Consider the following 115,343-nt stretch of genomic DNA (forward strand, 5'->3'; position numbering starts at 1 on the left):
TGAATGGTACGTTATCGATCAGAATTTCTCTTCCGATATCGGTACCGATACGGAGAGTATGCTTGCCCTTTGTCCAACTAACTGTGTCCTGGAATTGATAGACATCCTGAGAACTGCCTTGAGGGTACCCATCTGGGGCACCTATCTCAGGGAAACCGCTCTCTATCAGACTGTCAAGGATAACAGACGGTGTCTTGGCTAAAGAATTAGCTTTCGTTTCTTCTGCAAAGTCGAAGGATGAATGTGTACGCAGTTCGGAGACGCGAAACTCATTCAGGAGCTGAGGCGAAAAGACGTGGGTCCAGGTACCACCAAACTGCTCTGAGGGGCCTCCTTGAACGGTGTCAAAACCAGGAAGAGCTGTAGAGTTGGTGAAAAAGTCGGGAGATAAGCTCGTACGATCATGTATGTAGCGGACGTAGATCGTATCGGAAGGACGAGGCAGCCAGTCAACACGATAGGACCATTGAGTGTCCGGATTAAGTTGAGGAACGGAGGGGCGTTGATAATATCCGAAAGTAACGGATGGCCGCGCAACGCCATTGGCATCGTTCCCGAGAGCTACCGACGTAGTGCCCAGTTTGGCGTAATTAGTGAATGTTTTTAGATAATCACCATTGTTTATTAGTGATAGTAAGTAAGTAGCGTTAGGGTACTGTCCCTTCAGACTTTGTAGGACAGAGACGCCATTGCTGTCAGGCAGGAGATTTACCGACGCAACTTCATTTCCATAACGACGAGTCCACTGTGCGGCTCCAAAACCAAAGAGCTTGTCTTTGAAAATCGGACCGCCGAAAGTGAATCCATATTGATGTTGGTTATAGCGAGCTTTAGCGCTGTGAGCATGTGATCCTTGACGAAGTTGTCCGTCGAGAGCATTGAGTCCCGAGCCGGAGTACAACTCCCATGCATCCCCATGGAACTGCTTGGAGCCGCCCTTTGTGATCAAGTTTACGATTCCACCGCCGGCACTTCCGAACTCTGCAGAGGCGGAATTTGTAATTACCGTGATCGCCTGATAGACATCGGGCATAACTGGCTGTAAGGCCTGCCCTGCGATACCCGGATCATTGATCTTCTGGCCATCAATGAGGAAATTATTTGCGCGGGGTCTCGCTCCGTTTACCTGGATTGCGACACCGTTACTCATATTACCCTGGTCGACTAGCTGAACTCCCGGGGCTGTATAGGCCAGTTCGATGGGGTTCAAGCTGAAAACGGGTATATTCCCGAGTTCTGTTCTTCCGACGGACGTCGCAAGCTGCGCATTTTCGGTATTAATGAGATTAGTGTTTGCCTCGACATCTACCGTGCTTACGATGGCGCCCACGGAGAGTTCTGTATTGTACGAGGTTACAACCGAAGGCTGCACCTTGAGATGCTGGATATTCTTTGCAGAGAAATTTGGTGCCTCGATATGCACACTATATAAATCCGGACTGATGGCATCGATGCGGTATTCACCATTGGAGTTTGTGGTCGTCGCTCGAGTCTCACCCGTTGCTTCCGCCTTGATGGAGATCTTGGCATTGGCGATTACTGCTCCGGATGTGTCACGTACTACACCGGAAAGGATGCCTTTGCTGGTCTGCGCAAACCCAGGGCTAGAAGCCAGAACTGAGCATGCCAAAACCAGTACAGCAGTGGAGGAATTAAAACGCATTCTTTACCTCATTGGGGCTAGATGCTTATTCTGCATCTGTCTTTATTGTTGTTTGGGGTACCTATGTAAAAGTAAAAGTTCAACAATAGAAGGAGATAGAGCAATTTAGGTGCCAATAGTGAAATCTAGTATTGGATAGCGGTATGCCGTGAGCTCTCGCATGTTCACACTTGTTTTATATCGTTTTAATCAACCTGTGATTTGGGTGAGTTTAGCAAAACCAATTTTTCATAGGTTTAGATATGGAAAATTGTAGAATTCGATCGCCTTTCTTTTTTAATTTCTCCTGGGTTAAATGGCAATGCGTACTCTATCTAATCTGGCTATTGGGGCTACCCAATACCATATCTTGTGTAGTCGAAGGTATTCTGGGCGGTTGTGGAAGTAGTGCGAACTGCTGTTCCTTAAGGCTAGACACAGACAAAAATAATGAAGGGCTGGCAGAATTGTCAGCCCTTCATTCTGGATGAATTATGACGAGATTTCTTTAGAATTCCAATCGAAGCGCAAGTTGGAGGACGCGTGCTGAACTGTTAGTTGAATTTATCTGCCCAAAGGTCCCGGCTGTTATGTCTGAGTTGGTGGTGGATGGAGCATTGAAGCTTGGGTGATTGGATGCGTTAAAGGCATCCGCCCGGAATTTAAGGTTTAGCTTCTCTGTAATCATGGGGAAGGTTTTTGCCAGTCCCAGATCGGTGTTGAAGTAGGTGGGTGCCCGAAGATTGTTACGGCTACCGATGGTGAAGCCAATCGGTCCAACGAAAGAAGCTCTCGCCTTATCTTGGTCAGCAAAAAGAATCACTGCCCCCTTAGATGTCTTGTGAACGTGTGTGCTGATTGCAGCACGATCTCCATTAAAGATTCCAGGCGCATTGTTTGAATAGCCAGCGACGAAAGCGCTTGAATTTGTCGAGAAAGCAACTCCCGTATGCCAACTGGGAATAGCACTGATGTCCCAGCCGCCAATAACCTCATTCAGCCAAAGGGGGATGGTGGCTGCGAAGGTTCTTCCCCTCCCGAAGGGCATACTGTAGAGCAAATTACCGGAGAGGTAATGAGTCGCATCGAAGTCGGAATTGCCACGACATTCGCGAGGACGCAAAGCATCGCAGATGAAACCGTAGCCTGCAGCTGCAGACTGGTTAGCAACGATGGAGACGTTATCAATCGAATGAGACCATGTGTAATTGAGGTCAAACTGCAGTCCGTGTGTGCTGTTCTTGTGCAGTGTTGCTAGCAATCCATGATAGGTGGAGAAGCCTTTATTGGTATAGTATGTGTTCTCCGAATACTGCGAAGCCATACCAACATTAGCTGGAATAAAGTCAGCTCCGGCAAGAGCTTGGACGAAATCGGCAAAATCTCCATTATTTGCCAAAGACGTCAGGTTGTCTGCGAGGAAGGCCGTATTGCTGTCATATCCCTGGGATACGCCAACACCAGGCAAAACCACATTTTCAAACCAAGGTTGAGCTGTGACGCTGGTGGTATCTACTCCACTGCGCAGTTCTTTTGTCAAATTGGCAAACGCAGTTGAAAGAGCTTGGCCGGACTGCTTGTCGGGAAAATCAATTACCTGGTTTGCGTCAGCTTGTCCCAATAATCGGCGTCCAAGTCGGCCAACATAGCTTGTTTTCAAGATGAAACCGTCCGGGAACTCGTGTTGGAAGCCTGCATTGTAGACAATTGAATAAGGATTGCGGAGTTTGGGATCAATAGAGGTATTAAATGCTTGCCCATTGGCTAAACCATAGGGATTTCCTGAGCTAGACACAAACGGTTTATATGGACTGGTAATCGTGGGTGCTGCTGGAGCTGCTGGGGGGCTGCTAAGCGAAGTAAATCTTGGATCATTCTTCAAGGACGTGACGGGGTCGCCACCCACTCCATAGGGAGTATTGGCCGAACTTTGGAAAAGATAAGAATGCTGATCCTGCTGGTATTGCACTGCGTTAACTACCGTGTGGTCAAAGACAATGCCAACGCCACCATTGAATACGGATTTTCTGTCGAATCCAGGATTGTAGGCAAAACTGAATCGTGGTGCAAAGTTTTTGTAGCTCGGGTCATACAGCCCGCTAGCATGATTTGCTTTACCCCCGAGAGTATAGGCATTCAGAGGAAGAGAGTTAACTCCTGATAATCCTGCTGCACTTTGAAGAACGCGCGAGTTTAGGTAATCGTCAAATTTAAAGTTCTGGATTGATTCAAGCCCGTTCGTTTCATATGGCACAGAGTACCACTGATAACGGACGCCGTAGGATAGCGTTAAATTAGGTGTGACCTTCCATGTGTCGCCGAAGTAGGCTTCGGTTTCGTAATAGCGATAGTGACGAATCGAGCCTGTGCCTTGTGGCTGAACCTTTCCATCATTGTTGTAGTTGTAGGTGCTGCTGAAAGCTCCATAGCGGCCTAGAGCTAGTGCAAAGGCACTGTCATAGGTCCTAGAAGCAGTTGTTCCAGCCGTGCGGATGTCTCTAGGTCGCAAACTGGAGTTCAGCGTGTTCATATTTCCACCCAGACCGAGAGTCGGCTGATCATAATTCAGAAGAGTATTGGAAAAGGTTTTGATGAATTTAAACAGCCCGCCGAATTGCAGGCTATGAGTCCCTTTCAACCATGTGAAATCATCGCGAACAATAGGGATGGGAATAACGCGGTTTTGAGCATTAACCGCGCTCATGTAGGGATTGGCGAGAATTGTGTCACCCAAGCCGTTTCCGCCAAAGAGAAACTGCGTCGTTCCAGTTGGATTGTAGGATACTGGGAACCCGAGGCGAGCACGATTCTCACCGTAAATAATTTGGTTTGTTTTGGTCGGGCTGATGACCCACGTATTTCCGATTACATATGACCAACTGGAGTCGGTGATTTTCTTCGTAAGAGGATCTCCAGGAAATTGAATTGGGGCCGCAACGTTAAAAGCATCTGTGTTGACATCGTCACCTCGAGTCTGGCTCACAACGCTACCGCGTATAAAAAAACTGACGGAGTCGTTTAGGTGGTAGTCAATTTTAGCTACATAGTCATTCAGCACGAGGTGTACAGGAGCATTAAATCGATAGCCTCCTGTATTAATGCCATCGCCGGACGACAAGTCATTTGCTTGTGGGTAGCGTTTATTCATGAAAGAAAGTAGCGCGCTATTGACTCCAACTCCCTGTGGATCCAAAGCTGCCACCTGGGCGGAACTGAGTGTCCCAATACATTGGGGCGTAGTGTTTTGGCGGCTAGTGGCTCCGCAAGTAGCACCGCCAGAGTCCCTGTTTTTGATGTAAGAGATGCTGCCATTTCTGAATGAATCGAGAGGTACATAACGTAATACTTGAGTCCCTTGATTGTCGCGGCGGCCATTGTATTCAAAAAAGAAAAACACCTTATCTTTCATGATAGGTCCCGCAAGATTGCCGCCGAACTGATTGCGGATGAGTGGGGCTCTCTTTATACCTGCATTGTTGTTAAACCATTCATTGGCCTCAAAAGCAGTATCCCGATGGTATTCGAAAAGATTGCCATGAAAGATGTTGGTTCCACTCTTGGTCACCATGGCAAACTGGCCGCCACCACCTTGTCCTTCATTTGCCGTGGGACCTGCAGAAATGCCGCGAAATTCCTGAACAGAATCGACTGGTGCGTTTGCAATTACCGAGAAGGCCCGACCTGTGGCCATATCGTTTACGTCCAATCCATCGAGAGTGACATTGTTTTGGTCTGTCCGGGCTCCGGTGACAGCTCCAGAATTTGTAACACCGGGTTGCAGGCGGAATAGTGCTGCCGGAGAATCTCTTAACTGTACAGGGAGATCATTGACCAGTTCCACCTGAAAGTTATTACCCACTGTAGAACTTGTCGTGTCGAGCGTTACATTTTGTCCGGCTGCCGACACTTCAACTGCCTGACTTACCGTACCTACCGTTAATACGGCGTTCTGTGTACGAACACTGCTTACGTTCAGGTAAACACCCGAGACAACGGTGGTATTAAAACCATCATGAGAAAACGTGATTTTGTAGCCTGGACCAGGAGGAACTCGCGGAATCGTATAAGCTCCGACGGAATTGGTTGTGGCTTGATAAGTTGCTGCCGTTGCTGGATTCGATAGTGTCACCTTGACGCCTGGAAGTACTGCACCACTCGAATCGGTGACAACTCCTACCAACGATGCAACATCTTGAGCCAAGAGCAGAGGTGAGAAGGAAGGGATGGTGACGAAAAAGAAAAGGCACAGTCTAACCCAGTGTCGGAGTTGCATGGGGCTCCTCAATTTTCAATTAGTGGTCGAACCGTAAAGAGCGTAAAGAGAGAAACACTTAGCCGAATCAACTGTACGTATCTGCGCTATCGGCCAAGATACGGGGACTATCTGACTCTATAGCTTTTGCAGCAATTCTTGTTCCAAAATGAAATTTATATAAAAGATAAAGAATCTAAAAAGCTTAGTTAAGCTTACGAGGGTTTCCCCTACCAAGAGGAGGAGACGAGGAAGAGTTTGTATACCAAAAAATGTATATGGTTCTTTCCTCCATACCCAGTATTTATAGCATTTCCAGCACAGGTATAGACTTGCCGACGATAGAGAAGAGCAGCTTCCTTTGGCAGAAAGCTGCGTATGCTTCTGCATCTCGGTCTATATCTTTGCGAGAAATGCCCCTAGATGTGGAGGTTCAAGAGGTTGTTAATCAAGGACCTATGGGCTATTCGTTAGAGGAATAGCCCCACTCAGATTAGTTCTTGGGTCTACGCAGGAAGTCGTAGTGCGCTATCGACTAATGACCCTCAACATTTCTGTATTCGGTGTCGTCCATGCTTGCTCCCCTTCATGGCTTAATTGCTGTTTTGCATCGTCCCAGTGAAGACGGGTGATCTGGCTCTTCCCTTTCTCGTATTCGTACGTCTTTCCGTCGTCTTGATATAAGGTGAAATCGGCATCGGCACCGGGATAGATGTAAATGTGTGCAATCTTTTGCATAGAAGCGGTGCTGTCCACCGGTTCGCCGATAGGGATGATCGATCCAGCCCGGACGAAGAGCGGGATTGTGTCGATCGGTGCCTTAACTTCTATGGTTTGTCCGCCTTTGATCCTCTCATTGGTCCAGTAGTCATACCAGTCAGTACCTGCCGGTAGATATACCTTTCGATTCTGTGCGCCTTGCTCTGTAATGGGGGCGACCAGGAAGCCCGGTCCAAACATATATTCGTCGCGTAGATCGGTAACCTGCGGATCATTGGGGAAATCCATAAAGAGAGCTCTCATAAATGGAGCACCCGATTCATAGGTGTGGTAGCCGAGCGAATAGATGTAAGGCATAAGCTGGTAACGAAGCTTCAGGTATTTCTCAAGGATTGGCTCGGCGGCTTTTCCATAGGACCAGACTTCGTTATATTTCCGGCTGCCATGGGTACGGAAGATCGGAAGGAAGGTAGCGTACTCAAACCAGCGAGTATAGAGCTCGGGGTAGTCGTCGTATCCGCCAACATTGTCCCGCGCATCTGCGGGATCAAGCAGCGGCGGGTGTTCTGGGGTATGCTTTGCCGGAAGGTACTGCCATCCGCCGGTATCGTTGCTCCAATAAGCCATTCCTGAGGCTGTGAAGTCGAGTCCAGTAGGAATCTGGCGTTTTAGCGTGTCCCATGTCGGATAGATATCGGAGGACCAGAAAATAGTGCCGTTCCGTTGTGCTCCCAGATAGGCATCTCGTGACAAGATTAGGGCTCGACTCTTCAGATCTCGCCGATAACCGTCATAGATCGCGGCTGTATGGAATAGCGGATAGATGTTGAAGTAGCGAGTCCCTGGTCCCACGTGGAAATAGCTGCCATTCGGAGGCAGGTCTGGTTCGGTCTCATCGGCCCAGATCGAATCAAACCCTTTACTAATGATGTTGTCGCGTATTACGTCCCAGTACCAGCGAGCGGCTTCGGGATTTGTGGTATCGATATCCGACCCTGCACGGTCGTAAGGCAAGCCATTGGTCGGGGTTCCGTCGGCCAGATGCTCGAACCAGCCCTTTTCTTTCAGAAGATTGTAGTAGCGGGACTCCGGCACGAATCGTGGCCAGACACTGATCATGGTCTGGAAGCCCATATCGTGGAGCTTGCGATTCATCGCTATCGGATCTGGCCATTTCGTCGAATCCAAATCCATTTGTCCCATCTTGGTGTAGTAGAACCAGTCCACGACGATGACGTCAGCAGGCAGATGCCGCTGTCGGTATCCATCGGCAACAGCCAGGACCTCGTCTTGGGTTATGTATCGCTGCTTGCATTGGATATATCCGTAGGCTGCCTTAGGAAGCATGGGGGTAGGCCCCGTCAACAGACGATATCCGGAGTAGATTTCATCCGTTGAATTACCGGCGATTACGAAAAAGGAGACTCGGTCTCCGACTTCGGAGATCCACCTTGTCTGTTCATTGAAGCCGGGCTCTATCGTAGTCTTTGATGGATTGTCCCAGATCATTCCATAGCCACGATTGGTGACGACAAAAGGAACACAGACACTTGGCCCTCCGGTTGCCAGATAGTCCTGCCAGCAATGGACCGTGTGTCCGCGGTGGTCGAGAAAACCTTCTTGATTTTGCCCCAGGCCGTAATAGTGCTCGTCTGCCGGGGAGGCAAAGGTCGCTCCCACTTGATAAAAAGGAGCGTCGTTGGGTCTTCGATCATGAAGGATGCCGGCGTTTCCATCTTTATAGTTGGGAACAGACATTGCCCAGTCTTTCATGTCAACGAGTGTCTTGCCCTCAGGGGTACGAATTGTGATGTGGGCTCCAGGCGCAGATCCATTGAAGAACTTGGCAATATCTATTTCCGTGAGAGAAGGCTTCGTCGGGCGATTTTCTGCAACCGTGACCACCAGGCGGGAGGATTGATAAATGTCTCCCTCTTCTGTATGTTTCTGTTCCCATCCCTGTGCCGAAGGAGTGGCGGTGAAACCATAGCCAGGAATGGCGAGTGCCGGTTCTTTCTTTAAGCTAAGCGTTACGCGAATGATGTTTTGAGCATAAGGTTCCAGTACAACAGTGCTGCCGCTACGGTCTAGTACGACCCGTTGTCCCGGAGTCTGTGCTTGGCTCTCGGGTAGAAGTGCGAAGAAAATCAGAACTGGCAAAAATAACTTGTAGGTCATGGTCCCCACTCTCTTTAGGTCCTGGAAAGTGTAAAACACTTGGGTTGCATATGGCCTCTGCTGTTTGGGGGATGGGGCGTACATTTCACCAATAGATTCCTGCCGTTCACCAGTTCAAGGTGGCCTGTTTCCTAGCGTTGTTTCAGACTTGGTGATGATTTGGAGGCATTATGCTACGTCGGGATGTGCTGAAGAAGGGAACTGCTGCGACGGCCTGTTTTTCTCTCTTTCCCCATTCGTTGCTGGCTTCAAAGGCCGCGTTTGCAGCTCCGATAGCGCAACGTCCTTTAGGCAGTACCGGGAAAAAAGTTTCGATCCTCGGTTTTCCGGGTACTGCGGTGATGTCGATTGAGCAAAAGGAAGCAAATAATCTGGTGGCTGAGGCTGTCGATCGAGGTATCAATTATTTCGATGTATCGCCAACCTATGGCAACGCCGAAGATCGGCTAGGTCCGGCTCTTGTACCGTATAGAAGCCGGTCTTTTCTTGCGAGCAAGACCGATGGCCGGGATCGTGCCAGTCTTGAGGCCGATCTGAACAAGTCTCTAAAGACTCTTCAGACTGACAGCTTCGATCTCTACCAGCTACACGCACTACAGAAAGAAAGTGAATTTGAGACGATCTTTGGTCCTAAGGGAGCGATGGAAGGGCTGCTCGCTGCCAAGAAAGCAGGGAAGATCCGGTTCTTGGGATTTTCGGCGCATTCTGTAGAGACTGCTCTAGCTATGATGCAACATGGCCAGTTCGACACGGTGATGTTTCCTGTGAACATTGTCCTGTATACGAAAGCGAAATTCGGGGCGCAGGTACTGGAACAGGCGCTCCAAAAGAAGGCTGCATGTATTGCCATCAAGGCGATGGCTCGGGGGAAGTACCGTGCCGATTTGCCCGATACCCAACATACTCCGAAGTGCTGGTATGAACCCTGCGCTCTACCGGAGGAAGCTGCCCTGGCCCTGCGGTGGACGCTTTCGCAGTCAATTAGTGCCGCGCTTCCACCGGGCAATCCCTCCTGGTTCCGATTGGCAATGGATATTGCACAAAGCTTTCATCCCATCAATGCGAAAGAGACTCAGAAGCTGCTTGCCTACGGATCACAAGCAGATCCGCTCTTTAGCCTGGGAAACAATATGTAATGTAGTTACCTTGGATCCGGTAATTCAGAATGTCTATAGCGCACGCACGCTCTCGTCCCGGAAAATTTCGTTGACTCCTTGCCATAGATAGTCTATGTATAGATTGTCTTTAGTGGGAGGGTGTTTTGTCGGTTAACTGGGAGACGTTATGGAGCATGTTTGGCAGATTCTTTCGAAAGATATGGATTCTGGTTTGCAGGGAAAAATTCAATAGCGAACTGGAGGAAGAGATTGCCTTTCATCGCGAGCAGATACAGAAATCTCTGTTCGAAGATGGTGCTGATCCCGAGGAAGCCCGGCATACGGCTAATCGACAGTTTGGGAATGCAACGAGATTAAAAGAGCAGAGCTACGAAATCGTTGGCTTCAAATTCGAGAGTGTCCTTTACGATCTTCGCATTGCTGTTCGGCAACTTATCAAGAGCCCGGGCTTTGCATGTTCCACGATTCTTCTTATAGCTCTGGGCATCGGCGCAAGCACAGCAATTTTCGCTTTTGTAGATGCTGTATTCGTAAAGCCCATGCCATATTCGCAGCCTTCCCGCTTGATTGCCTTGAGTGGCGAGAGCTCAACCATGGCTCGTTCCATGCTTTCTTACCCTGCATCTCTGATTTCCTATCCTGACTATCTTGATTGGAAGAAATCGAATCACGTTTTTAGCTCTGTCTCTGCATGGGCGCCGCAAGGGCGTCGCATGAGAACCGCTGAAGGTGTAGAACCGGTATCGGGTATTCGGGTAAGTGAAGATCTACTTCGAACGCTCGATGTGCGGCCATTTCTGGGAAGGGATTTCTATCCGAATGAAGGGACTTCAGGTTCTCCTTTCCCGGTAATCCTTAGCTATGAGGCCTGGCAAAAGTGGTTCGCTGGCAGACTGGATATTGTTGGCCAATCTATTGAGCTCAGCAATACTTCTTATACCGTAATCGGTGTGCTGCCTAAAGATTTTTATTTTGCGCCTTGGGGTATGCCTCAGTTCTGGACGACCATACAGCTGTCGCCCTATGAAACACGAAGAAGTTTCAACAACTTCTTTGCTGTGGCTCGGTTGAAAGATGGAGTCTCAACCTACACCGCGCAAGAGGAGATGACAGCTATTGCCAAACAGCTGGAACATCAGTATCCCGACTCAAACGGAGGATCGGGAATACTGGTCAAACGGCTCGATGAAGCAATGTTCGGGTCAGTCCGGCCGATTTTGTTTACCCTGCTTATTGGTGCAGGTTTATTGCTCTTGATTACAGTTGTCAACACCATTGGCTTATTTTTAGCTCGCTGTGAAAGGCGTAGACGGGAGCTCTCAATGCGGCGAGCTCTTGGTGCATCGCAGCTTCGACTTATTCGTCAGTTCATGATGGAAGCTTCGTTGTTTGTTACTTTGGGCGGTGTGCTTGGCCTGTTGTTTGGGTATGGAACTGTTCGCATAGTGGGGAGTTTTGTTCCTGAAGATCGAATCTTCCACATGCCGTATCTGCACATGGATAGTCTTAATTGGCACGTGCTCGTATTTGTAGGCGCGATAGCTATTTGCATGGTGCTGATATTCTCCATCATGCCAGTCTTGTACGGCTGGAAACATCAGTGGACCAAAAATCTGGGAATAAGCGGACACGCCCTGGCTGGTGGCGCCTGGCGAAAGTGGGGAGCCAAGCTCATTGTGCTAGAACTTGCGACAACCGTTGTCTTGTTGATAAGTGCGGGACTGCTCAGTAAAAGCGTTTCACGTTTATTGCATGTCGAGTTAGGATTTCAACCGGATCATTTGGCGACTTTGGAGGTATCGGCACCTGTCTCTCGTTATAGGAAGCCGGAACAGTCAATTGTCTTGGGTCAGAAGATCGTGGAGCAATTGTCAAGCCTTCCTGGTGTAGTTTCCGTGGGAATCGGCAGTGTCCCGGTGGGTTCAAATCTTCCGGAGACTTGGATTCGAGTTGTTGGAAAGCCCTTTCACGGTGAGCACAACGAGGTGAGCTATCGGACAGTGGATTCTGCATATTTTGCCACTCTGAAGGCGAAGCTATTGCGTGGTCGATATTTCACAGAAAATGACGATGGATCAAAGCCTCAGCTGGTAATTATTAACAGAACCCTGGCTCAAAGATATTTCCCAGGAGAAGATCCCATCGGAAAGAAAATAGGGAATTACGACTTGTCCAAAACTCGGGAGATTGTTGGCGTGGTAGACGATGTTCGTTCCGGTGACCTGGATGAGGAGATCTGGCCAGCCATCTACATCCCCTTCAAACAAATTCCAGACGGCGGTTTCCCTATTGTTATTCGTACATCGCAAGATGCCGGATCAATTTTCCCAATGGCAACAACCGTCATACATAGTATCGATCCCGAACTTGCAATTTCAGATAAAGTAACCATGGAACAACAGCTTAATGATTCATCAGCGGCTTATATACGGAGATCTGCCGCTGGATTGGGAGACAGCTTTGCTTTCCTAGCCTTCGTGCTAAGCATTGTGGGTTTGTATAGCGTAATTGGATACTCAGTTCATTATCGGACGCACGAGATTGGGGTGCGGATTGCACTCGGTGCCTCACGTGGTTCTGTATACCGACTAATTTTTTCAGAGGCAGGAGTTCTTGTCTTTGTTGGCTTGACTCTCGGCATTGGTTCTTCGATTGGTCTGGCAACTTTGATTCGCAAACTTCTCTTTGGCGTTCATGTTTGGGACGTATCCATAATATTGTCCGTGGCAGTTGTGCTTACATTGGCCGCGCTAATAGCGAGCTATATTCCGGCTCGTCGTGCAGCTCTTGTAAATCCTGCGGAGTCACTACGTGCGGAATAAATGGCCTGCATATACTTCTAATGAACTCGATAGGTAAGAACGTGGAATCGGCCGGAGTTATCATCGAAGTCTCTTGATTCAAGCAACACCTCAAAGTAAGGCAAGCTTCCATCGGGCCTTTGAATCTTTGCCAGGAAGGGAAGAAGTGCCGAGTCGTCGAAGAGAAAATCGGTGATGGTTTCTGTGCCAGGAAGGTTCGAGCCTTCAAGGATCAGGACTTTGCCTGTCCCGCTCAGATTCGGTAACAGTGCCAGCACTCCAAGTACTCTTTGTTTCGGATCCGTGGCGGAAGCGGAGTAGCGGGATTCTTCCCCTGCCTGAGGATGACGGTTTACGAAGCTTGCTGTGTGGCTTTGATTGTCAACTTCTTTATAGAAGTTCATCTCCGGCTCGAAAAGCTCCAACCACGGATTTGCATCACGAGCTCCAGAGAGGATCAGATTTCCCTCCTTCAGGTCGCTCATGTGAATATCCCGCGCATAGCGGACCGCGATGTTACCCGGATGTCCTGTCGGCAATTGATCGAGACGATGAACGATCGTCAGGTCCACGAAGGAGGTATACCGTTTTTCCGCTATCGAAAGTGCTTCAGCTGCGGTTTCAGGTGTTAGTTTGCTTGTCCGTTGTTGGTAATCGTGATTGATATATTGCTTCAGCGTCGGAGAATTTTCTCCCATTGTGCTATCCGTGAATCGGTGAAGAAGGACAAAACTACTGTCTGCTGCTACAAAAATCGTCTTCTGATTTGGCGGCAAGAGCGTATTCCAAAGAGGATTTCTGTAGGCCTTCGTTTTTTCCGCTTCACGAACTGAGTGGAGGGTAAGGATCAGCAGAATTGCCAATACGAGGCAGACCGCTCCAAGGGTGCAGGTTAAGAGCAACAGAGGGTTCCTACGGTTAGGTTCTCGATGACCGTTGGAACTCACTAAAGTATCTACCACGTGAAGTGGTGCAGGGGCGACCGGTTTGTCTTGGAGGCTTTGCTCGAAATTGACAGCATAGCTGCCCTTAGGAATCAGCAGGCGCAGGCTTTCCTGGTTACCAACATCATTCGAGTATTGACTCACCTTTTGCCGCAGGCGAACCATGTGCGAACGGACAATTGTATCTACGGTTGGATCGAAGTCAGCCGGACGTTGAAAGACCTCAGCTGCGATTTTTTGTTCTGAGAGGTGATCGGCGTTTCCTCTCAGTGTTTGTTCGCATAGATAAAGGAGAAGCGTCGAGAGACGTTGGGATTTGCTGAGCAGAGGCGAAGCGGCAATGCGCTGTGCCAGCAGCCAACGCTCATCGCCCTCCAGATACTCCTCTTGCTCCCGTAAAGAAGAATCCAAGTCCATGGAAATTCTATTCGTCTCGATCATGGCCTGTAATGAGTAGACATGGAGTTGATGAATAGTTGATGAAAGCCGGGAAGTACATTCCCGCTATCTCCTTGAATGCAAAATCCTTAATTCTGTGTCACACATGTGTTTCACAGGCTTAGGCTCCTGCTGAAACTACTCTCTCCTGTAGCGGGGGGCTACGTTCAAGCTGCCATTCTTGCGAAAACGCAAGAGGCGGATTGGATTGGAGAGTCAGGAGATGCTACGAAAACTGCTTTTGAGCCTCGCGGTGGTGTTGCTGGCGATACCTCAGTTTGCGTTGGGTCAGGCGAATGCGGTAGATGCCGCAGTCGATGGTTATGTTCAGGATTCGTCAAAGCACGCAATCTCAGGCGCACAGATTTCGATTACCAATACTGCTACAAACGTTTCTCAGCAAGTTAGCACCGATAACGATGGCTATTACCGGTTTCCACTGCTGCCTGTCGGTACCTATCAGCTTGTAGTCAAAGCCCCCGGATTTGCAGGCCAAACTCAACAGGGAATTGTGTTGAGTGTCGGACAGAAGGGCCGCTTCGACTTCACCATGGAAGTGGGTAATACCTCCGAAACCGTTGAAGTACGGGGAGAGTCGGCGATTATCGACACGAGTTCCGCCAAGATTGGAGCGGTGCTTGATCGTCAGCAGGTCGAGAATTTGCCTATCCTCTCCCGCAACGTGTACAACTTCCTGCTGCTTTCGCCTGGCGTAATTGGCATTCCTACCAGTACTTTCAGTACGACGCAGTATACCTTTGGTGGAACGGAGCGTTCCCAGTGGAATCTCGACGGCCTCGACGATACGCAGCATGGCGGGAGCCGCCAAATTCGCCTGATCATTGTCACTCCCGAAGCTGTTGCGCAGACGCAGACTTTGGCCAGTGGATATTCGGCTGAGTTCGGACGTGCAGCCGGTGGGCAAATTAATGTTCTATTGAAGTCCGGAACAAATGAGTTGCATGGTTCTGCGCTGGGCCAATATCGGCCATTGGATCTTCAGGCCATTCCGACTCTTGCCAAAGCCCAGCCGGATCGTAGCTGGCATGACGAGGCATTTACCTTCGGTGGCCCAATTCGAAAAGACAAGCTGTTCTTCTTCGGGCAATTTGAAAACAATCCTTACACTCTGCCTCAGGCCATCACTATCACTTCCTCTAATGCAACAGCTTTAGGTCTACCCAACAATCAGATTGGCAATGCGCCCTTTGGCGAAACCTATCGTACGCTTGTTGGCAAAGTTGATTATTCGCTGAATCAGAAGAACAGTGGTTATGTGCGCTATGCGCGCTTTACGAATCATCAGCCGAATAATGCCAGCGGGCTTTCTATTGTCGATAGAGGATATCGCTACACCGATCATATGAATGGTGCCGGTGTTCAACTTGCGACGGTTCTTAATAGCAATTTGCTGAATGAGCTGCGTTTCGGAGTCATTCAGCGCGATGTGCAAAACGTTCCGTATGGCAATAGCGCAACAGACGGCAATGTCTGGATTAATATCAGCAGCGTCGCCAATATCGGCTATAACCCGGTTTCAAAGAATAGCAGCACGGAGAGAAGCAGCGAAATCCTGGATAATCTGACGTGGACTCACGGGCGGAGTACCTGGAAATTCGGTACGGATTTCGAGCACACTTTGTTTGCAATTCTGTCTTCGCAGGACCGGACTTACACCTTCAATGGATTGGCTGCCAGTAATGGAAGGCCAGCCGTAAGCGCATTGAATCAATATCTCAATACGAAGGCGGGGATCACCGATCCCGCAACCGGCTTGCCCTATACCTATACATACTTCACGGCGAATGCCGGCGATCCGACATTAAGGATTGCATTCAATTTCCTGAACTTCTTTGCACAAGATGAAATCCGTTTGACGCAGAGTCTTGTTGCAAATGTCGGTGCCCGTTATGAGGCAATCCTATTTCCGACCTTGGACAACCAGGCACCGTATGCATCCTCACGGACTGTTCCCGGAGATTACAGCGATATTGCTCCGCGCATAGGCATTACCTGGGCTCCAGGCCAGAAGCGAAAAACGGTAGTTCATGCCGCATATGGGATGTACTACGACGTTCCCGGCTTGAGTACTTTCTATAATGCCGCGCAGGTGAATGGCCATCGCTTACTGAGTTATCAGGTGGCAGGCGGAGCCTCTGGTGCCCCTGTATTCCCCAACGTTCCGACCTTTACTGGTTCGACATTTCAGGTGAAGCCGAGCATTACGGCTTTCGACCGCAATTTTCATAATACATATCAGCATCAGCTGAGCTTACAGATAGAGCAGGATCTAGGGGCCGATTTCCTGTTGACTGCCGGTTATCAGTTCGCAGCACAACGGCACGGACTCTACTACACCGATGTGAATCTCTCGAATACGGGAATTACCCTGGCAGATGGAAGGCCAATCTTCGCGGGCACTTCTTCACGCCCTAATACCAATTTCGGTGCGATCAATCTGATTCGTAGCGGGGCCGACACCAGCTTCAATGGGGGATTTTTAACCCTCACACGGCGCATGTCTCATGGTGTTGAATTCACGGTGAACTACATGTACTCCCATGCACTGGCGGACAATATCGGTGAAGGCGGTTCCGTTTCAGACCCCACCAACATTCACCGCGATTATGGCAACGCGGATAACGACACCCGCCATAACCTGGTGATTCAGGGCATTTATCAGACGCAGTTTGCGAGAGGGAGATGGAGCTGGCTGAATGGATTCGAATTGTCTTCCATGACGTTTATGAATTCCGGTTATCCCATCAACCAGATCTCCGGATTGGACCTGAACAAGGATGGTGTGACGAATGACCGTCCTCTGTTTGTCAGGCGCAACAGCCTGAGAGGTAGAGGTCTTTCCCAGGAGGATGCGGGCATCAAGCGATACTTTACGATTGCGGAACGGTATCGTTTGGCGGCCTTCGCCCAGGCCGAGAACCTATTGAATACGAACAACCTAAACTGCAACACGACGAGCGGCTGTACCGGTTCGGTGATTAACTCTGCCACGGCCAGTGATTTCGGAAGGCAAACCGCCGCTCGTACTTCCAGAAATGTTCAGGTTGGCATGAAGCTCACTTTTTAACAAAGCTGCGATTCATGGTGATGGCGAGATTTTCTCAGATAGAGCAGATCTCGCCCTCCCTGTGCATAATTTATGTGGTTACTACCGATTTTTCGGAATCTTTCTATGTGGCTTTCCTTCAAATCCTTTTAGGATACGTACGTGGACTTTCGAGCTTTCGAATACCTGACTTTTGACTGCTATGGAACTCTGATCGATTGGGAGACGGGGCTTTTACGATCTCTGCGCTCTATTTTTGTTCGGCATGGGGTCTCGGTCGGCGACGATGAGATCCTTTCCGCATATGCTGAATTGGAGAGTGCGGCTGAAGCCGGTCCTTATCGCAGATATCGTGAGATTCTGGAAGACATCGTTGAACAGCTTGGCATACAGTTCGGATTTGCCCCTAATGAGGTAGAACGAAGATCGCTACCTGAGTCCGTGGCCGGGTGGCTTCCGTTCGGCGATACTGTTCCTGCACTGAAAAAACTCAGCAAGCGTTTCCAGTTGGGTGTCATCTCGAATATCGATGACGATCTTTTTGCCGATACGGCACGGCTCCTGGAAGTTGAGTTCGATGGAGTTGTTACTGCTGAACAGGTTCGCGCCTACAAGCCTTCCTGCCGTAACTTCGAGGTAGCTCAGGAGCGTATGGGACTCCGTCGCGACAAATGGCTACATGTTGCGCAGAGCCGGGCGCACGATATTCTACCCACTCGCGAAATGGGGATCAGCAATGTGTGGGTCAATCGTCACTTTGGCAGAAGCGCCGGTGCCGTTTTGCCCGTCGAGGTCGAGCCGGATTTCGTCGTCAAGGATTTGAGCGAACTGGTTTCAGTCCTTCTATAGAGTTTTCGCCTATTTCTTTTCAACCTGGATAAATCAAAATTTGAGATAAGGATGAGCGGGTCTGAAATGACTCTCTGTCCCCCTATTGCAATCGGTTGCGAGTGTCTCGTGGTGATACAAGCGTCCGTAAATTGCAATTTGCAAAACCATGATGCGCTTGGGTTTGGTGTAGCTATCCCGGAAGTTTCCACCTATACTGGCTACGCGAACTGTTATGAGCTTCCTTTCAAAGCAATTTATTGACGTTATTGAGTGGACGGAGCAGGAAAAGGGCGTCCTATCTTACAACTATCCGACGGAAGACCGCGAGATTCAGAACGGAGCGAAGCTTACAGTTCGCGAATCTCAGATGGCAGTCTTTGTTAATGAGGGCAAGATAGCCGATACCTTCGGCTCCGGTCTCTACACCCTTACGACCGAGACTTTACCTCTTCTGACTAATCTTCGGAACTGGGACAAGATGTTCAAGTCTCCGTTCAAGTCGGAGGTCTATTTCATCTCGACACGAGTTCAGACCGATCAGAAGTGGGGAACTGCGACTCCGATCACATTTCGCGATAAGGAGTTCGGCGCAGTGAGGGTACGTGCCTATGGCATTTACTCTTTTCGGGTCAGCTATCCAAAGATTTTTTTTCAGCAGCTTTGCGGGACCTCTTCTATTTATCGCGTAAGCGATATTGAAGGGCAGCTGCGGAACATGATTCTTGGCCAGATGTCAGATGTTCTTGCCAGCAGCAACAACAATTTCCTGGATATGGCCGCCAATCAGGTTGAGTTTGGCCAGCAGATGCTTGTGGCTCTGCAGTCAAGCTTCACCGATCTCGGCTTGCACCTTGAGAGTTTTGTGGTCGAGAACATCTCTCTTCCCGATGAATTGCAGAAAGCCCTGGACCAGCGAATCACCATGAATATGGTTGGCGATATGGGCCGCTACACGCAATATCAGGTTGCACAGGCAATTCCCGCAGCGGCTGAGAATCCGAGCGGCTCCTTTGCAAACATGGGAATGGGGCTCGGTGCAGGGCTGGCAATGGCGCAACAGATGAATGCTGCCTTGCAATCGGCTGTGTCTCAGAATGCGAATCCTGTTCCAGCTCCAGCTCCGGCTGCTCCTACTCCAGCTGCGGCTCCCGCGCAAGGAGCGGCACCTGCCGCAGGAGGGCAGAAGTTCTGTATCAATTGCGGGCATACGATTCCACGCAGTGCGAAGTTCTGCCCTGATTGTGGAGGAGCTCAGCAATAATGACAGCCGGTGGGGCTATCGATAATTCTGCAGTGAAAGGAAGTGGGGTAGATCACTTTCCCTGTCAGGGATGCTCGGCAGGTATGATCTACGATCCCGCTTCCGGATCGATGAAGTGTCCGTACTGCGGAACTGTCAAGGAGGTAGCAAAATCAGCTACCACCGGTAGGCTCTCTAAACATCCTTTATTTCCAGCTCTTGCTGAGGAACACAATGATCCGGTCCAGCCTTTGAGCGAAAAGGCTTTGGAAGTCCATTGCGATACCTGTGGCAGCACGGTTGTTTTCGAACCACCGGAGGTTGCTGGTCTCTGCCCCTTTTGCGGTGTCGCATTGGTTGCGGAGGCGAAGGCTGCTGTGGCTCGCCTGGCTCCGGATGCGGTGCTCCCCGTCCAGATTGCAAAAGAGCAAGCGCAAGCCGAAGTCAAAGAGTGGCTGCGAACGCGCTGGTTTGCGCCGAATGCGCTTAAGCGGCTGGCAAGCCAGGAATCAATACAGGGCGTGTACTTGCCCTTCTGGTCTTATGATTCCGACACGTTCAGTAGCTATACCGGCGAACGTGGCGACCACTATTACGTGACAGAGACATACACGGAGACCGATAGCAGCGGAAACACCGTACAGAAGACGCGTGAGGTGCAGCACACCCGCTGGTCCTATGCCTCCGGGCGTGTGTCACTATCATTCCATGACTTGTTGATAGCAGCTTCGCGATCTGTCCAGAAGAAGAGATTGAAGGCTCTCGATCCCTGGGCTTTGGAAAAGCTGTGCGCCTACGACTCTGCTTATCTTGCCGGATTCAAGGCCCAGCACTATCAAGTTGAATTGTCCGATGGCTTTAAAGAAGCCCAAGTGATCATGGCAAGTTCCATTGATAGTGCTGTTCGAGATGACATTGGGGGCGATGAACAGCGCGTTTCTTCAGTCGATACAGAGTATCTGAATACTACATTCCAGCAGCAGCTACTCCCTGTCTGGATTGGGGCTTATCGTTTCCAGGGAGATACTTATCAGGTCGTTGTCAACGCGAGCACGGGAGAAGTGCAGGGCGAGCGGCCTTACAGCTTCTGGAAGATAACCTCTCTCATCTTCGCTGTTCTGGCGCTTATCATAGGTCTGGTTTTCTTTTACGACAGGCAATCTTCCGAACATGCTGTCCCTATTAATCAATCAACGCCCATCACTGTTCCTGCGGAGACGGCTCCCGAACCTCCACCAGCAGCCGTGCCTCAGCATCGAACTAAGTCTGGAGCAAGAAAACATCACGTAGCACGAAATCATCCCTCTTCCAGCTCAAGTTACTAGAGTACTCAGCCGATATCCGAAGAGTGAGAGTTTGCCCTGTGGCTTCTCTGCGAAGGAGAAGAAGGGGCAGCTTTTGTTGATTCTGTTGAGGTGCTCTCAGTATGCCAGACAGCGAAGCCTTTGAGTCACATCTTATTCCCTCAAAGACTCTTTGCCCCAATTGCTCCGCTAACATGAGCCGTGATGCTTCTGCGGAAGTGATGAAATGTCCCTATTGCGGAACCACAATTGCGGCTTCCGCGGCAGCTTGTTTATCGGATAACATCCCGCGGCACGATCTCGATAGTTCGCCTTTCTTCAAGGAGCCCGAAGGACAGGTCTCTGCACAGGACGAAGGTAAAGCAAACGCACTCCATTGCAATGGATGCGGCAGTACGATTGCTTATGATCCCAAGAAGGATGTAAGTGTTTGTCCCTTCTGTGGTTCGACGCAGATAATGAAGCAATCTCCTCCTGCATGTAGTCCAGATGGATTCTTACCGCTGAACTATACAAAAGAGCAGGCAGAAGCTGAGATCAAGAAGTGGCTCGCGACTCATTCCGATGCTCCCGATGAGCTCAAGAATGGTGCCTATGAGTTAACTCTGGAAGGAGCATATCTTCCTTTCTGGATCTTCGATGGTCTCACAAAAAATCACTACGAATGTAAGCAGCGTTCTACTTTTGACCATTCCTTAATCTTGAGCAAGTCCGGAGATCTGGATCTTCCTTTTCGTGACATCACGATTTTGGCGTTAGTTTCCCGTGCTCAATATGGAGAGAAGTTTCTTGGTGAATGGAGTTCACACGAAGCTATTCGCTATGAGCCAGGCACGGAAATGCCGCTCAATGTTCTGCAATACGATTTTGATCTACCTCAGGCGTTTCAGGAAGCCCAGCAAGAAATAATTCCCCTAATCAAGGAGGCCGCCTGCAAGCAAGTCGTAGGAGATGGAGTGGCGTTTTCTTCTGCGAATTCCAGCTTTCAAAAGGTTACCTTTCGTCTGATTCTTTTACCTGTCTGGATTGGAAAACTTCATTTGGGTAGTGCCACTTATCCAATCGTGTTGAATGGTTTTACGGGAAGTATTGACGGCGAGTATTCCAGGATTTTGGAAGTACTGTCTTCAAATCCCGCGTACAGGACACCTGTCGGACAAAAGGAGTATGACGTACCGTTTACGAAAATTATCCTTGGCTGCCTTATTGTTCTTGTTGCACTTGGCAGATGCCTGGTTTCGTGCAATCCCTATGTTCCCGATCATCGCGATATGGCTCCCTCGACTCCGGTTGTTCAAAGTGACCTAAGTGGAGAGGCGCCCGTGAAGCGTACTAAATCCGGAGCGTTGAAACACAAAGCGAAGAAGAGTTCGAGCAAGGCAAGTTCTGCAACTAAATACTAGACGGTTACCACTTACAGATGAGAGGGAGTTGTCATGTCAACGGGCAAAGATATTGAGCAAAGATCTTCCAGTTCGGAAATAAAAGATCGACTTCTATGTCCAAATTGCTCGGCTGGGATGACGTATGACTCCGGTAGAAAGGTAATGAAGTGCCCGTATTGTGGCACTACAACAGAGACTGCACAGGAAGAGTCTTCTGCCGATAAGCTTCCACGACACGATCTGCTTAGTTCACCTTTGTTCAACAAGGAAAAGGCCCTGCCGAAAGAAGCTCCTGACACGAGTAAGCTGAATGCGATTCACTGTTCTAAATGCGGAGGTTCCATCGCCTATGTCCAGGGAAGGGATGTGGCGTCCTGTCCGTTTTGTGGCTCACCTCATTTAACAAAGCCGTCGAATCCGGGACTTCCTCCCGATGGCATGCTGTGCAACCTTATTTCGAAAACACAGGCGGAAACGGCAATACGCAATTGGTTCAGCACCCGGCCCGGAGATCGCAAGCCGGAAATGACCGATTTGAAGGTCGAGAGCTGGTATGTGCCGTTCTGGGTCTTTGAAGGTGTGGCAAAGGTTCATTATGAATGCAAGCAGCGTTCTCAATATGACACCTCTCTCGTTTTGTCTTGTTCTGGAGATATGAACCTCCCGTTCAAAGATATCGCTGCATCAGCTGTAAGTTCGAAGGCGAGAGACTGGGATATGTTTTTCGGACGTTGGGATCCATCGAAGGCTGTTGCTTATAAAGAGGATTCCGATGAGCCGATGTATATTTTCCCCTACGGAATCGCTCTATCGCAGGCGTTCCAGGCTGCACAGCAGAAATTGCTTCCCACGATTAAGGAGGCGGCCTGTAAAGAAGTTGTTGGCGATGGAGTTTCTTTCGCTTCTGCGAAATCCGACTTCAAGGATGTAACTTTCCGGCAGATCTTGCTTCCCGTATGGATTGGGAGGTATTCCCTAGATTTCGGTAAACATGAGATTGCTGTGAACGGTATCACTGGACGAATCGATGGGGATTATTCCTGTGGCTCAGGGGCAAATCCGCTAGATTCCTGGTCCAGTCAGCCCGAAGATACGGATGAAGACAAGAGTGGCCTTATTCTCAAGATTGTTATAGGAACTGTTCTTGGCCTTATTATTGGCGCGCTGGGCCTACCGGGAGCTTGTAACAGCACTTCGACACAGACGGATTATTCTGCTCCTTCCAGACTGGATCGAAGTGCGGACACTGGTCCTGTTATCGATTCGGCACCTGTTGGCACTTCGGTCCAGACAACAACGGGGTCCAAACATAAGAAGAGAAGAGTATCTTCAACCATCGTTACGGTTACGCGATAGGCGGATTGTACCGATTCTAGATGTGAAATCCTGTATTGCCGGTGGCAACTGAAAAATATATAGACGGTCAGAGAGCATCATCGTAAACAGGATTTCCAGGCAGAGTTTCTGGCCTTTCCAGAGAAACCTCACAGCTTACGATTCCGATTCATGTGAGACTGAGCTTCGCCTCGGCCCTACGGGACGAGCCTCCTTTCATATCAACCAACCCAGGATTCCGCTTGCTCACGCTTCGCTTCATCCTGGGCTATGTTCGCCTACTCCCTCCGGGAGAGGAGAAATGCTGAAACTCTTCAACTTTACCTCTAGCGCAAAGCTTAGGGACATTCTATGGATCCAATCTCGTTTCGAAAATATATGGAGTTCGATGCTACGTCCAGGAGATGGCCTTCGACCTGTTTACAATCAAGGGATGAATTGTGTCGATGGTCATTCCGTTTTCCAAGCTCTTTCCGCGATGCTATTGCCGTTTATTTCGGAGAGCGATGACGGCTCCCATGATCTTGCTCATTTGCAGCGGGTTTGGAAAAACGCTTTGAAGATTCAAGCGGTAGAGGGTGGCGATATAGAAATCCTGGCAGCTGCTGCTCTATTGCATGACTGTGTCTCTGTTGAGAAGAATTCTCCACAGAGGTCGATGGCCTCGAGATTGGCAGCGCAGCGAGCATCCGAGATTTTGATGGATCAGGGGTGGGAATCTTCACGTGTGGTTCGGGTTGCTCATGCGATTGAAGCACATAGTTTTTCCGCCAATATTCCTCCGCAGACAATTGAGGCAAAGATCCTTCAGGATGCAGATCGTTTGGATGCGATCGGAGCCCTGGGTGCAGCCCGGTGTTTCTATACAGCCGGACGTATGAAGTCCAAGATGTACAATCCCGAAGATCCAAATGGTGAGCATCGGCCGCTGGACGATAACCGATATGCTATCGACCATTTCCAGCTGAAGTTATTCAAGCTTGGAAGCCGCTTCCAAACTGCAACGGGGAGCAAGCTGGCCGCGATTCGTCAGGAGAGATTACATCTGTTTCTCGAGCAGTTTCTGGACGAAATATAACCACGCTGTGCTAGATCTTTTAGGTTTAATCTACTGCAACTTTTGGATGGGGTAATGCAAGAGAATCGCTGGGTGGAGCTAACGCAAGAGGTTATTCGTTGTCGTGAGACATTGCTGCACAAGCCTGTTGGTGTCTCGATTTCGCGAGCTGAATTGTTATCGCTTGTAAACCGGGATCTTCCGGAGAACGGGGAATCCCCGGAAGTTGCGATCCGGACTTTGATTGAAGGTGTAGAACAGGGATTGGTTCAAAGCGGAAGCTCACGTTACTTCGGCTTTGTAATTGGTGGATCGACACCGGCCAGTGTGACTGCAGATTGGCTTACATCGATATGGGATCAAAATGCGCAAGTGTATAACACCTCTCCCGCCGCTTCCGTTATAGAGGAGATCGTCTCGCAATGGTTGCTGGAGCTGTTGGCTTTACCCAAAGAGGCCGGGGTGGGACTTGTTACCGGCGCGCAAATGGCTAACTTTACTGCTTTGACTGCAGCCAGAAATTCAGTATTAACGAAGCATGGCTGGAATGTTGCGGTCGAGGGATTGCAGGAATCGCCGCGGATTACCGTGATCTGTGGGGAATGTTGCCATGCAACCGTGCGCTCGGCGATTTACATGATGGGGCTGGGCGAGAAGAATATCCGATTCGTTCGAGCCGATAGCGAAGGCCGAATGGAGCTGGATGCATTCAAGAAAGCTCTGGACGCCTGTACCGGACCAACCATTGTCTGCGCTCAAGCCGGAAATGTGAATACCGGTGCTTTTGACCCCGTTGCCGAAATTGCTGCTTTGGTGAAAGAGCGGAATGGCTGGTTGCATGTCGATGGAGCCTTTGGCTTATGGGCGGCAGTATCACCAAAGTTGAATCATTTGATGGCTGGGGTGGGTGAGGCGGACTCCTGGGCGACAGATGCGCATAAGTGGTTGAATGTCCCATTCGATTCCGGGATCGTAATTATTCGTGATGCAAAAGCGCATCAAGGCATCAAGACTGCACGTTGTTCCTATGCGGGTTCGAATGATGGCGGGCATAGGGATGGTTCGCAGTGGGTTCCGGAAAACTCTCGTCGTGCAAGAGGCTTTGTGCTCTATGCAGCGTTACGGAACCTGGGAAGACAAGGTGTTCGAGAGATGGTTGAGAGATGTTGCGAGATGGCTCAGCTATTTGCTGCAGAGCTGTCTAGGCTTCCATGTGTGCATGTCGTGAATCATGTCGTGCTCAATCAGGTCTTGTGCCGCATCGATCCGAAGTTAGTGGCTGATACGGATGAATTCAATGTGCGTGTCGCACAGCGGATTCAGCAATCGGGGGTATGTTGGATGGGCACAACGGAATGGCGAGGACAGACGATGTTACGTATTTCTGTCTCAAATTGGGCTACATCGAGTGAAGATGTCCATCAATCGGTGATTTGCTTGAAGCAGGCTGTCGATGCGGAGTTAGGAGAATCTTCTTCGAGGTGATGGGCCAGTGCTCCGGCTGTAAGCCGTGGAGAAAGAGGACAGGCTCGAAAGCCGAGAAATATTGAGGTATCGGTATCCGGCGGCAGTGTCCCTGCAAGGATGTGGGTGCCCCATCTTCACGAGCGAAGCGAGTTAAGGTGGGACACCCGAAAGTTTCAATAACGGTATCCGGACAAAGCTTAATTTCAGTGTATTGCTCGGTTACCGATATGGGAGCCTCCGTTGACCCCACCTTAGCACGCTCCGTTTCACTTCGCGGCGAAGATGGGGCACCCGTCGATCTTCTCTGTCGCAAGCTATTATGAGTTCAACTTGTAATTAGTTATACAGAGATAGGAGTTGACCTTCGTGGTTCAGTAGCCAGCGTTTGCGTTCGATTCCACCTCCGTAGCCGGTCAGGGAGCCGTTGGCTCCGATTACGCGGTGGCAAGGCACCACAACTCCGATGGGATTAGCTCCATTTGCCAAGCCTACGGCTCGAACGGCAGATGGATTGCCAAGTTTGGCGGCGAGTTCCCCATAGCTGATTGTCCTTCCTGCAGGAATGGAGCGCAGGGCACTCCAGACGCTTTTCTGAAAGGCTGTTCCTTCCGTTGTGACAGGGAGCGTATCGATTGCCTGTAGATTCCCTTCGAAATATGCTGCGATAGCCATACTCAATCCAAAGGGATTCTTGACTGCGGTGAGGACATAGTTCTTTGCACCGTAATGCCGTGTAAGCAGGCGACTCATTCGATCATCGAAGTCTGTCCAATCAGTGGCACGCAGCCGGCCTTCCTCATCACAAATCAGAACCATATCGCCGATGGGAGTTGCCACAATGTCGGTAAGGAAGTGAAATTTCTCAGGCATAACGGGTCTCTACAAGATTTGTGATTTTGCCACTATCCATTGTCCATAGATACTGCGCTGCATATGCTCTCCACGGTCTCCATGCCTCTGCGCGTTCGATGAGCTGCGGTGCCGTGGGAAGGATGCCGTCGAGACAGGCTGCACCTCGCAAAATACCGATGTCGGTGGCAGGGAAAGCATCCGGTTCTCTCAACGCTCGAAGTGCAATGTACTGCGCTGTCCATTCTCCGATGCCGCGGATAGCGCGGAGTTGAGCAATGCTTTGTTCAATCGATCCCGTGGGATGGAAGAGACGCGGGTTCTCTACAACAGCTTGAGCGACAGCTTTCAGCGTCTGCTTTCTCGCGTTGGGCATGCCAATCTGAGTGAGATCGACACTGGCCAAACACTCCGCAGTCGGAAATGTCCGATTCAATCGTAGGTCGGAGATGTGTGGAACTACATCTCCGCAGAGTTGTACTAGTTTGCTTCCAAGTTGCCTGGCTGCTTCGACAGTGATCTGCTGACCAAGAACGGCTCGTATTGCGAGTTCAAAACCATCCCAACAGCCAGGGGTCCGTAGTCCGGGGCGCGCGGACACCAGTGTAGCGAGTCCGTGATCTTTTGCGAGATGGGCAGAGATCGCATCCACGTCGGCGCCCACGTCAAAGAGATGACGCACTCGCGTAACGATTTCTTGAAGTGTGCGAACGTCGGGGAATTGAATACTTGCGGTCAGGGCATTGCGATGCGGAGAATGTACGATCTCGATGGTGCCCTTTGCTTTCCTGGAAGAGATTGTGCGCCGGTAGTGCTGGTCCTCTACTATTTCCATGCCGGTAATAGCACGAGCTTTCAGGTAAGCGAGCATCGCATCCCAGTCGTACGGAGGCCGATACGAGATGTTCAGAACTACGGGCGGATGAGGCTGGTTTTCCGTTGTCGAAAAGATCTTTCTGCGGCGTAAGTCACGTGGTGGCCTATGGTAAAGAGATTGAAAGATGTCATTAAAACGACGTACGCTGCCGAATCCTGCAGCCATGGCGATCTCCGTCATGGTGAGCTGCGTGTCGTGTATGAGTTGCTTGGCGAAAAGTACCCGCCGCGTTTGGGCCACCGCAATGGGAGAAGCTCCTAGGTGCTGCTCGAAGAGCCTGCGCAATTGACGTTCTCCAATTCCGACATGAGTAGCAAGGGTTTCGACGTTGCCATCCTCCTGGTCCAGGAATCCTTGTGAGATAAGCGCAAGAGCGCGGGAAACGGTATTTGAGGTACCGCGCCAGCAGGCCAGCTCGGGTGAGATTTCAGGCCGGCAACGCAGGCACGCGCGAAAGCCTGCTTCCTGTGCTGCAGCGGAAGTAGGAAAGAATCGGCAATTCTCTCTTTTGGCGGTGCGTGCCGGACAGATCGGCCTGCAATAGATTCCCGTGGAGGTGACGCCGACAAAGATGCGTCCGTCAAAACGTGCGTCACGGGTCTGAAGTGCCCGGTAGCAGATATCGGGATCAAGCTGTTCCATACAGCTGTACTATGCCTTATCGGGAGATTGGTTTCTGGCCATTTTCGGACATGACCATCGGACAGGCCTTAGAGCATTTTAGGTCCTAGCCCAAGTTCGTCACGAGAAGGCGAAGAAAGGGTAATTTTCGAGGGTAAGTGGGATCTAAGGGCAAGTGAAATCAATGGTGGTGTAGTGAAAATGCGATGTAGTGCAGACCTACCCACTTGAAACAAAATAGAAACGTGTCAAGATGCGCGCAGGATGTTTTTGCGCGCCCATCAACGAAGCAAAGACGGCAAGGCACATACCTATTGGTCCCTGGTGGAGACGATACGCACGGCGAGTGGGCCACGGCAGCGCACGCTTTGCTATTTAGGCGAACTGAATGGCTTGGCGCAGACCCGGTGGTTAAAGACCATCGAGGTTTTCAACGAGCAAGGAGAAAGTCGTCAGCTGCAGTTATTCGCTGCCGATCAAGCTCCCGCAGGAGAAGGCGAACAAGTTGTAGCGGTGCGAGTCGATCAGGTTCGTTTGGAGCGGACGCGGCGCTTTGGGGAGTGTTTCTTAGGGTTGGAATTGTGGCGGCGCTTAGAGCTGGATGATTTCTTTGCTACGACGGTGGATCGAAACGAAGAGCAGGTAGAGATCCCCTGGTCGAAAGTTGCAGCCCTGCTGGCCATCAATCGGCTGTGTGCTCCCGGCAGTGAGTTAGCCATAGAACAACGCTGGTTTCCCTCCACCGCCTTGGATGACCTGCTGCAGATCGAAGCCGACAAGATCAATGACACCCGTTTGTATCGTTGTCTGGATCGGCTCTTGCCGTACAAAGGGAAGTTGGAACAGCATCTGCGACAACGCTACGGAGAACTGTTTTCTGCTGAATTCGATATCTTGCTCTATGACTTAACCAGCAGCTATGTGGAAGGCGCGGCAGAGCGAAATCCGATGATGCAGCGCGGCTATTCGCGAGATCATCGGCCTGATTGCAAGCAGCTGGTCATTGCCCTGGTGGTCAATACCGAGGGTTTTCCTCTCAGCTATGAAACCTTCAACGGCAACCGCGCCGATGTTAGCAGTCTGGAAGCGGTGGTGCGCATGGTGGAGCGCAAATACGGCAAGGCGCGGCGGGTATGGGTCTTTGATCGCGGCATCATCAGTGAAGAAAATCTGCAGATGCTACGCCGCCATCACGGCCAGTATTTGGTGGGCACGCCACGTAGCAAGCTGAAGCAGTTCGAGCAAGCACTCTTAGCCCAAGACTGGACCAAGGTGCGTGAGGATGTCGAGGTCAAACTGCTGCCTGTCGGCGAAAACCAGGAAACTTTTATCCTCTGCCGTTCCATGGCGCGACAACAAAAAGAGAAGGCTATCCGCAGCCGTTTTTCCCTGCGCATGGAAAAAGCTCTGACAGGGTTACAAAAACGTATCGCTACGGGCAAGCTTACGGATCGCAATAAAATTGAACGCCATTTAGGCAGTATCCAGGCACGCCACCCGCAAGTGGCCGATCTTTACCGCATCCAGGTTCTCGCAGAAGCAGGCAAGCTGGAGTTGCAGTGGGAACTTGATCCGCAACGTCGCGCTTGGCAACAAGCGCGCGAAGGCGCTTATTTGCTGCGCACCAACTTACCCGCCTCGGATCCGGAGCAACTATGGAAAAGCTACATCCAGCTAACGGAGGCCGAAGCAGTATTTCGCGCTCTGAAAAGCGAACTATCGATACGGCCTATTTATCATCAACTGGAGCCGCGTACCAAGGCCCATGTCCTGGTCGCTTTCTTAGGCTATGCCCTGTGGGTCACACTGAAACATCTGCTTAAAGCGCATGGCTCGACTCTATCTCCGGCACAAGCTCTCGCTCTGGCCTCAACCCTGCATAGCGGCGATATCGTTCTGCCAACCACAGATGGTCGTCAGATCCGCCTGCGCCGTGTCACCCAACCAACTCCAGAACTGCAAATGCTCTTTCGTCAACTGGCTATCACCGTCCCTGACCGGTTACATTTTGATCGCGAATGTAGTGCAGACTTTGCTCTTGCCTAGACTGATCTTAAAGAACTTAACCCTCTTTCATCCCTTCTCGTGACGAACTTGGGCTAGCATGGTCCCTACAACAAAGCCTGAACTGTCCGATTCCCAAGGTTCAATTCTAATGGCGATATCGGTAGCCGGAGGACTTGCGAGCCTCCGGGGTTTCCTATCTGAACAGGCAAAGCGAGCTAAAGTGGTTTTCGTAGCTCGTCGAAGATGACCTAAGCTCGTCCGATTAACTCCTTGGGAGCCCGCTTCTTCCAGGCACTACGCATGGCTTCTTCCAGCGTTTTCTGTGTAATGGACGCGAGGAGCACCCGTGTTGAACCTTTTCGGCCCAGGCCTCCAGGAAGAGGAGAGAAAATCTCCGGAGCGGTCTTTAGTAATTCGGACTGCTGGTTTTCATCCAGGAACAATACTCCGTATCCTTCTTCTTCAAGAGATAGGTTTGCGAATATTTTGCCGGCTATACGGAACTCCGGATGCCCTTGATGCGCGGCTGCGGTAGCTTCCGGCATACTGAGGGCGATTCGTCTAAAGTCTTCTGCTGTCATCGATTTTCCCACTGAAGTGTTTCTTTCATTCTATTTCTTCTTACATTGAGAAAGCTCATATGATGCATGAAAGATCACGAATGCAGCAAGAGAATCAATGCCATCCGGCAGTTAAGGGCTGCTCTTATCAGGAAATCACGTTTGCCCAAACTAGAGATAGATTGAAGTCTCAACTGCCTGCCAAATTCAATCAGCTCTGAACGTGGGTATCTGTTGATAATTTCCCCGTAAGCTCTGCGACGATTTCGAATGAGCGTAGCCTGTCACGGTAATCGTAGACATTTGTCGTCAGGATAAGTTCCTGAACCTCTGTCTTCTTGATGAAATCCTCCATCTGCTGCCGGACGGTTTCGGGATCTCCGACAATAGCCGCTCGAAATCTGCTTGTGACCAGAGCTTCTTCTTGAGGTGTCCAGTCCAATTTCTCTACTGGTGGCATGAGCGGTCTGGGATGATTGCGGATCAGGTTCAGAAATCCTAATTGCGCGGTTGTAGCCAAATGGCGGGCCTGTTTGTCGGTATCTGCTGCGATAAGGGGAACACCTGCCATGGCATAGGGCTCTTTCAGTATTTTGGAGGGATGAAAGCTGTCGCGATATATCTCCAGAGCTGGAAGCAGATTATCGGGTTGGAAGTGGCTGGCAAAAGAGAAGGGAAGTCCCAGCTTACCAGCGAGATGCGCACTAAAGCCGCTTGATCCAAGTAGCCAGATAGGGATGTTCGAGCCTGCTCCCGGAAAGGCCGAGACCAACTGCTCCGGACGGGCAGGGCTGAGAAATCCACGAAGTTCCGCAAGCAGAGCAGGAAATTCCTCATCTGGATCTATCCGAAGAGTTCGACGCAATGCTTGTGCCGCTGCCTGATCTCCTCCTGGTGCCCGCCCCAAGCCCAGATCTATGCGCCCAGGATAAAGTGCTTCGAGAGTCCCGAACTGCTCCGCGATAACAAGCGGAGCGTGGTTGGGCAGCATAATGCCACCTGATCCAACACGGATTGTCGATGTCCCACCAGCAACATATCCAATGAGAACCGATGTTGCGGAACTGGCAACACCAGGGATGTTGTGATGTTCTGCAAGCCAGAACCGCTTGTATCCCCATTGCTCTGCATGCTGTGCTAATTCGAGGGTATTGCGGAAAGATTCCGAAGCCGTGCCGCCCTGACGAACAAAGGCGAGATCGAGAATAGAGAGGGGGGTACGCTCAAGTCTGGTCTGCTGTTGCACTATGCTGCTCCCTTGTGAAAAGCCGAACACCTAATTTGGATGTTGGAGGGTAGAAGTCAGCTAGATTTTGTTTCATGGCAAAGACGGCCCTCGCAAGAGCCATAAGCCTGGTGGAGATTCAGCTTCGGGGAATAACGAATTTCAGTGCCGTATGTGTTTCGGAGAAACGACAGACTTTAATGTCCTTTAGTCCTGCATCCAGTCCCGCTTTTCTTACATCGGCTTCCCGGATCGCTGTAATCCCTTTGGGATAGATCACCCATAAGCCAGCGTCTTTCGCCATGACGAGGCGGAGTCCAGGAACTTCTTTGAGCGTACTTACGGAATCAGCCAGGAAGAACAGAAGCCTGGCGTCAGCACCGTTCTTGACTCGTATGGCGCCAGACTGCAAAGCCTCCTCTACAAAGGCTTTGGACAGTCCCTGGCAATAGATAGAAACGCCAGTATGAATGCCAAGTTTATCAAGCAGGCTTTTGGGCTGAAGTAGCTTTAGCTTCCACTTCTCAGCCTCCTTCTTCCCCAGGCAGAGTCGCAATTCTTTCGGAGACTCGATCTGAGTTTTGACAACCAGCCAATCATCGGCGGTCTCAATCTGGTGAATCTCCGAACGTAAGAGCCGAATACGCTCTTTTTGCTTGCCTGTTTTTATTGGACGAAAGAGAAGTTCTTCAGATTCAAGGAGCGCTTTACCTTCAAGCACTTTGCCATCGCATTCCGCTTTGCACAAAAGCTCACTGCCCATGGACTGATCTCCTCCGCGCAATTTGGATTTACGGCTATGAAGTCTCTTCGTTACAGAGCAAGGCCACTGTGTGTCCCTTAGTCTTCCCTCAGTCGTGGCAGGAAGAGTGAAAACACTGATCCCGAATTTCCCGGTTGTGTGGAGCTATGAACTTGCAACCGGCCACGATGTTTTTCAACGATGCCTTTAGAGATCCAAAGACCGAGGCCTGTTCCGTGAATGCCCTTGGTCGTGAAGAAGGCATCGAAGATCTGCCGTTTGGCTTCCTTGGTAATTCCACATCCGGTATCTCCCACGGTGATTCTTATTCCACTACGGGATGTGCCCCATTCGGTTGCTTCGTGACTGCGAACCAGGACAGCGCCACCGGTTTTTGTCGCGTCCAGAGCGTTGCTGATGAGATTATTCAAAACCTGCCGAATATCGTTTTCCAGGCAGAGAATAGGCTCCACTGATTCGTGTTCCTCTCTAAGCGTGATTCCTGAATTTGCTAAGCGTCCTTGATAAACGGCAATGATTGGCTTCAGCAGCTCTGTAGGCGTTACCCAGGTGGGTCTTGTCGATTGGCGATGAAAACGTAGTGTCTGCGAGGCTATTTGCGAGACTCGGGACAATTCCTTGTCTGCCAGTTGTAACAACTCGCGCGCCTGGTCTGGTACTCCAGGTAATGCTGTCGCGATGTAAATCAGATTGGTTACTGCTTCCAGCGGATTATTAATTTCATGAGAAATGGAACTAGCAAGGCGGCCGACAGCAGCCAGCTTTTCGCCCTGTATTAGAGCCTGCTCCGCTCTCTTCTGCGCCGTAGTTTCAAAGACAACCGCGCTGATGGCCTGAACAACTCCCTCGCTATTGAAGATGGGAGAATAGCTGACAGTCCAATAACGATGAACTCCTGGCTGGCCCGGGAGTTCGCCTTCCAGAGCGAAATTTCTGATTGCCTCTCCCTTTGCCACTCTGCGAAATAGCGGCTCGACGACCTTGACGAGGTCCGGCGCAATCTCTCGAAAGCGATGGCCGATGATCTGATCCGCTGGCAGTCCGATGATACCTGCCTGCGTATCGTTTACCCTCACATAGCGGAATTCATCAAGGCTGAAGAGCGCGAGCCCCACTGGGGCCGTTCTGTAGATGGTTTCCAGTTCTGCCCACTGGCGTTGAATTGCGCTTCTAATTCTCTCCAGAGCAGACTCAGCTTGTTTGAGTTGCGTGAGATCAGTGATGAAAGAAGCAACTTCCGTAGCACCTTCCTGTTGCTCGGAAATGTAGCTGGCACCGAGAAGCACAGGGATCTGGCGACCATCCTTTGCCAGATATACCTTTTCGTAGGGCTGGCAGGTTCCGCGTGTACGCAACTGTTCATAAGCGCGTTGATCGATTTCGGCGTATTCCGGGGGAGTAATTTCATCTCCTCTTAATTGACCGATGCCTGCTTCGTCCTTGCTGTAACCGAGTAACTTGAGAAGGCTGGGATTTACATAACTAATGTTTCCATCCAAGTCACTGATGGTGATACCAATACTGGCTGTCTCTACCAAGCGCCGAAATCGTCGTTCGCTTTGCTGTAGTGCCTGCTCGGCTTGTTTCCTATCGGAGATGTCGGTGAGCAAACCCACCAGGCGTTCAACCTTGTTGTTGTGTGTGAGTGGACGGCCCGTTACTGCGATCCAGCGCTGCGAGCCGTCAGGCCTTTGGATTCGCATTTCGAATTCGAGATTGCAGCCGGTTTTGAGCGCTTCCTCGACAAGGTCAGAAACACGTGGGCGGTCTTCGGGATGAATTTGTCCGAGAGTCTTCTCCAGATTCAGATCGTGCAAGGAATCTTCGTATCCAAAGAGCTCGGCAACACGTGGCGTAATCTCGATTCGATTGCCACCGGGATCGTAAGCCCATGCTGCAAACAAACCGGCCTGCAGAGCAAGGAGCAGACTAATTTCCGTTTCATGTGAATTCTGTTCGGAGCGATCTTGTGCCTCCGGCTCCGGATACAACTCCATAGCTTGCAGGTTGGAATCGTCCATCGGAAACAGCCTCACTGAGTCGACCTCGGAAATACCTGAAATTTAGAACTCTCATAGCAGCGGAATGTCGATACACAACAGGACAAGAGTTCCTGCGGATGAATACTAAATGATCAAACGGAAATGCGCCTCCCGTTTGCCTCCAACTTGAGAACGAATAGAAATATTCCTTTCCGGCTTTGGGGAGTAGTATTAGAAAAGATTATAACTAGAATGGCAATATTGAGAAGAATAATACTGCGCCATCAGCAATCTGCATAATGGCGCATATTGAGTAGTATTGGCTCACTACATAAGACGAGCAGATTTTATCGCGCCATCAGAATGACACCTACACATACCAGGATGGCGGCAATCCATCGCCGGCGATCCACATTTTCCTTTAGGAAGAATTTGGCAGCGATAGCATTTGTAACAGATGTGAGTGAGGCTGAGGCAGGTCCGACCAGGCTCAATGGCGCGTGACTAACTGCGAAGAGCAGGGAAAAGAAGCTGCAGGCCAGGAAAAAGACTCCCGAGAAGAAGCGGAGATTGGAAAGTACGGCCAGGATCGCACCTGAAAGTCCGCGCTTCTCGCGGATTATGTCCAGATCCCCGATCTGGCGCATTGCCGAGGCAGTCAGCACATCACCAGCGGTAGCTGTGACGATAATGGCTCCAATCATTGCCGCAACGGGAAATCCACTGGAAAGAGAAGTGGTCATCGTAAAGCTCCTTCCTCGGCGGTTTCTTCCGTGACAGCCATTTTTGAAGTTGCCGAGGTGTCGGTATACGACGGTCCTCGTGCGACAAAACCTACCCCAGCCGTGATCAGCAGAATTCCTGCCCAGCGGCTCAGCGAGATGGGCTCATGAAGGCAAAACTTGGCCAGCAGGGCGACAATTACATTCCCCATTGCAGTCGAGGGAAGAACGTAGGTGAGGTCTGCCCAGGAAAGGGCAGTTAGATAGCTGGCAAAGTAAGCGATCAGCAATCCAATTCCAATGAGGATCTTCGGAGTCCATACAGCAGTAATAAGAGTCGCGAAGTGTGTCAGTGAAACAGGGCCGATTTCCTTCATTCCCAAGGAAAGGAAATAATCGCCAAGCGGTGTCGTGAAAATAACAACGAGAAGCACCAGATAACGGCGAAATGTCATGGTGGATCGGGTCATTGCTTCTATTATTCTTTCTTCTCCCGATAAGGAAAAGAGAAGGAGCGGTCAGAGCACTCTGACCGCTCCTTCTCTTTGAATCTACTGTTCCTGCTAGACTCCGGCGCCGACGGTGCCGGTACTCTTCTGCGATTGCTGAGCCTTGGAGTCCGCCACAATTTTGTTGCGTTGTGCTCTCAGCTTCAGGAAGGACTTGGCCTCTTGATAGAGGCGCGGTACATCCCGATTGACGATCGCCTTCCAAATAACGCGGGCAGCGGCCTTTGGACGGAAGAAGTATTCGTCGTAGAAGCGGTGAACCATCTCCAGGACGTACTCCTTCGGAAGTCCGGGATATTCGATGTGAGCCATCTGATGCCCGAAGTCGTCCGTCATAGCGCCCTTATTGGTAATAAAGCCGTGCTCGCGGGCAAATTCGTAAAACTCGGTTCCCGGGAAGGCGTGGGCAATGGAGACCTGAATTGTCTCGATGTCCAAAGCCTTTGCGAAGTTGATCGTGTTACGGATTGACTCCTTTGTTTCACCCGGCAGGCCGAGGATGAAATCTCCGTGAATCACCAGACCCAGGTCGTGGCAGTCTTTGGTGAATTCACGAGCGCGCTCGACTGTGGCACCCTTCTTGATGTTCTTGAGGATTTGCGGGTCACCCGACTCGTAGCCCACGATGAGCAGACGGCAACCGGCTTCCTTCATGGCCTTCAACGTTTCGCGGTCGGTCGTGACGCGCGAGGTGCAGGACCAGGTCAGCCCGAGAGGCTTGATCTTGTTGCAGAGTTCGATGGTGCGGGCCTTCTGGATATTGAAGGTGTCGTCGTCGAAGAAGAATTCCTTTACATGCGGGAATTCTTTTTTTGCCCATGCCAACTCGGCGGCAACATCGTCGGTTGAGCGGCGTCGCCAGGCATGTCCGCTGAGCGTCTGAGGCCACAGGCAGAAGGTGCATTGCGCAGGGCAGCCGCGAGTGGTGTAGAGCGCGATATAAGGATGCAGCAGGAAAGGGACGTTGTATTTTGTAACGTCCAAATCGCGCTTGTACATCTTTGTTGCCCAGGGCATGGCATCCAGATTTTCGACCTGAGGTCGGTCCGGATTGTGAACGATCTGACCATCCTTGATGTAGCTAATTCCCTGGATCTCTTCTAGAGGCTTGCCATTTGCGTACTCCACAACGGAGTAGTCGAACTCACGACGGCAAATGAAGTCGATAGCCGGGCACTCGCGCAAAGCCTTGTCCGTATCCGTCGTAACCGGAGGTCCGACGAAGCAGATTTTGAGCGAGGGGTTCGCCTTTTTAATGGCTGCAGCGAGATTATGATCACTTTCCCAGCCCACGGTGCTGGTGAAAAGCACGAGGAACTCGTAATCCTTACAAATCTGAATCGTTTCCTGCGCGGAGATATGGTGTGGTGGAGCATCGACTAAACGGGAGCCTTCCAGCATTCCAGCCGGATAGGTTAACCACACTGGATACCAATAGGACTCGATCTCGCGAGTTGCAGGCCAACGGGAGCTTGCCCCTCCGTCAAACTTTTCAAAGGAAGGGGGATTAAGGAATAGCGTTTTTAACGGCATATTTGTCCGACCTCAAGTTTATCATTCGGGCACTCGGGGAAGCCCGAATAGCATAGCAAAATGGGTATTTCGAGGGTTGAGCGGGGCATTTCGCCCCTGGAAGCTCATCCCCGGGCTTAGTGTGCCGGTTGAATCTTGGCCCAGTCTTCGATAGTTCCGAGTAATTTCAACAGGTTTAGCTGCGCCTTGGCTAGCTCGAAACCGGCATCCAGCGAGTCTTCGTAACGTTGACGCTCCTCAACGCGAGCTTGCTCGGCATCCTTGGGCGTCAGAGGGCTGGAAGGCGTACCGCTGCCATTTTCCAGTTGGGTTAATACGGAGGCAAGTTGATCTTGTGCCAGTTCGTTCTTGAGGGAAGCAACTTCAGCCTGTGCTCCCAACTCTCTCAGGCTCGTTTGCAGGGTTACAACTGCTTCCTGCGTTTGCTGTACGGCCTGGGCTGCCTGGACCTTTGCTTTCAAGGCCTCGGCTGCGGATTGCCGGGCTTTGGCCTTTCGAGAAGCATCGAAGATCGGGAAAGAGATATCTACTCCGATTCCAAAGTTGTTGTGTTGGAAATTGCGGTAGTAGAGGTCGTAATTGTTGTACTTGGTATAGCGGTTGTACTGGCCTGCAAAGATGACCTGCGGACGATGACTCTGTAGACCATCTCCATTGGCTGTATATTTTTTGGAATCGGCCAGAGCCTGTGCGGCAAGTACACTGGCATTGCCGGATGGTATTTCCTTTTGCAGATTGACCGCCAGGTCGAAGTTCGGCATCTCGGGAATGCTGTCCTTGACTGGAATGATCTCTGCAGTCGGCAAGCCTGTCATATGGGAAAGCTTCTGCTGTAACTGTGTCTGCGTGCTCTCCAAATGAATCCGTTTGAGCCGAACCTGCGCTGCGACTAGTCGTGCTTGCGTGAAGGCTGTACGGCTATCCACGCCTGCATTGAGCCGCTCTTCTTCAATTGAAACCAGCTTTTGGGCATGACCAGACTCCTGGTCCAGTGCCTTCAGTTCCTCAATGGTCTTATTGAGTTGAATATAAGAAAGCGATGCATCCAGGATCGTCTGCTGCCGGGCGTTTTTCAGGGCCATCTGAGCAGCCTGCAGAGCAGAGCGGGCAGAACGGATGTAGTTCAGCTGTCCGGCATTGAATACCAGAGCTTGCGATGTGACGTTATAGATAGAAGGCTGTCCAACAGGGAAGCCGTAGGAGTAACCCAGACCTGAGCCAAGAACAAAGCTTGGAACGTAAGCAACCTTCGATTCCGAGACTCCGCCTCCGGCTTTTTCAACATCGGCTTCTGCTATCCGGATGGCATTGTCGTTCCGGAGTGCCAGGTTGACAACCGTAGATAACGAAACCTGAGCAAAGGAAAATGTAGTGCAGCTTAAGAAAAGAGCTGCGAGCGAGAGCTTTCGTGCTGTAAATCGGTGCTTCAGGGGTGTTTCTCCACAAAACAACATTCTATCGATTGCCTCTGGAGCGTTTCAGGTCTTTTATGGTGTTCGTCGAGATCTCTCGAAGGGTGGCTGCTTTCGCAACATTGCCTTAGTTGCCGCCTTCTACACCAAAACCTGAAATGCCCTAACGTCCTGTGTTCGTGCCTTCTTGTGCCGGTTTGTATTCCTTAGCCAGCGCTGTAGCTGCTGCTAATTCGCGCTGGGCTCCGGCTGCATCTCCAAGTTGCCTTTTCAATTTAGCCAGATCGGTATGGATGACGAAGGCAGGAGCTTCTTCCGTCTTCCGCGAGGAGGCCAGATAGGTTTCCATCATTTGCATTGCCAGCTGGGGCTCACGCTTTGCCCGGATCAGAACCCATGCTCCGTTCGGCAACGCCGTTGTATGCTCCTTGTCGGCAGCAAGGCCACTGCGGATTGCTGACACCATATCGTTCCATCTCTGCCTGCGCCGATAAAACGATCCCAGGGTCATCCAATAATTTGCCGGTCGAGAAGACGCGGCAAGCGCGGCTTTGAATTCGTTCTCGGCCTTTCCGTAGTCCTTCTGCGCCTCAGCGATACGTGCGCGTATTTCATGGGCGCGAGCCGGATCGATTGCATCGAGCTTGCGTGCTACTCCTTCGGCCTTATCGGCTCCTCCACCAACCAGGAAGGGAGCCTCAGCATAGAACTCTCCCAGATCGGAGAGTGCAGCCGAATTACGCGGATTGGCCTGAACGGCTGCTTCGAATTCCGAACGGACCTTTTTCCCGAGCGAGTAGGCGGAGACAAAAGATACCCGATCCGCCTTTTCCCCATAAGCCCGTCCCAACCACATGTGATAGTCGCTATTGGACGGTTCCAGCTGTACGGCTTTCTGACAGGCGTTTAGTGCTTCGTCCCAGTGGTCTTCCGTTATGTATGCACGGCAGAGCAGGTTGTATGCCAGGGCATTCTGAGGAGACTGCCGGATCGCACTCCAGAGCTTACCCAATGCTTCATCGGTTCGCCCGGCTTGAAGGTCGGCATGAGCCGCATCCAAAGAAGGAGCCCCTTCGGCATACGCGATATTGGCGGCTCCTCCCAGCACGACAGCAAATAACAGCTTGGCAGCGAGGTGCTTCACGCTTATTTCACGATCCTTATCGGTGCGCCGTCTGTCAGGGACGTGCCATTGGTGGTACCGAGTGCTACGACATCGTTCTCTTTCAGTCCGGAGATAATGCCTGCCTGCGTCAAATTCGTTGTTCCCACCGTAACCGACGTACGACGAATCTTTTCGCCGGAGACCGTGTAGACATAGGCTTTCCCGCCCTCGGAATGGAGCGCTTCACGAGGAACGCTCAGGATGTTGTTATCCTGCGCTGTTGTTACTCGTACGGTTACATTGGTGTTTGGTAAAAGCATGCCGTCCGAGTCGTCCACGGCTACCATCACCTCGCCGACATTACGTGTGCCGTAGGTAATGATGGTGGAAGGAACCCGGGCGATATGGCCACGCCATACTTTGCCTGGCTTGGCATCCCAGCTAACGACAATGGGTTGGCCAATCTGCAGCTTTCCAATCTCCGGTTCGTCGAAATACGCACGTACCCGGACATTGTTCAAATCTGCCATCTTGATCAGTTCCTTGCCTTGTTCGACAAACTCCGTCTTGCCGACAGGGACGGAATAGACCGTTCCGCTGAACTGGGCATGAACGTTGCACTGATTGATGACTTGCTGGGCTGCCGCATAGGCGGCTTGAGCTTCAGTCAAGGCTGCCTTGGTCCTGGTGATGTCCTCGGGCGAAAAACGGGAAGTTTGACGCTTGGACAGGGACGCGAGCGTGTCGTCGGCGCTCTGCAGTCGGAGCTGCGCTCCCGATACCTCACTGGCGGAAGCCGATCCGCTTAGCTGCAACTTTCTGAGAGTTGCGAGGTCGCGCTGTGCCTGATCGCGGTCCAGCTTAGCCTTGTTGATATCAGCGGAGAGGGAAAGGCGCTCTTCCTGAGTGCCACCCTTCATGACTGCATCGTAGTTGGCCTGGGCGGCCCGCAGTCCGCTCATCGCGGTAGCCAGCCGGGAGCGTGCTTCGGTATCGTCTAGCGCGATCAAAAGCTGTCCGCCAGAGACCTTGTCGCCTTCGTGGACGTAGATGGCTTTGACGGTAGCGGCAATCGGGCTATGGGCCGAAAAGTCATTCTCCGGCTCGACCTTACCGTTGGTGCTGATGGTGCTGACCAGATTGGAGCGAGTCGCTTCACCCACACGGATCGGGAGCCGTTCCCGAGTGAAATTTCTAATAATGAAAAAAAGTGCAACTAGTACTACTGCTGCGCCGAGCCACAGAATACGGTGATTTAGTGTCTTCTTTCGAACTTCAGTCATTCCAGAACCGAGTAGTCAGTATATAGGACTTAAAACAAAGTCACTTGATGTCAAAAAAATGACAGACTTTTGGAAATCAGTAGTTTAGATGCCAATAGCCAATCAGCGGATGAACTTTCCTTCACGCTTCCTGGGGAGGGGGGAGCGATTTCGTACAATAGAAAAATATGACAAACACCACGGCTCGCTATACAGACGAACATGCCAAGGCCGGCCTCGATTTCGCCTTTCCGGCCATCGAGACGTGGCAGAATCAGTTTCCGGCCTACGAAATTGTAATTGACGATCCGGAATTCACCTCCGTCTGCCCAAAGACGGGTCTGCCAGACTTCGGTGTGATCACACTTCGGTACATGCCGCGCGAACGCTGCCTGGAATTGAAGTCCTACAAAGAATATCTCTTTAGCTATCGTAATCTTGGGATCTTTCAAGAGAACATCACGAATCGCATTCTGGAAGATGTTGTGAAAGCCTGCAATCCGGTCTGGGCGCATGTGCGCGGAGATTTCCGCCCTCGTGGCGGCATCACGACAATCGTCGAAGCCCATTGGCCGCGGCCCGAAGTTAAGTAGATCAACTCCATTGTTTTCTTGAACTTGAATGATCTGAAAACAGGTTGCAGCAGGAAGCAGGATTATGACCAAGACCCGTGTTCCACGAAAAGAAGGAACACGGGTATTCGTTAACGTCTTTGAACCAGATTCCCAGAAGAGTGATTATTCTTCGACCTGTTAGCAAGCGGTGATTCTTGATGAAGCGTTCGGCAGCACTCCACGCCCTCATTCTGCTCTCAGTTCTTAACCTGCTCAATTACCTCGACCGTTACATCCTCAATGGGGTGCAACCGCTGATTCAAAAGGAGTTCCGGGTAAGTGACGAACGCATGGGTGCTTTGACCTATGCTTTCTTCCTGACCTACATGATTGCGGCTCCGTTGACCGGATGGTTGGGCGACCGCTTCCCCCGCAAGCCGCTGCTAGTGGTGAGTACTCTGATTTGGAGCCTGGCGACTCTGCTGTCGGCCTGGGTTCATGACTACCACACCCTTTATGTTCGCCATGCGATAGTCGGGATCGGTGAGGCCAGCTTCTGCATCTTTGCTCCGTCGTTGCTGTCGGATTATTACCCGGAGAACCAGCGCAACCGCGTCCTCAGTGTCTTCTACTTAGCGATTCCTGTTGGGAGCGCTTTGGGCTATCTGACCGGAGGTCTGGTTGGCACTCACTATGGCTGGCGCGCACCCTTCTTTGTCGCTGCCTTTCCCGGCCTGATGGTTGCGGTGCTCCTGGCCCTCTTCGTGAAGGAGCCGAAGCGTGGCGGTTCGGATCAGCTTGCTTCTACCGCTTCCCGTTCCACCTTCCTTGGGCTGGCAAAGAATCCCGGATATCTATGCGCTACCTTGGGGATGGCCACTTTGGTTTTTTCTATGGGCGGGATCGCAGCCTGGATGCCAACTTTCTTTGTTCGCTACAGTGGCTTCTCTCTGGCACAGGCCAATCTGGTGCTGGGGGGAATTACTGTGATCGATGGGATTCTTGGAACCTGGATTGGGGGCTGGCTGGCTCAGCGTTGGTTTAAGACGAACCATCGCGCTTACTATCTGCTCTCTGCCTGCAGCGGGCTCTTGACTGTCCCCTTCGGAGCTTTAGCCTTCTTCGGCCCTGCGTGGCTTTTGCTGCCAAGCGTTTTTCTGGCTGAGTTTTGTCTCTTTCTGAATACCGGTCCATTGAATGCCGCGATTGTGAATTCTGTCTCCTCTCCGGTGCGTGCTACCGCCATCGCTGTGAATCTTTTCCTGATTCATGCTTTGGGTGATGCGCCATCCCCGAAGATCATCGGAAGAATCTCTGACCTGAGCAATCTGCGCATGGGGCTGGGGTTGACCTTACCGGCAATGATGGTTTCTGCCATCATTCTCTTTATCGGAGCCAGATTTGCTCCGTTGCTCAAAGAGTCGCCAGCGGCGGAAGGCAACCTGTAGCGGGCAGATAGGGCGGCCCGATTTTAATCTGTATCCACTTTTCAAAGTGGTGCATTTCTAAGTAACGTTTCTTTGAGGAGGAGTTACTCCGTAATGAGCAATCTGCATGGGACAGTTCTTACATGGCTGGGACACGCCACGGCATTAATTACTACGTCAAAGGGGACCACGGTTCTAATCGATCCCTTTCTGGCGCAGAACCCTTCCTACCCCAAAGATTACAAGCTTCCTGCAAAGATTGATTTAATTCTGTTAACGCATGCGCACTTTGACCATATCGCCGATGCCGTCTCCGTTGCCAAGGAATATGACTCTACTGTCGTTGCCATTTTTGAATTGGCCAGTTGGATCGGCTCAAAAGGTGTCCAGAAGACAGTGGACATGAATATTGGCGGAACCTATCACTTCCAGGATCTCGCCATAACTATGGTTGAGGCGAAACACTCCTCATGCATCCAAGATGGAGATCAGGTGCTCTATGGCGGAGATCCTGCAGGATTCGTTATTCGTGTCGAGGGCGGGCCGACGATTTACCATTCCGGCGATACTTCGGTCTTTGGCGATATGCAGATCATTCGTGAGCTGTATCAGCCGGATATAGGTTTCCTGCCAATCGGTGATCACTACACAATGGGGCCGCAACAGGCGGCTCTGGCAGTTAAGTATCTTGGGCTGAAGACTGTTATCCCAATCCATCATGGGACCTTTCCCGTGTTGACGGGCAAGCCTGAGGATCTAGCGGCCCTTACTGGCGGGCTTGATGTAGAGATAAAGGCTCTGAAGCCTGGCGAGTCGTTGCGCTAGCATGAAAGTTGTTGCCTCCATGAGTGCACTTCGGTGCATTCGTGGAGATAGCTAGTTTTCTGCGGATGAAATTGCGTTGAAGTCGAAGAGTGCTGTGAAGTATAGACTCACAAACTATTTCCGTCTTTGACGAGCATATCGCTGGAAATGTTGTCTCCAATATCAAACGTTGTCGTCTATTAATAGATAGGCAGTAAAAGCATGGTGTGCCACTGCTTCTCCTCCTCTCTTCAGTAATTACAAAATCGTAATGCTCTTCGCAGTTTTTTTCGCATCGATTGCACTACTTTTTATTTGCAATCGCGTCTGTACTTGAAGTGAACCCAGAATTAAACAGTCCTCCCATCTGTTCTCATAGCACTGCTCTCGACATCAAAGAACAACTGCGAGGACTTGCGCCTGGACTCCGAGAAAGTATGGCGAAATAGACGATGATCAATCAGAAACGTATAGTCGCAGTACTACCTGCATACAACGCAGCAAAAACCCTGAAGGCGACTGTTCGAGATATCCCAGACGTTGTTGATGAAATCATTCTTGTAGACGATCACAGTTCAGATGAGACGGTTGCAGTGGCCAGGAGCCTTGGCCTGACCGTAGAAGTTCATGAGCGCAATTGTGGCTATGGAGGCAACCAGAAGACCTGTTATCTTACTGCGCTCAATCGCGGTGCCGATGTCGTGGTTATGGTCCACCCCGATTATCAGTATTCTCCGCTGTTGATTGCCGCTATGGCCAGTATGATTGCGTATGGGACCTACGATCTTGCGCTGGGCTCCAGAATCTTAGGTGGAAAGGCGCTGCAGGGCGGGATGCCGCTTTATAAATATGTATCCAATCGCCTGCTGACCAAGTTTCAGAACCTTTGTCTCGGTGCCCGCTTGTCGGAGTATCACACAGGCTTCCGTGCCTACAGCCGACAGTTGCTGCTCTCGCTTCCCTTCGATCGTAATTCCGATGACTTTGTCTTTGACAACCAGGTGCTTGCTCAGTGCATCGCGCTCAATGCCCGCATCGGAGAAGTCTCCTGCCCGACACGTTATTTCGAAGAGGCCTCCTCAATCAACTTCCGCCGAAGTATGAAGTATGGCTTGGGAGTCGTCAAGACGACATTCCAATGCATGGCAGCCAAGATGGGGATAAGTCATAATTCGATATTTCGTTTTCCAGCCTCAGAATTGCCGACTTCGGAATCGGATGAGGCGTTTCTGTTTGAGAAGCAGAGCTGAAGTCTCTGCTTCTCTGAATTCAAGACCAAACCCAACATGGATTATTCGGGGGATTCCCATTCCTACCCAGAACACAAAACCGCGTGTCCTGGAGTAGGAATGGGATAACTTGAAATCAAGTCCTCTCTGGCTACTAATCCCGTAAATATTCCTACTATCTATACACCTTCATCGTTCGCAGGCGAGCTGTTCCGCATAGAGATATCGAATTTTTGACGGGGTCTTGCGGAGGGTATATCACTGTTTTTCGGCTCTGATATCAATGAAAGTGTATAAAGTTTATGTTGGTCTGCTGCTTTGCTTGATTTTGGCGAAGGGCGGATTAGCGCAACAGCTTCAGCCTCGTTCGGCCAATACTGCCCAACCTACACAGAAGACCGGCACTGCCTCTGATCCGCGTAATACCCCTATTGCTGACAGAGAACAATCAAGCTTCAAGGTGAATGCCCATTTAGTACTTCTCGATGTGGGTGTAGTCGACAAGGATGGAAAATCGGTAAAGGACCTGAAGGAATCGGATTTTCAAATCTTCGAAGACGGAGTTCGCCAGAAGCTTAGCAGTTTTTCAAAGACAATAGACGATAGCTCCTCGATGGTGGGTGTGAGGAGCCGGAAACCAAGCGGACCGAATATCTTTACGAACTTCACTCCTGTCGAAGCTAACGGTGCACTGACGGTTTTGCTTGTAGATATTCCAGGAGTAAGTGCTGCTCAACTCCGACATCAAATGTATCTGCGTCAGCAGTTGCTGGCTGTTCTGGACAAATTGCCTGTTGGAAATCCTGTTGCCATATTCTTGATGGACCCTTCCGGGTTACGCATGCTTCACGGCTTCACCGCGGATCCTGCGGAGTTACGAAAGGCTGTCAGTGCCATAGGCAATATCGTTCATCTCTCTTTTCCTGCGGCTTCGGTTTCACAGGCCCGAGAAGACCGGCGATCTGCCTTTGTACGACTTAGTCAGTATCTGGCGGGCTACCCTGGTAGAAAGAACCTGGTTTGGCTTTCAGCTGGAGAGGTTCCTGGATTATCGCGTTCCGAAGAGGGAGATCCTTTTTCCGACAGGGCGAATTTTGTGGCGGACGCTTCCGGGACCACGGAAGTACTCACTCTCAACCGGGTTGCAGTGTATCCCGTTGATGTGCGTGGTCTGGTGACAGATTCACGACTGGATGCGAGCAAGGCTCAGGTCGATTTTAAGCAGCCCGATCCCGTCCTTCAGCAGATGATTTTCGAACATGGTGCTATGTCTGGAATCGCGTCTGCCACCGGAGGAAGGGCCTTTTTTGATAGGAACGATGTAGGACAAGCTGTTGACGATGCGATAAAGGATGGCTCCAGTTACTATACGATCTCGTATAGCCCGAGCAATCATCGATGGGATGGACGATTCCGAAAGATCCGCATAGTTCTCAATACACCTGAACTCCATGTTTCCTACAGGAAAGGATATTATGCCAACGGCATATATCCTTCATTCGCTCAGCATGACAAAGAAACCTCAGTACATCCTTTTTCAGTGCGGGGCGCTACTTTACCTGGAGTAAGTGCTCCGCCTCAAACACCGTTACAGAAGGCCATGGTATTTGGTGCTGTGCCGTCAACGGAGATCGTATTTGAGGCTAAGGTCGTCTCTTCCTCCGGTGTCGAGAAGCTAAAGAAGAATGAGCCGATGCCTGCTGGGAATTATCTGCTCCCCAAATGGAGAGATCTGCCCTTTCGTTATTACCAGATTCATGACTCCATCACTTCGGAACAACTTCAGTTGGTTGCTGGAGCTGACAATCGTTTTCATCGAGATCTCCAGTTTTGTGCTGTGGTCTATGACGAGGAAGGCGAGACTGTAAACTCAATCATCTTTACCGCTCATGTCAATATCGGCCCGGATGGCTACCAGTTGATTCGCGAAAATAGTCTTGGAGTCGACCAGAAGATTGCCATTCCTGCAAAAGGGAAGTTCTTCATTCGTTTGGGTATTCGCGATATGGAGAGGGAGAGAATTGGCTCGCTTGAATTTCCCTTAGCGGAGGTCAGGCTCCAGACCTCTGCCAGCCACCCTTAACCTTAAGCTATTTAGGTATTTAGATAGGGCAGCCCTCTGTTTGGCGTTAAGGTCTTGCGTCTGTCTGATTTTCTCCTCTATTCCATCTTCTCCTGCCGCCGATAGTAATGCTAAGGCGGAAACCTTCGGGTGATGAGGTAGCCCTGGCTGCCTCTATTCTCAAAAGGTTTCCCGTAGGTTCGAGGTACTTTTTGTTTTCCTGTATCGATTCGATACACTCCGGAGAGCAGAAGCATCTTAGGACTCACGGAGGTAGCCAGATGTGGAGTGATCCTATGAAGTCTCATTTATTCCGATGCGGATATTCGCTAATAGAGACCAGCGATAAGAGAAGTTGTGAATTGTGGTCGAACGGTGTAGAAGCCGTTACTCTCGTCATCGATGAGAAGAACATAGCTCAGTATGCGGTTTTAGAAGGTCGTTCTATGGAGGAAGTAAATCTTCAAGAGCTGCAGATGGCAATATCAGAACCACTCTCTCAAATTGCTTAATTTAACTTTTGATCGACTCTAATCTGCCTCCCGAAATAGCTGAGTTCCTTGTCCAAGGAACTCGGCACAAGGGATTCCCGACAAGCTGAAACTTACATCTTCTTCTCTCGTTGTGTGGGTATACCTGTGTTTGCTCCTTATTGAAATTCATTTTCATCAAAAGAGAAATTACGAGAAAGCGGCAAAGAATGCATCTCATTCCGTGAGGCGAGTTCAGCGTGTATAGGGATGAAGCATGCGTTGCTTGGTTTTTGTGCTCTCTGAGGCACGCATATTCTCCACACTGGCAAGAACATCTTCTTGCCGGGTATCGCTGTGAATGAGGAGGTACCATGCAAAGCGATCCCATGCGGGTGTTTCTTGGCCACTGTAGCTATCGGTGCGTGGAGGATAGCGAAGAAGATAACACCGAGTTGTGGTCAAACGGCATTGAGTTTGTCCGTCTCACCATTGATGAAAACAATATGGCACAGTACGCCGTCATGGAAGACAGATTTGCTGCGGAACTGAATTTGGAAGATCTTCTTGCCCTACTGGAGTTTCCCGTAAAGAAGGTTGCCTGATCTGTGTGCGTTCCCAAAAAGAATGAAAGTCGCGCCTAGCGGCCGAACTATGCGATGCGATCCTTGAACTAGAACTGTCATACGTAGGGCATAATTGCCAGCTTGGGTGATTGAAGAGCAAAAACTCTTTGTACTTCGCTGTTTTGCTGTGTGTCAGGGCTGGTCTTTTAGGCCCGCCGCAAGGTCTTCCAGAGAGGATTTAGACATTCTCGGTGACATAAGCAAAATCGGACAGCTGCGGCTTTGGAGTTAAGTAGATGGCTTGAGGCTCCAATTTATGGTTAGTGCTTCGAACTACTTGTCACATAGAAATTTTGTTGACCACTCATCTTGATCCATAAAGCAAGTTGGCTCCAGGCCATCGCTCTCAATTCGTACTCTTGTTACCGAGAATGTCTGTTTTTCATAGAAATACTTTCTTCGGCAGGCCTGGAGCATTTCCCGAAAAGATGTAGATCGAAGCAATAGAGGTTGGTGCGGCTTTCCGCCAAAGAAAGCCGCTCTTCACCCTACTTGGAAAGTTCACAGTATTTCGGGAAATGCTTTAAAAGGCCAGCCCTGACACACAGCAAACTGCGTAATTCTCTGGAAGACATCCAGAGAATCAAAGACTTCTACTTCCTTCGGCTCAGAAAATTGTACAAACTCCATTGAGCAGCATGAACGATTTGGATCGTTCATGCTGCTTAGCTCAGATTATTGCGGTGCGTATACCGAATACCCGCGTGGTGGTGCCCAAAGATCAACTTCTCCATTGTTGCCTGTCCACTTGTCGTCCGGACGGGAACGATCAACCTTGCTCCACCATGCTACCGGTTGCAGGCGTGTATTCTGCCACTTAGAGTGAATCCTGCTACCACTCCACTGGTCTCCACGATTATTCAGGACAAGGATAAGTCCTGGTTGGGTTCCCCAGCCGGAGCGCTGCATGATGTATAAATCATGATCGCAGTACAGAACCGTGCTGCTTCCTGCTGCAAAACATTCATGCGCTGCCACGAGAGCTGCGATGCCGTTGCGGGTGCCGCGTTCCGCCAAGTGAAAGTCGTAATAGTCTTGCCAGAAGACACAAGGATATCCCTCATGCGTGAGAATCACTGCGTAGGCAAGGAGCTTATCGTTTATGACCGAGTTCCCGGGATCGCGAACTGTGTCGTGGTTATCGACGAAGGTGACGGCGAGATTGGGTGATGTTTCAACGACAGTCCCGGAAGTAAGGAAGTGCAAGTCGAAGCCGTAGAGATCGCAGAGTCCTTTTAAGTTGTAGTGGAGAGGAAAATCGAAGGCTGCGACCGGGTTATCCATGAAGGAATTAACGGCCTGCATCCAATCCAAAATGCTGCGGTCCGATGCCCAGCATTCTCCAACGCAGAAAGGTTTGAGGGTTGCTCCATCGCGGCTATAACGGTATTCGGCGATTGCTTTAACCAGCCAGGGGCCATAGCCCTTTACAAAGTCGAAGCGGAAGCCATCGAAGCCAATCTCCTCAAAGAGAATGCGTGTATGTTCCATCATCGCTGTATAGACGCTGGGATTGCGATGGCATAAGTCGGGCATGCCGCTGAAGGCCTCGTTATCCATGCTTTCATAGCGGCTTGGATGGAAGCACTTCCAATCACGTGGGAATTGTCCACTGCGAGGCGAGAACTTTGTCCAACGCCATTGGTTATCGAGAGGATTTTCTTCCTTTTCATCGGCTCCCGAGTTATGGTTGAGCACCACATCGGCATAGAGCTGCATTTGACTTTTATGAGCAGTGGTGACCAGGTCTTTTAGTGCCTGCCTGCTGCCAAACCATGTTTCCTTACGTCCCTTTTGATCGAACTCGCCGAGGTCGAAGTAATCGTATGGGTCATACCCCATGGAATTCCATTCTGCAGCTTTAGACGCGGGAGGAAGCCATAGAGCCGTGAAGCCATCCTGGGCTAATTCCGGGATAAATGTTTGCAGGTGTCCCCACCACGCAGCCTCTTTGTGCTCGATAGAAGGGCAGTTCCAGTAAAACGCCTGCATCAGGACTCCCATATGTTTCCTCCTAGCCGTTATGCGCTGTAAAGCGGAGAGAGCGATACACAGAATTCGAGAAGGACTCCTGGCGTTGCGCGCCGGAGTCCTGTCCGGGACCCACTACAATACCACTGAATTCTTAAAACTTTGGTATCAACGTTTCAGTGAGATCGAATCTGTTGGAGGAATCGGGGGTTACTCGGCAATTTTGCAGGATTAATCTGTGTGCTCCGCTAAGCAGAAGGTTTCTCCCAAACAACAATAGAAACGGGGAAACGGAATAGAATCTCCTCGCCATTGCGATAGGCCTGGATAGAAAGGTTATCGGTTCCCATATCTTCAGTCACTCTCCGGCGAAAGATCTCGGTATTTCCTGCGGGAGGGAAGGAAGCTTGTAGCAGCTCTTCCATCTTTGTTAATAACCCATATGTGGCGCTGCGTAGATATTTCAGCCTTGCGGTAGTTCCAAGTTCTCTCAGTTGATCGAGCGAGAGCGCTCTAACATGGGAAGGATCTCTCAAAGTTTCCAGTTCGTCATACGCCTGTATCGACTCCGGCCGGGGTGTAACATCGCAGACGGCAACTCTTCCTCCTGGTTGGCAGACTCTTTTCATCTCCGCCAGTACAAGCTCCGGATGGAGCAGGTGGTGAAAGGAATACCGGGTAACAACGAGAGAAAAGGTGTTATCCGCAAAAGGAAGATTCTCGGCTTCTCCGATTTGCCAATGGATATTGGACAGGTTTTTCTCGGCCTGTCGCTTACTTGCCTGCTCAATCATGGCCGGAACCAGATCGGTGCCCGTTACATGATGTGCTTTGGCGGCCAGCTCACAGCTGATGATTCCAGGTCCGCAAGCTACGTCAAGGGCAATATCGGAGGGGGTCACCGCGATCGAGTCTAGAAAAATCTGAAGTGATTCTTCAGTGGAATGAGCGGGTGCCTGGGCAAATGGTTCCGCTTGCCGTGTGAATTGATCGAGGATGCGAGAGGCATGTTCTTTTGCGATATCCGTCATTGCCTCAGTATGGTCTCAAGCGGCTTGGCCTTCAATCGCTTATCGGCCATAATCATCTTCTGAGCGGCCAAACAATCCGGAGAGCTATTTTCTTAAGATATGAAGGACCTAGACAGAAGAGCAACAGGCAATCACTTGCGAAAAGTGGGAATAAATGCACCACACACTTTGGGGTTTGCACATTACGAAGAGCTTCGCAATGTTCGTTACGATTGGCATAAGCATCCGTATCATCAACTGCTCTATGCCATCCAGGGCACGGCTTGTGTCGAGGTCGGGCATGCCCGCTATTTTCTCCCTCCGCAGCGTGCGGCCTGGATTGCGGCTGGAACTCTGCATCGTACAACTATTCCTAACGTAATCAGCGGCAGCGTCTTCTTTGCTCCACGATGGATTACCTGGCAGGTAGAACCGATTCGAGTGATTGCAGCTCCACCACTCCTTCGCGAGATGGTGAAATATGCGATGCGCTGGAAAGTTAAGGATCGTAAGCGTGACCCTTCCCGGGATCTTTATTTCCGCACCTTCGCCATGCTTTGCAAGGAATGGCTGCAAGAGGAAATGCCCTTCTGGCTGCCCCAAACGGATCACCCGCAGATTGGGCGGGCGTTGGACTACACTTTGCAGCATTTCCAAGTTGCCAGGGTCGAAGGTGCCAGTGCTGCGGCTGCTATGTCTGTGCGGAACTTTCGCAGGCACTTCCTAACCCAGGTGGGGATTACATGGCGAGATTACCTGACCAAAGTGCGCCTTTTACAAGCTCTAGATCTGCTCACCAAGCCGGGAACGCGGGTGATAGAGGTAGCTTCACAGATTGGTTTCGAGAGTCCAAGTGCATTCTCCAAAGCCTTCACAAACTTTTCAGGCGAAACTCCAAGTCAATATCAACGCAGATTTCAGGAGGTTGAGTAGAGGGAAAGCTAAAAGTTTGTGCGGTAAGAACCTTTGTTTTTCCGAGATGCGTGATAATGAAGATACTGATTAACTTGGAGAATATGGATGAGTGCGAATTACGTCACAAATCTTGCGTTTATTCGGGCAAAGGAGGGAAAGGCTGAAGAGCTGGGTGCTGCTCTGAAGAAGCTTATTCCCACATCGCGAGCTGAAGCTGGATGTATTGCTTATGATCTGCATCGCTCTGCCGACGATTCGAATTTGTGGTTCTTTTACGAAGTTTGGCGGTCCAAGGAAGACTTGGCTACGCACCTGGAAACTCCTCCACTCCGCGAATTGATCGCGCAAGCTCCGAATCTTGTCGATGGAGAGATGGACCTGCGTGCTTTTGCGCCCGTAGATATGCGTGTGAGCAAGTAAGACTGATTCGTTGTTGTCCCATTCAAGCTCAAAGAAAGTTTGAATGGGACAACAACAAGGTTAATTTTTTTACAACGATAACTACGCATCCGATCCTGGTAGATATGTCTGCTTGATCACAGTCCGTAATTTTTCTTTGGTTGCTTCATCGATAAAGGCAGCATCAATGGCTGCAATATTGGTCTCGCAAAATTGCTCCGATCCCCAGGCGAAGACTTTTTCAAGCTCTGCGTACTCGTTGGTGAGTGTAGTCGGGGTGAGCATGCGGGTATCCGTATTGGCGTTCAACGATACACCTGCAGAATAGAGACGATGAATCGGATGGTGTTCCCAGCTCTCAATTGAGGGAATGATTTGCACATTCGAAGAGGGACACAGTTCCAGATGGATATTCGATTCACGAAGGAATTCGACGAGTTTGGGATCTTCAACACTACGCGTACCATGCCCAATGCGGCTGGGTCCGAGATGCTTGAGTGTTTCCCACACGCTTTCCGGGCCACAGGCTTCTCCCGCATGAGCGGTACAGAATAATCCTTGTGCATGAGCATATTGATAGGCGGAAATGTGAGGCGCTAGAGGAAAGCCTGCTTCGTCTCCCGCAATATCGAGTGCGACAATGCGGCTTCCTTTGAACCTGTTTGCCAGCTTTGCTGTCTGCATACTCTGTTCTTCGGTGAAGTGCCTGAGTGTGCAAAGGATCAACCTTGCTTCTACTCCGGTTTCGCGGATCATCCGCTCTGTAGTCCGGTCGACTACTTCCGCTACACGCTCCGGGGTTAATCCTCGATCCAGATGGAGCAGCGGCGCAAAGCGTAGCTCTGCATAAATTACTCCATCTTCAACCAGCTGTTGGAAGAGGTCTTCTGTAACCACCTCAAGAGCTTCTTCTGTCTGCATGAGTTGTACGCCTTTGGGCGCACAACTTAAAAATTCGGCAAGATTCGAGCAGCGGGTAGGTGCCACATATTCGCGGCGATAAGCTTCCATCGTGACAGATGGTTCAAGCCGGGATACAGCCTGAAAACTGAGTGAACAATCCAGATGCAGATGGAGTTCTACCTTTGGCGAATGGCGCAGATCTTGCATAAGGCAATGATATCGTCGCTCGCCGAAAAAGTAATTTCCCTCTCCTGAATTCGATAGGTCTAAAGATAACGCCAGGGCACAAAACCCTGGCGTTATCTTGTTGCATTCATAGTATGGACGATGAGCGTATGTTATCTATGCAACGGCGGCCAGATCGGAAGTGAGAATTCCTCCGAGCGAACCCCAATTCGACCATCCGCCATTCGGTGTTACCTGCCAGATATGCCATAGCGCTTTGTCGGTTCCCCTGGCGAAGATCTCCAGGCGTCCATCGGCATTTTTTCCTACGTCGATGTCGCTAGTGATGATTCCTCCAAGCGAAGCCCAACCGGACCACCCTCCATTCGGGACTAATTGCCAGATATGCCAGACAGCATTATCGGTTCCTCTGACGAAGAGTTCCAAACGTGTATCGGCGTTCCTTCCGATGACAGGATCGCTAGTGATGATGCCGCCGAGCGAGGCCCAGCCTGACCATCCCCCATTCGGAACCACTTGCCAGATATGCCAGATTGCATTGTCTGAGCCACGGGCAAATAGTTCCAGACGGCCATCGCCATTCTGACAAACAGCGCAGACACTGGTTACTGCACCTCCAAGCGAGGACCAGTGGGACCAGCCATTGTTCGGAGAGGTTTGCCAGAGGTGCCAGACGGCGTTATCCGTACCGCGTGCAAAGACCTCCAGCCGTCCATCGGCATTGTGGTGTACAACCGGATCGCTGGTGAGTATGCCGCCCAGGGAAACCCATCCTGACCATCCGCCGCCCGGCGACGTTTGCCAATTGTGCCATAGGGCGTTATCGGCTCCTCGTGCGAAGGCCTCCAGACGACCGTCGGCATTGCGCTCGATTGCCGGGTCGCTGGTGATGCTCCCACCAAGAGAGTTCCACCCTGACCACCCACCATTGGGAACCAGTTGCCAGCTGTGCCATAAAGCATCGTCTGCGCCTCGGGCAAAGAGTTCGAGACGCCCATCCATGTTTGTGAAGACTGCCGGGTCTGAGGTCAGAAGCCCGCCCATGGAACTCCAGCCCGACCAGCCATTATTCGGAGCCGTTTGCCAGTTATGCCAAATAGCATGGTTATTGCCATTGCCAAAGACTTCCAACCGCCCGTCGGCGTTGGAAGCTACAGCCGCAACGCTTGCCAGCACAATTGCTTCGGAGTTTCCGTAGAAGATATCCACTTCACCATTCGCAGCTGAGTTGCTGACTACAACACATTTCTGTCCGCAATCTGTAACTGCGTTGACTGCTGTCCAGGAGACGGTTGGCCTGATGCCGCCGGTCTGGACACTGATTCCCTGGAATACACTCTCCTGTGTTGCTGGATAGTCGGCAGGCTGCGTGATTCCATAGGCTTCCAATGTTTCGGCGCACCAGGTGAGCTGCTGGACATTGTGTATGGGCAGACTTGCTAACGGAATTCCCTGGAATTCGCAGCTGTAGTCGAAGCCAGTGGGGCTGCTTCCGGTTAGGCGCATGATTCCTGCCAGGACGTCTCCGGGATTCACCCGAACGAGCTGGCTGTGATAAGCCGGTCCACCCTGGCCATCGACATACCAGGATGCTACGGCCCAGTAGTTACCGCCGCCAGCGGCTGAAGGCCCGTATTGAAGCACTGGTTGGTAGATCATGGAAGAGTTCTGGATTCCGTTAAAGAGGAAGATTGTCTGTCCGGAGTTGGTGGCAGGTACCGGAGGCACGATCCACATCGTTGCAAACGATGTAACCGCATTTCCTGTGTTGTTGTTCCAATAGGCGTAGCTGATCCAGCCGCTTCCGTAGGATGGAACCTTGCCGGCGGATTTTGGAGCAGGGAAGTGCACGTTATTCGGCATCAACGGTCCTGACTCCGGTCGCTCGGGAATCGGGTTGAAGTGGCCTACGATATTGCCGTAAGGATCGATCTTTTGCAGACTGCCATCGGAGAGCCTGCGTAGCAGGTGTCCTACTTCGATGGCGTGTACCAGGGATTTGTGCCGGAGGCCTCCCGGCGTTAACACTAGCTCTTCGTCTGGCATCGTGGAGACTCCTTTCACTGTTTTTTGGGTTGTTGGGTGGGGACGATGGTGTAGGTTCCGTCCTCATTACGACGGACGGCCTGACCATGTTTGACCCTGTGAACTTGATTGGGGGGGCGAGGTCCGCCGGGAGTAATTACCGATTCTTGCTGTTCGTGGATCCCGGTGGACGGAGACCCCTGCTTTTGCTTTCTGTCCATATGACCCCCTTTGTGTGAGGAAATAGCGGGTCCAAGTCAGAATTCTGGGGCCAGGAGACGATTTGTTCAGAGCATCTTAGCTTCTTGCTGAGGCCGTCAAAGAGCCGCGAAACGCGCTCGTTCTTTCTACCCCGTTCATTGACAACGGGATCATGGAGCCAGCTCCTTGGGACGGAAAAGCTGTGCGAACCTCAGTGGCTTGCAGATACATCTACCCTGATTCTGCTTTAGCGGAAGGGGAAGTTACCCTGGCCAATCCCAGCCGCGAATCGTACTCCGAATCTCAGCTGGGTTGTCAAGGTAGTTTTGATGGGATTGAAACTGAAATCAATGTTCGTCGGTTGATCTGGGGGCGCGAATGGCGAAATCCGACTGAGCCTCTCCCATCTCCGGATACAGGCGTTGCTGCAGTCCGGTTTGCGGAGGAGATGACTTCTTGAAGCGCCGTAGATCCTTCAGGATTTCCTGCTTGTCGCGAGCATATTCACCTGCCAAACGGGTCAGGGCATAGGTCAACACATCGCTGTGGTGTAGATCTTGAATTTCAGGATCGCGGCGGAAATTCAGCCATAGGCGATGGACGAGCTGAATATCGTCTGCCTGAAGGATTGGTGTATGCGGGCCGATGTGGAAGACCTTGGCTTCACCCTCGGCGCTGACAACAAAGAATGTGAACTGCCGTTTGGGTTCCGAAAGCGCTTCCCAGGCTTGTCCCACATGATAGGCCTGATCTTCGGCAGACATTCTGCTTGAGAGGCCGGAGACGACCGAGGCTACATCCAGGGAATTCGCTGTCTGGACGAGTGCTGCAAATACGTCGCCCGCAGGCACTACCAGCAATGAAACGTGTTTCCCAAAGCTCTCCGCTACCGAGACAGCTTTAGTAAAGATCATCTGCTCATGCTCGCTGAAGAGCTGCGATTCGACGTAATCGGGACCGCCGGCGCCCATCATACGGGCAGTAAGGACAACGATGTCCTGTTCTTCGGTGCTGGTTCGAGAGAGAGCCCATTTCAAGGCGAAGGGATTACCTGCATCGCGCATGGTCACCATGACAGCGCCAGGACGAATCTTGAGCGAATCGCGGCTGATAGTGTCTTCATGTTCGAGCTGGAAGTGTTCCTTCATCTGCCGTACGGCAGCAGCGTGCTTCTTCAGGTTCTTCTTCTCGGAAATTGCAAAGATCGCAAAGAATGTTCCGGCAAAAGCGATACCGCTGACGGTAGCAACCTCTTTGGTGAAGAGATTGACGATGGCGACGACGAACAGTACCAGAAATACCGAGAGCAGACCAACAGGTACTTCAATTTTTCCGATGCGGATGTTTGGTGGAACCTTCCAGCCACGCTGGCCATGGTATTTCCATCGAAGCACCAGCATTGCCAGGCTGTTGAAGGTAAAACTCCAGATCACGCCGAAAGCATATGCCTCGCCCAGGGTGATGACGTTGCCTCGGCTCACGATAATCGTGAAGAGCTGCATTCCCGCAACAAGATTCACGATGCGGTAGCTGGTGCCGTATTTCTTCTGCGGTTTTCGGAACCAGTCGGTCAGAACTCCATCTTCTGCGACGCGCATCAGCACGCCCGTGGAGCCGATCATCGAGGTGTTGATTGCACCGGAGAGGATCAGAAAGCCGACGATCACAACAAAGATGCGGAAGGCGATGCGCATCGCCATCGGGCCAGTCATATACATGGCCATACCGGCGATCAGGTTGTCGCGGTAGATCGGAACGCGTACTGCATCGGGGATCAGCATCACGGCGAGCAGAGATGCAACGCCGGTGAAAATGAAGCTGTAGATCGCGATAACAATCGCGGCGCGCTTCAGGTTCTTGAGCTTCGGATGCTCGATTTCGCGATGAACCTGTGCCAGGGACTCCTCTCCGCTCATAGCCAGTACCGAGTGGCCAAAGGCGATCAGAATGCCAAAGAGGCCAAGACCGGTAGCAAACTTGGTATGGCGGAAAATTCCAAGTGCATCGTCACTGAACTTGAGACTCGACGGAGTCGGGAAGGGCGGTAGATGTGCTCCCTTGGCAAAGACCGAATAGAAACCCCAGCCCAAAAGAATAACCACCATAACGGTGGTTATTCGCATGACTTTTAAGGCTTTATCGCTGGATTCTTCAATGCCTTGAATGTTCTTGTACCAGTAGTAAAGAGTAACGGCAGTAGCAAAAACGGCGGAGGTCCCGTCCATCGGCAACTGCATGGCCTGCTTGCCGGTCATCAATGCTGCTGGTAATAAGCCGTGACTAGCGCCGACAACAAATAGTTCGTTCAGCAAACCGGTGATGTACTGTCCTGCAGACACACCGGAGATCGGTCCCGTCAGGATGTAATCGAACATCAGGGCCGAGACGCTGATTTTGGCGAAAGTACCGCCTAAAGCCTCTTTGACGACTCGGTAGACGCCACCGCGGGTAAACATCGAACAGCTCTCGACGTATACGGCGCGAACCGCAAACGAAAAGAGCATAACGCCCAAGATGAACCAGGGAGCTGCTTTCCCGACTGCTTCTTCTGCGATGCCGCCAGCGTAAAAGGCAGAGGAGCCGAGGTCGTTCAAAACTACAGCGGCTGCCCTCCAAAAGGAGATGAAGGTCAGCATCACTGACGAGGCGACCACGAGTCTTACGCGATCGGATGGCGGAGCAGTGGTCGTTCTTTCAGGTGACATGGAGACAATTCGAGGTGACGCATCCGCCAGCGGATTTTGGCGCTGTCGCAAGGCCACCCAGCGCTGAGTGTATGACCGATGACGAGTCAGGTCAATCCACTGCTGGTCAGAAGTTGCGCCTTTCGGGACATTCCCTCAGGCAAAAGGACTACTCTTCACCGAAGAGTTCTTGGATATCTTGAATAAAGCTGATGATTACCACCACTCCCGATCCAAGGATTCCAATGAAAAAGAGAATTTCCAGGATGTCCATCCCGGCACGTGCGAATCCCATAGCAAGAATGATTGTAGCCTGAAGAGGCCTGAAATACCTATTTTTCAATTACTTTTGGATATAGGTGTAAACCGCTGTTTCTAAAAACTTTAGTGGTATTCCTGATTCTGGTACAGCTGAACCTCCCTTGAGGACCGGCCGTTCTGGTGGCTTGTGCGTCGGCGGAAGAGGTGCAAGCTCTTCAACAATCTTTTGTTAGACTCTGCCTCAATGAAACGTGGACCGATCCTGCAGTACTCATTTGCAATTCTTTCTGCACTTTTGCTGGAGCTTCCTTTTCCTCTTGCGGGTCCCTTGCCCTATTGGCGGACCCTATTTGCGTGGCTCGGGCTGGTTCCCTTGCTCTGGGTGCTGCTTCGAGTCTCCTTTGTAGCTCATCCCCGGTACCTTCGCCGAAGCGCGCTGCTTGGTTATCTGACTGGGGTGGTTTGGTACCTGGGGAATTGCTACTGGATCTACGCCACGATGTACACCTATGGCGGGCTGTCTTCAATCGTTGCCCTTCTTATTCTGCTGGGTTTTGCTCTGATCCTGGGTTCTTATGTTGCGCTCTTTGGATGGGGAGTTGCGCTTATTCGAAAGGGCTTCGGTTCTTTGGCGGGAGCTTTGATCGGAGCGCCGATTTTGTGGGCAGCACTTGAATTTGCGGCCTCCCGGATCACCAGCGTTCCTTGGGATCAGTTGGGATATTCGCAGGTGGACAATTATCTGCTTACCCGGTTGGCTCCCGTCACCGGTGTGTATGGAATCTCAGTTCTCCTCGTGGCGGCAAATTCCGTGCTGGCCTGGATCTGGCTTTCAAAAAAAGGGAAGCCTCGCCTTATTGCAAGCGCCGTATGGGGGGTATCAGTAGGTGTCTTAATGTGCGGACATTTGCTACGTCCAGCACCTGCCCCGACTCAGGCTTTGGCCGTCCTGGTGCAACCGAATCTGAGTGTTGACGTCAATAATGATTGGGTGGGGACGGAATGGGACAGGAACCTCGCCGAGATGACTCGCTTGAGCCTCACTACTTGCGGGGAATTTATCGGTGGAATTCCGGAGACCTCTGCTCCCAAACTTCGGACCAACTGTTCTACGCCCTCCCCCCATCCAGACCTGATTGCCTGGCCGGAGGCTCCGTCTTCCTTCCGGGATTACGATCCTCGCTTTCAAAAAGTGATACGGAGCCTGGCCGTCGCTGGCGAGGCACTGGTGGTTTCCGGAAACATCTCTGCAGATGCGGAGGGCCCACAATCCGGTATCTACAACTCCGCCTCGGTTTTTGCCCCAGATGGCTCCCAGCTAGGCAAGTACAACAAAATTCATCTTGTACCCTTTGGCGAATACGTTCCTTATAAGAAATTGCTCTTTTTCGCCGGGCACCTGACTCGGAATGTTTCTGACTTCTCACGAGGAACAACTCGCGAGGTCTTCCAATCTGGAGGCCATCGGTATGGCGTATTCATCTGCTACGAGTCGGTTTTTGCCGACGAGGTAAGGCGGTTTGCTGCCCGCGGAGCCGAGGTCTTCGTGAACCTCTCCGATGATGCCTGGTATGGAGATACCAGTGCTCCGTGGCAGCATTTGAATATAGCCAGGATGAGGGCTATCGAGAATCGCCGCTGGATTCTCCGAGACACGAATGACGGCGTTACCTCTGCTATCGATCCTTACGGCCGGGTAACGGCCAGTACTCCCCGTCATCAGGTGAATTCCTTGGCTGTGAAGTATGGTTTCAGGGACGATGTGACCTTCTACTCCGAGCACGGCGACGTCTTCGCGATGCTTTGTGCCATAATCGCCATAGCGGTGACGTTCAGAGCTGCACAACGTGCTCTGCGGTTCTACCGCCAACGATTTCAGGTAAAGTCAGGTTCCCGGTAAAGTGACCATAAACGAGCTCGAGTTCGCCTACGCCCCTGTACGCGACCAAGTCCGCGACCTGCGGGAGTATCTTTGACCCCGCACGTCTGCGCAAAGAATTAGCAGCGATCGAAGAGAAGCTCTCCGATTCCAGCCTCTGGTCGAATCCAGCATTGTCTCAGCCTCTGATGCGCGACCGTAAGCGCCTGGAGGCGCTTCTTTCCGACGATGCGGATTTGATCCGCCGCACCGGCGACATTGACGCCTATTTCGAGCTGGGTAAAGAGGGCGAGGACGTCACAGCAGAATTGGAGAGGGAAATTAACTCTCTAAGCGACTTTGCCGAGGCTCTCGAAGCCAAGACGATGCTTTCCGGCGAGACCGATGCTCTCAATGCCATCGTGACTGTGCATCCTGGAGCTGGTGGTACCGAAAGTCAAGACTGGGCCGAGATGCTTCTCCGCATGTATCTGCGTTGGGCTGAGCAGCAGGGCTTCAAGACCGAAATGAACGACTACCAGGACGGAGAAGAAGCTGGCATTAAGTCGGCGACCTTTACTGTGACTGGTGAATTTGCCTTCGGTTTGTTGGCCGGTGAAACGGGAGTCCATCGTCTGGTTCGCATCTCTCCCTTTGACTCTGCCAAACGTAGGCACACCTCTTTTGCCAGCGTCTTTGTTTCTCCGGAAATTGATGATTCGATCGAGATCGACATTAAGCCGGATGATCTCCGTATCGATACCTATCGCTCCGGAGGCAAGGGTGGCCAGCACGTGAACACGACCGACTCTGCTGTGCGCATGACGCACCTTCCGACTGGCATTGTTGTCAGCTGCCAGAATGAGCGCTCGCAGCATAAGAACCGCGAGCGGGCTATGAAGATGATGCGTTCTCGTCTGTACGAGTTTGAGCTGGAGAAGAAACGTGCAGAGTCGAAGAAACTGGAAGACTCGAAGCTGGATATCAACTTCGGTTCTCAGATTCGCTCTTACGTACTGCAACCATACCGGATTGCCAAGGATCATCGGACTAAGGCTGAGGTTGGCGATGTTGATAAGGTCCTTGATGGTTATCTTGAGCCTTTCATTCGTGCCTATCTTCGGATGAAGCGCCAAGGTGGAGTTGCCGTAGCAGCCGATTCCGGCGACGATCTGGATGTTTAACCAAAACCACTGAGCTATGTTTCAGCGATGCAGTATTCAGTTAATGCTGCATCTAATGCTGCATCGCCGGGGAGTGTGCTGTGCTTCATCCTGGAGTTGGAAAAAGCAATATGAACTGCTCCGGGTCCCCTTCGCTGGCCGGAGTCTTGCACACACCTCCGGCCAGCGTGCGCCAGTGAGATCTTTCTAGGCGGCCTTTTCGAAACCCAATCCCTCCACTACAACGTCACGTGATACATGGTTCACTATGACGGGAACATCCTTCAGGAAAGACTCCCTGCCTAACTCCAGCTGAGTGTCTGACATGTGCAGCACTTTCCGTACATGTCTCTCGTATTGATCCCAAGTGAATTCTGCGTGAAGGGTTTGACTGGGCGGCGCGTCCTTTGTAGGGATGGCAGCAGCGTTGATCTTTACAATCACTGGAGCTTCATATTCGTCGGTGGAATCACGACTGCTATTCCAGTCCAGGATCGGCAAGAAGAACAAGCAATAGTCGAAGTATTTCATGGGGACCCTCCTTGCCTACTACACGGATGGCCGGCAGAATTATCCCTCTATTTACCCTGAATGCGCAAAAATTTCTTTGTCAAAACCGAGGGCAGGTAAGTTGCAGACTTTATGTCTGTTACAGAGGCGATTGCGTTCCTCATTCAAATTGAAGGTAAATTTTGTTGAGTCCAGCAAAAGCGTGAACCTGGAGAGCCAGCTTCACGCCGGTACCTGCAGCTTTCGGGTTGTATGGCGCAAGCAAGATATATTGCTTTGGTCTCCCCATCTGGTAAGCCTGAAATCCGGAAATCCAAAAGTTTTGACATACAGCTTTCCCGAAAAGGTATGGAAGAAAGCCGTTCCTGTAAGTTTGTCATTAGTAGCAAGGCAGAACGCGGAACAGCTGTATATAGTGAATAACCATGAGCAATCCTATCTCCTCTTTTACGGTTGCTATCAACGAGGATGTTCTGGAAGACCTCCGTCAGCGCCTACGTCAAACAAGATGGCCTGATGCTGTCGAAAATCCCGGAGGGCTGTATGGAATCGACCTCTGTTGGATGCAAGAGCTGCGGGATTATTGGTGCGATCTCTTCGACTGGCGACGAGTCGAGCACGATTTAAACTTATTCCCGAATTACATGTACGACTATGGAGAAGGTAAAATTCATTTTCTCCATGTTCGAGGGACTGGTTCAAATCCAATTCCCTTGCTATTCACTCATGGCTGGCCAGGGTCACCTTTTGAGGCTCTCAAACTTATTCCTCTCTTAACGGATCCTGCCCCCTTTGGGGGTGACCCGAACGACTCCTTCGACATAGTTATTCCAAGCCTGCCGGGATTTGGTTTTTCGACGCATGCAAACACGCCGGGCATGAATACCTTCGTGATTGCAGAGCTGTGGACAGAGCTGATGACCCAGCTCGGATATAACAGATTCGTAGCACAAGGCGGAGATTTTGGAGCCAATGTCAGCACTGTGCTGGCCCTCCGTTATCCGGAACGGGTTCTTGCGCTTCACTTAAACTACATCCCCGGATCTTATAAGCCGTTTGTTCAACCGGGTGATCAATTGAGCGCCGAGGAACTTAATTTTCAGACCACCCTCGCAAAGTGGGATGAGGAAAACGGAGCGTACAGACATGTCCAGGTGAATGAACCGCAGACCTTGGCTATTGGCTTGAATGACAGCCCGATGGGGTTGGCGGCATGGATCCTCGATAAGTTCCAGCGGTGGAGCGACTGTGGAGGTGTGGCGGAGAAATGCTTCAATAAGCGTGAACTGTTGGCGAACGTTACTCTGTACTGGGTTACCCAGACAATTGGGTCTTCTTGCCGTCTTTATACCGAAAGCCGTAGAGCTCCACTGGTCTTCGGTCCGCAAGATAGAGTACGTGTTCCTTGCGCGGTTGCTCGTTTCCCGAAGGAGTCTCCATTTCCGCCCAGAAGTTGGGTTGAGCGTGGCTATAACGTAACGCGATGGACTGAGATGAAGGCAGGCGGCCACTTTGCGGCGATGGAAGAACCGGAATTGCTCGCCAAAGACCTGCGCACCTTCTGCCGCTCCTTGCGAACTGTTGTGCGAAAGGTAGCAAGTTGAAGAGATGTGGGCACTCTTCTCTCAAGCTGCTTGTTGGGAAGAGTGCCCAGCTTTGACAGCTACTTTTTATCCTCTGTGCTGAATGTTGCCCAAGGGTTACCTTTCATGTCGATCAGGATCGGTCTTTTCCATTCGAATTCAGGATGTACCTTGAGAAAAGCCTCCGCTAAGAAGTCTTCACCGCAAGGGCGTCCATGGCGGGCAAGGAAGGACATCTTCTCCGTCATCGAGCTATCTGCTACCTTCGCGTTGACCGCCCCGGCGGGAGTATAGGGAGCCCACTCCCACTCAGGAACGCCACGGGAAGCGGTATCGATGTGGCCGCACAGAGGCCGCTCTCCCTTGTCTTCCTTGCCTTGAAAGGTGTCGAAGTGATCGGCCAGGAACTTTTGCGCCAGCTCGGCATCAATCTTGCCTTTATATTCAGCCATTAACTGTTCCCAGCGCTTTTCTCTGGCGTTCGGAGAACTGGAGGCGTTGGTTGGATCGAACTCCGTTTCTTCCTTGATGAATTGAGGATCGCTGGGGAAGTTGGCTCCTGCATAATATCCATCTTTAGTCCGCCATACTTTGTGCAGCTTGAGCCCCAGCTCAAGGCGAGCGATTTCTCCCGTCTTGTTGTCGGCCAGCAGCCAATCGTTTCCGTAACCGCCATTGTTCTGTTCCAACATGATGGCGATATATTCGTCAATTGACGTGGCGTACTGCATGGCTTTGCGCGCCCGTACAAATTCAGGTTTGCCCCTCGGGTCGAAGCCGGAGTAGCCAGTGATCGTGGTCTCCGTAATCATCAGACCGGAACCGTTGATTCCAAAATCATCGGAACTTGCGATGGAGCCGGGATAGCCGTCCATCAGAATATGCTGGCCCTCAGTTGGCTTGATATCGAAGATGATTCTCCATCTTGCACCGGTAGCCATTTCGGTCCAGTTATTGTGCGCGATGACTGGTTTGTGATCGGCTGTCCACGACCCGGTGGCGACAAATGCACTGCAATTTCCCGGGGCCTTTAGCTTCGGAGCATTCGGCGTCTGCTGTTGCTTGTCGAGCCAGGGAACATAGTAGTCCGGTATCTCTTCCATACCATTCATGGCGACGACATCCCAGAGATCGATTTTTACTCCATGTGCGGCGGCACCCGCCGCAATCCCCCGCATTTCCTGCTTGTATTCTTCGTCGGTATGCGGCCACAGGATTTCGCGTGCAGTTTTGCGGAAAAAGCCCCAATCGCGTTTTGTGCCGTGGGTCTGAATTAATTTGCTCACACGGAGCGCATCTTCGATTTCCGGGGCCAGCTGCCATCCATGTTGATACCCGATCTCCGCCGGTGTTCCCTCCAGATGCACATAGATCCAATGGCTGCGTTCAAAACGATACGACTTCGTTACAGAGGATGCGTACTTAGGCGTGGGAGCCTTTGCCGCGTGAAGAGCGGTGCCGGTTTGCATGAGCGCCAGCGCAAGAAGGCCGGAAGCAACGGTGCGGAATGTACAACCCATATTGATTCTCCGTTCCCTGGGGATAGTCTTTGTCACGAAGGAATAACTTATTTCGAAGTATTTGCCTGTGTATCGAAGCGCGGATTTACATCTTCGTTGGCCAGTGTCGCGCTGGTCCTGTAAATCAGCTGGACGATCTTTTCCATCTTTGGATAATTCAGCTTTTCGGCAACATCGTTTACGGTGTGATAGTCTGCGTTCTCTCCGGTATTGAAGAGAACTGCCGGTATGCCCTGTGTTGCAAAGACAAAATGATCGCTTCTGGCGAACCATTCTTCTTTGTCATCCTTGTCGGTCTTGAAGTCGAGCACCAGAGAGGCGTCGTTGTTGGCTTTTTCAATGATGCGGCGAAGATCCGGGCTGTAGGGCGTACCGACAACATTCACGCTCTTGTGCGTATGCTCCGGTGAGAGCTGCCAGGTCGGAGTGTCTTCGTCCCGGCCGATCATATCCATATTGAGATTAGCGACCGCTTTCTTCAAAGGGAGTATCGGATGTCCGGAGTAATAGAAGGTACCGAGCAAGGCTTCTTCTTCGCTATCCGGCGAGAAGAAAAGGATGCTTCGACGAGGCCGCTCCCCGGAGGAAAAGGCACGAGCGATTTCCAGGAGTCCCGCGACTCCTGAGGCGTTATCGTCGGCCCCCGCGATTACGTGACCGTGTACGGTTCCCAGATGATCGTAGTGCGCCGAGATGATTACATATTCATCACGAAGCTTTGGATCGGAGCCCTCCAGCAAGCCGACTACATTGCGCGCTTGGACGACACGACGATCTTTGTAGGACTTCTTCATCGTGACTTTTGCTGCGGGGATTTCGAAGGAGTGCGGCTTGTAGTCTCTATCGATTTGTCCTTTGAGTTCGGCGATGCTCTTTCCCGAATTTTTCAGCAACTCATTGGCCAGCTCTTCTGTAACACCGAAGACGGGAAGGTCCCAAACTCCCGGAAGGGAATAGATGGCTTCGGGAAACCAGTCCTGACGAGGAGCGCTGGGCGCGTCTGCAGGCCGATGTGGAGTGCTCTCGTGTACCTCCAAGATACCGATGGCTCCTGCCTTACGGATGACCTCATATTTGTATTGGGAATAGGCATGGTAACTGTGCCACCTGCCCTTCATTCTGGAGTTCGGGTCGGACTCTTGCGGTTCATGCCCCAAGATCATGACGATCTTGCCGCGAAGATCTAGTCCGGCCAGGTCGTCGTATCCATATTCGGGAGCCTGGACTCCGTAACCAAGGAAGACAAGTGGACCAGTAGCAGTCGTTGGATTCGTGGTTTGCGTAATCCAGAAGAGATCGAAGTCGTGACCCAGTTGGTAGCTTTTGTCTAACCCATTGCTGTGGAGAGTGAGTGAGATATTCTCATCGTCTTGAGCGGCCAGAGTAAGATCGTAATCCTGAAAGTAACTGTTCTGGTCGCCTACCGGCTTAAGTCCTAGCCTTTGGAATTCTGAGGCGATGTAGTCTGCGGCAATGCGAGCTTCACGGCTGGCTGTTTTGCGGCCCGCCAAATTAGTAGAAGACAGGAATGCAACATCGGCGCGCAGATTCTTCTCAAGGATCTTTCCCGCATCCGGCTGCTGTGCGAGAGAGGGAAGACAGGCAAGGAGAACAAGAGAAAAGCCACCGTACGAAAAACGCATTTCACTTCCTTATCTGAGAAATGACCGAATTGCCTTTCGATCAGAATAGAGCAAATGGGTGGTAGCTGTTATAGAGCATTTCCCGAAAAGATGTAGATCGAAGCAATAGAAGCTAACGCGGCTTTCCGCCAAAGAAAGCCGCTCTTCACCTGACTTGGAAAGTTCACAGTATTTCGGGAAATGCTTTAAAAAGCTCCCACCCCATAGCTGACGACGTTTTTTGAAATTAGAAATTTAACTTCAATGCCAATTGCACGATGCGCGGCATGACGGAAGCGGATTGAATCTGCCCGAAATTCGAGGTTCCGAGAATCGTTCCCGGATCGCTGAATTGCGGATGATTGAACGCGTTGAAGAATTCCGCCCGGAATTGTGCCGCGGCTCCTTCGATTCCCAGATGGACAGGAATCGCTCGCAACAGGCTGAAGTCAGTATCATTCTGACCCGGTCCGCGCACCAGCCCTCTGCCGCTGTTTCCGAATCCATCGCCCGCATTCAAAGCTGTAAATGCAGATTGATCAATCCAGTTATTCAAGCGCGACTGTGTCGAACCCGTTGTTCCAAAGCTGCCGCGATAACCGGAGGCCAATTGGGCACGGTTATAACTGAGGCCATAGATTGAGCCGGAATTGATGTCGTATACCGAGAGTGCATTGCCGCCTTGAATGGTGGTCACACCGGTAAAGCTCCATCCATTGGCGATACCGCGCAACAGTACATTGCCGGTATGAAGCTTGGGCAGGTCCCAAAGATAGCTGAAGACGAAACGCTGACGGCGGTCGAATTCAGAGACGCCCCATGATGCTCGTGGATTGTTTTGGTCACTGGTGGGGAGTCCTCCCCATACTGAGGTATAACCGGTGCTTCCGGTAAAGAGATTCGGCGCACCTGTCGGAAGATCGTCCAGCGATTTGCTAAAGGTATAGGAGATTTTGAATTGCACTCCGTGGCTCAAACGCTTGGAGAGGCTTGTTTGCAGCGAGTTGTAGTAGGAGCCTCCCTGAGTCTCAACCTGCCAGATGCCGTAAGGGGCGAATCCCAGCACAGGAACGCGTAGATAAGCATTATCCACCGTGTTGGTCGTCTCTCCGTTGACAGGGGCTCCGACACTTGCCAACTGTGCCTGGTTGACCTCACGGAACCGAACCAGACGTTCGCCGCGAGAACCTACGTAACCAACTTCAATCAGAAAGTCATGCAGGAACTCCTTCTGCACGTTCAGGCTCCATTGCTGCGTGAGCGGCGATCTCCAGTTCCTGTCCAGTGTTTGGACATAACTCGCATTGTCAATCGCTCTGGGGCTCCAAATCGGATACTTTGACGCCTCCGGAAGCGAAATCACCCAGGGATCCTGGAAGGTGGCACCGGCATTCCCCACATCCGAGGTGTAAGCGCTCGATACATACGGTGGTTCCAGCAAGAGTTGAAGAACGTTATTTCCGGAGGTTCGGGAGTAATACACGCCATAACCTGCGCGAACAACCAGACCCTTGTCTTTCTTGAGTGGCAGCCATGCTAATCCGAAGCGTGGTCCGACATTCCCCCAGAGCGTGCTTTTATCGCAGCAGGAGACATTACCCGTGCGCTTTACTCCGTCGGGAACGCTTCCATGGAAGTTGTCTGCCACAACATAGCCACTGTAATTGGGTGTTCCGCTGAAGTCGTTGTTTGCCAGCGAGGTCCAGAAGTTGACCAGGCGTCCGTCATTTTCTTTGAGTCCACCGAAGACTTCCCAACGGAGGCCGAGATTCAGCGTTAGTTGCGAGTTGATCTTGAAGTCGTCCTGGAGAAAGGACGAGAAGCCATTGACGCGGAAATGCCGATCCGTGATGCCTGCCTGCGAAGAGCTGGAATAGACATTGCTGTAGCTGCTGCCGTTTTGCGCCGCACTTTCTCCCAGCAGGAAGTCCGGGAAGCTCAGAAAGGAAATCGATCCTCGCTTAACACCGGGCAGATTGAAGTTGTCCTGAATGCGTTCGACTTGCGCTCCAAACCGAAGATTATGGCGCCCCAGACTGAGAGAGGCCTGGTCACCAACCTGGAAGGAGTTTACGGCAGTAGTGAATTCATCGTTCGACTGGCCTCCGATGCTGAACATACCGGAGACGCTTAGCGTCGGAATGATGGCTTGATCTGCCGGTTGTGACATACCGATTTCAGCATTGGTAACCGGAGTGAGAGTATTCAGGCGTCCATAGCTTCTGGTAAAGCTGAAACGTGCTTCGTTGATGAATCGTGGTGACAGAATGGATGTCAATTTCAGGTTGATATCCCGATTCCGAAAACTGCTTGTAGCTCCCGATCCTGGAAGATTTGAGGTTGTAAAAGCCGCTGTCTGTGGATCGTTGGAGAGGAAGATGCGCGCACCCAGCTTATGCACCTGCGAGAGCTGATAGTCCACATTGGCAAGGTACTGGTCTTCACTGAATTTCGACGGAACACTAAAGGTCGATAATCCATTCGCTGTCTGTGGAGAGGGAATGAGGTAGCGTCCATTAGGCAGCTTATAATTCAGGAGCCTTAATGCGACGGGGTTGATATCCGTTCCATCGCAAGCGATTGCCGCTCCTCCATATACCCCGGACTGTCCGCAGAAAGCAGCTCCAAGAGTGGAAGCCGTTCGCGTATCGGTGAGCCCGACAGGGAGATCGGCGCTTGCCAGTGAGGCTGAACCGACACCATTCGTCTGGCGGGTGCCTTGATAGGACGCAAAGAAGAAGAGTTTGTCGACCAGAACCGGCCCGCCGAATGTTCCTCCGAATTGATGCTGGCGCAGGACGGGCTTCTCTTGCCCCGACTGCTTTAGGAAATAGTCATTGGCATTTAGCGCGTCGTTGCGGAAGAACTCAAAGACATTTCCATGAAAGTGATTTGTGCCGGACTTGGTGACTACATTCACGTTGGCTCCGGCACCGCGTCCATAGCCTGCATCGTAGAGTGAGGTCTGAACGTTGAACTCCTGAATAGCATCGGGATTAGGGACAGGAATACCGGAGTAGCCGAGCCAGTCACCACCACGTCCAGTTCCGAAGTTGTTTACCTCCACTCCGTCCATTTGAAAGTTGTTGTCGATGCTGCGGGCTCCATTGACGTACGCGTCCTGCGTGTTGCGACCGAGTGTTCCCGCGTTATTGACGTCAGCCTGAACTCCAGGAGCCAGATCGAGAATTTGAGTGTAGTTACGAGTGCTAAGGGGAAGTCCTTCAACCGTACGTTCGTTAACGAGTCCGCCTAACGTGCTGGTCTCGGATTGGACTAATACCTCATCGGCCTCGACATGGACGGTCTCTGCCTGATCGCCGGGTTTCAGCGTGAAGCCCAAGGATTGGGTTTCAGCCACGTTGACCACGATTCCACTCTTCTTCTGCGTCTGGAAAGTCGGGGAGTGAACCTCGACCTCATAGTTGCCGGGGGAGAGTAGTGGCGCGCGGTAGATTCCTTGCGCATTGGTCTCAACTGTGCGACGAGTGCCGGTTCCGGTCTCAATCACGATGACCTGCGCTTTTGCCACGACCGCTCCGGTGGGATCTGTTACCAGTCCCGTGATGGCTCCAGTAGCTGCAGTTTGGCCGACTGCTTCAGAAGATAACAACAAACCCAGGGAAATAAAGATGGACAGAAAAACAAAGATTCGCCAGGACAACTTGCCTCCTCGAAATGCGAACAACTGTTTTTTAGGATTTACAGCTTTAGTAATAGCGATGAAGCTGAGTAAAGGATTCGCGCGGTTTTAGCGACGACAGAGACAGGAACAACAGGCCGAACTCGCAAAGAAGATGTAGCGCGAGTGGATGGAGATGCTTGCCGTGTTGTTAAAAAAGAGCAGCATGGCTTACTTGCAATTCAGTGTACCCCATTTCGCCCGCGAGCCAAAAGATTTTCTTGTCACAGAAAGTGTTGCGTTATTCGAACACAAATTCTGATCGAAACGAGCACTTCAAGATACGTTCGTACGTGAAGCTAAAAGTAGCGCTGTTAGATTTCCGTTCGATGAGCCCGTTACAATTGCCTGTATTGGAGGAGAAGGATTCGTGCTTGGCCCTGCTCAACTTGACCATATCGTTGTGGTACTGGTCGCAACGCGGAACCCGCTCAATATAGGTGCTGCCGCCAGGGCGATGAGCAATTTCGGCTTTTTGAAGCTGCGGGTGGTCAATCCTTATGAGGTTGCGTTTCGTGAGGCGCGATCCGCTGTAGGTGCTGCTCCCTTACTGGCAAATGCTCAGGAATACACCTCAGTAGCGGATGCGGTGGCAGACTGCTCTCTGGTGGTAGGGACTACTGCAGTTGGTCATCGGGAGTTGCAGCATCCTCTACATCGATTGGAACAAGGAGCATCGCTGATCCGCGGTCAACTGGATACTGGCAAGATTGCTCTCCTCTTCGGATCGGAGAAACGCGGACTGTCTAATGACGACCTCAGCTATTGCAATTTCCTGGTTCACATCCCAACCCGCCAGGAACATTACTCCATGAATCTTGGGCAAGCGGTTGCGATCTGCCTATACGAGTTGATTCGGGAAAATGGAGGAGTTCTCGCGACAGAGCAACGGCCAGAACTGGCCGCCGCAGCAGATTTTGAGCGGATTACGGAAGTCGTGTCCGAGGCAATGCAGGTGAGTGGGTATACCGGTCAGCGCCCGCAAGCTTCATCGGAAGAGGTAACGCGGCGCCTAGTTCGGCGCTTGGAGCTTTCGGACACCGATGCGAAAACCTGGCTGGGTATCTTCCGCCAGATCTTGTGGAAGCTGAAACGATAACGTACAAGACCGTCTTTGAAACAATCGTGTCCTCTTGCTGGGAGAGAAGAGCCGCTCTCGGATGAGCGGCTCTTCTTAATCTTGAGCCGATTTTGTAGGCATTATGCAATAACTATGCGGCATCGGTTCCCGTTTCAATAAACGACGTGACGGCTTCAATGGGTTGATGAATTTGTTTCTGCCCTTCGTAGGTGTAGATAGCTTCACCTCTCGACTTCAAATCGATCATGCTTGTGCAGCCGAAGTTAGATTGCGGCGAATAACAAAGTAACTTAGGCGCGGAGATAGTACGAATACAACTCCGTTTTAGCAATCAGCTTCGGGTAGAAGGCTTCCATAAGATGAATAACGCAGAACTGCAAAGCAGGCATCATACAGATGTATATCTGCGGGGCGTCGCTGAACTTGCCTCATATTACAGGGGAGGTTTTAGCGCGTCTTACATTCTCCAGTTGCAGAGTGTTCTTGATGGACTAAGCGTGTCGCAACTTTGGAGAACTGCTGTAATAATGGAGGTCGCCATGAGAGTTGTGAGAATCGTAGCTATGACCACGCTGTTGTTTCTCGGCGCCTCCGCAATATTTGGAGCTATTCCCTTGCTAATCGATCCTACGGGGGAATTGATGCATATGCCTCTTCGCTTGCTGCGGCATTCTCCTTTTTCTTCTTTTCTCATTCCTGCGATCATCCTGCTTATCGCGAATGGATTCTTGAGCCTTTGGGCTTTCTGGCTTACGTTTCGCCGATACCGCTCCTATGCGTCGATGGTCTTGGCACAAGGCTGTGTGCTCTTGGGATGGCTGATTGCCGAGGTGATCCTGTTACAGGTAATTGTGAACTTGCACTATTTCTATGCCGTGGTTGCTCTGATCCTGCTTTTAAGCGGTGTTCTGCTCAGAAGAGGCAATGCGGAGGGCCTTTCTTCCGGCAAGCCTGCAAGTTAATCCTTATAACAGGTCTGGCTTCGGGTGTCCGGGATGGTAAAGATGCGCTTCCTATGCGTATTGGGGAGAAAACCACGATAAAGTGATATCAGGATGCAGCTGGTTTCTCCTCAAAAGAATGGGTTGGGCTTGGAATTAGCCTGTGTCTTTTGGCCCTGCATGCATCTCTAGAAAGAGATAGTTTGAAGGAGGGAATTCCTGCTTGAATGAACCCGAAGTGATTCAAGAGATTTTGAAGAATGTGCGCACCATCGCTGTCGTAGGGCTGAGCAACAACCCTGGCCGCGCCAGTTTTGGTGTTTCTCGATACATGCAACAGCAGGGCTATCATATCGTTCCGGTAAATCCCACAATTACTGAAGCCTTGGGAGAGAAGTGCTATTCCACCCTGGATGAGGCTTGTGCTGCAGGGGGGAAGATCGATCTTATAAATGTCTTTCGTGCCTCCGAATATGTTCCCGAGATTGTGAAGGACGCGATCAGGCTGAAGGTTCCATATTTGTGGCTGCAGGAAGGTGTATGCCATGAAGAGGCAATAGGCTGGGCAGAGGGTGCAGGAATCAAGTGTGTGCAGGATTTATGCATCTTTCGCGAGCATGCTGCTCGTGCTGCGTGAACCAGAACCCGCCCTTTCTCGATTGAGAATTTCACGATGCCCCTTTTCCTTTAACGGAGAGGCGCATTTGTTTTGCACACAACGAGAACCGAAGAATAGGGACTTCTGTTTTGTCTGCCGGCGGCAAGTTGAAGCGATGCTAAGGCGTAAAACAGCCCGAGCAACACCGCAGGTTCGCATAAGTTGCTCGTATTTGTAACGGTTCGCAGTGAATATATGCGAGTGTATCCACCGCAACCCTTTATCCATCCTCGTGTCTGATGCATACGTAAGAAGGATCTGGAGGAACGATGAAGATCAAAATGGCTGGGATTGGGTTACTTGCTCTCATATCAATCGCTGGAATTGGAACGCCGAGTATGTTGGCACAGGGGCCTCCGCCACCGGGATGGGGCGCTCCTCCTCCCGAATTCCGCGAGGTTGCGCGCATGGGATTTTTAGACGGTATTGAGGGTGCTCGTCGCGACTTCCAGAACCATCGTCCGCCGGATGTGAATAACCGCGACGAATTTCGCCATCCTCATATGCCGTGGCCGGATCGTGAGGAGTACCGCCGTGGTTTTGCTCATGGATATCGCGTGGGTGTAGCCCACATTTATGGACCGCCAGCGCCATATCGTTACTAGAAATGAGGCCCGGCTGCCTCCTGGCGGTCGGGCTTTTGCACCTCGGTTACCTGCCTGTTGGTTACTCAAAATCGCGTGATGTAGCTGCTCGTGCGTTTTATAGCTGCCGATACACAGTTTGCCAGCGCACATAGAGTCGCCGGTATGTAAGTGGAGGGGGTCATGGCAATTTCTGGTAATCACGAGCATCGGGAAAACAAGGATTTTCGGTTTTATGCCGATCATCGGGCGAGAAAGACATATCTCAACTCTCTAAAGAATGCTTCCATAACGGGTTTCCCTACTCGTTCCTCTGAGGAGATTGCCATACAGCCGGGACGGGATTACAGCACTTGGATTTTAAGTGCTGCGGATTGTGATCTTTTCATGCATTCGCTCCTGAATACACCGAGGTTTGATCCGCGCTCCCGTGCCTCCTTCCATGGACGCAGACGGCGCCACGATTAAGCCTCAGTCTCTCGTTTGTGCGACCAATGGGAAGGCCAAACATCCTACAATGAGCGAAGAGGGATGCTGTCTTCCCTGTGCTCTCAATGAGAAAAATTTCCCGATTTTCTGTCGCCTTTCTGCTTCTTGCTCTAATCCTGGGAGCCTCAGCTCCTCTTCGTGCGGCATCCTCTGCCAAGTCCGATCATCTTGAAGTGCAGCTACTTATTCCCGAGGAGACTCTTGTCCCGGGGCAGCCTTTCCACGCAGGTCTGTACTTCAAACTTGAGCCACAGTGGCATGTTTATTGGGTAAACGCGGGTGACTCCGGAGAGCCTCCCCGTATTCAGTGGCAACTGCCTGCCGGGATTACGGCCGGAGCGATGCAGTATCCATCCCCGAAACGTCTTCCGCTCGGTCCATTGATGGATTACGGCTATGAGGGTGAAGTTCTCTTTCCAATGGTGATGCAAACTGCGCCGGATTTGAAGACGGGTGAAACTCATCTTTCGGCGAAGGTCGATTGGCTGGTCTGTCGTGAGGTTTGTCTGCCGGGGAAGGCGAATCTGGATATTACCCGGAAGGTAGATAGTAATGCAGGAAACAGTGCATCGACTGTGCAGCCAGACAAACAAATTTTTGACCGGCTCCAGAGAACTTTGCCTCAGCAGCTTCCTGCTCAGTCCCAGGCGGTATTTGAGCCGACCGCAGAGGGTTTCAGGCTGGCAATTCTTCCAGGGCATCCGATAACCGGAGCGCAGTTCTTTCCTCTGGATCAGAACGTTTTAGATAATCCGGCGGCTCAAACAGCTGCTCCAGCTGACAAGGGTGTGATCCTCACTCTGAAGAAGGACCCGAATCTGGCAAAGCTTCCCGATCAGATTCATGGGGTGGTGGTTTTGAGCGATGGTCAGAGTTACGAATTTACCGCTCGCCAGGGTGTATTGCCTGCTGCTTCCACGAAAACCGGCAAAGCACTTTCCGGCGGCCCCTGGCTTGCCATTGCTCTGGCCTTTGCCGGAGGAGTGATTCTGAACCTGATGCCGTGCGTCTTTCCCGTGCTCTTTCTAAAGGGCTTAGCCTTAGTCCAATCTTCTGGGGAAGAGCGTGGTCGGATGCGCAAACACGGCGCCGTTTATACGATAGGAATTCTGGTCTCCTTCTGGATTATCGTTGGCGTCCTTCTGATCCTGCGAGCCGGTGGGCAGCAGATCGGCTGGGGCATCCAGTTCCAATCACCTATATTCCTGGCCTTGATGGCCATGTTGTTCTTCTTTTTAGGGTTATCTCTTGCCGGACAATTTGAGATCGGGCTGCTGCTTACCAGCGCAGGCTCCTCTTTGGCACAAAAGCAAGGCTATGCGGGGAGCTTCTTTACCGGGATTCTGGCCACGGTGGTGGCGACTCCTTGTACCGCTCCTTTTATGGGTGCGGCTATTGGTATTGCTCTCTCCCAGACCGTGGTGGTGAGTTTTGCGATCTTTACTGCACTGGCCTTAGGCTTGGCTGCTCCTTATGTGCTGCTAACCTTTCGACCGGAATGGACACGTTTATTACCCAAACCTGGAGCCTGGATGGAGGTGCTGAAGCAAGCAACGGCTATCCCCATCTTTGGCACGGTGATCTGGTTGATATGGCTCTTCGCACAGACTGCAGGGACGAATGCCCTGATTGGATTATTGGCAGCGCTTTTACTGTTGGCGGTAACGGGTTGGGTGCTTGGCCGCTGGCCTGCGAAGTTACCGGCATCTTGTGTGGCTGCAATCATTTTGTTGGCGGCGGTTGGAATCTCGGTCTGGTCCGTAAAGAATCTTGCTTTACGTCCTGCCTCTGCTCAGGCACAGGGAAACGGTCTGCGCTGGGAGCCATGGACTCCCGATGCTGTCGAGAAGTATCGTTCTCAGGGGAAGGCAGTCTTTGTTGATTTCACAGCTGGTTGGTGCCTGAGCTGCCAGGTAAACGAGCGAGTTGTGTTGGATCGTTCGGACGTGCAGTCTCGCTTTGCTCAGTCCGGAGTAGTTCTACTTCGCGCCGACTGGACGCAGCACGACGATGCGATTGCCCAGGCTCTGGCAAAATTGGGGAGGAGTGGCGTTCCCACCTATGCTCTCTATCTTCCCGGGCAGTCCGAACCTCAGGTTCTTCCTGAGGTCTTAACCACAGGCATAGTCTTCGACGCACTTTCGAACGTCAAACCCACCAGGGAAGCTCGCCTAGACCCGTAGGAGGGAACGCGATGCACTGGAGACGTCCAAAGCGAAAGCTTGCTTTTGTTTTAACCGCTCTTTTCCTAACCCTTCCAGCTCTCGCTGTGAGAGTTGGAGATTCCGCCCCAAACTTCACCGGCGTCGATTCCAATGGGACGACGCATCAACTTTCCGAATACAAGGGTAAGTATGTTGTTTTAGAGTGGCACAACCAGGGATGTCCTTTTACCAGGAAGCACTACGCAAGCGGTAACATGCAGGGTCTGCAGAAGGAATGGACATCCAAAGGGGTTGTGTGGCTTACGGTGATTTCCTCTGCTCCTGGACTGCAAGGCTATGTTACAGCGACGGAAGAGAACAGCTATCTGGGAAAGATGCACGCTGTCCCCACAGCTGCTTTGCTGGACTCCGATGGAAAGATAGCCCATCTTTACGACGCTAAAACCACTCCTCATATGTTCGTTATCGATCCTTCAGGAAAGCTGATCTATGAAGGTGCTATTGACGATCACGCAACACCGGACCCCTCTGATATTTCGCAATCCAAGAATTATGTTTCGGAAGCTTTGACAGAAGCCATGCAGGGCAAACCGGTAGCTACCTCCTATACCCGCCCTTATGGTTGCAGTATTAAATATGCGGAGTAAGGTACTTAGAGGTGTCGCAGCAATTGCTATGCTGCGATCCTCACCGCAGAAGTCAGAACGCGCGATGTAAAGAGCAGAGTGGCCTTTCCGTTTAAGGGTGGCCATTTGGCTCTTCCGCGCCGATATTAGATGCCAATGAGTGGTTGGTTTTGCTCTAGATTAGTAAAAACGATACATTTCATAGGCCAATGCTCTATTTCACATAACTTTCCTCGATATGACCAATCGCGCGTTCAAGATCGGCACGGGATTGATTGGCACGGTAGAGAGCGGCAATCTGATCGTCATAAGCGCGACTCAGACTATCCTGGGCCTGGACGACTTCGATGTTATCGTTCACCCCTGCCTGGAATCTGTCTTGAGCCTGCGTGACTTCTTCCTGAGCCAAAGCCAAACCTGCGTTTGCGACCTTAACTTCTTCAAGCGCAGCTTGCAGTTTGACGGTTGCTGTTTTGACTTCGAGTGCGATCTGGTTCTTTAGCTCCTGCTCTTGGCTCTGCAGACGCTTGATCTCAAGGGTCGATGACGCCGCCTCCGCACGAACACGCCCGCCCGTGAATATTGGAACGGATACTGTCATTGCGTACTGATAGACAGGAATCGTGTTGTCCGGGCGATTCCCTTGCTCCTGCCAGCGTCCTTGTATATCGAGATTCGGAATATGTTCAGCCCGACTGCTCGACAACTGACGGCGCGCTGCTTCCAGATGATTCTGTAAAGCCATCATTTCTGGCCGCTGCTTATAAGCCTCTTCGAGAGATGCTTCTTCAGGCAGAGAAAAAGCGCGGCTATTAAATCCTTGTTCGTCTGTGAGGATCAATTGGGTTGTCGGCGGAAGGTTGAGCAGTCGGACCAGTCCAAATAGGGATGTGGCAGATTCTACCCGTGCTACGATCAATGCCTGCTGTTGAACCTTCAGTTTCTGCTGTGCCCGAAGGCTATCAAGACTTGTGCCTACACCAGCCTTTTGCAGATTATCCGCTTGTTCCCAAAGGCGCTTTGCGAGTGCGACCTGAGATTCGGCAGCCTTGACTGTGGTGTTCCTGCGAATGCAAAGCAGGTACTGCGATATCGTCAGTTCAACGATCTGCTCTCGCACACTCTTACTTTCCGCAACGGTTGCTGCATGATTTGCTTCCTGTGCGCGATAACGTTGCAAATTGGCTACATGGAGAATCGGAATATGGAAGTTGGTTTCAGCTGCCAGAACCTGATAAGGCCCTTCATGTTGAGGGAAAAGCCCTCCTGTGGTTCCGAAAGAGCTTTCAACATTCAGCCTGTTTACGCTGTCACTAATTCCGACATTCGCCTGCGGGAGCAAGGTGGAAAGTGCAATACGCTGATTCTCTTTTGCTATGGCCGCCTGATAGACAGCAATCTGCACATTTGGATTTTCCGCAAGCACAAGGCGAACAGCCTGAGGCAGAGTAATTTCTCGTGAGCTGTTTTCTTGTGCAGTCAATTGAATGCCCTGAATGCAATCCGCAAGGAGGAGTAGCATCAGCGTCCATCGCATAATCTGATTTGTTTTCTCGAATTTCATATTTCGTCTTCCACAAAGGAACTTGACGCTATTCAGGTCAGTGACTCTCTGCCGCAACCTCTTCCAAAGAAACCGGCTTTTCCTTCCCAATCAGTAAAGCGATTGGAGCGGCAAGAAAGGAAATCACCGCGATGATCCAGAAAGCGTCGATATAAGACAGCATCAACGCTTGTTGTTCGAGCGCTTTCCCTAAAAGCGCCACTGACGAAGTAACAGAATCGGCCCAACTCCGGCCATGATGAAACAGAAGGTATGCGTTCTGTTCTAACGCGGCTCGGTAGCTTGGCTCTCCAGGTGTGAGGTGGCTAACGAGAATGTTTTGGTGAAACTGGCTTCTCCGGGCCAGAAGCGTTGCCGCAACCGAGATACCACAGCTAGCGCCAAAGTTTCGGGCTAAGCTCAACAAACCGCTTCCGCTCGTTGCTTTCTCTCTGGACAAGAAGCCAAAGGCAATCACATTGATGGGAACGAGAAGTCCTGCCAGGCCGATAATCTCAACAATACGAGAACCCAATATCTTCCAGTAGGGCTGGTCCAGGCTCCATCCCACCAGCAAGAGGCAGGCAATCCCATGAATGAGGAATCCGATCATCGTTAAGTAGCGCGGTGTGATACGTTTTATCAGCCACGGCATCAGAGGCATCATGAAGACAAAGACCACCGAGGCAGGCGAGAGCGCCAACCCAGCCCACGTGGCAGTCCAGCCAAGCATCTGTTGGCAGAACAGTGGTTGCATATAGGTGATTGCGTAGAAAATAAATCCCATCAGCAATGTCGCTAACACGCACAGTGTGAAGTTGATGTTCTTTAAGAGCCGAAGGTCCACGACGGGATGTGGATGCTTGAGTTCCCACCAGACGAAGCCAATCAGGGCTATGACACCCAACACAACAAAAGTAGTAATGAAGTTTGAGCCAAACCAGTCATCAATCTGCCCGCGGTCTAAAACGACCTGGAGGCAACCGAGGGAAATCGCAAGCAGAGACAGCCCAAGATAATCGAACTTCTTCTCCCGCAGCGTAAAACGCTTGTGATGCGGTGGATCATGCACCAAATGAGCATTCAGAAAGAAGGCCAGTATCCCGATTGGAATATTGATTAAAAACACCCAGCGCCAACTGTAATTGTCAGTAAGTAGTCCTCCGGTTATTGGTCCAAGCGCAGGTGCCAGAACGGCGGTTATAGAAAAGACAGCCTGTGCCGTACTACGCTTCTCCGGGGGGAAAGCGTCCATTAGAATCGCCTGCGAAACCGGTTGCAAACCTCCTCCTCCGATTCCTTGCAGTACACGGAAGAACACAAGAAAACCCAGTGTTGGAGCGAATCCACAGAGGGCAGAGGTGATGGTGAAGATCACCACACTGATAAGGTAGTAGTTCTTTCTTCCAAGTAGTCCAGATAAGTAACCACTGAGAGGAAGAACGACAACATTGCCAACGAGGTAGGAGGTGAGAACGTAGGTAGCCTCATCAGAACTCGAAGACAGTCCACCGGCAATATGCTCGACGGCGACATTCACAATCGTCGTATCCAGCAGTTCCATAAACGCGGCAAGCGGAACGGTTGCTGCTAAAATCCACGGATTTACGCTCTGATGAGGCGAGGTTTGAGCTATGGCGTTCGATGTCATCTGATTCTGCTTGTCCCTTCTTTTTGCTCTCACTCAATGCGTATGGATTGTGACTTCAACACTGTTTCCAACACTAAGAGCGCCGGAGTGGATCGCATCCGCGTCAAGCAGAATCCTTACGGGGACTCGCTGCACCACCTTGACGTAATTTCCTGTCGCGTTCTCCGGAGGAAGCAGAGATGAGCGTGCTCCCGTGGCGCCTGCTATCGAATCCACTGACCCTGTAAATGTCTTCCCTAACTGGTCTACGGTTATGTCTGCTCGGTCTCCTGGCTTGACATGGCGCAACTGTGTTTCTTTGAAGTTCGCCGTAACCCAGATGTCTTGTGTCGGAACGAGCGTTAGCAGCGTTTGTCCCGTTGTTACATAAGCTCCAGATTCCACCGTGCGGCGTGTAACCTTTCCTTCTCGCGGTGCGCGAATCTCCGTGTAGGATAGTTGCAGGTTTGCCGCATCCAGCTTGGCGCGCGCGGCGTCGACTCCGGCGCGCATGGCATCGGCATCATCGGCGCGCACTTTTACCTGCTGTTGCTCAGCATGTGCTCGCGATAGTTCTGCTTTTGCTTTCTGCAGTTTTGCTTCTGCAGCATGAACTGCGGCCTCATCCGCTTGTGCTACCTTTTGCTGCGAAAGCAGGGATTCTTGTGCGGCATCCAGTTGGCTCTTGGCGCTGCGCTCCGTAGCAACGTAGTGGTCATATTGAATGCTTGAGATTTCACCCTTTTCAATGAGGCTCTGCATTCTCCGCAGATCGGAATGAGCGCGAACATAGTTGGCCTTGCGATCTTCAATATCTGCTCGTATATGTTCCAAGTCCGCATGTCGCGCTTTTTCTGCTGTCGCTTTGGCGCGGACAAGTTCCGCTTCGGCATTCGCTATCGCAGCCTCTGCGGACGAGACGCTGCTAGAGGTCACATTAGCAGTTAGTCCAACATTGCTTCCTGCAGCACGGGCCTGAGCTTCAAGTGTGTCAAGGGCTGCTGCCGCCTGCTTTACTTGCACCTTTTCATCACGAGGGTCAATCAATGCGATGAGCTGCCCCTGGGCGAGTACCTGATTGTCATTGACTAGTAATTTCTCAATGTAACCGGAAATTTTGGGAGCTATCGGCACCAGACGTCCATCCACTTGAGCATCATCGGTCGAGACTTCTCCGCGTGTAGCGAAAAGGTAAAGGCATATCAATAGGGCAGCGCTCACAAGTAAACCAACAATCAAAATTCGCCGGCGGGCAGAGTGACCGCGCAATCTTCTATCTGACTGAACCGATGCAGAAGTATCTATCATGAATACGTCCTTGCTTTGAAGACAGGGAATACGTCTCCTTCCTTCAAACTAGTGAGTATCGAATGTTTGATAAAGGCATCGACATGAAATGTATACTTGCACCAAATGAAACAATTCGACGCCAACCTTCTGCTGACGCTGGATGCTCTTTTACAGGATGAGAGTGTCACTATGGCTGCAGAGCGCATGGGCATCAGCGTTCCAGCAATGAGCCATGCCTTGCTTCGTCTTCGTAAATTGATGCACGATCCTCTTCTTGTCAGAGCTGGTAGAGGCTTGGTTCCGACGCCGAAAGCGCTCGATATGAGGGCACGGGTTCACACTCTGGCACAAGAAGCTCGCGCGCTTGTGTATGGCAATCCGGTTCCCTTACAGGACATAAAACGGACGTTCACCATCACGACGGAAGAAGCCCTCATTGGCACTTTTGCGGCGTCGCTGACAAAGTTGATTCACGAAAGCGCGCCCGGCATCACATTGCGTTTCTTGTCTGAGAGGCCACATGACATAGGCCCTCTCCGGGAAGGAACGGTTGACCTCACGATTGTTGGGAATATCAAATTACGCGGACCGGAAGTGAAGGTGCAACGTCTAGTGGCGGAATCGTTTGCAGGGGTAGTTCGTCCCGGTCATGCGCTGACAAAGGGCAAGATCACCGCCAGACGGTACGCGGAGTATGAACACATTGTCGCTTCCCGTAGGGGAGTCCAGTGGGGGCCAATAGATGAAGCACTCAAGGAGGTGGGCATGAAGAGGCATATATCCGTGATCGTTCCTACTTTTTATAGCGCTCTGCTCGCCGCAGCAAGTTCTGATATGGTTGCCAGCGTTCCGAAACACCACACGCGAACAGCAATCGAGTCCTTGGGCTTGTATATGTTTTCGATTCCGCTTTCGCTCAAACCCGGGTCGATTTCTCAGGCATGGCACCCTCGTTTCGATGCCGACCCCTTACATCGCTTCGTTCGGGAGTGCGTGCGGTCGGAGTGTAAACGGCTATGGCCTGAATCTGAGGTCCGTTCTAGTGCAAAGTTCTCTAAATGATTGCTTGAGCTTAATAGATCCAATCGCACTTGGAATCTAACTTAGGACGTGACTTGGGCCGCCATAGTCTGATCTGGTGTAGTCCGCCGTTAGTCTCATTATTTAAGTGGTGCGGCACAAGTACGGGTGACCTTTTCCGAGATGTCATTGGGCAGTGGCGATGGAATTACTTTCGTGAATAGAGGATAGTGTTGGGGATGCCAGGAAAGATTGGGGCTAAGGAGTTTGTACAGGTCTCTAGTTGAGAAAACCTGTACATGTCCATATTTGAAGAAAGCACAATCGTGTTGAAATTGCCCTAGAGCAAAACCAGCGTAGGTGTATCCCGAAGCACAACTCCCTACGCAGGTTTTCCGCCGAGAAAACCTGCACATCGCCGAATTGGGATGGGACATAGTAACGCTGGTTTTGCTCTAAATGGTCTCTGCCGGTGTTTCGGTAATCCGAAGCTCAACCTCTGCTGTTCCCAGATAGGGGTGTTTGGCACGCAGTCGTACTGTTCCGGCCTGTTCTTTCGCACGTATCCACACTGCCATCGTGCCGCCAACCAGGGAACAGGGATTTTCACCGATCAACTCTGCTGGGCCTTCCAACTCCAGGCTGATTGCCTCGGCTGCAACGACCTGCGGAGCTCCGCCGTAAGCATCGACGACCTTCATAACTACGCGAGTCGTATCGGCACCGTCGGCAATCAGCTCTTCATCATCGGCGGCCATCAGGAATTTGCCATAGACACCGCTGCCTGCGTAGGTCTTGGTAATTGCCAACTTGCCATTAATATAACCTTCGATGCGCAGATCTCCCCAGTCGCGAGTACTCGGTTGAGCGTCGACATCCAGCATGAATGGCGCGTAGCGGAGATGTGGGAATTGCTTGCGGTCGGGATCGGCCTCGGCGGCTAGTTCGAAGCCGTGCCCCTTGTCGATATAGAACTTCAGGTGATCGCAGTTTGAACAGACCATCGCGATGGTGAAGCCGGTGGGCTCGTCATTGCGTGCCCAGTGGAAAGCCGGTTCTAGAATAACCTCTTCCTCAGGATCGCATTGTGATTTGTAAAAACCTGCTGCAGGCTTAGGTTCACGGAAGATATCGGCAACACCGTGATAACAGATGCGGTCTCCTGAACCAAAGTTACTGTGAGTGTTGTAGTCAAAGGCACACCATCCAATACCACCTGCATATTGCGGATTGGAGGCCAGCTGGTCGTGAATTCTGGCATGTCTCAGCGTGTGTTCCCGCACATGGTCGGAGGTGTCGATTGTCTTGCACGGATAAGTATGCCCGACGAATTCCGTATTCAGATAGCGGGGATGGTTGGGTTCCTTTAGCGGGAAACCGAAATCGTTCATCGTGAAGACGTCTTCCAGAAATTCCGATCCCTGGAAGTTTCGGATACCACCTGTCTGGCGGCTGGGATCGAGCTGATGAGCCAAGGCATTGGTTCGGACGTAGAAATCATGGTTATCCCGCGATTCGTTGATACGCACGCCCCAAAGAATGACGGATGGATGATTCCAGTCACGACGGATCATTCGCGAGACGTTATCGACGGAGATATCCTGCCAGTTCTTGTCTCCGATATGTTGCCATCCGGGAATCTCTTCCAGGACTAATAATCCGATCTCGTCGCAGCGATCGAGGAAGTGCCGGGATTGGGGGTAATGCGAAGTACGGACAATATTGCATTTGAACTGCTTGCGTAGAATGTCGGCATCTTTGCGTTGTACCCGGCCGGGCATTGCTTGGCCGACAAAGGGAAAGGTCTGATGCCGATCCAGCCCGCGCAGCTTGACGATCTTGCCGTTAATCGAGAAACCGTGGTCGGTAAAGATCGCTTCGCGGAAGCCGATTCTGCACATATTCCGATCGGTGGGATGGCCCTCTTCTAGAAGGGTGACTTGGACGTTGTAGAGCTTCGGATTCTTGAGATCCCAGAGCTGGATGTCGCCCAGGTTTGTCATTGTGAAGGTTACAGAGGCACTCTTTTGCTGCAGAAGGTTTTTCTCGACACGCTGTACAGCTTTGGCCAGGACCTTTTCTCCATCCATGAGCTCGGCCTGGAGAGACAAGTTTTTGGGTACCGTAGTGGTGTCGCGGTCAAGATAGCAGGTGATCTCAAGATGAGGATTGGAAAGCACATCCTTAGGAATAGCCTTGAAATTCTCGATATAAGTGTGGGGGACAACCCGGATAGAGATTTCGCGGTAGATTCCTCCAAAGGTCAGATAGTCTACTTCGTTTCCAAACGGAGGAATATCGGGACGCTCAGAGGAATCGACATCGACGGCCAGCAGGTTTTCTCCGCTGGGGTCGAGATGTTGGGTCAGTTCAAAGGAGAAAGGAGTATATCCGCCTTTGTATTCGCCCAGCCTGGTTCCGTTCAGCCACACCGTTGAGGCGGTCATGACGCCTTCAAAATCGACGAAGACACGGCGACCGTTCAGGTCTTTGGGTAGTTTGAGCGGACGACGGTAGAGAGAGACTCCTTCGTAGCTCTTCTCTGTAAAGAAGTGCCAGGGGAGCTTTACCGTGGTATGCGGAACCACGACCCGTTCGAACTGTGAATCGTCAAACGATTTGGAGTGGCCCTCCGCTGCAATGGTCCGACTGAAGCGCCAGCCCCGGTTGATGGAAAATACCTGGCGGCCGGGTGCTTCTGCCGGTGAGTCAAAGTTTGTTGCGATAGCGGCACTTGCGGAAGAAAATGAGGTTCCGACAACCATTGCGCTAGTCCCCTTGATGAAATCTCGACGATCCATACCTATTTGTCCGTTTTCTCCTGAACTCGGTTTTGAAACAGAAATTCGGCCCAGGTTCAATCTCCCTTTGAACCCTAGAGGGCCTTTTTGACCTTGTCAATTAGACTAAAGACTGACCGACACCAATCAGGCGAATTTGGTCTGCGGAGAGGATGAGCTCCTGGCGCCGGTTTTTTGTCAGGGGGACAGTCGAAACGAATATGGCGTTGAACTACAAAGTAATTTCGCAAAGCGCGGAGGAGATGCGGGATCTTCAGAACTCTCCCGCAATAAGCATGGGTCCGTACCTGGCGGAGACTGACCGCACGAATCTGGTCAGTGTAATCAGTGTTTATAGTCGTCGTGGGGTTAGCCGCGAACAGATGCGGTTTCTGTATATGAATGATGAGGCCCTGAAGATTTGGAACGAGATGGAAAAGCCGGTGAAGATTATTGGCGAATTCCATCGCCCACCGAAGGACTCCGATCTGACCTTTGGCGTTCCTTACACGGAATGATGCTTCTTTTGCCAGTAACTATAAGGCAAAGTTGAAATGAAAATGCCCTAGGAGTTCCTAGGGCATTGTGAAGTGAATAGTGGTTTGTTCTCGATATGGAAACCCTACCGTCCCTTGGGGGCAAAGCCGAAGGTTACCGAAAGGGTAACGCTCCTCCCTGGCAGCAAGCCGAGGACATCGGTGGATGAGGGCTGAAACTTCGATAAGGCCGAGTTGGCCATGTTCACGTTGGTGATGTTGTGCTGATCGAATAGATTATTGAAGCTCAAACGGATCTTTGTCTGGTCGAAATGCGATCCGTTTCTCACCGTGTAATTGAAGAACATGTTGGTTACGTTGAAGGGATCGATGGGAATCACCTGATTAAAGTTTCCATTGTCATTCCACATCGGACCAACCCGTTTATTGAAGATCCCGAAATCCAGATACTTTTGCTGATACGTCAGGCCTAGTGCTTCGGTGTTGGATGGAGCGTTGGCAACCCACTGTCCCTTATTGGCGAATCCATCCGAAACGTATTTGGCTGTGCCAACGGTACCATTGGCATAGAAGCTGAGTCCCTGAATCAGGTAGAGATTGGCTTCTCCTTCAAAGCCTTTGGTGACTGAAGCTCCGGAGGAGATATAGCAGATCCCGCAATTAGGATCGCTGGAGGTGGAATAGGAGTTTTCAAAATGGGTGTAGTAGTAGTCGGTGTTGAGTGTCAGTTTCTTGAGCTTGACTACGCTGCCGCCCTGATAGCTTCTGGCATAGGTCGGTTTGGGCAGGAACTTGGAATTGACATTGCCTCCGGTAACATCGAACACACTGCTAGGTGGAATTACGCTGCCCGTGGCGAATTGTCCATACACGGACCAATTGCTCAATAGACGATAATTCGCGTCGACCGAGGGTAGGTAAGAATTGTAGCCTGCTGCGTGTTCAACAGCAGCCTTACCGCCCAGGTTACCAACTGTTTTGCCATTATCGGCATATTGCTTCAAATTCATGTCGTAGTGGGCGTATTTGAGACCACCTGTGAGAGTTATCTTCCCTGTGGCGTGATATTCGTATTCGGCAAAGGGTTGATAGGAATTGGTATAGAAGCGTTCGTGGAAATTTGGCAGAGCGTCATCCTGCTTCGTGAGCGGGTTAGAGGGGATCTGATAGCGGTTCGTCGTAGCCCATTCATACCAGAAGCCTGTGCGGAAGACTCCATACCGGGAGGCCTGGTTGAGAGTTGTGATCTCTCCGTATTTGCGATAGCTGTTGAGCTTATCGATGGCGCAGGGCAGGGAGGTGATTCCCTTCTTTGTTACCGGGGTAGCGCAGCTTGCATCGATGAGTCCCGACTTATTCGACGGAGGCGTATTCGCATAATATTGCGCGTTGTTGTAGCTGTAGGTATAGGGCTTACTATCCAGGAACCAGCCTTTCCCTAATTCGCTTTTGACTCCGACGTACTCAAAGTCGGTAGGCACGTGGTAATAATTGTATCGATAATAGTTACCTTGCTTAGGATCTGTATTCTGTAGCAGGTAATTGTCTCCGTACTGTGCTACCTGGGCACGAGTCGGTCCCTTCACGTTTGGTGTGTTGGTGTCGAGCATGAGGACTCCGCTGAAGCCTGTCAGCGTCGTCTTGTCGGAGAGTTTTAGCTGATATTTCAACGATCCGGCATTGCGTTCCTGAAAATTGAAGGTTTGATAGCCATCGGAGGTCAACTTGTGAAAGTCGATCTGTAGGTTGCTCTTCTTTGTGACTCCACCCATGCTCCCCGAATCAAAACCGAAGTCCATCAGCTGTGTATTGAACGAGCCGTAGGAGAAGCCTCCTCGGAGATTCTGTTCCGTCGGCATGTCGCGCGAGAGCAGATTAATCGAGCCGCCGAAGGGAGTTGGCCCGATGGTTGAAGCGGAACCTGGGCCACGGTCAAAGTCGATGCCGCCGATCCACTGAGATGGGAAGAATGCCCACGAGTGATGCGTCGGAGTATTGGTATCGTTAAAAGGGATGCCGTCGAAAGTAATATCGTAGAGTCCGTCGCTGAAACCACGGAAGTACATCTTGCTGTCACCAAGTCCGACTCCGTTGGAGTTGATGCTGAACGTTCCAGGTGCCATCTGGGTGAGTTCGCTATAGTCCGATACCGGCGATGTGAAGTTCTGGATAAAGATCGAATTGATTTCAGTACGTGCAGAGCGCGCTTCCAGCAGCCCATCCATGGGCGCGTATTGGGCGGCAATCGATCCGGAGTTATATGCCTCCACAATGACCTGTTCGCTTGATCCTTCAATCTTCAGGGTAACGGGTAAATTTTGGGTTTGACCTGCATCGATCTGCACGCCCTTGCGGCTGGTTGCCGCGAAGCCAACGGCCGCGATCTCAACGTTGTATTTGCCAGCGGACAGGCCTGTTGCTGAGAAATGTCCTTGAGTGTCGGTAGTCAACTTCTGACTGTTTGCGGTCGAATCGTTTTTTACAACGACAGTAGCGTTTGCAATTGCTTTTCCCCCAATATCGAGAACCGTTCCGGCAAGAGATCCTTGGGTATCTTGCTGTGCGGGCAGACTAACAGAGCCTGCGGCAAGGAAAAGGACCGTTATGCAAACGGTCAGCACACGGGGCCAGCGGCTCAAGAAACTTCGCATCAATAGATCCTCCAAAAAAGCTGAGCACTATTTCGTCAGTGGGAGAAAAATAGCTGCCGATTGTGAAACGGAGGTTACATGGTTGTGAATGCAGCTTTTCATCGGATCGTTTCCTTTGGCTGTTTCCGAATGGAATCACGGCGAGATACAACGAATGACCTGATTTTACTGGGGATTCATCAACCTTCCCCATGTGGATCTGTTGGATGAACTTATAGTCATAAAGTCCGAACTTGCCAGAATCCGGCATTGGGTAGTTACATTTTCTTGTGGTCGTTCAGCTTTTCTTCAGACGCGTTTCAGATTTTTTTAAGATGCCTGGCATAGAGGCTGTACCACACTATGCCTTTAGGAAATCACCTGGTCGTGAAGATCTTCCGCCTGCAGTTCTTCTTTGGCTGGAAAACGAATCTGGAAGACTGAGCCTTGAAGTGGAGTACTGGTTACGGTGAGTTCTGCGCGGTGAGCATCTGCAATCCATCTGGCAATGGACAGTCCTAAGCCGCTTCCTGCCTGAGTTTTACGCTCACGAAGATCGGCCTGATAGAAGCGGTCAAAGACGTGCTGCCGCACCTCCTCTGTCATGCCTATTCCGGTATCGCGAACGGTTACCAGGATCTCTTTCGTGTTTCCAGAGACCTCTGCTCTTATCTCCCCGTGCTCCGGTGTGTATTTGATGGCATTGTCGAGAAGGATTCCCAGCAGCCTTTGCAGAAGTAGTTCGTCGCCTTCGATATATACAGGAGCATCCGGAAGATACCAATCGAGCATAATGCCGCTGGACTCCGCCAGATCCTCGACTCGTCTGCAACCGCTGACCACCAGCTCGCAGACATCGATTCTCTGGAAGGCTACTTCGTGCATAAAAGTATCGCTACGGGCCAAAGAGAGCAGTGCATCGAGCAAGGTAGAGGCTGTGCGGCATTCATTGACGATCTTGTCGAGGTTCTCCCGATACTCTTCTTCCGAACGATGACGATGGAGAGAGAGTTGCGCCGTGGCCAGAATTACCGTAATTGAGGTTCTTAAATCATGCGATACGTCTGCGGAAAACTGACTGAGCCGCGAGATCGCAACTTCCAATCGTCCCAGCAATTGATTCCATGCCACAGCGAGTTGTTGGAGCTCATCTTTGGCGGCAGGAACCGGCAGTCGTGCGGAGAGATTTCCTATACCGATGCCGATAGCAGCTTTCGTCAGGCGGTCGACTGGTTTGAGCGCCCGGCGGCTTAGGAAATATCCGCTGATGGCCGCGAGTAGCAGCAGTCCGGGCATGAGCAAGAGCAGAGAATTGCGATAAATCCTGAGTATGTAGAACTCTTCTTCGAGGGTTCCGCCGACATAGAGACGTACCAGCTTGCCATCCAATAGGATCAGATGGCACATGACCATTGCAGGCTGACCTTCTATTTGTTGATAGTGGAAGATGGTTTGGGCACAATTCTCCGGGGCTGCCGAAAGCCAGTCTTCTCCGCTTTGCTGCAGTGGAAATAGCAGGCTTCCATCTGGGTTCCGAATCTCTACTAGTTTGCCTTCGTGGGTCACCAGCGAATAGTTATGCAGGAGGCTGGTCAATGGAAGCGGCTTTTGTTGAGCATTGTTCTCTTCCAGGAAATGATTCAAGCGCTGTTCTCGCCCGAGCAGATGAGATTTCTTCCCCTGCAAAAGAGCGAAGCGCAGAGCTCCGTAGGAAAGAATTCCGAAGAGCAGCAGCCCTGAAAAGGTGACCAGAAGGTACCATAACGTAAGCTTGGCGCGTACAGATAGAGAGCCCATGGTATCCGGTCCTAGTCGGCTACAAACATGTAGCCGGTTCCGTGAATTGTGCGAATCAGAGGACGATCTGTATCTGGTTTACCTTCCAGCTTTGTTCGCAGACCGTGAATATAAACATCGAGCGTGTTCTCCTTCACATCTGCCAGATATCCCCAACCGGCCTCAATTAGCTGTTCGCGAGAGGTCACCAAGCCGCTTCGCCGCATCAGAGCCTCAAGCAGTTCGAATTGCTTTCTTGTAAGGGGAATCTGTTTGCCGTTCTTGATAGCCACCCTGCGGCTGCGGTCCAGCGTAATTCCTCCAACGTCAATGGGAGCGGGTTCTGTATTTTGCACGCGGCGGGCAATTGCCGAGACGCGGGCTAGGAGGATCTCCAGCAGAAATGGCTTGACCAGATAATCGTCTGCACCGAGATCGAAGGCCTGCAAGATACGCGGAACCGCATCGACGGCCGTTAAGACCAAGATGGGGGTCTTGCATCGCCTCGAACGTACCTCTTCAAGGACGGCAAAGCCATCCATACCGGGTAGAAGAATATCGAGCAACGCAGCATCGTATTTCCCGGTCAGCATCATCTCTGCCCCCTCGCGTCCATTGTGGGAGAGGACTACTCGGTGACCGTTTTCTTTTAATCCGCGTTCGACAAGGCTTGCAATTCTCTTGTCGTCTTCGATAACCAGCACGTTCATAGGAAAGTTTCGTGAAGAGCTGTGTCTAGGCTATGTGTCTTTAGGCTTACAGGAAAATGAAATTTTGATTACAACTGATAATTCTCAGGTCTTCTTAAGGTTGAGGATGTTGAATAAACAGAGCTGTTGGCTGGAATATGGAGAGCAATCCGGAGTTCTCCAGATTCTCAAGTACAGCAAATGCCTCCATCGGAATATTGAGTTCGAAGTTCACTGATGAGCCTGAGACGACTGATTTTTTGGATTCACCTGATTACGGGATCTTTTGCTGGTGTGGTGATCCTGTTCCTCTCACTGACCGGTTGCATGTTGACCTTTGAACGCCAGGTCATTGCTTTTGCTGAGCGCGATTACCGCTCCCAGGTGGTGCCGTCTACTGTGGAAGCGATGTCGATACATCGCCTGGTGTCGTTGGCACAGGGGGCCGAAGGAAAGTCTCCGTCAGCGATTGTCATTCCATCGGATAATCGCAATCCGATTGAGATTGACTTTGGGAAGGACAGCAGACTTTTCCTGAATCGCTATACGGGCGCAGTTCTAGGACATGGTGCGATACACACAAGAGCATTCTTTGCGACGATAACCGGGTTACATCGCTGGTTTGGAGCCTCTCCCGACAGGAAACCTCTGGCGCGGGCTGTTAAGGGGGTATTCACCTTTGCTTTGTTGGTCATGATTGTGACCGGGCTCTATCTCTGGTGTCCTCCAAGATGGAGCTGGCCGAGAATCAAAAACAGCCTCTTTCTCCGTATCGGATTGAAGGGCCATGCCTGGAACTGGAATCGTCACAACGTGATGGGCATTTGGGCAGCGGGACCACTCTTTGTCATTGTGATTACAGGTCTGATTCTCTCGTATCCCTGGGCCACAAATCTTCTTTACCGGTTGGCTGGTAGCCCTCCTCCCAATGCGGCTGAGAGCTCGAAGGAAGCGAAGCATGAAAACAGGACGGAGGATGCAGGTACTCCGCAACCGGCATTTCTCAGCATCGATCAGCTTTTCCTCAGCGCTCGTCAGCAGGCCATTGGCGAGCACAGCCTGACTGTGATTCTTCCCCATGCCTCCGACCGCAAGATAACCTTCTTAATCGATTTCGATAACGGCAGCCGTCCCGATCAGAAGGCGCAACTGGTCTTTGACCGAACCTCTGGAGCTGTTCTGAAGCTGGAGACTTTCTCTTCTTACAACCTGGGTAGACGGTTACGGATGTTCGTGAAGGTTGTTCACACAGGAGAAGCTGGAGGACTTTTCGGACAGGCGCTGAGTGGTTTGGCCAGCTTGGCGTGTGCTGCGCTGGTGTGGACCGGACTCGCATTATTTGTGCGCCGTATTCGCGCGTTCTATGCACGAAGACGGAAGGCCGAAGCGGTTGCTCAGATGGTGGTTCGTTGATGGGGTGCCGCCGGATCTTTCACGCTGCGTTAACTGTTTAGGTTGCGGCCCCGCTTTTCTGGTCCCAGTAGGATGATGACTCCCAGAACCATGATTACCGTGGCTTCGAAGAGAGTCATAGCCCAGGGATAGCCGAGATGGCCACGAAGTAGATATTCAATTCCGACGGAGGGTGCAGCAATCAGTACTCCCAGCTGATACACCAGTCCCGGGAAAAGTCCCCGGATGGATGCAGGGGAGAGCTCATTTAAGTGGGCGGGGATAATTCCGAAGGCTCCCTGTGCACTTGCCTGAATCAGGCAGGCACCAAAGAGCAGAGTCAATAGGGACCTTCCAAAGGCCCACGGTGCGAGAGAGACGATTCCGAGACCAAGCGCGAGAATAATGGTGCGTCTGCGTCCAAAGGATTCCGAAAGACGTCCGAAGAGAATAGCTCCAAAGATGGCGGCGAAGCTGCAGATTATCGGGATACCGTAGAAGACGTTCATTCCCAAAATCTTCTTCCCGGCCAGCCAGGGTAATGATTTGAGAAAGTCCGGATAGAGATCCTGATTTCCATGAGACAGGCAGTTAATAGCGGCCATAACCAGGAGCAGGTAACTGAAGATCTTGAAATTCTGCAGGAGAACGCGGCCAATGTCGCTGAAAGAGCGAGGCTGGTTCTTCTTCCAGGCAGAAGATTCCGGGGCTAGCCAGCTGAGGATGACGATCAGGAGAGTGATGATGAATCCAACCAGGAACATGGCACGCCAGCCAAAGAATGGCACGATTGTCATCATTCCACCTGCAGCCAGCAGATAACCGCAGGGATAGCCTGCCTGCATGATTCCGGAAAAGAGCCCCCGAAGATGTGCCGGAGCACTCTCCATGGCAAAGGATGCTCCAATGCCCCAGTAGCCTCCCATCCCAATTCCGTAGAGAGCCCGCATGGTTGCAAAGAAAGCAAAATTAGGGGCGAAGCCGCTGAGAACTGTAATGCTTGAGAAATAGAGAACACAGCAAATCAGTGGGACTCTTCGGCCAATGCGGTCGGCAAGAGCGCCAAAGAGCAGCGCACCGACCGGGCGGGTTGCCAGCGTAAGCGAGATCGTCCAGACGATTGCTTTCTTGTGGATATGAAAGTTGTCGGCCAGGGTATCGAGCAGAAAGATAACGACAAAGAAGTCGAAGGCATCCAGTATCCAGCCAAGAATGGCTGCCGTGACTGCATTCTGCCATTTGGGTACTTCCACCTGATTAGGCGTTGCCAGGGAAGAGGAGGAGTAATCCATACAAGAGCATCTCATTCTATAGGATGCATTTACAGGTGGAGAACCGTGAAATTTGATTGGCGGTTTCTGCTGCCCGTGTGGCCAGGAGAAGAAGAAGCCAGGAGCTTCCGATTGACGCCGTGCTCCATTTCAAAAGGTGGGCGAGCCCCACACAATTTGCGGAAAGATGCGAATCGTGTGGGGCGCACTGCAGTCCTGATAGCTTTGCTGTTATGTGATCGATGTAGTTACGTACTGCATGTGAAATTCTGTCTCTTATAACCCAAGATCGCTCAATCCCGGATGGTCGTCAGGACGGCGTCCAAGTGGCCAATGGTAGAGACGTTCGGATTCTTTGATAGGTAAATCATTGATAGAGGCATGGCGATGAGTCATCAGGCCGTTTTCATCGAATTGCCAGTTTTCGTTTCCATAGGAACGGAACCATTGCCCCGCTGCATCGTGGCACTCATAGGCGAATCGAACAGCGATGCGGTTCGTATCGAAGGCCCAGATTTCCTTGATTAGCCGGTATTCCAACTCCTTCTCCCACTTGCGCGTAAGGAACTGAACAATTTCTTCCCGTCCGGTAAGGAACTCGGAACGATTACGCCATTTGCTGTCGATAGAGTAGGCGAGTGAAACGCGCTGCGGATCGCGGGAATTCCAGCCGTCCTCAGCGGCACGGACTTTCAGAATCGCTATTTCACGGGTGAAGGGTGGAACGAGGGCAATCTGGGTCGACACAGACATCTGCTGCTCCTTACTGAACTGAAGTAGTAGTGTTACTCGTTGAGCTTTGTAGCCGGAAATATGCAGGCCTTGTTCTTCTGAAGCTCTATCGAGTGAAAAAGATTCAGCAATTCTGTTAATCCGCCAGGTGTGGCGTGGAGTACATCTTTTCTTGTGGCGCCCGTTCGTTTTGCGATTATGAACTTTTGTAAAGATTCAACTTTCGCCTGAGCGGTGGAGACATCTAAGCCCACAGGGTTGTACCTCATAGCCGAGAGGCGGGGTGGACCTTTTACGACCCGGAGGAGAAGCCATGCCACATATTACCGTTGGCAAAGAAAACTCGGGAGATATCGAACTGTATTACGAAGATCATGGGTCAGGAAAGCCAATCATCCTGATTCACGGCTGGCCTTTGAGCAGTCGGTCCTGGGAGAAACAGATTCCGGTGCTCATTAATGCCGGCTACCGGGTCATCACCTATGACCGCAGGGGATTTGGAGAATCCAGCAAACCCCTCTTTGGGTATAACTACGATACTCTCGCAGAGGATCTGTTCAAGCTGATTACTAATCTTGAGCTGGAAGATATAACGCTAGTTGGTTTCTCTATGGGTGGTGGCGAAGTCGCACGCTATCTTGGAACCTATGGTTCCGAGGGCATAAATAAGGCCGTCTTTATGGCTGCTATTCCTCCCTTTCTGCTCAAGACTGCAGAAAATCCCGAAGGGGTCGAAGGTGCTATTTTCGATAGCATCAAACAGGCTATTGTGGCGGATCGTCCGGCATTCTTGTCGAAATTCCTGTTCGACTTCTATAACATCGATGCGTTGAAGGACCGCATCAGCGAACAGGCCGTTCAGATGAGCTGGAATATTGCTGCTAATGCGTCTCCCAAGGGCACGCTGGATTGTGTCTCAGCATGGCTTACCGATTTTCGGCACGATCTTCAACGAATCAGTATTCCGACGCTGGTGATTCACGGAGACTCCGACCGCATTCTTCCATTAGCTGCCACAGGAAAACGTACCAATGAGATGGTAAAGGGAAGTAGTCTGGTGGTTATCCCAGGTGGACCTCATGGCTTGAATTGGACTCACGCGGAGAAGGTGAATGGCGAGCTTCTGAATTTTCTTGAAAGAGGAGATCTCTCGAAACAGAGAGTGGTGGCTTAGCAACCATCTGGAGTTTGTACATTTAGGAAAAGAAGAATTAAGAGAAGTGAAATAGTAATACCGGTGATTCAGCTTGTTTTGTGGCATTGTGTCAGGGCTGGCCTTCAGGCCAGCCGCAGCAATTCTTATAAGAGTGAATAGACATTTTCGGTAACAAATGCAGCGTGGGGCAGGGCTGCGCGAACAGTTGCAAGACACACCTTGAGTGGTCTTGGATGTGAAGAGGCAATGGCAGAACGCGTGAACGGATATAGGTTCAATGTTTTTGCAATATTCATCAACATTCGTTACCGAGAATGTTTCACCTCAGAAAAGAAGACAGCTTCGGTAGGCCTGAAGGCCTACCCCTAGAGTTTCTACATTTTCTTAGTCGATGACAGCCGAAAATCGTGTACAAAATCAGAATCTTAGAGGCGAATTGGCTTTTGCTGTGTGTCAGGGCTGGCCTTTAGGCCTGCCGAAAACAGTCTTCTTTGAAAAAGGAGACTGTTTCGGTAACACATGTGACGGGAAAAACAAAAGCATTGAACCTATACCAGTGTGCGCGTTTGGGTCACTGCTTCCAAGTCGAGGATACTCTCAAACTGAACCTTGCAACTATTCGGCCTTCTCAATTCCACGCTGCATCTGTTACCGAGAATGTCTGTCAAACTCCTCAAAAATTGCGGCGGATGGACTGAAGTCCATCCCTGACACAATGCCACGACTCAAGTTGGGCCACACGTCTTACCCTCTCACTTCTCTTAATTTTCTTTCTCTAAATGTAGAAACTCTAGCGGTAGGCCTGAAGGCCTACCCTGACACACCACAAAAGCCAATTTGACTTTACGAAAATGTAGAAACCCGAGGTGGTTGCTTAGCAACACCGCCAAAGCTTCTTCTCTAGTGTGCCGGGATGCGTGTCGCTGATGCCCCCACTTTTAAAAGTGGGGGCATCAAACGGCATCCCCAACCGATCAAAGTCTGGCCTCGATGATCCACCAGTGCACGGGAGATACGTGTTGCCAGCCAAACCTGTCTTGAGATGCTTTGGCGCATCGCTCGATGAAAGTCTTCCGCTCTTCCTCCCGAGAGATAAAAGAAGGCTGCCATCGCCGCGCTATGCAGGGCAATGGAAATTCCGTCTCCACTGAAGGAGCCAATTACAGCCATCTGGTCTCCCAGATGCCAGAGCCCATCCTCTGTTTTATGAACATGACCATAAGGAATGGACGAGATTGACAGAGGCTGAGGCCACAGGGGAATTGCTTTCTCAAGTCGGCAGGCCAGATGCGGCGAATTACTCTCGATCGCATCCAGAAGAGACGCCCAACTGCTACCGAATTTGCGAAAGGCATCTCTTCGCACCAGCAAACAGAGATTTGCAACGTTATCTTCGATGAGTTGTAATCCGCAATAGCCTTCAGGAAACAGCATAAGCTCTACGGTGTTTCTTATCTCAAGAGCATTTTGCTCTGTAAGGCTCCAATGCATCTTGAAGGCTATTAAGTCGTTCTGTTGTCCGGGAGGACGCCGCCACCCACGTAGATCGTGTTTTCCTGTTGCGAGGAAAGCATCTTTTGCCTCGATGATTTCTCCTGTACTCAAGTGCGCTTTCCAGCAGGAGAGCCTTTGCAGCGATTCAACACTTCTTCCGCGTACGATGTTTGCACCCGCAGTTGAGGCGCGAAGTAGCACGAACTCGTCCAGGCTGTAGCGGGATAAGGAGAACGCAGGAAAGGGCAGCGTGGACTGTATTCTTTGCCGACCGTGTATCAAACGAACTGTTGTGATCGGTACGGCTCCGAGAGTTACCGGATCGACCCCAAGTTCGACGAGATAGTCGATAGCTTCCCGGCTTAGGAATTCTCCGCAGATTTTATGATGGGCTTCTCTTTTCCTTTCGACCAGGGTTACGTCTTTCCCTTGATTTGCCAAATGTATGGCAAGCGCTGAACCTGCGGGACCGCCGCCGACGATCAAGGCATCGCTAGCCATTATTCCTTGAGCCTGTTGACGCAGAGACGGAAAGGCATATGCCACTGAATGCCAATCGTATCGGTACTGAGTCCGGCTGTCGCGCAGAAGTGCTTCCAGTCGGAGGTAGTGAAGCTACGCAAAACGGAGATCGGCCCGTCATGTTGAACGAAGGGATGCCATGCCGCCAGCCTTGCCCAGATCCTGAAGATATAGAACGGAAGCGGATGGCGATGAAGATCGTTGATGAACCAGCCTCTGGTTGTGCGCTCTTCCATCCAGGAGAGGAAGCGAACAATCTCCGCGTTTGACAGATGGTGGGTAAAGAGGGAACTGATGATTATGTCGACAGGTTCATCGTTGTAGGTGAAAGGATCTGTGGTGAGGAAATGGATATCGAGTTCCGCAGGGGTGGCTTCTCTCGCCGCTTGTGTGGAATGCGGATTGATGTCTATCCCGGTCAGGTGAACAGGAACACCACGGCGCTGACTCCAACGTGCAACCTGTCTGAGCATATCGCCGAAACCGCAACCCACGTCGAGGATTCTCAACGGCTGCGTTGCCGCAGAACTAGATAGGAGCCGATCAAGCCACTGAAGTGTTGGGCGGTAAGCCAGGGTACAGACATTAACATTGGCTAAATCTCGCAGACAACCTTGGAATTCCGCGTAGCTGCATGGCTGGTCCATGAGCTCGGCCATCTCATAACATCTTGCTTCGTAGAATTGACCCTTATTCTGCATGAAAGAGTAATGTCTCCGCTGTAAGTCCAGGACCGAAGGCCATTGCGCATCCCTTTTCGCCCGAGCGTGCCCGCTGCATAATCTGCTGAAGTACAAACATCACCGTGGCCGAAGACATGTTGCCGAAGCGGCAAAGTACGTCTCGCGAAGAGGAGAGGGCGCCCTCACGTAGCTCCAGGGCTTCTTCCACTGCGTCGAGAATCGATTGGCCCCCCGGATGTACTGCCCATAGGTCAACGTCTTGAGGCGAGATTCCTTCTGTAGCCTCTTTCAATCCTGCTTTCAGCCCCTTGGAGATTTCGCCCGGCACCTTGCCGGAGAGAAACATATCGAAACCGAGGTCACGAATACGCCAGGTGATGAGATCTCGCGTCTCGGGAATCAGCATGGTCCGAAAACTATCGAGCGTCAGGCCGGTCTTTTGAGCACTGACCAAGGAGGCTGCGCATCCGTCACCGAATATCAGAAAGGAGAGGATCTGATTCAGGTCCTGAGTCTCCTGCATATGTAACGTACATTGTTCCAAATTCAAGACCAGCACATGGGAGGATGGTTCGGAGCGTACGACGTGCCTTGCAAGTTTCAAAGCATTCATTGCGGCATAGCAACCCATGAAGCCGATCATGGTGCGTTCTATTCCAGGATCAAGGCCGAGATAATCGATGATTTCGAAGTCTAGCCCTGGCGCATAATGTCCGGTACAGCAGGTTATGACGATATGACTGATTTGTTGTTTCTCGGTTGCGGAGAGTTGCAGGTTGTCTAGAGTGCGAAAGGCAAGAGCCGGAGCGAATTGCTCAAATTGCTCCATACGTTTCCCTGTGGAGGGAAAGCTGCCTCTTCGGTAGAACTCCGCAGCATGTACGGAAAAGACTCCCTTAGCCGGTCCGCATTGTAGCCAGGAATAGCGATGATGAATACCTGAGCGTTCCGCCATCCGAAGAAAGACGGCTCGGGCACGATCCTTTTCCAGAAGATCTTTAGCGAAATCGACAAAGGCTGTGTGCACGTCGTGGTCGGGAACAGCGGTAGCTATGCGGTTGATATATGCGTCTGTCATGACATCTCTCGTCGGTCTGAAATGTGCGGAGTCGCTTCCCGTAGAGGCCAAATAAGAACTTCCTGAGCATCCGAGTATTGCAGTAAGGCGGGCGGAGCTTGGATTTTGAGTCCAATCGAGGCTCCAATACTGTTTTCTGTAATCTCTGCTGTCGCGGATTGCAGTGCCCACGGCCGATGATGGATCTCAGCCCGATACACTCGTTCTTGTACTACTGTATAGAGGCAATAGCGTTCCGCCAGCCAATATTCCAACGTCCCTTTTTCTGCGAAGTAAATGTCGGTATCTGCTGTATAGCGGGCTCGAAAAGAAGCCCTGCGATTAAGACGTTCGCTGGCATAGCTGATACTTCCATTCTCGTGCCGGATATTCATTGCAGACTGAAAATAGGGAAGATGAAAAAACATACGAGCTCCGATAACTGCAAGCAGGCTGGCGGCATCCAGGCTGAAGAAATAGACTCCGGACATCTCTCCATATTTCACATAGGTACGGCAGTTGAGTTCGGGAAATTTCCAGAGGGAGCCTACAATCGACAGACCTAGAGGCCGCATGTAGAGCTGAAATGGTGCAAGAGAAAACCACGCATCCCCGTCATAGGTCTCAAGTTCAAGTTGCATGGGCACCAGTGGGCGCAGATATCGGACCGGTACAGGCCAGTGCGCGAAGAGAAGCTTATACCAGCCTTGTTCCATGATCCATGGTCCACGCGGTGGCGGCCACGGGCGATGTTCAACCTCTTGGGCAAGAAGAGAATCCATCCTCACATAAATATGGATGCAGGGGAGGCGTGGGAGGACCAAGAATCCTTATCCTGATACTAGAGCAAAGCCAGCGTTACTATGTCCTATCCAAATTCGGCGATGTGCAGGTTTTCTTGACGAAAAACCTGCGTAGGGAGCTGTGGTTCGGGATACACCTACGCTGGTTTTGCTCTAACTGCGCTGACAATAGAGCTGAAAGCATTTCCCGCAAAGGTGTAAAGCGGGAAATGCTTTCGGTTCCTGGAGTGGAGATAGATTCGGGAAGCCAGTGCTTGTGGTCTTCATCGAAGCTGTGGATACTGTTAGACCGCACGAAACCGAATCGCCTGAAATGGTCGGCCTGTCAGTTGTAGTTTGGTTGTACCGGAAAAGCGCCCGGAAATAGGAGTTATGGTCATCTCTATCGGGTCAATTTTTTCGGCGGTAAAAGTTCCTTCCGGCAGGGGAAATTCGTACCAGATAGGCTGATGGAAATCGAAGAAGTACAAGATCACACGAGCATGTTTTCCGTCATCTGCGTAAGCCGTGGCATTCAGGTAATAAGGATTAGCAGCGGCTGTGAAACCGGAGCGTGGATAGTATGCCGGAACCGGGTGGCCGTCGGATTGAATGCTCTCTTCGATCAGTTTCCGCAAGAATGCAATTTGCGCCGGACTGCTGCCATGCAATTTCCCGCCATGTGACCACCAGATCGTTGGTGTAGATTCCTCGTTGGCAGGTTTTGTCGGATCGAGATAAGTTTCGCCGTGGGTTACATAGCATCCGGCGATCGTGCCCAGCCAGAATCTACGGGTCATTTCCATCCCCGAGATATTTCCCCAACGCCGATTGAGGTTTCCTTCGTACATTACTTCGTCATAGCAGATTGGCTTATGCCACGCGGCAAGATACTTTGAAGCACTGGCAAAGTCATAAGTCTGCAGACTTGCATGCGTAACCCAAGGGCGTGCGTAGTCATACATCACAACCGAGTAGTGGACGGAACGGAGATGTCCAAACGGGTCTTTCTCTTCGACGACATGGAAGAAGCGATCGAAATCTTGCGTCGATTTCTGTTTCATCAAGTCGTATTCATTCGCCAAAGACCACCAGATGTTACGGTATGCAGCAAAGCGCGCGATAACGTAGCGAAGATACCTGTCATCGGCTTCCGCAGGCATCGAGCAGTAACCCCAGCGGTCATAGGGATGGAAGAGAATCAAGTCGGCTTCGATGTTCAAGGCGCGAAGATCGGCGATTCTTTCTTCGAGCTTCGCAAAGAATTTGGGGTTCAGGCGCGTGAAATCAGACTTTCCGGCTGCGTCGCGTACGAAGGGATAGAACTCGGGTTCATTGTGGTTGTACTCATAGCTCTTCGGAAAGACGCACATCCGTATTTTGTTGAAAGCCGAGTTTCGCAGGGTTTCGAGAGTCTGCTTCTGAATCTCCTCCGGTTGATGTACCCAGGCATAGCAAGTTGTGCCAAAGGGAAAGAATGGGACGCCATCTGCATAGGCGAAGTGATGTTGATTATGGACTCGCACCGGACCATGAACGCCTGCCAAAGGCGGAGTAGCCGTAAAACTGCCCCTCTGTCCGCTAAGTACCGGCTGATTGCTCGAGACAGTGTAGCTCCAACTGCCTGCAGCGTCCGGCATGAAACGAATCTTGTAGATTCCCTTGCCGTCCTTTTCTCCGTCATAAAATCCATCGGCCTCAACCGTTCGGTGCCCCATGGAGAAAGACGCAGATAATTGCACTTCCAGAAATGGATTGCCCGTTGCCGGTCCTTCCAGTGTGAGCTCAAAGACCTCCCACACCGGGACAGGAGTGTGTTCAGGTTGGGCCGCCGCTTTCAACGAAGAAGGAGTGACGGTCGAGAGTGCTCCTACAGAAGCGAGCTTCAGAACATTGCGTCGTGATAATTTGTTCAAGTCCAACCTGCCAATGAATGTGGTAGTACCAATTTCTTGTGAGTACAGTGGATACCATTCATGGGCAAAAATGAAGCTTATCTTCCGAAAGAGAATCTCCTGGGTAACAAACATGGGCCTACATTGGCGTAGCCGATAAGCCTCATAGAGAGTGGCTATCAACCAGTTCCTGAACGAAGCGAAGTGAGCCGTGCCTTCATCGCGGGAATACTTCACGATACCGTCGTCCGTCCCCCGGTTCGAGATTCTCCCAAATCGTTTTACTTATGAGGTTTTTCCTGTTTCAGACCCGTTCCGATACCGGTCTTTCGTGGCGTCCAGCTTCCCGTGCCGATCTGTAAGTAGCTCATTTTAAATCGCTTGAATTTTCTGCTTGCCCAGAGATTTCCTGGCCCGGAGAAATGTGTATCCTTGCAGCTTGACAAACGTTATATCCCGTAGGTATTTTGTCTCCTTCGTAGCTAGTAAATGGTTTTAGCGAATTTAGTTGTCGATGTCTGAAAGAGGATTTTGCAGGAGCGGTAAACGTTAACAGATGGCGCAGAAGAGCATCCCTTTTGAAGAGTGCTTTCGCCCCGCTCGGCAATTTCGGCTTTTGATCGTTCAGTCCTGAGCTTTGAGCTCGTTTGAACGACAGACATGATCAGGTTTGTTTGTTGTGGTACAACTCATCCGGTGGAGCGGACTGGCCCCGCTCCACTGTTTTTTTGAGTTTTGCTCCCCAAAAGTTTTGGACGTTACCAAGCCCCGCAAGACTGGATTTGACCATGTTACGTAGAAGATCATTGTCTGTTTTTCTGGCCGCCTTTTGCCTAGCAATCCTGCCCTTAGCTGCACAATGGAATCCCGCTAATCCTGCACTTAAGTATCAGAAGGAGCAGAGCGGACTCGTTATTTATCAGAAAGACGGAGTGCTTCGTCTTGAGGTTTGCTCGCCGACTATCGTGCACGTGACCTATGCCCGTGAAGAGCATGTCCCGGAGCATCCTTCCGATGGCGTAATCGTTAAGAAGTCCTGGGCTCCGGTTGAATGGAATGTAGCGGAAGACGATAAGGCGATTACGCTGGCGACTTCGAAGATCAAGCTTGTTGTAGCCAAGGAAGATGGCAGCATTGCTTACCAGGATGCAGCAGGACAAAAGCTTACCTCCGATACCTACCGCTCGCTGCGTCCGGTTACCGTCAATGGTGAGCAGACCAACCATGCAGAAGTCTTCTTCGGTATCTATGGTTCGCATGAAGCTTTCTATGGTCTGGGACAGCATCAGGCAGGTGTTTGGAACTACCGCGGTGAAATTGTCAATCTGGCGCAGGAAAATACGAACATCGCTATTCCGTTGCTTGTCTCCACAAATGGTTACGGAATCTTCTGGAATAACCCTTCCCACAGCCGTTTCAATAATCAATTTGTGCACTCTCTTTATGTAAGTGCTGAAGTTGCAGATAACATCGATTACTACTTCTTCTATGGTCCTGAGTTCGATTCCATAGTTGCCAGTTATCGGGAGCTGACCGGTGGCGTGCCAATGTTTGGCCGCTGGGCTTATGGCTTCTGGCAGTGCAAGAACAAGTACACCGCTCAGGACCAGTTACTGAACGTGGCGACAAAATATCGCCAGCTTCATATCCCTGTAGACAATATCGTTCAGGACTGGTTCTGGTGGCAGAACATGGGTGAGATGAAGTTCAACAAGAACTATCCAGATCCCCAGGCCATGATCGATGGCCTGCATAAACAGAACTTCCATCTGATGGTTTCTATCTGGCCCTATCTTCGTCCTGGCAGCAAGGAATACGACACGATGAAGGAGAAGGGCTGGCTGCTGGATACGATGAAGGTCTCCGGTTTTCATCCCGCCGGAATGGGACCCTATGATCCGACCAATCCCGAGGCTGCCAAGTTCTACTGGAACAATGTGAATGAAGGGTTATTTTCGAAAGGTGTCGATTCCTGGTGGTTGGATACCGACGAGCCGGAGACGGAAGGCAAGGAAGACAACATCATCGTTAATTCGCAACTCCACCTTGGCAGTGGCGCCCGCTATGCGAATATCTATCCTCTTGCGCATACCGGCAATGTAGCCAATGGACAACGCGAGGCCAGCGATCAGAAGCGAGTCTTCATCCTCTCCCGCTCAGCCTACGCAGGTGCACAGAGGAATGGTATTACTGCGTGGTCGGGTGATGTCCTCTCGGATTTTGTGACCTTTGAGCGCCAGATCCCCGCTGGACTGAACTACGCGATTTCGGGAATGCCCTACTGGACTACCGATATCGGAGGCTTCATCTCTGGAGGCAATCTAAACGATCCAAAGTTCCGTGAGCTGTTTGTTCGCTGGTTTCAGTTCGGTACCTTCTCTCCGATCTTCCGCGTACACGGTACCCGGAATCCGGATGAAAACGAACTATGGTCCTACGGGCCGGAAGCGCAAAAGATCCTCGTGAACTACGACACTCTGCGCTATCGCATGTTGCCCTACATCTACTCTCTGGCCTGGAAGACCACACACGAGAATTACACTCCGATGCGTCCGCTGGTAATGGATTATCGGACCGATTTGCAGGCTCAGAATGTTGGAGACCAATATCTGTACGGTCCGGCATTCCTTGTAAACCCTGTCTATAAGCAGGGTGCAACGAAGCGCACCGTCTACTTCCCGAAGAGCAAGTGGTTCGATTTCTGGACAGGAGAAGCGGTCGAGGGTGGGAACTTTGCCGAGGTCTCGGCTCCGCTGGAGAAACTGCCTCTCTTTGTACGCGCCGGTTCCATCGTTCCTCTTGGGCCGGAAATGGAATGGGCTACCCAGAAACCCTCTGATCCAATCGAGTTGCGTGTCTATCCGGGAGCGGATGGCAATTTCACCATCTATGAAGATGAGAATGACAATTACAACTACGAGAAGGGTCAGTATGCGACCATTCCTCTCCAGTGGAACGACAAGGGTCGGACTCTGACCATTGGCGACCGGCAGGGAAGCTTCCCGGAAATGTTGGCTACTCACAACTTCCGCATCGTTGTGGTGGGGAAGAATCATGGAGTAGGTGTTGCTGCTTCCGCCAAGGACGACCGGAACGTGAGCTATACCGGCAAGGCGGTTACCGTCCATCTCGAAGGATCTGCGAAGTAGTCGTCTATAACCTTTTTACTAATGTCTTAATAGTTAATTTGCCGCCAGCGGTGTATATGCTGGCGGCAAGCTTTTGTGGCTTGTAATTGCCAGGATTGACCCGGATAAATTGACTCCTATTGCAAGGGGGAGAGCGGATTTGGTGGGTGGTTTTAAATGCCCCGGGTTTTTCTCTTTAGGCGCAGTCATTTCGCATTTTCGCTAGTTACTTTAGTCCTTTTCGGCAGTGGGAAAATCCCTTTGTGAGCTTTGGGCTGACGGGGTGCCAAAAGAGGAAGCGTGGCGGAGGGTATCTTCTTTCATTGTTTTTATTTACGATCAGATCGTTCTAAATAGAACTTGCAGCACTGGTAGGGAAAACTAGAGAAAGATTAATTTCGCGGGCTTACTAAAGTTTTTTGTGAGCTTGTCGATCTTTTAGTCAGTAGCATGAATGACATCTGCGTACTAATTGTTGATGATTCCGCCGTGATGCGTAAGATCGTTGAGCGCACGCTACGGCAGGCAGGCGTTGCCATTTCCACAGTTCATGAAGCGGGAAGTGGTCAGCAGGGCTTGGATCTGCTTCGACAAAACCGTGTTGATCTAGTTCTGTCAGACATCAACATGCCGGAAATGGATGGTTTGGAATTTCTCCGCTTGGCTCGTGAGCAAAATCTAGCTCCAGAAGCTCCATTCGTCATGATTACAACAGAAAGCAGTGAGGATCGTGTTCTTCAGGCTATCGGCAACGGAGCGCAAGGATACATCCGTAAGCCATTTACTGCTGAGCAGGTTATCGAACGAGTTTTACCGCTGATCAATCTCGGCGTCAGCTAGAGCACGCAATAAGAAGATAAGCTGAGCCTTAAAGGCTGTCTTCGGACAGCGTGTAATCCGTTGTGTCTTTAAAGACCATTAACTCTGGTTGGGGAGAGAAGAAGTGCCGGAAATTACAGGAATAGCAGCCGAAGCAGCTGCACAAGTTAACCTTCTAGATCAAACCTTGGAAGAGGTCTTCAGCATGATGATGGGTATCGCGTGTACCCCGACTGAAGCACCCGCTTCCGCAAGCAATGAAGTCACCGCCGTGGTGGGATTGGCTGGTGCTCTGAGCGGAGCATATGTAGTCAACGTAACCGATAGCGCAGCACTTCGTATCGCTGGTGCCCTGATGGGTATGCCGGCAACCGAAGTGGACGATATGGTTAAGGACTCCATCGGTGAAGTTTGCAACATGCTGGCTGGCGGCTGGAAGGGAAGATTTCCCAAGCTTGCCTCCGAGTGCATGCTCTCGGTTCCTACCATCGTGACAGGTAAGGACTACAGACTGCATATTCAGAAGCCTTGCGTGAGGATCGAGCGGACCTATAAATTCGAGTCCCACTTGCTCTCAATCAATATTCTCTGCGAAGCCTAATTCGGTTATCTCCTGGTCGAACAGTAAAAGCTCGACCGGCTGTTGTTCCTTGCCGTAAGGCTTGTTGCAGTACATCCGATCTCTCTCCTTCCCACTCTCTTTGAATGAAAGAGAGTGGGAATTTGCATTTGGGGATCAGAAAACCTTTAATCCTGAATCGTGGCGTCAGTTCTCGCCCTATGCTGCCGTTCTTTTGATCAACCTCTCACCGACTATGGTCTAAGTGGCAGGCGCAAGCCAACCTTAATGCTATTCGCTTTGTTCCAGAGGTTCTCTGCAGATTCCTGAACGCTTGCCGACTTTTGAGAGGTAATCCTTGACGACGAGGCTCTAGCTCAGTTGTTAGCCTTACATAAACCCTTTGGGATCCAATCATGGATCATGGTGGTCGGTGGCTGCAAAGACCGATGGAGGATGAGGACGATAGAACGTCGCCGCTCGGTGCCGATGGCGGTGAGGTGCATCGATAATCCCATGGGAACGATTACCGCAGGGCCTCCTACTCGACTGATCTGCATACGGCCATCGGAGGTTTCCAAGCATGTTTCGCCGCCTACGGCGTACCAGGCCTCCGGGCCAGAGTGGATGTGTGCGGGCGCTGTCATTCCGGGCGTGAAGTCCGCCTCCATGAACTGCGCCGAGTACTTTTCTCCTGCAGTAATCGGAATCGGTCCGATTTCGGCAACGCGATTTCCGTGGGCCGATCTCCAGTTCTCGTCCTCGATGGTCATCAGCCACACTTTGCCAAACGACTCGATAACCGTGCCTTGCGGCCCTTTGTCTGCTTGCGCCGCGATGCGTGTTGGATACGCGTCGAGATGCCAGAACACTTGTGGTTTTGTGGATTGACCCACGGGATTGTCCGCCAGAATCCAGCACCCAATCTCTTGCGTTCGCGCACTCGCCGGCTTGCACGGATCGCCGGGAACCGCGACACCTTGCGCTCCCAGTTGTGTCCATGGAAGAAGGAGCAGACAGAAAAAGAACGTGCTGTTCAATCGCGCGTCTCGAATCATCGACCCGAACCTCAAAGTCATTGCTAGAGCGGTTTCACTTCAAGTATGTACAGTGGAGAGCTGTGAGGTGCGGCCCTTCTTTATGGAAAAGCCGCGCCAATCTTCGCGAATTTGTATACACCGGAGGTGAAAACTCTCTATCTGTCAGGGACAGATTGTATCCGGACAACATTGATCCGTCTGCAAAGAAATGTTTCGTAAGGGCAGATTTCAGGTTGTGGTCGTATTGTCAGCAATCCGGAAGTTATGTAGCAGTAGCATGTCGGGGCATTTTTCAGGATCGATACCTGGAAACGGGCTATTCTCTCGGGGTATCCCTCTGTTTGACATGTAATAAGGAACCAACACTCAAGGGGTTATCCGGGACGAGAGACAGACCGATTCTTGTTCCCACTCCAGGGAGAAAACGCACCTGCGCAAAGCTCTGTAGCATCAGCATTGCCGGTCACTCGCCTGAAAACCACCATTGCCCATCTAGTTCCGGTCCGCGCAGACTGTCATGGAGCGCGAATCCTTTAAGCAGGTCGTTGCGGTTCTCCGGACTGTCTCTGACTAGATCACAACGTTGCATGGAAAGTGACCCATGCTCTCGATCTTGTTCCAATGGAAATACGATGAACCGTTCGCCGGGGGTGAGCAAGAGCGGCAGGTCATAAGAAGAATCTACATACACGCGGGGGCCGACCGATGCGAGAACAATCGTGCCGATAGGCCACGCTGAAACTCCTTTGATCTGCCCAATGATCCGTACTCGAGAGACTTCGTGGAGCAGTCCGAATTCATGTGATTCACCGGGAGCGTCGTTGCTCATTTCCTTAGGCTCTGAAATGCCCTCGACGATGAGGGCCGTATCAGCATCTCTACCCAGTACCCAAGGAGGCATATCGCAAAATTTAGGAGCTGGAGGCGGTGGTGGCGCCTCGTGGGCGACAGGGTCTGTATATCCATAGAGACGCCATTCTTTCGCGCGTGGTAGAAGCTCCCCCAGCGTCAGACACTGATGAAACCTGGTGAGGCAGGACAGGTCAAAGTTTGTCAGACTCTCGATCTCGGATTGTGGAGCGCTTGCTGCATACGTGACTTCAACGGCCATACATGTTTCACATCCGCTGGGACTTCCTTCCTTAAAGTTCGGGTGATCGAGCAGCTGTTCGTCTCGGCCCAAGATGCGTCTGGAGCCGGTAGTGGCCGAGTGTCGCAAACTCCCGCTACTTTTGGTCAAAACGATGAGTGCATAACTGTCGGAGACATCGGAGTGATCGTCCACACTAATCATCAGGCTCAAGCTCGTTCTAAGTATCCTCCCGTCTTGCACTATGAACTGAGCGTTCAGGACGGTCTGCCGACCGCCGAACCAACTGTAAACTCGGTATCCGCCATGTTGCATAAGCCACGGGAATCGTGAGTAACTGATGTCAGTTAGCGCGATTCGATAGCGGCACTCTTTTACGGTGCAGATTCCGTCGTAATGTCCCCATGCTCCCCAGCGGTACATTAGTCTCTGCGCATCAGCCCATGAGCTTCGGTAGAGACGAATCTGGTGCATGTCGGCTATGAGTCGCTCGGCACGCCAGCGCAACAGCTGCTGCTGAAACTGAACAGCGGCGAACAGGAGTACTACAAGAACCGGCGCAGTGAGACACGCAATGCGAAGCGCACGCAACAGTGGTTTCATGGAGTTCCTATTAGTTTAGACACCGAAAGTTGTGGAATGCTCCCCATGGGTATCGCGTGTACCCCAACTGAAGAGCCCGCTTCCGCAAGCAATGAAGTCACCGCCGTAGTGGGATTGGCCGGTGCTCTGAGTGGAGCCTATGTAGTCAACGTAACCGATAGCGCAGCGCTTCATATCGCTGGCGCCCTGATGGGTATGCCGGCAACCGAAGTTGACGATATGGTTAAGGACTCCATCGGTGAAGTCTGCAACATGCTGGCTGGCGGCTGGAAGGGAAGATTTCCCAAGCTTGCCTCCGAGTGCATGCTCTCGGTTCCTACCATCGTGACAGGTAAGGACTACAGACTGCATATTCAGAAGCCTTGCGTGAGGATCGAGCGGACCTATAAATTCGAGTCCCACTTGCTCTCAATCAATATTCTCTGCGAAGCCTAATTCGGTTATCTCCTGGTCGACAGTAAAAGCTCGACCGGCTGTTGTTCCTTGCCGTAAGGCTTGTTGCAGTACATCCGATCTCTCTCCTTCCCACTCTCTTCAAATTAAAGAGAGTGGGAATTTGCTTTTGGGATCAGAAAGCCTTTCCTTTGAAAGCCCTGAATCGTGGCCGTCAATATTGACTCCATGCCGCCGTTCTTTTTGATCAGCATCCCGCCGATTACGGTCTAGGTGGTAGGCGGCAAACCTGCCTGAATGTTAGTCTCTGTGTTCCAAAAGTCCTCTGCAGATTTCTGAACACTTGCCGACATATGGTACTAATCCAGTGTCGGTGAGAGCATTAGCGATTACGAACTCGGGGTCGGTGAGGATAGATAAGAGGGCCTATGGGATTGCCCTTTCGCTCAGTGTGCGGGAGATCCGGGCACAACGAACCTTCCAGCGCTAAACACATACTGTATCTGGTCGATGTTGTGGATATCGATCAACGGATTTGCTCGCAGTACCACCAGATCCGCATACTTTCCCGTCTCGACCGTCCCAATCTCCTTTTCCAGACCGAGCGCCAGGGCCGCGTTGCGTGTCGCCATCGCTAGAACTGCATCGTTCGGTATGCCAGCCTGGGACAGTAGTCCCATCTCCTGATGCAGACTCACTCCAGGAACGACCCACTGATTTGGAAGATCTGAGCCCGTCGTGAGCAGAACTCCCTCGCGATAGTACCGGTCGACGATCTGCAGCATCTTGGGCCACGCGCGGCTCATTCGTGCAAAATCGCTCGGTGTCCAATCGGCAGTTAAACCACCATCTTCCCAACTCTCTTGCATTGCTGCTGGAGCAAGACTTACATTCTGCTTGCCCCGATATTCCTCGGATGGGACGAATTTTGTCTTATAGGCGATAAGCGTTGGGTCATCCGAGATGTGGTGCTGCTTGAGGCTTGTAATCACGGCACCGATTTCAGGTCCATTGACGTCCACCGATTCCAGCCAGAAGATGCGGGCCTTGATCGGACCGACGCTCTTCTGCTCCGCGAGGTAAGCGTCCCTTTTACCGGGAGGGAGCGTGCTCGCCGACCAGCTTACGGCATGTGCCACAAAGTCGATGCCTTCCGCCGCAGCTGTCGGCCAGTCAGTGTTTTGCAGGTGTCCGATCACCTTCAGTCCACGTTTGTGCGCTTCATCAATGGCGACTGCAGTCTGCTCCGGATCGGACCTGGCGTAGACCTTGATGTAATCGACTCCGGCTGTTGCCTGCCTGTCGACCTCGTTCCGTATCTCCTGCTCTGTAGAAAACGGTTTGCCGTTCAATATGTCGCCCGCCGTCAGAATGCGCGGCCCTAAAATCGATCCGCGCTTTACGTCTTCGCGTAGCCGCACGCCCTCTATGGCTGGAGCAGCAGGATTTCGCACGGTCGTGATGCCATAATCCAGCAAGAGTTTTAAAACTTGCTCGCTCGTCACCCGGTCATAGCTGGAAAACTCACTCGTCCGGAGGAACGTAACATGCGCGTGCATGTCGATGAATCCGGGAAGAATGTACTTGCCCGAGACATCGAGAACCCTTTCACCCGGCAGAATAGGCAGGTTCTTTCCCACGGCCTGGATTCGACCGGCACGAATCTCGACATCTGCCTGATAGGGAGGATTCCCGGTCATATCGATGACCGTTCCGCCCTTCAGGTAGGTCATCTCAGTGTGCTGCGCTGAAGCGATACACGTAATAACGAACAGGACAACGCTGGTCACGAACTTCTTCACTGAAGCTCCTTGATGTGCTTGCCTCAAGTTTATCTCAACGACGTATCCCGGCTGAGTCAACGAAACCGACTCTCAGAGAGAGTACCGGGAAGTCGACGCCGGGTTTTAGCATGGCGCATTCAGACCATAACCGGCCAATCGGTTCCCATTTTCATTCAGGTGGTGTGGAGTTTTCTTATCTCGGTGAGGATCTTGATGAGGCGTTTAGAGAGCCGCAAGAGCCGATTGCGAACATTCCCGTCTGGGAGTGAGCGACGGAACATCTCCATGACATGTTGCGCTGCGCCCAAGGCGTCGATGAGTCCGTCGAGGCTAGTCTGAACTGGTGCGGTAGATATTTTGGGTTGTGGCGCTAGATGCCTGGGTTTGGAGCGAGCAAGCTGGAACTCGCGTTCGAGATCGGTGAGGGCGATATCAACGTAGCGCATGGTCATACCCGGATCGACGTGGCCGAGTAATTTCATCAGGACTGGGAAGCTGACGCCGGAGCGGAGCATCTCCGTAGCATAAGTGTGTCTGAACTGATGGGGGACGATTCGAGTAGAGAGTCCGAGGGAGTGGCAGACCTGATGCAAGTAATCGCGGAGCTGAACCAGGATTGCAACTTTGCTTCCGGGCCGTGCCAGGAGCCGCCCATCGGCCGGCAACGGATCGAGGGAGCGGAAGAAGCACAAGCGGTGAACCAGATCACGGCCGAAGACGTCGATGGGAACCATGCGCTCAGTTTTGAGTTTGCCGAGGGGCACATGGATTGCCCATTGATTCGTTCCCGTGGAACGCAGACAGTCATAAGAGAGATCGACGCACTCGCCGATGCGCATGCCGGTAGAGCGAAGCAACAGGAAGACATTTCCGCCGAGATCGTTGCGGCGCATGAACTCCTGCTGGAGGAGTTGATCCTGCTCGGGGGTGAGCGGTCGTGGCAGAGTGTGAGGCGAGCGTGGGATATCCTCGCGCAGCAGTAAGTGGGCCAGTTCAGCGCGATGGCTGCTGCGAGCCAGTTCATGGAAGATGGTGCGCAGCGCGAAGAGCCGGCCGATGCAGGTTGCCGCGGCCAGGGGCGGATTCTGGGCGCGCAGGTGCGCCATCCATCCGAGGATATGAGGATCGCGGCGCAGTTGTTCGAGATGAGTAATCTTAGGGTGTTTCGTTCCCAGATAGACGAGGAAGTTGCGCACCGCGATGTCGTAGTTGCGTTTGCTGGAAGGGGTGAGTGCCGTGCACAGAGACTCGATCGCGTGCGCGAAGACCGGCGCCAGGAGATGCTGAAGCGGTGGGCGGCGCCAGCGCATCAGGAGATCCTCGGTTGAGGATGGATGCACTGCGCAGCCGCGCGAGCGTACTGAAGATAGACATCCTGCGGTGAGACCTTCACATAGTGCATAGTGGTCTCGATGTCGGCGTGCCCCATCAACTGCATCAGCGCCGGCAGACTGATGCCGGCGCGCACCATATCTGAGGCGAAGGTGTGTCGGAACCTGTGAGGGTTGGCAAGCGGAACTCCGGTGGTGCGGCGATGATGGCGGAACAGTGAACGTAATCCCGCGGGTGTCATGCGTTGGCCACGAGCAGGCCCTTTCAACACCACGAACAGTGCCGCCGAGCAAGGATCTGGCCGCTCCACGCGGAGATAGTGATCGAGCAGTTGCGTGGTTTCCGGCGCCAGAGGCAGCAAGCGTAATTTGGTTCCCTTGCCGCGGACGCGGATCTGGCCTTCGGAGAACAGCACATCATCACGGTTCAAGGCCATCACTTCGGCGGAGCGGAGCCCCTGCATCAGCATCAGGCCGACGATGGCCAAGTCGCGAGCATTTCGAAAACTTCGCCAGAAGCGTGCCACTTCATCGACAGAAAGAGGAACGATGTTGAGTTTTGGCTCACGCACTCTCAGTCTGCTCAGTTCGAATCGGGGGCGTCCCAGCCCCATCGGCCTGCGGTGCAGGAAGGGCTGATGGAAGCCGTGGGCAACCTGACATGGGGCATCGGGGAACTGATCGCGGATCGCACGATCGGCAGTTGCCGTACGGTCGTTGATAGTAGTGGCGGAAGGCGGAGGTTGAAGGCTGGACTGGAAGCGGACGTAATCGAGCAGAGTCGACTCAGCGAGGTCCGCGGCGGAGATCTCGCCAGTATGATGAACACTCTCCCACCAGCGCACGAAGTGCAACAGGCTGTGCGCGTAGCTGTAGAGAGACTTGTCTGCGAGACGGCGGACATACTCACGGTCGAGGTACCGATTGATCCACGCAACGCCTTTGCCGGTGGATTGCTCGACCACCTGAATCGGACTATGTGCGCCCGTTGAAGTTTTCTGACTGATGACGCGGAACTTCATGGCTGGGTCGCCTCCACAAGAGCCTGGAACTGGACTGCAACTCCTCCTTGAACGAAGAAGGAGTTGGGATCGTGTCCCTCAGGCAGGAGAACGCGACGGGCAGAGACACCGTGCATGACAAGGCGATGGACCAGTTGGCCTGCAGCTCGCTGGCCGCTCTGGTTCTGATCGGCATCGAAGGTGAGATAGACAGTGCGTTTGCCTTCGCACAACTGGCAGAACTGGCCTTGGTTGAGCTGTGTACCCAGGGAGCAGGTTACGTTGTGGAAACCCGCCTGTCGCAGTGCGGCATAGTCGAACAGCCCTTCTACCAAGATCACTTCGGAACAGCTGCGAACCTTCTCCCAGGCATACAGGCCGCCTTTGCTTCCGGGCAGGAAGCGATGGGAGAAGGCGGCGCCGATGCTGCGGCCGTAGAGGTTGACGATGTGTCCGTTTTGCCGCAACGGAAACACGATGCGTTGACAGAGAGCGTCCGCGCCGTGAGCGTTGATGAGGCCGATCCTTCGCAACAGATCGAACGAATGACCCTGCACTGTGAGGTAACGGCGCAATATCCCGCCCGGAGCGTAACCGATATCGAGTTCCTTGATCAGAGTTGGATCACGCACTCCGCGCCGGTGGAGATAGTCCAGCGCCTCGGGACAGCGATCCAGTTGCTGCTGATAAAACGCCGCGGCCTCCGCGAACACAGTGCTGAAATCAGCTTCCGGAGCGACCTCCGGGTCGAGGCTGGCCACGCTCTGGCGGAAGGATAAGCCGCGCGATAACTGGACGAAGCGGATCAGGTCGCCGCCCTGCCCGCAGCCGTGACAGTAGAAGACATCTTTGCGTACGTTCACATAGAACGACGGCTGAGTCTCCTTGTGGAGCGGACAGAGCCCTACATACTCGAATCGTCCTGCGGGCCGCCCTGTCCAGTTGTGCTGTCGCAGGTACTCCAGCAGCGGCGTTCGCCGCTTTAGTCTTTCGACGTCTTCCCCCACAGCGTATTTTCGCCTCCGGAGCCCAGCGTAGGAGGACCACGCCGGAGTTCCCAGGCAAGGATGGTGGGAGAATAAGTTTTTCTCAGCAGCGCATCGGACAGAGGACTCCCAGCAACGGAGCCAGCCGGGATAAGAGCGCTGTCACGTCCTCATACGAGTAAGTTGATTCCAGCCACTTACTCGCTTGCTCAGCCGTCTTGCGAAGAAAAAACGGGACCGGCTGTGACTCGTCCACATCTTCGAACCAGCGACGCACAGTAGAGGAATCGGGTACGCGGTCAGCATCCTTGAACTTCGGCGCGGCCTTCTCCCACGTACAGCGCTCCGCAAAGCG

General features: G+C 51.6%; 85 protein-coding genes (2 of these 85 only partly in view). 38 read left to right on the plus strand and 47 right to left on the minus strand.

What is annotated here, in order from left to right:
- From AC6I7T_RS25320 to AC6I7T_RS25330, 3 genes are all read right to left on the minus strand, one after another.
- Positions 1-1,663: the 5' portion of a TonB-dependent receptor gene (locus tag AC6I7T_RS25320; RefSeq protein ID WP_497790550.1), read on the minus strand. It extends 1,640 nt beyond the left edge of the window; only the first 1,663 of its 3,303 coding nucleotides appear in the window; the start codon lies at positions 1,661-1,663; the stop codon falls past the left edge of the window.
- A gap of 487 nt (positions 1,664-2,150) precedes the next feature.
- Positions 2,151-5,915 (minus strand): carboxypeptidase-like regulatory domain-containing protein, encoded by a 3,765-nt coding sequence (locus tag AC6I7T_RS25325; protein WP_497790551.1) that lies wholly within the window; start codon positions 5,913-5,915, stop codon positions 2,151-2,153.
- Positions 5,916-6,422: 507 nt separating this feature from the next.
- Positions 6,423-8,792, minus strand: coding sequence for a glycoside hydrolase family 31 protein (locus tag AC6I7T_RS25330; protein WP_497790552.1), 2,370 nt, complete (start codon positions 8,790-8,792; stop codon positions 6,423-6,425).
- Positions 8,793-8,962: 170 nt separating this feature from the next.
- On the opposite strand from AC6I7T_RS25330, the gene AC6I7T_RS25335 reads away from it, so the two are divergent.
- Together AC6I7T_RS25335 and AC6I7T_RS25340 are read left to right on the plus strand one after the other, a co-directional pair.
- Positions 8,963-9,928: an aldo/keto reductase gene (locus tag AC6I7T_RS25335; protein ID WP_497790553.1), complete on the plus strand. Its 966-nt coding sequence runs from the start codon at positions 8,963-8,965 to the stop codon at positions 9,926-9,928.
- Between the two features lie 155 nt (positions 9,929-10,083).
- The gene (locus tag AC6I7T_RS25340) at positions 10,084-12,732 is read left to right on the plus strand and encodes an ABC transporter permease (RefSeq protein ID WP_497790554.1); all 2,649 of its coding nucleotides are present in this window, start codon (positions 10,084-10,086) and stop codon (positions 12,730-12,732) included.
- 17 nt (positions 12,733-12,749) lie between these two features.
- Here AC6I7T_RS25340 and AC6I7T_RS25345 read toward each other — a convergent pair whose 3' ends face one another.
- The gene (locus AC6I7T_RS25345; RefSeq protein WP_497790555.1) at positions 12,750-14,072 is read right to left on the minus strand and encodes a hypothetical protein; all 1,323 of its coding nucleotides are present in this window, start codon (positions 14,070-14,072) and stop codon (positions 12,750-12,752) included.
- A gap of 244 nt (positions 14,073-14,316) precedes the next feature.
- On the opposite strand from AC6I7T_RS25345, the gene AC6I7T_RS25350 reads away from it, so the two are divergent.
- From AC6I7T_RS25350 to AC6I7T_RS25385, 8 genes are all read left to right on the plus strand, one after another.
- Positions 14,317-17,181 (plus strand): TonB-dependent receptor, encoded by a 2,865-nt coding sequence (locus tag AC6I7T_RS25350; RefSeq protein WP_497790556.1) that lies wholly within the window; start codon positions 14,317-14,319, stop codon positions 17,179-17,181.
- Between the two features lie 141 nt (positions 17,182-17,322).
- Positions 17,323-18,009: an HAD-IA family hydrolase gene (locus tag AC6I7T_RS25355; RefSeq protein ID WP_497790557.1), complete on the plus strand. Its 687-nt coding sequence runs from the start codon at positions 17,323-17,325 to the stop codon at positions 18,007-18,009.
- Positions 18,010-18,223: 214 nt separating this feature from the next.
- The gene (locus tag AC6I7T_RS25360) at positions 18,224-19,252 is read left to right on the plus strand and encodes an SPFH domain-containing protein (RefSeq protein ID WP_497790558.1); all 1,029 of its coding nucleotides are present in this window, start codon (positions 18,224-18,226) and stop codon (positions 19,250-19,252) included.
- Entirely contained in the window at positions 19,252-20,556 is a 1,305-nt protein-coding gene (locus tag AC6I7T_RS25365; protein ID WP_497790559.1) for a hypothetical protein, read from the plus strand. The genes AC6I7T_RS25360 and AC6I7T_RS25365 overlap by 1 nt, the downstream gene beginning before the upstream one ends.
- 101 nt (positions 20,557-20,657) lie before the next feature.
- Positions 20,658-21,938: a TFIIB-type zinc ribbon-containing protein gene (locus tag AC6I7T_RS25370; RefSeq protein ID WP_497790560.1), complete on the plus strand. Its 1,281-nt coding sequence runs from the start codon at positions 20,658-20,660 to the stop codon at positions 21,936-21,938.
- Positions 21,939-22,082: 144 nt separating this feature from the next.
- On the plus strand, positions 22,083-23,276 hold the full coding sequence (locus tag AC6I7T_RS25375; RefSeq protein WP_497790561.1) for a TFIIB-type zinc ribbon-containing protein: 1,194 nt from the start codon (positions 22,083-22,085) through the stop codon (positions 23,274-23,276).
- A gap of 280 nt (positions 23,277-23,556) precedes the next feature.
- The gene (locus AC6I7T_RS25380; RefSeq protein WP_497790562.1) at positions 23,557-24,333 is read left to right on the plus strand and encodes an HD domain-containing protein; all 777 of its coding nucleotides are present in this window, start codon (positions 23,557-23,559) and stop codon (positions 24,331-24,333) included.
- Positions 24,334-24,387: 54 nt separating this feature from the next.
- Entirely contained in the window at positions 24,388-25,797 is a 1,410-nt protein-coding gene (locus tag AC6I7T_RS25385) for a pyridoxal phosphate-dependent decarboxylase family protein (RefSeq protein ID WP_497790563.1), read from the plus strand.
- 318 nt (positions 25,798-26,115) lie between these two features.
- Here AC6I7T_RS25385 and ogt read toward each other — a convergent pair whose 3' ends face one another.
- A complete protein-coding gene (gene ogt, locus AC6I7T_RS25390) occupies positions 26,116-26,649 on the minus strand; it encodes a methylated-DNA--[protein]-cysteine S-methyltransferase (protein WP_497790564.1) in 534 nt (177 codons plus the stop codon).
- Positions 26,642-28,147 (minus strand): DNA-3-methyladenine glycosylase 2 family protein, encoded by a 1,506-nt coding sequence (locus tag AC6I7T_RS25395; protein WP_497790565.1) that lies wholly within the window; start codon positions 28,145-28,147, stop codon positions 26,642-26,644. Before AC6I7T_RS25395 ends, ogt begins: the two co-directional genes overlap by 8 nt.
- Positions 28,148-28,390: 243 nt before the next feature.
- Here AC6I7T_RS25395 and AC6I7T_RS25400 point away from each other — a divergent pair, with 243 nt between their 5' ends.
- Complete coding sequence (locus tag AC6I7T_RS25400) at positions 28,391-30,172, plus strand: IS1634 family transposase (RefSeq protein WP_497790566.1); 1,782 nt, start codon at positions 28,391-28,393, stop codon at positions 30,170-30,172.
- 209 nt (positions 30,173-30,381) lie between these two features.
- Here the strand turns inward: AC6I7T_RS25400 and AC6I7T_RS25405 are convergent, their stop codons facing one another.
- The 10 genes from AC6I7T_RS25405 to AC6I7T_RS25450 all read right to left on the minus strand — a co-directional run bounded on the left by AC6I7T_RS25405 (position 30,382) and on the right by AC6I7T_RS25450 (position 41,107).
- On the minus strand, positions 30,382-30,714 hold the full coding sequence (locus AC6I7T_RS25405) for an MmcQ/YjbR family DNA-binding protein (protein ID WP_497790567.1): 333 nt from the start codon (positions 30,712-30,714) through the stop codon (positions 30,382-30,384).
- 190 nt (positions 30,715-30,904) lie between these two features.
- Complete coding sequence (locus tag AC6I7T_RS25410; protein WP_497790568.1) at positions 30,905-31,939, minus strand: LLM class flavin-dependent oxidoreductase; 1,035 nt, start codon at positions 31,937-31,939, stop codon at positions 30,905-30,907.
- A 118-nt stretch (positions 31,940-32,057) separates the two neighbouring features.
- Positions 32,058-32,681 carry a hypothetical protein gene (locus tag AC6I7T_RS25415; protein ID WP_497790569.1) on the minus strand — a complete coding sequence of 208 codons (624 nt, stop codon included), beginning with the start codon at positions 32,679-32,681 and terminating at the stop codon, positions 32,058-32,060.
- Between the two features lie 77 nt (positions 32,682-32,758).
- Positions 32,759-34,702 carry a PAS domain S-box protein gene (locus AC6I7T_RS25420; RefSeq protein ID WP_497790570.1) on the minus strand — a complete coding sequence of 648 codons (1,944 nt, stop codon included), beginning with the start codon at positions 34,700-34,702 and terminating at the stop codon, positions 32,759-32,761.
- A 308-nt stretch (positions 34,703-35,010) separates the two neighbouring features.
- The gene (locus AC6I7T_RS25425; protein ID WP_497790571.1) at positions 35,011-35,406 is read right to left on the minus strand and encodes an EamA family transporter; all 396 of its coding nucleotides are present in this window, start codon (positions 35,404-35,406) and stop codon (positions 35,011-35,013) included.
- Positions 35,403-35,855 carry a DMT family transporter gene (locus AC6I7T_RS25430; protein WP_497790572.1) on the minus strand — a complete coding sequence of 151 codons (453 nt, stop codon included), beginning with the start codon at positions 35,853-35,855 and terminating at the stop codon, positions 35,403-35,405. The genes AC6I7T_RS25425 and AC6I7T_RS25430 overlap by 4 nt, the downstream gene beginning before the upstream one ends.
- Positions 35,856-35,948: 93 nt before the next feature.
- A complete protein-coding gene (gene hpnJ, locus AC6I7T_RS25435) occupies positions 35,949-37,427 on the minus strand; it encodes a hopanoid biosynthesis associated radical SAM protein HpnJ (protein WP_497790573.1) in 1,479 nt (492 codons plus the stop codon).
- A 116-nt stretch (positions 37,428-37,543) separates the two neighbouring features.
- The gene (locus tag AC6I7T_RS25440; protein ID WP_497790574.1) at positions 37,544-38,881 is read right to left on the minus strand and encodes a TolC family protein; all 1,338 of its coding nucleotides are present in this window, start codon (positions 38,879-38,881) and stop codon (positions 37,544-37,546) included.
- A 121-nt stretch (positions 38,882-39,002) separates the two neighbouring features.
- On the minus strand, positions 39,003-39,983 hold the full coding sequence (locus tag AC6I7T_RS25445; protein WP_497790575.1) for a tetratricopeptide repeat protein: 981 nt from the start codon (positions 39,981-39,983) through the stop codon (positions 39,003-39,005).
- Between the two features lie 2 nt (positions 39,984-39,985).
- The gene (locus tag AC6I7T_RS25450) at positions 39,986-41,107 is read right to left on the minus strand and encodes an efflux RND transporter periplasmic adaptor subunit (protein ID WP_497790576.1); all 1,122 of its coding nucleotides are present in this window, start codon (positions 41,105-41,107) and stop codon (positions 39,986-39,988) included.
- Between the two features lie 287 nt (positions 41,108-41,394).
- On the opposite strand from AC6I7T_RS25450, the gene queF reads away from it, so the two are divergent.
- From queF to AC6I7T_RS25485, 7 genes are all read left to right on the plus strand, one after another.
- A complete protein-coding gene (queF, locus tag AC6I7T_RS25455) occupies positions 41,395-41,799 on the plus strand; it encodes a preQ(1) synthase (RefSeq protein WP_497790577.1) in 405 nt (134 codons plus the stop codon).
- Positions 41,800-41,978: 179 nt separating this feature from the next.
- Positions 41,979-43,208, plus strand: coding sequence for a spinster family MFS transporter (locus AC6I7T_RS25460; protein ID WP_497790578.1), 1,230 nt, complete (start codon positions 41,979-41,981; stop codon positions 43,206-43,208).
- 93 nt (positions 43,209-43,301) lie between these two features.
- The gene (locus AC6I7T_RS25465) at positions 43,302-44,012 is read left to right on the plus strand and encodes a metal-dependent hydrolase (RefSeq protein ID WP_497790579.1); all 711 of its coding nucleotides are present in this window, start codon (positions 43,302-43,304) and stop codon (positions 44,010-44,012) included.
- A gap of 431 nt (positions 44,013-44,443) precedes the next feature.
- Positions 44,444-45,241: a glycosyltransferase family 2 protein gene (locus tag AC6I7T_RS25470; RefSeq protein WP_497790580.1), complete on the plus strand. Its 798-nt coding sequence runs from the start codon at positions 44,444-44,446 to the stop codon at positions 45,239-45,241.
- 262 nt (positions 45,242-45,503) lie between these two features.
- The gene (locus tag AC6I7T_RS25475) at positions 45,504-47,303 is read left to right on the plus strand and encodes a VWA domain-containing protein (protein ID WP_497790581.1); all 1,800 of its coding nucleotides are present in this window, start codon (positions 45,504-45,506) and stop codon (positions 47,301-47,303) included.
- A 275-nt stretch (positions 47,304-47,578) separates the two neighbouring features.
- Positions 47,579-47,794, plus strand: coding sequence for a hypothetical protein (locus tag AC6I7T_RS25480; protein WP_497790582.1), 216 nt, complete (start codon positions 47,579-47,581; stop codon positions 47,792-47,794).
- 332 nt (positions 47,795-48,126) lie between these two features.
- Positions 48,127-48,357 (plus strand): hypothetical protein, encoded by a 231-nt coding sequence (locus AC6I7T_RS25485; RefSeq protein ID WP_497790583.1) that lies wholly within the window; start codon positions 48,127-48,129, stop codon positions 48,355-48,357.
- A 696-nt stretch (positions 48,358-49,053) separates the two neighbouring features.
- Here the strand turns inward: AC6I7T_RS25485 and AC6I7T_RS25490 are convergent.
- The gene (locus tag AC6I7T_RS25490; protein ID WP_497790584.1) at positions 49,054-50,382 is read right to left on the minus strand and encodes an alpha-amylase family glycosyl hydrolase; all 1,329 of its coding nucleotides are present in this window, start codon (positions 50,380-50,382) and stop codon (positions 49,054-49,056) included.
- 215 nt (positions 50,383-50,597) lie between these two features.
- Positions 50,598-51,380 (minus strand): class I SAM-dependent methyltransferase, encoded by a 783-nt coding sequence (locus tag AC6I7T_RS25495; RefSeq protein ID WP_497790585.1) that lies wholly within the window; start codon positions 51,378-51,380, stop codon positions 50,598-50,600.
- A gap of 99 nt (positions 51,381-51,479) precedes the next feature.
- Here AC6I7T_RS25495 and AC6I7T_RS25500 point away from each other — a divergent pair, with 99 nt between their 5' ends.
- Both AC6I7T_RS25500 and AC6I7T_RS25505 read left to right on the plus strand, forming a co-directional pair.
- Entirely contained in the window at positions 51,480-52,292 is an 813-nt protein-coding gene (locus AC6I7T_RS25500; protein WP_497790586.1) for an AraC family transcriptional regulator, read from the plus strand.
- Between the two features lie 87 nt (positions 52,293-52,379).
- Entirely contained in the window at positions 52,380-52,694 is a 315-nt protein-coding gene (locus tag AC6I7T_RS25505) for a putative quinol monooxygenase (RefSeq protein WP_497790587.1), read from the plus strand.
- Between the two features lie 81 nt (positions 52,695-52,775).
- Here AC6I7T_RS25505 and add read toward each other — a convergent pair whose 3' ends face one another.
- The 4 genes from add to AC6I7T_RS25525 all read right to left on the minus strand — a co-directional run bounded on the left by add (position 52,776) and on the right by AC6I7T_RS25525 (position 58,693).
- Positions 52,776-53,783: an adenosine deaminase gene (gene add / locus AC6I7T_RS25510; RefSeq protein WP_497790588.1), complete on the minus strand. Its 1,008-nt coding sequence runs from the start codon at positions 53,781-53,783 to the stop codon at positions 52,776-52,778.
- 135 nt (positions 53,784-53,918) lie between these two features.
- Positions 53,919-55,808 carry a PLL family lectin gene (locus AC6I7T_RS25515; protein WP_497790589.1) on the minus strand — a complete coding sequence of 630 codons (1,890 nt, stop codon included), beginning with the start codon at positions 55,806-55,808 and terminating at the stop codon, positions 53,919-53,921.
- A gap of 14 nt (positions 55,809-55,822) precedes the next feature.
- Positions 55,823-56,008 (minus strand): hypothetical protein, encoded by a 186-nt coding sequence (locus AC6I7T_RS25520; protein ID WP_497790590.1) that lies wholly within the window; start codon positions 56,006-56,008, stop codon positions 55,823-55,825.
- Positions 56,009-56,335: 327 nt separating this feature from the next.
- Positions 56,336-58,693: an APC family permease gene (locus AC6I7T_RS25525; protein WP_497790591.1), complete on the minus strand. Its 2,358-nt coding sequence runs from the start codon at positions 58,691-58,693 to the stop codon at positions 56,336-56,338.
- A gap of 484 nt (positions 58,694-59,177) precedes the next feature.
- Here AC6I7T_RS25525 and lnt point away from each other — a divergent pair, with 484 nt between their 5' ends.
- Together lnt and prfB are read left to right on the plus strand one after the other, a co-directional pair.
- Positions 59,178-60,833: an apolipoprotein N-acyltransferase gene (gene lnt / locus AC6I7T_RS25530; protein ID WP_497790592.1), complete on the plus strand. Its 1,656-nt coding sequence runs from the start codon at positions 59,178-59,180 to the stop codon at positions 60,831-60,833.
- Position 60,834: 1 nt separating this feature from the next.
- A protein-coding gene (gene prfB, locus AC6I7T_RS25535) for a peptide chain release factor 2 (RefSeq protein ID WP_497790593.1) occupies positions 60,835-61,975 on the plus strand; the annotation gives its coding sequence in 2 pieces (ribosomal slippage) (positions 60,835-60,906 and positions 60,908-61,975; 1,140 coding nt in all).
- A gap of 186 nt (positions 61,976-62,161) precedes the next feature.
- Here the strand turns inward: prfB and AC6I7T_RS25540 are convergent.
- Positions 62,162-62,485 (minus strand): hypothetical protein, encoded by a 324-nt coding sequence (locus AC6I7T_RS25540; protein WP_497790594.1) that lies wholly within the window; start codon positions 62,483-62,485, stop codon positions 62,162-62,164.
- A gap of 404 nt (positions 62,486-62,889) precedes the next feature.
- Between AC6I7T_RS25540 and AC6I7T_RS25545 the strand changes: the two genes are divergently transcribed.
- The gene (locus AC6I7T_RS25545) at positions 62,890-64,068 is read left to right on the plus strand and encodes an epoxide hydrolase family protein (protein ID WP_497790595.1); all 1,179 of its coding nucleotides are present in this window, start codon (positions 62,890-62,892) and stop codon (positions 64,066-64,068) included.
- A gap of 59 nt (positions 64,069-64,127) precedes the next feature.
- Here AC6I7T_RS25545 and AC6I7T_RS25550 read toward each other — a convergent pair whose 3' ends face one another.
- From AC6I7T_RS25550 to AC6I7T_RS25560, 3 genes are all read right to left on the minus strand, one after another.
- Positions 64,128-65,567, minus strand: a complete 1,440-nt coding sequence (locus AC6I7T_RS25550) for a C45 family autoproteolytic acyltransferase/hydrolase (RefSeq protein WP_497790596.1) — start codon at positions 65,565-65,567, stop codon at positions 64,128-64,130.
- Between the two features lie 47 nt (positions 65,568-65,614).
- Positions 65,615-67,210: a M28 family peptidase gene (locus tag AC6I7T_RS25555; RefSeq protein ID WP_497790597.1), complete on the minus strand. Its 1,596-nt coding sequence runs from the start codon at positions 67,208-67,210 to the stop codon at positions 65,615-65,617.
- 226 nt (positions 67,211-67,436) lie between these two features.
- Positions 67,437-70,853, minus strand: coding sequence for a TonB-dependent receptor (locus AC6I7T_RS25560; RefSeq protein WP_497790598.1), 3,417 nt, complete (start codon positions 70,851-70,853; stop codon positions 67,437-67,439).
- A 388-nt stretch (positions 70,854-71,241) separates the two neighbouring features.
- On the opposite strand from AC6I7T_RS25560, the gene AC6I7T_RS25565 reads away from it, so the two are divergent.
- The 7 genes from AC6I7T_RS25565 to AC6I7T_RS25595 all read left to right on the plus strand — a co-directional run bounded on the left by AC6I7T_RS25565 (position 71,242) and on the right by AC6I7T_RS25595 (position 77,436).
- A complete protein-coding gene (locus tag AC6I7T_RS25565; RefSeq protein ID WP_497790599.1) occupies positions 71,242-71,970 on the plus strand; it encodes an RNA methyltransferase in 729 nt (242 codons plus the stop codon).
- Positions 71,971-72,491: 521 nt separating this feature from the next.
- Positions 72,492-72,914, plus strand: a complete 423-nt coding sequence (locus tag AC6I7T_RS25570; protein WP_497790600.1) for a hypothetical protein — start codon at positions 72,492-72,494, stop codon at positions 72,912-72,914.
- 202 nt (positions 72,915-73,116) lie between these two features.
- Positions 73,117-73,530, plus strand: a complete 414-nt coding sequence (locus tag AC6I7T_RS25575; RefSeq protein WP_497790601.1) for a CoA-binding protein — start codon at positions 73,117-73,119, stop codon at positions 73,528-73,530.
- 290 nt (positions 73,531-73,820) lie between these two features.
- Positions 73,821-74,156: a hypothetical protein gene (locus tag AC6I7T_RS25580; protein WP_497790602.1), complete on the plus strand. Its 336-nt coding sequence runs from the start codon at positions 73,821-73,823 to the stop codon at positions 74,154-74,156.
- 162 nt (positions 74,157-74,318) lie between these two features.
- Complete coding sequence (locus tag AC6I7T_RS25585) at positions 74,319-74,603, plus strand: hypothetical protein (protein WP_497790603.1); 285 nt, start codon at positions 74,319-74,321, stop codon at positions 74,601-74,603.
- An 86-nt stretch (positions 74,604-74,689) separates the two neighbouring features.
- Positions 74,690-76,807: a protein-disulfide reductase DsbD family protein gene (locus AC6I7T_RS25590; protein ID WP_497790604.1), complete on the plus strand. Its 2,118-nt coding sequence runs from the start codon at positions 74,690-74,692 to the stop codon at positions 76,805-76,807.
- Between the two features lie 11 nt (positions 76,808-76,818).
- On the plus strand, positions 76,819-77,436 hold the full coding sequence (locus AC6I7T_RS25595) for a redoxin domain-containing protein (RefSeq protein WP_497790605.1): 618 nt from the start codon (positions 76,819-76,821) through the stop codon (positions 77,434-77,436).
- Positions 77,437-77,629: 193 nt separating this feature from the next.
- Here the strand turns inward: AC6I7T_RS25595 and AC6I7T_RS25600 are convergent, their stop codons facing one another.
- The 3 genes from AC6I7T_RS25600 to AC6I7T_RS25610 are packed head-to-tail and all read right to left on the minus strand — an operon-like array spanning position 77,630 to position 81,896.
- The gene (locus AC6I7T_RS25600; RefSeq protein WP_497790606.1) at positions 77,630-78,979 is read right to left on the minus strand and encodes a TolC family protein; all 1,350 of its coding nucleotides are present in this window, start codon (positions 78,977-78,979) and stop codon (positions 77,630-77,632) included.
- A 37-nt stretch (positions 78,980-79,016) separates the two neighbouring features.
- Complete coding sequence (locus AC6I7T_RS25605; protein ID WP_497790607.1) at positions 79,017-80,609, minus strand: DHA2 family efflux MFS transporter permease subunit; 1,593 nt, start codon at positions 80,607-80,609, stop codon at positions 79,017-79,019.
- Positions 80,610-80,642: 33 nt separating this feature from the next.
- Positions 80,643-81,896: an HlyD family secretion protein gene (locus tag AC6I7T_RS25610; protein WP_497790608.1), complete on the minus strand. Its 1,254-nt coding sequence runs from the start codon at positions 81,894-81,896 to the stop codon at positions 80,643-80,645.
- A 105-nt stretch (positions 81,897-82,001) separates the two neighbouring features.
- Here AC6I7T_RS25610 and AC6I7T_RS25615 point away from each other — a divergent pair, with 105 nt between their 5' ends.
- Positions 82,002-82,940: a LysR family transcriptional regulator gene (locus AC6I7T_RS25615; RefSeq protein WP_497790609.1), complete on the plus strand. Its 939-nt coding sequence runs from the start codon at positions 82,002-82,004 to the stop codon at positions 82,938-82,940.
- A gap of 413 nt (positions 82,941-83,353) precedes the next feature.
- On the opposite strand, the gene AC6I7T_RS25620 is transcribed toward AC6I7T_RS25615, so the two are convergent.
- Entirely contained in the window at positions 83,354-85,699 is a 2,346-nt protein-coding gene (locus AC6I7T_RS25620; protein WP_497790610.1) for a glycoside hydrolase family 2 protein, read from the minus strand.
- Positions 85,700-85,851: 152 nt separating this feature from the next.
- On the opposite strand from AC6I7T_RS25620, the gene AC6I7T_RS25625 reads away from it, so the two are divergent.
- The gene (locus AC6I7T_RS25625; protein ID WP_497790611.1) at positions 85,852-86,196 is read left to right on the plus strand and encodes a hypothetical protein; all 345 of its coding nucleotides are present in this window, start codon (positions 85,852-85,854) and stop codon (positions 86,194-86,196) included.
- A 104-nt stretch (positions 86,197-86,300) separates the two neighbouring features.
- Here the strand turns inward: AC6I7T_RS25625 and AC6I7T_RS25630 are convergent, their stop codons facing one another.
- The 3 genes from AC6I7T_RS25630 to AC6I7T_RS25640 all read right to left on the minus strand — a co-directional run bounded on the left by AC6I7T_RS25630 (position 86,301) and on the right by AC6I7T_RS25640 (position 91,291).
- The gene (locus AC6I7T_RS25630) at positions 86,301-88,826 is read right to left on the minus strand and encodes a TonB-dependent receptor (RefSeq protein WP_497790612.1); all 2,526 of its coding nucleotides are present in this window, start codon (positions 88,824-88,826) and stop codon (positions 86,301-86,303) included.
- A gap of 348 nt (positions 88,827-89,174) precedes the next feature.
- Positions 89,175-90,602: an ATP-binding protein gene (locus tag AC6I7T_RS25635; protein ID WP_497790613.1), complete on the minus strand. Its 1,428-nt coding sequence runs from the start codon at positions 90,600-90,602 to the stop codon at positions 89,175-89,177.
- A gap of 11 nt (positions 90,603-90,613) precedes the next feature.
- The gene (locus tag AC6I7T_RS25640) at positions 90,614-91,291 is read right to left on the minus strand and encodes a response regulator transcription factor (protein ID WP_497790614.1); all 678 of its coding nucleotides are present in this window, start codon (positions 91,289-91,291) and stop codon (positions 90,614-90,616) included.
- A gap of 216 nt (positions 91,292-91,507) precedes the next feature.
- Here AC6I7T_RS25640 and AC6I7T_RS25645 point away from each other — a divergent pair, with 216 nt between their 5' ends.
- Positions 91,508-92,683, plus strand: a complete 1,176-nt coding sequence (locus AC6I7T_RS25645; RefSeq protein ID WP_497790615.1) for a PepSY-associated TM helix domain-containing protein — start codon at positions 91,508-91,510, stop codon at positions 92,681-92,683.
- A 29-nt stretch (positions 92,684-92,712) separates the two neighbouring features.
- Here the strand turns inward: AC6I7T_RS25645 and AC6I7T_RS25650 are convergent, their stop codons facing one another.
- Together AC6I7T_RS25650 and AC6I7T_RS25655 are read right to left on the minus strand one after the other, a co-directional pair.
- On the minus strand, positions 92,713-93,954 hold the full coding sequence (locus AC6I7T_RS25650; protein ID WP_497790616.1) for an MFS transporter: 1,242 nt from the start codon (positions 93,952-93,954) through the stop codon (positions 92,713-92,715).
- Positions 93,955-94,209: 255 nt separating this feature from the next.
- Positions 94,210-94,686 (minus strand): nuclear transport factor 2 family protein, encoded by a 477-nt coding sequence (locus AC6I7T_RS25655; protein WP_497790617.1) that lies wholly within the window; start codon positions 94,684-94,686, stop codon positions 94,210-94,212.
- A gap of 292 nt (positions 94,687-94,978) precedes the next feature.
- Here AC6I7T_RS25655 and AC6I7T_RS25660 point away from each other — a divergent pair, with 292 nt between their 5' ends.
- Complete coding sequence (locus AC6I7T_RS25660) at positions 94,979-95,839, plus strand: alpha/beta fold hydrolase (protein WP_497790618.1); 861 nt, start codon at positions 94,979-94,981, stop codon at positions 95,837-95,839.
- 882 nt (positions 95,840-96,721) lie between these two features.
- Here AC6I7T_RS25660 and AC6I7T_RS25665 read toward each other — a convergent pair.
- The 5 genes from AC6I7T_RS25665 to AC6I7T_RS25685 all read right to left on the minus strand — a co-directional run bounded on the left by AC6I7T_RS25665 (position 96,722) and on the right by AC6I7T_RS25685 (position 102,491).
- On the minus strand, positions 96,722-97,816 hold the full coding sequence (locus tag AC6I7T_RS25665) for an NAD(P)/FAD-dependent oxidoreductase (protein ID WP_497790619.1): 1,095 nt from the start codon (positions 97,814-97,816) through the stop codon (positions 96,722-96,724).
- Positions 97,816-98,538: a methyltransferase domain-containing protein gene (locus AC6I7T_RS25670; protein ID WP_497790620.1), complete on the minus strand. Its 723-nt coding sequence runs from the start codon at positions 98,536-98,538 to the stop codon at positions 97,816-97,818. Before AC6I7T_RS25670 ends, AC6I7T_RS25665 begins: the two co-directional genes overlap by 1 nt.
- Positions 98,528-99,598 (minus strand): type III polyketide synthase, encoded by a 1,071-nt coding sequence (locus tag AC6I7T_RS25675; RefSeq protein WP_497790621.1) that lies wholly within the window; start codon positions 99,596-99,598, stop codon positions 98,528-98,530. The genes AC6I7T_RS25670 and AC6I7T_RS25675 overlap by 11 nt, the downstream gene beginning before the upstream one ends.
- Complete coding sequence (locus AC6I7T_RS25680; protein WP_497790622.1) at positions 99,595-100,359, minus strand: YqjF family protein; 765 nt, start codon at positions 100,357-100,359, stop codon at positions 99,595-99,597. Before AC6I7T_RS25680 ends, AC6I7T_RS25675 begins: the two co-directional genes overlap by 4 nt.
- Positions 100,360-100,664: 305 nt before the next feature.
- Positions 100,665-102,491, minus strand: a complete 1,827-nt coding sequence (locus AC6I7T_RS25685; RefSeq protein WP_497790623.1) for a DUF5060 domain-containing protein — start codon at positions 102,489-102,491, stop codon at positions 100,665-100,667.
- 569 nt (positions 102,492-103,060) lie between these two features.
- On the opposite strand from AC6I7T_RS25685, the gene AC6I7T_RS25690 reads away from it, so the two are divergent.
- The 3 genes from AC6I7T_RS25690 (at position 103,061) to AC6I7T_RS25700 (ending at position 106,802) form a co-directional block, all read left to right on the plus strand.
- Complete coding sequence (locus AC6I7T_RS25690) at positions 103,061-105,403, plus strand: glycoside hydrolase family 31 protein (RefSeq protein WP_497790624.1); 2,343 nt, start codon at positions 103,061-103,063, stop codon at positions 105,401-105,403.
- A gap of 429 nt (positions 105,404-105,832) precedes the next feature.
- On the plus strand, positions 105,833-106,222 hold the full coding sequence (locus tag AC6I7T_RS25695) for a response regulator (protein ID WP_497790625.1): 390 nt from the start codon (positions 105,833-105,835) through the stop codon (positions 106,220-106,222).
- Positions 106,223-106,325: 103 nt separating this feature from the next.
- Positions 106,326-106,802, plus strand: coding sequence for a chemotaxis protein CheX (locus AC6I7T_RS25700; RefSeq protein ID WP_497790626.1), 477 nt, complete (start codon positions 106,326-106,328; stop codon positions 106,800-106,802).
- A 335-nt stretch (positions 106,803-107,137) separates the two neighbouring features.
- Here the strand turns inward: AC6I7T_RS25700 and AC6I7T_RS25705 are convergent, their stop codons facing one another.
- Complete coding sequence (locus AC6I7T_RS25705) at positions 107,138-107,818, minus strand: hypothetical protein (protein WP_497790627.1); 681 nt, start codon at positions 107,816-107,818, stop codon at positions 107,138-107,140.
- A gap of 445 nt (positions 107,819-108,263) precedes the next feature.
- Positions 108,264-109,493: a hypothetical protein gene (locus AC6I7T_RS25710; RefSeq protein ID WP_497790628.1), complete on the minus strand. Its 1,230-nt coding sequence runs from the start codon at positions 109,491-109,493 to the stop codon at positions 108,264-108,266.
- 45 nt (positions 109,494-109,538) lie between these two features.
- Here AC6I7T_RS25710 and AC6I7T_RS25715 point away from each other — a divergent pair, with 45 nt between their 5' ends.
- Positions 109,539-109,928 (plus strand): chemotaxis protein CheX, encoded by a 390-nt coding sequence (locus AC6I7T_RS25715; protein WP_497790629.1) that lies wholly within the window; start codon positions 109,539-109,541, stop codon positions 109,926-109,928.
- A 404-nt stretch (positions 109,929-110,332) separates the two neighbouring features.
- Here the strand turns inward: AC6I7T_RS25715 and AC6I7T_RS25720 are convergent, their stop codons facing one another.
- The 5 genes from AC6I7T_RS25720 to AC6I7T_RS25740 all read right to left on the minus strand — a co-directional run.
- Positions 110,333-111,688 (minus strand): amidohydrolase family protein, encoded by a 1,356-nt coding sequence (locus tag AC6I7T_RS25720; RefSeq protein ID WP_497790630.1) that lies wholly within the window; start codon positions 111,686-111,688, stop codon positions 110,333-110,335.
- A gap of 155 nt (positions 111,689-111,843) precedes the next feature.
- Positions 111,844-113,010 (minus strand): tyrosine-type recombinase/integrase, encoded by a 1,167-nt coding sequence (locus tag AC6I7T_RS25725; RefSeq protein WP_497787996.1) that lies wholly within the window; start codon positions 113,008-113,010, stop codon positions 111,844-111,846.
- Entirely contained in the window at positions 112,980-114,023 is a 1,044-nt protein-coding gene (locus tag AC6I7T_RS25730) for a tyrosine-type recombinase/integrase (protein WP_497787997.1), read from the minus strand. The genes AC6I7T_RS25725 and AC6I7T_RS25730 overlap by 31 nt, the downstream gene beginning before the upstream one ends.
- A complete protein-coding gene (locus tag AC6I7T_RS25735) occupies positions 114,020-115,009 on the minus strand; it encodes a CHC2 zinc finger domain-containing protein (protein WP_497787998.1) in 990 nt (329 codons plus the stop codon). The genes AC6I7T_RS25730 and AC6I7T_RS25735 overlap by 4 nt, the downstream gene beginning before the upstream one ends.
- 82 nt (positions 115,010-115,091) lie before the next feature.
- On the minus strand, positions 115,092-115,343 hold the 3' portion of the coding sequence (locus tag AC6I7T_RS25740) for a DUF6431 domain-containing protein (protein WP_497788341.1). 264 nt of this gene lie beyond the right edge of the window; 252 of the gene's 516 nt are visible here — the last part of the coding sequence; the start codon falls outside the window, past its right edge; the stop codon is at positions 115,092-115,094.

This window comes from Humiphilus diazotrophicus (assembly GCF_059726315.1).

What these genes read in the sequence shown, in the direction of transcription:
- AC6I7T_RS25545 (WP_497790595.1), top strand. Translation starts at nt 62,890, where the DNA reads ATGAGCAATCCTATCTCCTCTTTTACGGTTGCTATCAACGAGGATGTT.
- AC6I7T_RS25540 (WP_497790594.1), bottom strand. Translation starts at nt 62,485, where the DNA reads ATGAAATACTTCGACTATTGCTTGTTCTTCTTGCCGATCCTGGACTGG.
- AC6I7T_RS25500 (WP_497790586.1), top strand. Translation starts at nt 51,480, where the DNA reads ATGAAGGACCTAGACAGAAGAGCAACAGGCAATCACTTGCGAAAAGTG.
- AC6I7T_RS25715 (WP_497790629.1), top strand. Translation starts at nt 109,539, where the DNA reads ATGGGTATCGCGTGTACCCCAACTGAAGAGCCCGCTTCCGCAAGCAAT.
- AC6I7T_RS25475 (WP_497790581.1), top strand. Translation starts at nt 45,504, where the DNA reads ATGAAAGTGTATAAAGTTTATGTTGGTCTGCTGCTTTGCTTGATTTTG.
- AC6I7T_RS25345 (WP_497790555.1), bottom strand. Translation starts at nt 14,072, where the DNA reads ATGGACTTGGATTCTTCTTTACGGGAGCAAGAGGAGTATCTGGAGGGC.
- AC6I7T_RS25555 (WP_497790597.1), bottom strand. Translation starts at nt 67,210, where the DNA reads ATGCGTTTTTCGTACGGTGGCTTTTCTCTTGTTCTCCTTGCCTGTCTT.
- AC6I7T_RS25660 (WP_497790618.1), top strand. Translation starts at nt 94,979, where the DNA reads ATGCCACATATTACCGTTGGCAAAGAAAACTCGGGAGATATCGAACTG.
- AC6I7T_RS25385 (WP_497790563.1), top strand. Translation starts at nt 24,388, where the DNA reads ATGCAAGAGAATCGCTGGGTGGAGCTAACGCAAGAGGTTATTCGTTGT.
- hpnJ (WP_497790573.1), bottom strand. Translation starts at nt 37,427, where the DNA reads ATGCCGTTAAAAACGCTATTCCTTAATCCCCCTTCCTTTGAAAAGTTT.
- AC6I7T_RS25695 (WP_497790625.1), top strand. Translation starts at nt 105,833, where the DNA reads ATGAATGACATCTGCGTACTAATTGTTGATGATTCCGCCGTGATGCGT.
- AC6I7T_RS25525 (WP_497790591.1), bottom strand. Translation starts at nt 58,693, where the DNA reads ATGTCACCTGAAAGAACGACCACTGCTCCGCCATCCGATCGCGTAAGA.
- AC6I7T_RS25680 (WP_497790622.1), bottom strand. Translation starts at nt 100,359, where the DNA reads ATGGATTCTCTTCTTGCCCAAGAGGTTGAACATCGCCCGTGGCCGCCA.
- AC6I7T_RS25375 (WP_497790561.1), top strand. Translation starts at nt 22,083, where the DNA reads ATGAAGTGCCCGTATTGTGGCACTACAACAGAGACTGCACAGGAAGAG.
- AC6I7T_RS25655 (WP_497790617.1), bottom strand. Translation starts at nt 94,686, where the DNA reads ATGTCTGTGTCGACCCAGATTGCCCTCGTTCCACCCTTCACCCGTGAA.
- add (WP_497790588.1), bottom strand. Translation starts at nt 53,783, where the DNA reads ATGCAAGATCTGCGCCATTCGCCAAAGGTAGAACTCCATCTGCATCTG.
- AC6I7T_RS25490 (WP_497790584.1), bottom strand. Translation starts at nt 50,382, where the DNA reads ATGGGAGTCCTGATGCAGGCGTTTTACTGGAACTGCCCTTCTATCGAG.
- AC6I7T_RS25515 (WP_497790589.1), bottom strand. Translation starts at nt 55,808, where the DNA reads ATGCCAGACGAAGAGCTAGTGTTAACGCCGGGAGGCCTCCGGCACAAA.
- AC6I7T_RS25485 (WP_497790583.1), top strand. Translation starts at nt 48,127, where the DNA reads ATGCAAAGCGATCCCATGCGGGTGTTTCTTGGCCACTGTAGCTATCGG.
- AC6I7T_RS25635 (WP_497790613.1), bottom strand. Translation starts at nt 90,602, where the DNA reads ATGGGCTCTCTATCTGTACGCGCCAAGCTTACGTTATGGTACCTTCTG.
- AC6I7T_RS25675 (WP_497790621.1), bottom strand. Translation starts at nt 99,598, where the DNA reads ATGACAGACGCATATATCAACCGCATAGCTACCGCTGTTCCCGACCAC.
- AC6I7T_RS25505 (WP_497790587.1), top strand. Translation starts at nt 52,380, where the DNA reads ATGAGTGCGAATTACGTCACAAATCTTGCGTTTATTCGGGCAAAGGAG.
- AC6I7T_RS25430 (WP_497790572.1), bottom strand. Translation starts at nt 35,855, where the DNA reads ATGACCCGATCCACCATGACATTTCGCCGTTATCTGGTGCTTCTCGTT.
- AC6I7T_RS25550 (WP_497790596.1), bottom strand. Translation starts at nt 65,567, where the DNA reads ATGGGTTGTACATTCCGCACCGTTGCTTCCGGCCTTCTTGCGCTGGCG.
- AC6I7T_RS25370 (WP_497790560.1), top strand. Translation starts at nt 20,658, where the DNA reads ATGCCAGACAGCGAAGCCTTTGAGTCACATCTTATTCCCTCAAAGACT.
- AC6I7T_RS25495 (WP_497790585.1), bottom strand. Translation starts at nt 51,380, where the DNA reads ATGACGGATATCGCAAAAGAACATGCCTCTCGCATCCTCGATCAATTC.
- AC6I7T_RS25395 (WP_497790565.1), bottom strand. Translation starts at nt 28,147, where the DNA reads ATGGAACAGCTTGATCCCGATATCTGCTACCGGGCACTTCAGACCCGT.
- AC6I7T_RS25610 (WP_497790608.1), bottom strand. Translation starts at nt 81,896, where the DNA reads ATGATAGATACTTCTGCATCGGTTCAGTCAGATAGAAGATTGCGCGGT.
- AC6I7T_RS25380 (WP_497790562.1), top strand. Translation starts at nt 23,557, where the DNA reads ATGCTGAAACTCTTCAACTTTACCTCTAGCGCAAAGCTTAGGGACATT.
- AC6I7T_RS25420 (WP_497790570.1), bottom strand. Translation starts at nt 34,702, where the DNA reads ATGGACGATTCCAACCTGCAAGCTATGGAGTTGTATCCGGAGCCGGAG.
- AC6I7T_RS25520 (WP_497790590.1), bottom strand. Translation starts at nt 56,008, where the DNA reads ATGGACAGAAAGCAAAAGCAGGGGTCTCCGTCCACCGGGATCCACGAA.
- AC6I7T_RS25615 (WP_497790609.1), top strand. Translation starts at nt 82,002, where the DNA reads ATGAAACAATTCGACGCCAACCTTCTGCTGACGCTGGATGCTCTTTTA.
- AC6I7T_RS25645 (WP_497790615.1), top strand. Translation starts at nt 91,508, where the DNA reads ATGAGCCTGAGACGACTGATTTTTTGGATTCACCTGATTACGGGATCT.
- AC6I7T_RS25405 (WP_497790567.1), bottom strand. Translation starts at nt 30,714, where the DNA reads ATGACAGCAGAAGACTTTAGACGAATCGCCCTCAGTATGCCGGAAGCT.
- AC6I7T_RS25595 (WP_497790605.1), top strand. Translation starts at nt 76,819, where the DNA reads ATGCACTGGAGACGTCCAAAGCGAAAGCTTGCTTTTGTTTTAACCGCT.
- AC6I7T_RS25650 (WP_497790616.1), bottom strand. Translation starts at nt 93,954, where the DNA reads ATGGATTACTCCTCCTCTTCCCTGGCAACGCCTAATCAGGTGGAAGTA.
- AC6I7T_RS25330 (WP_497790552.1), bottom strand. Translation starts at nt 8,792, where the DNA reads ATGACCTACAAGTTATTTTTGCCAGTTCTGATTTTCTTCGCACTTCTA.
- AC6I7T_RS25335 (WP_497790553.1), top strand. Translation starts at nt 8,963, where the DNA reads ATGCTACGTCGGGATGTGCTGAAGAAGGGAACTGCTGCGACGGCCTGT.
- AC6I7T_RS25360 (WP_497790558.1), top strand. Translation starts at nt 18,224, where the DNA reads ATGAGCTTCCTTTCAAAGCAATTTATTGACGTTATTGAGTGGACGGAG.
- AC6I7T_RS25585 (WP_497790603.1), top strand. Translation starts at nt 74,319, where the DNA reads ATGGCAATTTCTGGTAATCACGAGCATCGGGAAAACAAGGATTTTCGG.
- AC6I7T_RS25590 (WP_497790604.1), top strand. Translation starts at nt 74,690, where the DNA reads ATGAGAAAAATTTCCCGATTTTCTGTCGCCTTTCTGCTTCTTGCTCTA.
- AC6I7T_RS25625 (WP_497790611.1), top strand. Translation starts at nt 85,852, where the DNA reads ATGAGCTCCTGGCGCCGGTTTTTTGTCAGGGGGACAGTCGAAACGAAT.
- AC6I7T_RS25665 (WP_497790619.1), bottom strand. Translation starts at nt 97,816, where the DNA reads ATGGCTAGCGATGCCTTGATCGTCGGCGGCGGTCCCGCAGGTTCAGCG.
- AC6I7T_RS25630 (WP_497790612.1), bottom strand. Translation starts at nt 88,826, where the DNA reads ATGCGAAGTTTCTTGAGCCGCTGGCCCCGTGTGCTGACCGTTTGCATA.
- AC6I7T_RS25600 (WP_497790606.1), bottom strand. Translation starts at nt 78,979, where the DNA reads ATGAAATTCGAGAAAACAAATCAGATTATGCGATGGACGCTGATGCTA.
- AC6I7T_RS25705 (WP_497790627.1), bottom strand. Translation starts at nt 107,818, where the DNA reads ATGATTCGAGACGCGCGATTGAACAGCACGTTCTTTTTCTGTCTGCTC.
- AC6I7T_RS25570 (WP_497790600.1), top strand. Translation starts at nt 72,492, where the DNA reads ATGAGAGTTGTGAGAATCGTAGCTATGACCACGCTGTTGTTTCTCGGC.
- AC6I7T_RS25480 (WP_497790582.1), top strand. Translation starts at nt 47,579, where the DNA reads ATGAAGTCTCATTTATTCCGATGCGGATATTCGCTAATAGAGACCAGC.
- AC6I7T_RS25605 (WP_497790607.1), bottom strand. Translation starts at nt 80,609, where the DNA reads ATGACATCGAACGCCATAGCTCAAACCTCGCCTCATCAGAGCGTAAAT.
- AC6I7T_RS25470 (WP_497790580.1), top strand. Translation starts at nt 44,444, where the DNA reads ATGATCAATCAGAAACGTATAGTCGCAGTACTACCTGCATACAACGCA.
- AC6I7T_RS25730 (WP_497787997.1), bottom strand. Translation starts at nt 114,023, where the DNA reads ATGAAGTTCCGCGTCATCAGTCAGAAAACTTCAACGGGCGCACATAGT.
- ogt (WP_497790564.1), bottom strand. Translation starts at nt 26,649, where the DNA reads ATGCCTGAGAAATTTCACTTCCTTACCGACATTGTGGCAACTCCCATC.
- AC6I7T_RS25415 (WP_497790569.1), bottom strand. Translation starts at nt 32,681, where the DNA reads ATGGGCAGTGAGCTTTTGTGCAAAGCGGAATGCGATGGCAAAGTGCTT.
- AC6I7T_RS25620 (WP_497790610.1), bottom strand. Translation starts at nt 85,699, where the DNA reads ATGGATCGTCGAGATTTCATCAAGGGGACTAGCGCAATGGTTGTCGGA.
- AC6I7T_RS25350 (WP_497790556.1), top strand. Translation starts at nt 14,317, where the DNA reads ATGCTACGAAAACTGCTTTTGAGCCTCGCGGTGGTGTTGCTGGCGATA.
- AC6I7T_RS25425 (WP_497790571.1), bottom strand. Translation starts at nt 35,406, where the DNA reads ATGACCACTTCTCTTTCCAGTGGATTTCCCGTTGCGGCAATGATTGGA.
- AC6I7T_RS25440 (WP_497790574.1), bottom strand. Translation starts at nt 38,881, where the DNA reads ATGTTGTTTTGTGGAGAAACACCCCTGAAGCACCGATTTACAGCACGA.
- AC6I7T_RS25340 (WP_497790554.1), top strand. Translation starts at nt 10,084, where the DNA reads ATGTTTGGCAGATTCTTTCGAAAGATATGGATTCTGGTTTGCAGGGAA.
- AC6I7T_RS25670 (WP_497790620.1), bottom strand. Translation starts at nt 98,538, where the DNA reads ATGCAGAATAAGGGTCAATTCTACGAAGCAAGATGTTATGAGATGGCC.
- AC6I7T_RS25580 (WP_497790602.1), top strand. Translation starts at nt 73,821, where the DNA reads ATGAAGATCAAAATGGCTGGGATTGGGTTACTTGCTCTCATATCAATC.
- AC6I7T_RS25465 (WP_497790579.1), top strand. Translation starts at nt 43,302, where the DNA reads ATGAGCAATCTGCATGGGACAGTTCTTACATGGCTGGGACACGCCACG.
- AC6I7T_RS25710 (WP_497790628.1), bottom strand. Translation starts at nt 109,493, where the DNA reads ATGAAACCACTGTTGCGTGCGCTTCGCATTGCGTGTCTCACTGCGCCG.
- AC6I7T_RS25325 (WP_497790551.1), bottom strand. Translation starts at nt 5,915, where the DNA reads ATGCAACTCCGACACTGGGTTAGACTGTGCCTTTTCTTTTTCGTCACC.
- AC6I7T_RS25400 (WP_497790566.1), top strand. Translation starts at nt 28,391, where the DNA reads ATGTTTTTGCGCGCCCATCAACGAAGCAAAGACGGCAAGGCACATACC.
- AC6I7T_RS25640 (WP_497790614.1), bottom strand. Translation starts at nt 91,291, where the DNA reads ATGAACGTGCTGGTTATCGAAGACGACAAGAGAATTGCAAGCCTTGTC.
- lnt (WP_497790592.1), top strand. Translation starts at nt 59,178, where the DNA reads ATGAAACGTGGACCGATCCTGCAGTACTCATTTGCAATTCTTTCTGCA.
- AC6I7T_RS25460 (WP_497790578.1), top strand. Translation starts at nt 41,979, where the DNA reads ATGAAGCGTTCGGCAGCACTCCACGCCCTCATTCTGCTCTCAGTTCTT.
- queF (WP_497790577.1), top strand. Translation starts at nt 41,395, where the DNA reads ATGACAAACACCACGGCTCGCTATACAGACGAACATGCCAAGGCCGGC.
- AC6I7T_RS25365 (WP_497790559.1), top strand. Translation starts at nt 19,252, where the DNA reads ATGACAGCCGGTGGGGCTATCGATAATTCTGCAGTGAAAGGAAGTGGG.